Origin of the sequence: Desulfobacter postgatei 2ac9 (assembly GCF_000233695.2) — a bacterium.
Classification (GTDB): domain Bacteria; phylum Desulfobacterota; class Desulfobacteria; order Desulfobacterales; family Desulfobacteraceae; genus Desulfobacter; species Desulfobacter postgatei.
In genome coordinates this window covers 2,815,979-2,931,321 of sequence record NZ_CM001488.1, presented here as the reverse complement: position 1 = coordinate 2,931,321, position 115,343 = coordinate 2,815,979, and the positions used below count along the sequence as shown (strand labels likewise).

112 protein-coding genes, 2 tRNA genes and 2 pseudogenes (2 of these 116 running past the window's edge) are annotated in these 115,343 nt (G+C 45.9%); 44 read left to right on the top strand and 72 right to left on the bottom strand.

What is annotated here, in order from left to right; translation table 11 throughout:
* The 9 genes from DESPODRAFT_RS13480 to DESPODRAFT_RS13440 form a co-directional block, all read right to left on the bottom strand.
* On the bottom strand, window positions 1-784 hold the 5' portion of the coding sequence (locus DESPODRAFT_RS13480; RefSeq protein WP_004074166.1) for a TonB-dependent receptor plug domain-containing protein. It extends 1,295 nt beyond the left edge of the window; only the first 784 of its 2,079 coding nucleotides appear in the window; it begins with the start codon at window positions 782-784; its stop codon lies off the left edge, out of view.
* A 10-nt stretch (window positions 785-794) separates the two neighbouring features.
* The gene (locus tag DESPODRAFT_RS13475) at window positions 795-2,150 is read right to left on the bottom strand and encodes a sigma-54-dependent transcriptional regulator (RefSeq protein ID WP_004074164.1); all 1,356 of its coding nucleotides are present in this window, start codon (window positions 2,148-2,150) and stop codon (window positions 795-797) included.
* Window positions 2,128-3,483: a sensor histidine kinase gene (locus DESPODRAFT_RS13470; RefSeq protein ID WP_157488486.1), complete on the bottom strand. Its 1,356-nt coding sequence runs from the start codon at window positions 3,481-3,483 to the stop codon at window positions 2,128-2,130. Before DESPODRAFT_RS13470 ends, DESPODRAFT_RS13475 begins: the two co-directional genes overlap by 23 nt.
* A gap of 101 nt (window positions 3,484-3,584) precedes the next feature.
* Window positions 3,585-4,469, bottom strand: coding sequence for an ABC transporter substrate-binding protein (locus DESPODRAFT_RS13465; protein WP_245531920.1), 885 nt, complete (start codon window positions 4,467-4,469; stop codon window positions 3,585-3,587).
* Window positions 4,470-4,543: 74 nt separating this feature from the next.
* Window positions 4,544-5,404, bottom strand: coding sequence for a dTDP-4-dehydrorhamnose reductase (gene rfbD / locus DESPODRAFT_RS13460; protein ID WP_004074157.1), 861 nt, complete (start codon window positions 5,402-5,404; stop codon window positions 4,544-4,546).
* The gene (gene rfbC, locus DESPODRAFT_RS13455; protein ID WP_040015985.1) at window positions 5,401-5,943 is read right to left on the bottom strand and encodes a dTDP-4-dehydrorhamnose 3,5-epimerase; all 543 of its coding nucleotides are present in this window, start codon (window positions 5,941-5,943) and stop codon (window positions 5,401-5,403) included. Before rfbC ends, rfbD begins: the two co-directional genes overlap by 4 nt.
* The gene (gene rfbA, locus DESPODRAFT_RS13450; RefSeq protein WP_004074154.1) at window positions 5,930-6,820 is read right to left on the bottom strand and encodes a glucose-1-phosphate thymidylyltransferase RfbA; all 891 of its coding nucleotides are present in this window, start codon (window positions 6,818-6,820) and stop codon (window positions 5,930-5,932) included. Before rfbA ends, rfbC begins: the two co-directional genes overlap by 14 nt.
* A gap of 36 nt (window positions 6,821-6,856) precedes the next feature.
* Window positions 6,857-7,732, bottom strand: a complete 876-nt coding sequence (locus DESPODRAFT_RS13445) for an OmpA/MotB family protein (protein ID WP_245531919.1) — start codon at window positions 7,730-7,732, stop codon at window positions 6,857-6,859.
* A gap of 126 nt (window positions 7,733-7,858) precedes the next feature.
* Window positions 7,859-8,380: an LPP20 family lipoprotein gene (locus DESPODRAFT_RS13440; RefSeq protein WP_157488484.1), complete on the bottom strand. Its 522-nt coding sequence runs from the start codon at window positions 8,378-8,380 to the stop codon at window positions 7,859-7,861.
* Between the two features lie 203 nt (window positions 8,381-8,583).
* Here DESPODRAFT_RS13440 and DESPODRAFT_RS13435 point away from each other — a divergent pair, with 203 nt between their 5' ends.
* Window positions 8,584-9,078, top strand: coding sequence for a hypothetical protein (locus DESPODRAFT_RS13435; protein ID WP_245531918.1), 495 nt, complete (start codon window positions 8,584-8,586; stop codon window positions 9,076-9,078).
* A gap of 15 nt (window positions 9,079-9,093) precedes the next feature.
* Window positions 9,094-10,311 carry a D-alanyl-D-alanine carboxypeptidase/D-alanyl-D-alanine-endopeptidase gene (locus tag DESPODRAFT_RS13430; protein ID WP_004074150.1) on the top strand — a complete coding sequence of 406 codons (1,218 nt, stop codon included), beginning with the start codon at window positions 9,094-9,096 and terminating at the stop codon, window positions 10,309-10,311.
* A 1-nt stretch (window position 10,312) separates the two neighbouring features.
* Here the strand turns inward: DESPODRAFT_RS13430 and folE2 are convergent, their stop codons facing one another.
* From folE2 to lon (DESPODRAFT_RS13395), 7 genes and pseudogenes are all read right to left on the bottom strand, one after another.
* Entirely contained in the window at window positions 10,313-11,095 is a 783-nt protein-coding gene (gene folE2, locus DESPODRAFT_RS13425) for a GTP cyclohydrolase FolE2 (protein WP_004074149.1), read from the bottom strand.
* Window positions 11,092-11,772: pseudogene (locus tag DESPODRAFT_RS22040) on the bottom strand (PP-loop family protein). Before DESPODRAFT_RS22040 ends, folE2 begins: the two are co-directional and overlap by 4 nt.
* A gap of 69 nt (window positions 11,773-11,841) precedes the next feature.
* Window positions 11,842-12,051 (bottom strand): DNA-directed RNA polymerase subunit omega, encoded by a 210-nt coding sequence (gene rpoZ / locus DESPODRAFT_RS13415; protein ID WP_004074140.1) that lies wholly within the window; start codon window positions 12,049-12,051, stop codon window positions 11,842-11,844.
* 84 nt (window positions 12,052-12,135) lie between these two features.
* Window positions 12,136-12,603 carry a transcription elongation factor GreA gene (gene greA / locus DESPODRAFT_RS13410; RefSeq protein ID WP_004074139.1) on the bottom strand — a complete coding sequence of 156 codons (468 nt, stop codon included), beginning with the start codon at window positions 12,601-12,603 and terminating at the stop codon, window positions 12,136-12,138.
* Between the two features lie 62 nt (window positions 12,604-12,665).
* Window positions 12,666-13,328, bottom strand: coding sequence for a phosphatidylserine decarboxylase family protein (locus DESPODRAFT_RS13405; protein ID WP_004074136.1), 663 nt, complete (start codon window positions 13,326-13,328; stop codon window positions 12,666-12,668).
* A gap of 72 nt (window positions 13,329-13,400) precedes the next feature.
* A complete protein-coding gene (gene tsaB / locus DESPODRAFT_RS13400) occupies window positions 13,401-14,096 on the bottom strand; it encodes a tRNA (adenosine(37)-N6)-threonylcarbamoyltransferase complex dimerization subunit type 1 TsaB (protein WP_004074134.1) in 696 nt (231 codons plus the stop codon).
* Window positions 14,096-16,471 (bottom strand): endopeptidase La, encoded by a 2,376-nt coding sequence (gene lon, locus DESPODRAFT_RS13395; protein WP_004074132.1) that lies wholly within the window; start codon window positions 16,469-16,471, stop codon window positions 14,096-14,098. Before lon (DESPODRAFT_RS13395) ends, tsaB begins: the two co-directional genes overlap by 1 nt.
* 336 nt (window positions 16,472-16,807) lie before the next feature.
* Here lon (DESPODRAFT_RS13395) and DESPODRAFT_RS13390 point away from each other — a divergent pair, with 336 nt between their 5' ends.
* Entirely contained in the window at window positions 16,808-17,593 is a 786-nt protein-coding gene (locus DESPODRAFT_RS13390; protein ID WP_004074130.1) for a prepilin peptidase, read from the top strand.
* Window positions 17,594-17,812: 219 nt separating this feature from the next.
* Here the strand turns inward: DESPODRAFT_RS13390 and DESPODRAFT_RS13385 are convergent, their stop codons facing one another.
* Complete coding sequence (locus DESPODRAFT_RS13385) at window positions 17,813-18,172, bottom strand: DsrE family protein (protein ID WP_004074128.1); 360 nt, start codon at window positions 18,170-18,172, stop codon at window positions 17,813-17,815.
* A 637-nt stretch (window positions 18,173-18,809) separates the two neighbouring features.
* Here DESPODRAFT_RS13385 and DESPODRAFT_RS13380 point away from each other — a divergent pair.
* Together DESPODRAFT_RS13380 and DESPODRAFT_RS13375 are read left to right on the top strand one after the other, a co-directional pair.
* Window positions 18,810-19,457, top strand: a complete 648-nt coding sequence (locus tag DESPODRAFT_RS13380; protein WP_004074126.1) for a peroxiredoxin — start codon at window positions 18,810-18,812, stop codon at window positions 19,455-19,457.
* A gap of 146 nt (window positions 19,458-19,603) precedes the next feature.
* Window positions 19,604-20,986, top strand: a complete 1,383-nt coding sequence (locus DESPODRAFT_RS13375; protein ID WP_004074124.1) for an MBL fold metallo-hydrolase — start codon at window positions 19,604-19,606, stop codon at window positions 20,984-20,986.
* A gap of 63 nt (window positions 20,987-21,049) precedes the next feature.
* Here the strand turns inward: DESPODRAFT_RS13375 and DESPODRAFT_RS13370 are convergent, their stop codons facing one another.
* On the bottom strand, window positions 21,050-21,523 hold the full coding sequence (locus tag DESPODRAFT_RS13370) for a chemotaxis protein CheX (RefSeq protein ID WP_004074122.1): 474 nt from the start codon (window positions 21,521-21,523) through the stop codon (window positions 21,050-21,052).
* Between the two features lie 201 nt (window positions 21,524-21,724).
* Between DESPODRAFT_RS13370 and DESPODRAFT_RS13365 the strand changes: the two genes are divergently transcribed.
* A complete protein-coding gene (locus DESPODRAFT_RS13365) occupies window positions 21,725-21,994 on the top strand; it encodes an HU family DNA-binding protein (protein WP_004074121.1) in 270 nt (89 codons plus the stop codon).
* Window positions 21,995-22,017: 23 nt separating this feature from the next.
* Here the strand turns inward: DESPODRAFT_RS13365 and DESPODRAFT_RS13360 are convergent, their stop codons facing one another.
* The 16 genes from DESPODRAFT_RS13360 to DESPODRAFT_RS13285 form a co-directional block, all read right to left on the bottom strand.
* Window positions 22,018-23,490: an exodeoxyribonuclease I gene (locus DESPODRAFT_RS13360; protein ID WP_004074111.1), complete on the bottom strand. Its 1,473-nt coding sequence runs from the start codon at window positions 23,488-23,490 to the stop codon at window positions 22,018-22,020.
* A gap of 81 nt (window positions 23,491-23,571) precedes the next feature.
* Window positions 23,572-23,967 carry a 30S ribosomal protein S9 gene (gene rpsI, locus DESPODRAFT_RS13355; RefSeq protein ID WP_004074109.1) on the bottom strand — a complete coding sequence of 132 codons (396 nt, stop codon included), beginning with the start codon at window positions 23,965-23,967 and terminating at the stop codon, window positions 23,572-23,574.
* 23 nt (window positions 23,968-23,990) lie between these two features.
* Window positions 23,991-24,425: a 50S ribosomal protein L13 gene (gene rplM, locus DESPODRAFT_RS13350; RefSeq protein ID WP_004074107.1), complete on the bottom strand. Its 435-nt coding sequence runs from the start codon at window positions 24,423-24,425 to the stop codon at window positions 23,991-23,993.
* Between the two features lie 110 nt (window positions 24,426-24,535).
* Entirely contained in the window at window positions 24,536-25,573 is a 1,038-nt protein-coding gene (ruvB, locus tag DESPODRAFT_RS13345) for a Holliday junction branch migration DNA helicase RuvB (protein ID WP_004074105.1), read from the bottom strand.
* A complete protein-coding gene (ruvA, locus tag DESPODRAFT_RS13340; protein WP_004074103.1) occupies window positions 25,570-26,211 on the bottom strand; it encodes a Holliday junction branch migration protein RuvA in 642 nt (213 codons plus the stop codon). Before ruvA ends, ruvB begins: the two co-directional genes overlap by 4 nt.
* A gap of 2 nt (window positions 26,212-26,213) precedes the next feature.
* Window positions 26,214-26,708: a crossover junction endodeoxyribonuclease RuvC gene (locus tag DESPODRAFT_RS13335; RefSeq protein WP_004074101.1), complete on the bottom strand. Its 495-nt coding sequence runs from the start codon at window positions 26,706-26,708 to the stop codon at window positions 26,214-26,216.
* Window positions 26,709-26,739: 31 nt separating this feature from the next.
* Window positions 26,740-27,567: a tol-pal system protein YbgF gene (gene ybgF / locus DESPODRAFT_RS13330; protein ID WP_004074099.1), complete on the bottom strand. Its 828-nt coding sequence runs from the start codon at window positions 27,565-27,567 to the stop codon at window positions 26,740-26,742.
* Window positions 27,568-27,696: 129 nt separating this feature from the next.
* Window positions 27,697-28,281: a peptidoglycan-associated lipoprotein Pal gene (gene pal, locus DESPODRAFT_RS13325; RefSeq protein ID WP_004074098.1), complete on the bottom strand. Its 585-nt coding sequence runs from the start codon at window positions 28,279-28,281 to the stop codon at window positions 27,697-27,699.
* Window positions 28,282-28,333: 52 nt separating this feature from the next.
* Window positions 28,334-29,686, bottom strand: a complete 1,353-nt coding sequence (gene tolB, locus DESPODRAFT_RS13320) for a Tol-Pal system beta propeller repeat protein TolB (protein WP_004074097.1) — start codon at window positions 29,684-29,686, stop codon at window positions 28,334-28,336.
* 27 nt (window positions 29,687-29,713) lie between these two features.
* Window positions 29,714-30,976, bottom strand: coding sequence for a cell envelope integrity protein TolA (tolA, locus tag DESPODRAFT_RS13315; protein ID WP_004074096.1), 1,263 nt, complete (start codon window positions 30,974-30,976; stop codon window positions 29,714-29,716).
* A 27-nt stretch (window positions 30,977-31,003) separates the two neighbouring features.
* Window positions 31,004-31,423: a protein TolR gene (tolR, locus tag DESPODRAFT_RS13310; RefSeq protein ID WP_004074095.1), complete on the bottom strand. Its 420-nt coding sequence runs from the start codon at window positions 31,421-31,423 to the stop codon at window positions 31,004-31,006.
* Window positions 31,424-32,128 carry a protein TolQ gene (gene tolQ, locus DESPODRAFT_RS13305; RefSeq protein ID WP_004074094.1) on the bottom strand — a complete coding sequence of 235 codons (705 nt, stop codon included), beginning with the start codon at window positions 32,126-32,128 and terminating at the stop codon, window positions 31,424-31,426.
* 282 nt (window positions 32,129-32,410) lie between these two features.
* The gene (gene groL / locus DESPODRAFT_RS13300) at window positions 32,411-34,060 is read right to left on the bottom strand and encodes a chaperonin GroEL (RefSeq protein WP_004074093.1); all 1,650 of its coding nucleotides are present in this window, start codon (window positions 34,058-34,060) and stop codon (window positions 32,411-32,413) included.
* A 96-nt stretch (window positions 34,061-34,156) separates the two neighbouring features.
* A complete protein-coding gene (groES, locus tag DESPODRAFT_RS13295; RefSeq protein WP_004074092.1) occupies window positions 34,157-34,444 on the bottom strand; it encodes a co-chaperone GroES in 288 nt (95 codons plus the stop codon).
* Between the two features lie 82 nt (window positions 34,445-34,526).
* Window positions 34,527-34,781 (bottom strand): FmdB family zinc ribbon protein, encoded by a 255-nt coding sequence (locus tag DESPODRAFT_RS13290; protein WP_004074091.1) that lies wholly within the window; start codon window positions 34,779-34,781, stop codon window positions 34,527-34,529.
* A gap of 144 nt (window positions 34,782-34,925) precedes the next feature.
* Window positions 34,926-35,438 (bottom strand): hypothetical protein, encoded by a 513-nt coding sequence (locus tag DESPODRAFT_RS13285; protein WP_004074090.1) that lies wholly within the window; start codon window positions 35,436-35,438, stop codon window positions 34,926-34,928.
* A gap of 104 nt (window positions 35,439-35,542) precedes the next feature.
* Between DESPODRAFT_RS13285 and DESPODRAFT_RS19540 the strand changes: the two genes are divergently transcribed.
* A complete protein-coding gene (locus tag DESPODRAFT_RS19540) occupies window positions 35,543-35,647 on the top strand; it encodes a 30S ribosomal protein bS22 (protein ID WP_004074089.1) in 105 nt (34 codons plus the stop codon).
* A 115-nt stretch (window positions 35,648-35,762) separates the two neighbouring features.
* Here DESPODRAFT_RS19540 and hflC read toward each other — a convergent pair whose 3' ends face one another.
* The gene (hflC, locus tag DESPODRAFT_RS13280) at window positions 35,763-36,746 is read right to left on the bottom strand and encodes a protease modulator HflC (protein ID WP_004074088.1); all 984 of its coding nucleotides are present in this window, start codon (window positions 36,744-36,746) and stop codon (window positions 35,763-35,765) included.
* Between the two features lie 2 nt (window positions 36,747-36,748).
* Entirely contained in the window at window positions 36,749-37,822 is a 1,074-nt protein-coding gene (gene hflK / locus DESPODRAFT_RS13275) for an FtsH protease activity modulator HflK (protein ID WP_004074087.1), read from the bottom strand.
* A gap of 263 nt (window positions 37,823-38,085) precedes the next feature.
* Between hflK and DESPODRAFT_RS13270 the strand changes: the two genes are divergently transcribed.
* The 4 genes from DESPODRAFT_RS13270 (at window position 38,086) to DESPODRAFT_RS13255 (ending at window position 40,380) form a co-directional block, all read left to right on the top strand.
* A complete protein-coding gene (locus tag DESPODRAFT_RS13270; RefSeq protein WP_004074086.1) occupies window positions 38,086-38,406 on the top strand; it encodes a DciA family protein in 321 nt (106 codons plus the stop codon).
* A 28-nt stretch (window positions 38,407-38,434) separates the two neighbouring features.
* Window positions 38,435-39,112, top strand: a complete 678-nt coding sequence (locus DESPODRAFT_RS13265) for a tRNA1(Val) (adenine(37)-N6)-methyltransferase (RefSeq protein WP_245531916.1) — start codon at window positions 38,435-38,437, stop codon at window positions 39,110-39,112.
* Between the two features lie 39 nt (window positions 39,113-39,151).
* Window positions 39,152-39,243 (top strand) — tRNA-Ser (locus DESPODRAFT_RS13260).
* 78 nt (window positions 39,244-39,321) lie between these two features.
* Window positions 39,322-40,380, top strand: coding sequence for a KamA family radical SAM protein (locus tag DESPODRAFT_RS13255; protein ID WP_040016367.1), 1,059 nt, complete (start codon window positions 39,322-39,324; stop codon window positions 40,378-40,380).
* Window positions 40,381-40,432: 52 nt separating this feature from the next.
* Here DESPODRAFT_RS13255 and DESPODRAFT_RS13250 read toward each other — a convergent pair whose 3' ends face one another.
* Window positions 40,433-41,362 (bottom strand): DHH family phosphoesterase, encoded by a 930-nt coding sequence (locus tag DESPODRAFT_RS13250; RefSeq protein WP_004074083.1) that lies wholly within the window; start codon window positions 41,360-41,362, stop codon window positions 40,433-40,435.
* Between the two features lie 124 nt (window positions 41,363-41,486).
* Entirely contained in the window at window positions 41,487-42,821 is a 1,335-nt protein-coding gene (locus DESPODRAFT_RS13245; protein ID WP_004074082.1) for a UDP-glucose dehydrogenase family protein, read from the bottom strand.
* Window positions 42,822-43,132: 311 nt separating this feature from the next.
* Here DESPODRAFT_RS13245 and elbB point away from each other — a divergent pair, with 311 nt between their 5' ends.
* Window positions 43,133-43,789 (top strand): isoprenoid biosynthesis glyoxalase ElbB, encoded by a 657-nt coding sequence (gene elbB / locus DESPODRAFT_RS13240; RefSeq protein WP_004074081.1) that lies wholly within the window; start codon window positions 43,133-43,135, stop codon window positions 43,787-43,789.
* Window positions 43,790-43,851: 62 nt separating this feature from the next.
* Window positions 43,852-46,458, top strand: coding sequence for an aminopeptidase N (gene pepN / locus DESPODRAFT_RS13235; RefSeq protein ID WP_004074080.1), 2,607 nt, complete (start codon window positions 43,852-43,854; stop codon window positions 46,456-46,458).
* A gap of 53 nt (window positions 46,459-46,511) precedes the next feature.
* Here the strand turns inward: pepN and DESPODRAFT_RS13230 are convergent, their stop codons facing one another.
* The 9 genes from DESPODRAFT_RS13230 to DESPODRAFT_RS13190 all read right to left on the bottom strand — a co-directional run bounded on the left by DESPODRAFT_RS13230 (window position 46,512) and on the right by DESPODRAFT_RS13190 (window position 56,630).
* Window positions 46,512-47,516, bottom strand: a complete 1,005-nt coding sequence (locus tag DESPODRAFT_RS13230) for an NAD-dependent epimerase (protein ID WP_004074079.1) — start codon at window positions 47,514-47,516, stop codon at window positions 46,512-46,514.
* Window positions 47,517-48,145: 629 nt separating this feature from the next.
* A complete protein-coding gene (locus tag DESPODRAFT_RS18765) occupies window positions 48,146-49,225 on the bottom strand; it encodes a tetratricopeptide repeat protein (protein ID WP_004074078.1) in 1,080 nt (359 codons plus the stop codon).
* 449 nt (window positions 49,226-49,674) lie between these two features.
* Window positions 49,675-50,826 carry an alpha-hydroxy-acid oxidizing protein gene (locus DESPODRAFT_RS13220; protein WP_004074077.1) on the bottom strand — a complete coding sequence of 384 codons (1,152 nt, stop codon included), beginning with the start codon at window positions 50,824-50,826 and terminating at the stop codon, window positions 49,675-49,677.
* A gap of 23 nt (window positions 50,827-50,849) precedes the next feature.
* Window positions 50,850-51,707: a thiamine pyrophosphate-dependent enzyme gene (locus DESPODRAFT_RS13215; protein WP_004074076.1), complete on the bottom strand. Its 858-nt coding sequence runs from the start codon at window positions 51,705-51,707 to the stop codon at window positions 50,850-50,852.
* Window positions 51,707-53,407, bottom strand: coding sequence for a 2-oxoacid:acceptor oxidoreductase subunit alpha (locus DESPODRAFT_RS13210; protein WP_004074075.1), 1,701 nt, complete (start codon window positions 53,405-53,407; stop codon window positions 51,707-51,709). Before DESPODRAFT_RS13210 ends, DESPODRAFT_RS13215 begins: the two co-directional genes overlap by 1 nt.
* A 268-nt stretch (window positions 53,408-53,675) precedes the next feature.
* Window positions 53,676-54,146, bottom strand: a complete 471-nt coding sequence (locus DESPODRAFT_RS13205; RefSeq protein ID WP_040015984.1) for a CYTH domain-containing protein — start codon at window positions 54,144-54,146, stop codon at window positions 53,676-53,678.
* An 11-nt stretch (window positions 54,147-54,157) separates the two neighbouring features.
* Complete coding sequence (locus DESPODRAFT_RS13200) at window positions 54,158-54,892, bottom strand: ParA family protein (RefSeq protein WP_004074073.1); 735 nt, start codon at window positions 54,890-54,892, stop codon at window positions 54,158-54,160.
* Window positions 54,889-56,472 (bottom strand): CHAD domain-containing protein, encoded by a 1,584-nt coding sequence (locus tag DESPODRAFT_RS13195; RefSeq protein ID WP_004074072.1) that lies wholly within the window; start codon window positions 56,470-56,472, stop codon window positions 54,889-54,891. Before DESPODRAFT_RS13195 ends, DESPODRAFT_RS13200 begins: the two co-directional genes overlap by 4 nt.
* On the bottom strand, window positions 56,469-56,630 hold the full coding sequence (locus DESPODRAFT_RS13190) for a ribbon-helix-helix protein, CopG family (protein WP_004074071.1): 162 nt from the start codon (window positions 56,628-56,630) through the stop codon (window positions 56,469-56,471). Before DESPODRAFT_RS13190 ends, DESPODRAFT_RS13195 begins: the two co-directional genes overlap by 4 nt.
* A gap of 70 nt (window positions 56,631-56,700) precedes the next feature.
* On the opposite strand from DESPODRAFT_RS13190, the gene DESPODRAFT_RS13185 reads away from it, so the two are divergent.
* The 7 genes from DESPODRAFT_RS13185 to DESPODRAFT_RS13155 all read left to right on the top strand — a co-directional run bounded on the left by DESPODRAFT_RS13185 (window position 56,701) and on the right by DESPODRAFT_RS13155 (window position 66,452).
* The gene (locus tag DESPODRAFT_RS13185; RefSeq protein ID WP_004074070.1) at window positions 56,701-57,657 is read left to right on the top strand and encodes a Ppx/GppA phosphatase family protein; all 957 of its coding nucleotides are present in this window, start codon (window positions 56,701-56,703) and stop codon (window positions 57,655-57,657) included.
* 309 nt (window positions 57,658-57,966) lie between these two features.
* A complete protein-coding gene (locus tag DESPODRAFT_RS13180; RefSeq protein WP_004074069.1) occupies window positions 57,967-60,102 on the top strand; it encodes an HAD-IIB family hydrolase in 2,136 nt (711 codons plus the stop codon).
* A complete protein-coding gene (locus DESPODRAFT_RS13175) occupies window positions 60,074-60,943 on the top strand; it encodes an HAD-IIB family hydrolase (RefSeq protein WP_004074068.1) in 870 nt (289 codons plus the stop codon). Before DESPODRAFT_RS13180 ends, DESPODRAFT_RS13175 begins: the two co-directional genes overlap by 29 nt.
* 5 nt (window positions 60,944-60,948) lie before the next feature.
* On the top strand, window positions 60,949-61,833 hold the full coding sequence (locus DESPODRAFT_RS13170; RefSeq protein ID WP_004074067.1) for a PfkB family carbohydrate kinase: 885 nt from the start codon (window positions 60,949-60,951) through the stop codon (window positions 61,831-61,833).
* A gap of 3 nt (window positions 61,834-61,836) precedes the next feature.
* On the top strand, window positions 61,837-63,789 hold the full coding sequence (locus tag DESPODRAFT_RS13165) for an alpha-amylase family glycosyl hydrolase (RefSeq protein ID WP_004074066.1): 1,953 nt from the start codon (window positions 61,837-61,839) through the stop codon (window positions 63,787-63,789).
* Window positions 63,790-64,178: 389 nt separating this feature from the next.
* On the top strand, window positions 64,179-65,444 hold the full coding sequence (locus DESPODRAFT_RS13160; RefSeq protein WP_004074065.1) for a radical SAM protein: 1,266 nt from the start codon (window positions 64,179-64,181) through the stop codon (window positions 65,442-65,444).
* A 198-nt stretch (window positions 65,445-65,642) separates the two neighbouring features.
* Window positions 65,643-66,452, top strand: coding sequence for a hypothetical protein (locus DESPODRAFT_RS13155; protein ID WP_245531915.1), 810 nt, complete (start codon window positions 65,643-65,645; stop codon window positions 66,450-66,452).
* A 510-nt stretch (window positions 66,453-66,962) separates the two neighbouring features.
* Here the strand turns inward: DESPODRAFT_RS13155 and ahcY are convergent.
* The gene (ahcY, locus tag DESPODRAFT_RS13150; RefSeq protein ID WP_004074063.1) at window positions 66,963-68,405 is read right to left on the bottom strand and encodes an adenosylhomocysteinase; all 1,443 of its coding nucleotides are present in this window, start codon (window positions 68,403-68,405) and stop codon (window positions 66,963-66,965) included.
* A 21-nt stretch (window positions 68,406-68,426) separates the two neighbouring features.
* On the bottom strand, window positions 68,427-69,599 hold the full coding sequence (gene metK / locus DESPODRAFT_RS13145) for a methionine adenosyltransferase (protein ID WP_004074062.1): 1,173 nt from the start codon (window positions 69,597-69,599) through the stop codon (window positions 68,427-68,429).
* A gap of 302 nt (window positions 69,600-69,901) precedes the next feature.
* Here metK and DESPODRAFT_RS13140 point away from each other — a divergent pair, with 302 nt between their 5' ends.
* Entirely contained in the window at window positions 69,902-70,894 is a 993-nt protein-coding gene (locus tag DESPODRAFT_RS13140) for an adenosine kinase (RefSeq protein ID WP_004074061.1), read from the top strand.
* A gap of 81 nt (window positions 70,895-70,975) precedes the next feature.
* Here DESPODRAFT_RS13140 and lon (DESPODRAFT_RS13135) read toward each other — a convergent pair whose 3' ends face one another.
* The gene (gene lon, locus DESPODRAFT_RS13135) at window positions 70,976-73,375 is read right to left on the bottom strand and encodes an endopeptidase La (protein ID WP_004074060.1); all 2,400 of its coding nucleotides are present in this window, start codon (window positions 73,373-73,375) and stop codon (window positions 70,976-70,978) included.
* Between the two features lie 220 nt (window positions 73,376-73,595).
* Between lon (DESPODRAFT_RS13135) and DESPODRAFT_RS13130 the strand changes: the two genes are divergently transcribed.
* Both DESPODRAFT_RS13130 and DESPODRAFT_RS21155 read left to right on the top strand, forming a co-directional pair.
* Window positions 73,596-74,003: a metal-dependent transcriptional regulator gene (locus tag DESPODRAFT_RS13130; RefSeq protein ID WP_004074059.1), complete on the top strand. Its 408-nt coding sequence runs from the start codon at window positions 73,596-73,598 to the stop codon at window positions 74,001-74,003.
* A 205-nt stretch (window positions 74,004-74,208) separates the two neighbouring features.
* Window positions 74,209-74,397: a hypothetical protein gene (locus tag DESPODRAFT_RS21155; protein WP_040015983.1), complete on the top strand. Its 189-nt coding sequence runs from the start codon at window positions 74,209-74,211 to the stop codon at window positions 74,395-74,397.
* 123 nt (window positions 74,398-74,520) lie between these two features.
* On the opposite strand, the gene DESPODRAFT_RS13120 is transcribed toward DESPODRAFT_RS21155, so the two are convergent.
* Genes DESPODRAFT_RS13120 through DESPODRAFT_RS13110 form a run of 3 tightly spaced genes read right to left on the bottom strand, consistent with a single transcriptional unit; the run spans window position 74,521 to window position 76,274 of the window.
* Window positions 74,521-75,360 carry an efflux RND transporter permease subunit gene (locus DESPODRAFT_RS13120; RefSeq protein ID WP_040015982.1) on the bottom strand — a complete coding sequence of 280 codons (840 nt, stop codon included), beginning with the start codon at window positions 75,358-75,360 and terminating at the stop codon, window positions 74,521-74,523.
* Window positions 75,361-75,789 (bottom strand): efflux RND transporter periplasmic adaptor subunit, encoded by a 429-nt coding sequence (locus DESPODRAFT_RS13115; RefSeq protein ID WP_040015981.1) that lies wholly within the window; start codon window positions 75,787-75,789, stop codon window positions 75,361-75,363.
* A gap of 53 nt (window positions 75,790-75,842) precedes the next feature.
* On the bottom strand, window positions 75,843-76,274 hold the full coding sequence (locus DESPODRAFT_RS13110) for a YebG family protein (protein WP_004074058.1): 432 nt from the start codon (window positions 76,272-76,274) through the stop codon (window positions 75,843-75,845).
* Window positions 76,275-76,617: 343 nt separating this feature from the next.
* Here DESPODRAFT_RS13110 and DESPODRAFT_RS13105 point away from each other — a divergent pair, with 343 nt between their 5' ends.
* The 6 genes from DESPODRAFT_RS13105 to DESPODRAFT_RS18760 all read left to right on the top strand — a co-directional run bounded on the left by DESPODRAFT_RS13105 (window position 76,618) and on the right by DESPODRAFT_RS18760 (window position 80,849).
* Window positions 76,618-76,911, top strand: coding sequence for a hypothetical protein (locus DESPODRAFT_RS13105; protein WP_004074057.1), 294 nt, complete (start codon window positions 76,618-76,620; stop codon window positions 76,909-76,911).
* A gap of 521 nt (window positions 76,912-77,432) precedes the next feature.
* The gene (locus DESPODRAFT_RS13100) at window positions 77,433-78,437 is read left to right on the top strand and encodes a tyrosine-type recombinase/integrase (RefSeq protein ID WP_004074056.1); all 1,005 of its coding nucleotides are present in this window, start codon (window positions 77,433-77,435) and stop codon (window positions 78,435-78,437) included.
* Between the two features lie 45 nt (window positions 78,438-78,482).
* A complete protein-coding gene (locus tag DESPODRAFT_RS13095; protein WP_004074055.1) occupies window positions 78,483-78,704 on the top strand; it encodes a type II toxin-antitoxin system HicB family antitoxin in 222 nt (73 codons plus the stop codon).
* A complete protein-coding gene (locus tag DESPODRAFT_RS13090; RefSeq protein WP_004074054.1) occupies window positions 78,697-78,915 on the top strand; it encodes a type II toxin-antitoxin system HicA family toxin in 219 nt (72 codons plus the stop codon). The genes DESPODRAFT_RS13095 and DESPODRAFT_RS13090 overlap by 8 nt, the downstream gene beginning before the upstream one ends.
* A gap of 108 nt (window positions 78,916-79,023) precedes the next feature.
* Entirely contained in the window at window positions 79,024-79,563 is a 540-nt protein-coding gene (locus DESPODRAFT_RS13085; RefSeq protein ID WP_004074053.1) for a hypothetical protein, read from the top strand.
* A gap of 80 nt (window positions 79,564-79,643) precedes the next feature.
* Window positions 79,644-80,849, top strand: a complete 1,206-nt coding sequence (locus DESPODRAFT_RS18760; protein ID WP_004074052.1) for a transposase — start codon at window positions 79,644-79,646, stop codon at window positions 80,847-80,849.
* 292 nt (window positions 80,850-81,141) lie between these two features.
* On the opposite strand, the gene DESPODRAFT_RS13075 is transcribed toward DESPODRAFT_RS18760, so the two are convergent.
* Window positions 81,142-81,217, bottom strand: a tRNA-Lys gene (locus DESPODRAFT_RS13075).
* Between the two features lie 333 nt (window positions 81,218-81,550).
* Here DESPODRAFT_RS13075 and tnpB point away from each other — a divergent pair.
* The 4 genes from tnpB (at window position 81,551) to DESPODRAFT_RS13050 (ending at window position 84,266) form a co-directional block, all read left to right on the top strand.
* Window positions 81,551-81,745 carry an IS66 family insertion sequence element accessory protein TnpB gene (tnpB, locus tag DESPODRAFT_RS13065; RefSeq protein WP_004074051.1) on the top strand — a complete coding sequence of 65 codons (195 nt, stop codon included), beginning with the start codon at window positions 81,551-81,553 and terminating at the stop codon, window positions 81,743-81,745.
* Between the two features lie 94 nt (window positions 81,746-81,839).
* A complete protein-coding gene (locus tag DESPODRAFT_RS13060; RefSeq protein ID WP_004074050.1) occupies window positions 81,840-82,226 on the top strand; it encodes a DUF4129 domain-containing protein in 387 nt (128 codons plus the stop codon).
* 57 nt (window positions 82,227-82,283) lie between these two features.
* Complete coding sequence (locus tag DESPODRAFT_RS13055; RefSeq protein ID WP_004074049.1) at window positions 82,284-82,634, top strand: cupin domain-containing protein; 351 nt, start codon at window positions 82,284-82,286, stop codon at window positions 82,632-82,634.
* On the top strand, window positions 82,635-84,266 hold the full coding sequence (locus tag DESPODRAFT_RS13050) for a hypothetical protein (RefSeq protein ID WP_004074048.1): 1,632 nt from the start codon (window positions 82,635-82,637) through the stop codon (window positions 84,264-84,266).
* Window positions 84,267-84,278: 12 nt separating this feature from the next.
* Here DESPODRAFT_RS13050 and DESPODRAFT_RS19525 read toward each other — a convergent pair.
* The 5 genes and pseudogenes from DESPODRAFT_RS19525 to DESPODRAFT_RS13030 all read right to left on the bottom strand — a co-directional run.
* A pseudogene (locus DESPODRAFT_RS19525) lies at window positions 84,279-84,431 on the bottom strand (NADP-specific glutamate dehydrogenase); the annotation flags it as partial.
* A gap of 84 nt (window positions 84,432-84,515) precedes the next feature.
* The gene (locus DESPODRAFT_RS13045) at window positions 84,516-85,718 is read right to left on the bottom strand and encodes a DUF3322 domain-containing protein (RefSeq protein ID WP_004074047.1); all 1,203 of its coding nucleotides are present in this window, start codon (window positions 85,716-85,718) and stop codon (window positions 84,516-84,518) included.
* Window positions 85,715-89,170, bottom strand: a complete 3,456-nt coding sequence (locus tag DESPODRAFT_RS13040) for an ATP-binding protein (RefSeq protein WP_216594006.1) — start codon at window positions 89,168-89,170, stop codon at window positions 85,715-85,717. The genes DESPODRAFT_RS13045 and DESPODRAFT_RS13040 overlap by 4 nt, the downstream gene beginning before the upstream one ends.
* A 15-nt stretch (window positions 89,171-89,185) precedes the next feature.
* Complete coding sequence (locus DESPODRAFT_RS13035; protein ID WP_216594005.1) at window positions 89,186-90,034, bottom strand: DUF4194 domain-containing protein; 849 nt, start codon at window positions 90,032-90,034, stop codon at window positions 89,186-89,188.
* A 27-nt stretch (window positions 90,035-90,061) separates the two neighbouring features.
* Complete coding sequence (locus tag DESPODRAFT_RS13030) at window positions 90,062-91,522, bottom strand: DUF3375 domain-containing protein (protein ID WP_004074044.1); 1,461 nt, start codon at window positions 91,520-91,522, stop codon at window positions 90,062-90,064.
* Window positions 91,523-91,617: 95 nt separating this feature from the next.
* On the opposite strand from DESPODRAFT_RS13030, the gene DESPODRAFT_RS13025 reads away from it, so the two are divergent.
* The gene (locus DESPODRAFT_RS13025) at window positions 91,618-91,998 is read left to right on the top strand and encodes a biotin synthase BioB (RefSeq protein WP_040015979.1); all 381 of its coding nucleotides are present in this window, start codon (window positions 91,618-91,620) and stop codon (window positions 91,996-91,998) included.
* 411 nt (window positions 91,999-92,409) lie between these two features.
* Window positions 92,410-94,185 carry a 3'-5' exonuclease gene (locus DESPODRAFT_RS13020; protein WP_245531913.1) on the top strand — a complete coding sequence of 592 codons (1,776 nt, stop codon included), beginning with the start codon at window positions 92,410-92,412 and terminating at the stop codon, window positions 94,183-94,185.
* A gap of 10 nt (window positions 94,186-94,195) precedes the next feature.
* On the opposite strand, the gene DESPODRAFT_RS21500 is transcribed toward DESPODRAFT_RS13020, so the two are convergent.
* Window positions 94,196-94,774: an SLC13 family permease gene (locus tag DESPODRAFT_RS21500; RefSeq protein ID WP_280985092.1), complete on the bottom strand. Its 579-nt coding sequence runs from the start codon at window positions 94,772-94,774 to the stop codon at window positions 94,196-94,198.
* Window positions 94,775-94,785: 11 nt separating this feature from the next.
* Window positions 94,786-95,475 carry a sodium:proton antiporter NhaD gene (nhaD, locus tag DESPODRAFT_RS21495; RefSeq protein WP_280985091.1) on the bottom strand — a complete coding sequence of 230 codons (690 nt, stop codon included), beginning with the start codon at window positions 95,473-95,475 and terminating at the stop codon, window positions 94,786-94,788.
* 135 nt (window positions 95,476-95,610) lie between these two features.
* Between nhaD and DESPODRAFT_RS13010 the strand changes: the two genes are divergently transcribed.
* Window positions 95,611-96,039, top strand: a complete 429-nt coding sequence (locus DESPODRAFT_RS13010; protein WP_004074041.1) for a PaaI family thioesterase — start codon at window positions 95,611-95,613, stop codon at window positions 96,037-96,039.
* 49 nt (window positions 96,040-96,088) lie between these two features.
* Here DESPODRAFT_RS13010 and DESPODRAFT_RS13005 read toward each other — a convergent pair whose 3' ends face one another.
* Entirely contained in the window at window positions 96,089-96,628 is a 540-nt protein-coding gene (locus DESPODRAFT_RS13005; protein WP_004074040.1) for a gamma carbonic anhydrase family protein, read from the bottom strand.
* A 113-nt stretch (window positions 96,629-96,741) separates the two neighbouring features.
* Between DESPODRAFT_RS13005 and DESPODRAFT_RS13000 the strand changes: the two genes are divergently transcribed.
* Together DESPODRAFT_RS13000 and DESPODRAFT_RS12995 are read left to right on the top strand one after the other, a co-directional pair.
* Entirely contained in the window at window positions 96,742-98,160 is a 1,419-nt protein-coding gene (locus DESPODRAFT_RS13000) for a dihydrolipoyl dehydrogenase (RefSeq protein WP_004074039.1), read from the top strand.
* Complete coding sequence (locus DESPODRAFT_RS12995; protein ID WP_004074038.1) at window positions 98,153-99,262, top strand: DHHA2 domain-containing protein; 1,110 nt, start codon at window positions 98,153-98,155, stop codon at window positions 99,260-99,262. Before DESPODRAFT_RS13000 ends, DESPODRAFT_RS12995 begins: the two co-directional genes overlap by 8 nt.
* On the opposite strand, the gene efpL is transcribed toward DESPODRAFT_RS12995, so the two are convergent.
* Window positions 99,259-99,825: an elongation factor P-like protein EfpL gene (gene efpL, locus DESPODRAFT_RS12990; RefSeq protein WP_004074037.1), complete on the bottom strand. Its 567-nt coding sequence runs from the start codon at window positions 99,823-99,825 to the stop codon at window positions 99,259-99,261. The genes DESPODRAFT_RS12995 and efpL overlap by 4 nt on opposite strands.
* Window positions 99,826-100,153: 328 nt before the next feature.
* Between efpL and DESPODRAFT_RS12985 the strand changes: the two genes are divergently transcribed.
* Together DESPODRAFT_RS12985 and DESPODRAFT_RS12980 are read left to right on the top strand one after the other, a co-directional pair.
* A complete protein-coding gene (locus tag DESPODRAFT_RS12985; RefSeq protein ID WP_004074036.1) occupies window positions 100,154-100,435 on the top strand; it encodes a toxin-antitoxin system TumE family protein in 282 nt (93 codons plus the stop codon).
* Window position 100,436: 1 nt separating this feature from the next.
* On the top strand, window positions 100,437-100,778 hold the full coding sequence (locus tag DESPODRAFT_RS12980) for an HVO_A0114 family putative DNA-binding protein (RefSeq protein ID WP_004074035.1): 342 nt from the start codon (window positions 100,437-100,439) through the stop codon (window positions 100,776-100,778).
* 253 nt (window positions 100,779-101,031) lie between these two features.
* Here the strand turns inward: DESPODRAFT_RS12980 and DESPODRAFT_RS12975 are convergent, their stop codons facing one another.
* Window positions 101,032-101,205: a hypothetical protein gene (locus DESPODRAFT_RS12975; RefSeq protein WP_157488481.1), complete on the bottom strand. Its 174-nt coding sequence runs from the start codon at window positions 101,203-101,205 to the stop codon at window positions 101,032-101,034.
* 88 nt (window positions 101,206-101,293) lie between these two features.
* Between DESPODRAFT_RS12975 and DESPODRAFT_RS12970 the strand changes: the two genes are divergently transcribed.
* The 4 genes from DESPODRAFT_RS12970 to DESPODRAFT_RS12955 all read left to right on the top strand — a co-directional run bounded on the left by DESPODRAFT_RS12970 (window position 101,294) and on the right by DESPODRAFT_RS12955 (window position 106,859).
* Window positions 101,294-102,988 (top strand): DUF262 domain-containing protein, encoded by a 1,695-nt coding sequence (locus tag DESPODRAFT_RS12970; RefSeq protein WP_004074033.1) that lies wholly within the window; start codon window positions 101,294-101,296, stop codon window positions 102,986-102,988.
* A gap of 355 nt (window positions 102,989-103,343) precedes the next feature.
* Window positions 103,344-104,570 (top strand): argininosuccinate synthase, encoded by a 1,227-nt coding sequence (locus DESPODRAFT_RS12965; protein ID WP_004074032.1) that lies wholly within the window; start codon window positions 103,344-103,346, stop codon window positions 104,568-104,570.
* 1 nt (window position 104,571) lies between these two features.
* Window positions 104,572-105,519, top strand: coding sequence for a radical SAM protein (locus tag DESPODRAFT_RS12960; RefSeq protein WP_004074031.1), 948 nt, complete (start codon window positions 104,572-104,574; stop codon window positions 105,517-105,519).
* Window positions 105,520-105,662: 143 nt separating this feature from the next.
* Window positions 105,663-106,859 carry an HD-GYP domain-containing protein gene (locus tag DESPODRAFT_RS12955; RefSeq protein ID WP_004074030.1) on the top strand — a complete coding sequence of 399 codons (1,197 nt, stop codon included), beginning with the start codon at window positions 105,663-105,665 and terminating at the stop codon, window positions 106,857-106,859.
* 32 nt (window positions 106,860-106,891) lie between these two features.
* Here DESPODRAFT_RS12955 and epmA read toward each other — a convergent pair whose 3' ends face one another.
* The 8 genes from epmA to DESPODRAFT_RS12915 form a co-directional block, all read right to left on the bottom strand.
* A complete protein-coding gene (epmA, locus tag DESPODRAFT_RS12950) occupies window positions 106,892-107,803 on the bottom strand; it encodes an EF-P lysine aminoacylase EpmA (protein ID WP_004074029.1) in 912 nt (303 codons plus the stop codon).
* 18 nt (window positions 107,804-107,821) lie between these two features.
* Entirely contained in the window at window positions 107,822-109,135 is a 1,314-nt protein-coding gene (locus DESPODRAFT_RS12945; protein WP_004074028.1) for a histone deacetylase family protein, read from the bottom strand.
* A gap of 17 nt (window positions 109,136-109,152) precedes the next feature.
* Window positions 109,153-110,841 (bottom strand): hydantoinase/oxoprolinase family protein, encoded by a 1,689-nt coding sequence (locus tag DESPODRAFT_RS12940; RefSeq protein ID WP_004074027.1) that lies wholly within the window; start codon window positions 110,839-110,841, stop codon window positions 109,153-109,155.
* A gap of 198 nt (window positions 110,842-111,039) precedes the next feature.
* A complete protein-coding gene (locus DESPODRAFT_RS12935; RefSeq protein ID WP_004074026.1) occupies window positions 111,040-111,936 on the bottom strand; it encodes a selenium metabolism-associated LysR family transcriptional regulator in 897 nt (298 codons plus the stop codon).
* A 13-nt stretch (window positions 111,937-111,949) separates the two neighbouring features.
* A complete protein-coding gene (coaD, locus tag DESPODRAFT_RS12930) occupies window positions 111,950-112,501 on the bottom strand; it encodes a pantetheine-phosphate adenylyltransferase (protein ID WP_004074025.1) in 552 nt (183 codons plus the stop codon).
* Complete coding sequence (locus tag DESPODRAFT_RS12925; RefSeq protein WP_245531912.1) at window positions 112,498-112,971, bottom strand: RsmD family RNA methyltransferase; 474 nt, start codon at window positions 112,969-112,971, stop codon at window positions 112,498-112,500. Before DESPODRAFT_RS12925 ends, coaD begins: the two co-directional genes overlap by 4 nt.
* A gap of 91 nt (window positions 112,972-113,062) precedes the next feature.
* On the bottom strand, window positions 113,063-114,421 hold the full coding sequence (locus DESPODRAFT_RS12920; protein ID WP_004074023.1) for a sigma-54-dependent transcriptional regulator: 1,359 nt from the start codon (window positions 114,419-114,421) through the stop codon (window positions 113,063-113,065).
* Window positions 114,422-114,545: 124 nt separating this feature from the next.
* Window positions 114,546-115,343, bottom strand: partial view of an ATP-binding protein gene (locus DESPODRAFT_RS12915; protein WP_004074022.1) — the end only. The gene runs 1,425 nt beyond the window's last position; only the last 798 of its 2,223 coding nucleotides appear in the window; its start codon lies beyond the right edge, outside the window — the gene reads right to left on this strand; its stop codon occupies window positions 114,546-114,548.

Sequence of the window (115,343 nt, the reverse complement as noted above, 5' to 3'; positions counted from 1 at the left end):
ACAAGTGCAATGAAAGCGTCAGCCAGTTCTCATAGGTCATGCTCCCGTAAAAATTGACAAAATGGGAATCATCCGCATTTTTCCTCCCATACCGATCTTCAGGCGGGGTGGGCTTACCGCCGTCATTCCAGAAACGGACAATATTGGTTTCAGGACCGTCATCTTCTGCAAAACGGCCTGAAACAGAAGCAAACCCCGACCAACTGTCTTTGTTATATCCATAGTTCAGGTAGGCTTCCCCTGATTGATTGTCTGACGATAAGTTAAGGCCGGTTTGAACGCCATCAACATCCTTACCTGTAAGAGGAACAATATTGACTACCCCGGCAAACGCATCCGGTCCCCACAAAACGGAACTCCCCCCCCTGATCACTTCAATACGCTTGACGGCGGCAAGACTTGTTTCATAATCCATATAATTTTCGGATTTCAGCACACCGGACCCCATGGGCACTGTATCAAAAAGGGTCAGGGCGGAATTAGAAACACCTCTCAGGTAATAGGTGCTGGACCTTTCAGTTTGATTGATATGAAATCCGGGGGTTCCTTCAAGGGCCTGGGAAAGGGTAAATGCATTCTGAGATTCAAACTCCTGCCTTGTGATGACATCAACAATGGCCGGAGCGCTCCAGGCAGCCTCTTCTTTTCTGGAGGCAATGGAGAGCATCTCCAAATCCTCACCCACAAACATGAGCATGGTATCTGATGCCCATACCCGGGAAGCCCCCAAAGAGATCCAGGCAGAAAATAGAATGATTACGGCAATTTTAAGTTTACCTATCAACAGTCCACCTTTACTGGTCCGGTTCCATATTTTTCAGCAGCACCCTGAATTTGGAACGACTTATACCCAAAAGCTTTGCGGCATATGTCTGGTTGTTGCCGGATTTATCCAATGCCTGCTTTACCAGGCTCATCTGAACCTGCTGCAACGGGATGCCGCTGGACGGGAGCCTGATTACCGTATGCTGGGCCGGGCTGGCCGGCTGAGCAACCTGCAGAAAAGACAATGTCTGGGAGGTAATCTTTTGTGTATCCCTGGTCAATATCAGGCAGCGCTCAAGAACGTTGGCAAGCTCCCTGACGTTTCCCGGCCAGGGATACTCCATAAGCTTGGCACAGGCGTCTTCACTGAGTTGATGCTCTGCACCAAAGGAAAATGTAGTGATAATATGTTTAGCCAGCGGGACAATATCTTCTTTCCTGAGACGCAATGGCGGAATTTCAATGGGAAATACATTAATTCTGTAATATAAATCCTGGCGAAATTTTTTATTCATCACCATTTGGCCAAGGTTCTGATTGGTTGCACAGATTACCCTGACGTCGACGGGAATCTCTTCATTCCCCCCGACCCTTTGCAATTTCTTCTCCTGCAGGGCCCGTAAAAGCTTGCCCTGGGAGTCCAGGGGCATATCCCCTATTTCATCAAGGAACAGGGTACCGGAGTCAGAAAACTCAAATCTGCCCCGGGTCCTGGCAGCGGCGCCTGTAAAGGCGCCTTTCTCATAGCCGAACAGTTCCGACTCCACAAGGTTTGAAGAAATAGCTGCGCAGTTCACTGCCACAAATCTTTTATCACACCTGGTGCTTTTATTATGAATATAATTCGCAAGCACTTCTTTGCCTGTGCCGGACTCCCCTAAGATCAACACTGCAGTATCCACTGTGGCCACATTATCCGCTAAAGCCACCACGTCCTGCATCGCCTTTGATTTATAGATAAGATTCTTTGACTTCTCTGCCCCTGAAAGGGCCTGTTTCATTTCCTGATTCTCGGTTATCAGCCTGGACAGGTTTATTGCCTTTTCAACGGCCAGATAAATTTTTACTGAGTCAAAGGGCTTGGTTATATAATCGCATGCGCCTTGTTGCATCATTTCCACGGCTGATTCAACGGTTGCAAACGCTGTAATGAAAATTACGGGTGTTAAAATATTTTTCTCCCGCATTTTGCTGATAAGCTGTCTGCCGTCCATGACAGGCATTTTAATATCTGAAATGATCAAATCATAACTGTTATTCTCCAGCATTTCAAGCGCATTGGCACCATGGATCGCTTTATGGGTTTTAATACCCTTTCTTTCAAGCATCATTGAAAGAAGATGTCGCAATTTTTCTTCGTCATCAACTATTAATATCTGTGTCATAAACTTTTAACACCTCTGGTTCCCGAATATTTGAAAACAATGTTACACAAAAGCAGCAGCCTCCACTCTCTGGAGATTCTATGCTTATGTTTCCACCGTGGGCCTTTATTGCCTGATCCGCAAAAGCAAGGCCCAGACCTGTTCCGGTTGACTTGGTGGTAAAAAAGGGTTCAAAAATTTTAGTCTTTTTTTCCCGACTGATACCCGGCCCCTGATCTTGAATAAAAAGCTCCCATTTGTGTGGGGTTTTATCCATCTTATAATGTTCCACCACGCTTATAGTGACCAACCCTTTATGCTCATTGGCTTCACAGGCGTTTTTAATGATATTGCCTATCCCCCGCGCAAGCAGGTCAAAATCAGCCTGGGCCTCAAATTTTGATTCAGGAATTCTGCAATCGAGTTGGACTCCGGTCGTTGATGATTGGATATCAAACCCCATGGCGATCTGTTCCAGTAACTGGTTTAAATCTACCTTTTCAAACTGTGGTTTTGCAGGCTTTGAAAACATTAAAAAACTTTCAATCAAGTGGTTCAGACGAACAATCTCCTCCTCTGCATACCTTAAAAGCAAATCATCCTCCGGAATATTGAATTCAGATTTAATTAATTCAAGGGAAGACTTAATAATTCCCAAAGGATTTTTAACCTCATGGGCGATCATCATCGAAAACTTTCCGACTTCCACCAAAGCCTGTTGCCTGGTCAGTTTCTCGTATGTGCGTACAAGGGTTTTGCGGCCCTTGGCCAAAGAGTCAAGCATATTATTGAACGCCTGACTCAACCGGATAATTTCGGGAGTGGTGCCGGGAGCCGCCCGCACATCCCGGTTGCCCATTGACACCTTTCTGGCGGTATCTGCAAGTGAAACAATGGGAGCGACAAGGGATCTTGAAATAAAATGAAAAATCAGGCATGAAACAAGGATCAAAGCAAGGGCGCCGGCAAATACCTGCTTTTTCATTGTGTTTATAAGTTCAGTGATACCCTGAAGCGAATAAGTGATCTGCACTTCCCCTATGATTTCAGGCGCTTTATTTTTCTCCATTCCACCGATCCAGGTCAGGGATTCCTGGCTGTTTGATGAAAAAACACTTTTATTGATCTGTTCAAAGGGTCCGGATAAAATCCGGCGCCCCTCGGCAAGGGTGTTTTTGTTTTGGTCAAGAATTGCTACGGCCATGACATCGTCTTCCTCAAGTATATTTTCCACCAAGCCCTGAAGCAGATATTTTTCTCCAATCAACAGACCAAGTTCGCAGTTCAAAGCCAGGTACTGGGTCATAAAATCAATACGCTGGTGGAAGCGTTTGGTAACAAAATTACTGATCATAAATATCCCAATCCACCCTAAAATCAACGTGGTCAGTGTGATCAGTATCACTGCCGCAGAAAGAAGGCGTGCGTGGATGCTAATATTTTTAAACCCCAACATTATTTTTTAACGATGATTCCTAATTTTTTTGCCATTCTCTGATTAACAATGGTTTTAAATAGAGGAGGATCAGGCGTCCATTGGCCTGATTCCAGAAAAGATTTTATTTTTAATGCTGCCTGGCTGCCTAATGCTTTATAATCAAATTCAAAGGAAAAAACCGCACCGGACAGAGTAAAAAAAGAGTTATAACCAATTACGCCCATGCCCTGATAAATCCCCTGCTTGATCACATAGTGAACAATTTTTTCAGAAATAACCGTCTGATCCGGGATCATCCAAATGGCATCAATCTTACCTATATGCTCTTGAAGTTGTTGGGAAATCTGTGTTTTTGAGCCCACTTTTATCGGTGTGATTTCAAAAGAATGGTTTAGGGCGGCAGCCTCTGCCTGGTCATAGAAATCCTGGTTGAAGGTTGGATCGAACAAAACACCGATGGTACCAAGATTTTCAAAATGTCGACTGATCTCTTTGACCTGAATTTCAACCGGTATTTTTAAGGCAATGCCCATGGCATGTTCCGGCAAGCCGGTGCAATTTTCCGGATCAAGGATGGCTGTGTATATTTTGGGAGATTGAATACTTGTTATTGCCCAAATAAAAACAGCAGCCTCAGGTCCTATGGCTGCAATCAGTTTATAATCCGTCAATGCCAGTTGATGTAAAACATTGTCCTGAATTGATTTGGTTTCAGGGTCAAGAATAAAAAGATCAACATCCAGCTTAATCTCTTCAGATTTGGCCTGGATCCCATCTCCAACCTGGATATATGGTTTGATTTTTTTGGAAATAACAACGGCTATACGATCATTGCCGTTACTACTGCCATCAGCCAGGCAGGGGGGCTGAAACAGGCAAAGTCCCAAGCTCGTACAAAGCATTAAACCCAGACAAAACGCCCCCCTATATATGAAGAGGTCAAGACATTTCATAGTCTTGTCACGACATAACTTTATTATATCAACTCCTCCATCATATTTTTTAACTGAACCCGCCAATGGACAGGGATGATTTCGATCTTCTGCCATGTTTCGGTTTTATCAAGAACACTGAAAGAAGGTCTTTTAGCAGGCGTCGGATATTGTATTGAAGGAATTGATGAAATGGGGACAGGCTTTTCCAATATTCCAAATTCCAAGGCTATTTCCTGTATAGCTACTGAAAAATCATACCATGAAGCGACTCCGGCATCTGTCCAGTGCAGGGTGCCGCAGATATCTTTGCCCACGGCTTTCCAGATACACTGGGCCAGGCCGTTGGCCCAGGTTGGTGTTCCAATTTGATCGCCAACAACCTGCAATTCGTCTCGTTCTTTCATTAGCCGCAGCATGGTTTTAACAAAGTTATTTCCATGGGATGAATAGAGCCACGCTGTTCGAACAATCAGAAAATCTTCCTGCAAAATTTGTTTTATGGCGATTTCTCCATCCAATTTTGTTTTGCCGTAAACAGAATGAGGATTTGCAGGGCTGTCAGGAAGATAGGGAACAGAATGATTACCGTCAAATATAAAGTCTGTTGAAATATGAACCAATTTTTTATGGGTTTCACGCACAGTTCTGGCGATTTGGGCAACAGCCAAATGATTCAATTGGTTTGCCAAATTTTCTTCACTTTCAGCCTTATCAACCGCTGTATATGCAGCGGCATTGATAATCCAGTCCGAATTTGATTCTATGATGCTGTTCTTTATACTTTTCTCATTTCTAAAATCTACATCACAGTGATGAACCACATCCAAGTCAACGCCGGCAGGAGAGGTTCGTTGCAATTCCCATCCTAATTGACCGCCTGCGCCGAATAACAGAATTTTCATTCAAACACCTCGGCGTCTTTAAAGAGAGTCCCATTTTCATCTTTTGCAGATAATACCGGGGATGCGGTTACAGGCCATTTAATCCCAATTGTTTCATCAGACCAAAGCATACACCTTTCAAGCTCGTGGGCATAATAGTCCGTACACTTATAAATAAACTGGGCGCTATCGCTGAGAACATAGAAACCATGCGCAAATCCAGGTGGAACCCACAACATTTTTCTATTTTCTGCCGACAGGGTCACCCCCACCCATTGGCCAAAATAAAGAGAGGACTTACGAATGTCCACAACCACATCAAAGACCTCTCCTTCAATCACCCGGACAAGTTTTCCCTGGGGTCGCTTGATCTGATAGTGAAGTCCTCTTAAAATACCTTTTCCGGACATGCTATGATTATCCTGGACAAACCGGACATCCTGAACTTTTTCATTAAACTCATCCTCTCTGAAGGTTTCCATAAAAAAGCCGCGATGGTCTCCGAACACCTTGGGTTCGATTAATACCACATCAGGGATTTCGAGTTCAGTGTATTCCATCATGGTTTCCCTGCTTACAGATATCCATCAAATATTTTCCATAACCGTTTTTAAGCAATGGCTGGGCAATCCGTCTCAATTGTTCCTTATCGATCCACCCCATTCTAAAGGCGATCTCTTCCAGACAGGCGATCTTCAACCCTTGCCGTTCTTCAACAACTTTTATAAACGTTCCGGCATTAAGTAAAGAGTCATGGGTGCCGGTATCAAGCCAGGCTGTCCCCCTGGCAAACAACTCAACGTTTAATTGTCCCCGGGACAGATAAACATTGTTAACATCGGTAATTTCCAACTCCCCTCGTTTAGAGGGTTTGATTGATTTGGCGATTTCAATCACATCATTATCATAAAAATAGAGGCCCGTTACCGCATAATTTGATTTAGGGTGTTCCGGTTTTTCCTCAAGGCTGTTCACAATAAAATGCGTATCAAATCCGACCACACCATACCGTTGGGGATCTTTGACATAATAGCCAAATACTGTTGCCCCTCTGTCTGTTTCCGCAATTCTTTGCAAACGGTTGGATAAACCGTCAGCATAAAAAATATTGTCCCCCAAAATAAGCGTCACAGGGTCTTTGCCAATAAATTCTTCGCCAATAATAAATGCCTGAGCCAACCCGTCGGGATTGGGTTGGACTGCATATTCCAAACCGATTCCCCATTGGGACCCATTACCCAGCAGATGTTTAAAACTTTCAAGATCCTTCGGGGTTGTAATTACAAGAATGTGTGTAATACCGGAAAGCATCAGGGTTGACAAGGGGTAGTAGATCATGGGTTTGTCATACACCGGCATCAACTGTTTGCTGACTGAATAGGTCAGCGGATACAATCGGGTACCGGACCCGCCGGCCAGAATTATTCCCTTACGCAATGAAACCTCCTTGAAATTTTACATATCTCCGCGTCCCTATCCATTGAATACAACCATCAGTTGTGCACGACGTTGGAAGGTTTTCTTTGATGACTGCTTTTTGGCTTCAAACCGGTACTCCCCTGTTGAACCAATTTTAAAAATATCCGGCCTCAGGCCGTTTTTCACCATTTCATGAACAACGTTGGCAGCCCTTGATGCACCTAACTCCAGGTTGGATGGATATTTCCGGGTATGAATGGGATCCGGATCCGCATATCCGTTGACGTAAACCTTAACATCATAGGGTTTAAGGAACAGCGCCAGTTTCTTTAAAAAGGATTTATATTCCCTGGCCAGGGCAGCACTGCCGGAAGAAAAGAGGATCGGCAACGCATTGTTCATCTTCGCGCACCTGCCGTCAGCATCCACGACATCTACCCAGTCTTCAAGGCCGGCCTTTTTAACGGCCTGTTGAATGTCCGCAAGTTTTGCCCCCATATTGAATTTGCCAACGCTTTCTGCACGCTCCTCCATATCCGGTGTAGACGCAACCCTAATCTTTGTCTTCTCCTTTTCCCGGGCTTTTTTTAGGTCATAAATTTTCTGGTATTTTGCAACGGCACCGGCAAGATATTTTTTTTGCACCTCAAGCTGAGAAATTTTTTTCTCTTTCAATCCGACAGAATTATGAAGAAATTGCAGCACATGTCGCCCGGAATCAGATATACGGTTTACTTTAATAATAAGCCAGTCAAGGTCTTTTTGGGTATCATGGATTTGTTCATTTAAAGCGCCCATCTGGATTCGGCAGTCTCCAAGAATTCCCTCCAGTTCTATAATTGAATAGGTTTCCGGATCAAACTTAAATGTTTGATCCGCACCATTTGCACTATTGACATAATAACAGAGTATTACGCACAAAGGTATCATAACAAACACCTTCTTACCTGGGAATGTCGATGTCAAAGGTAAAATTCCCATGAGGCCCCCTGTTGATATTCTGTTGAATAAGCGCCTTGCGTCAGATATTGCATGCCTTTGATCTGCTTAACACCATCAGCCCTTATCCGATAGACCCATTGGCCACCAGATCATACCTTGTTTCGAAAAATTAATTCTCAATCTTAACCGGGCTGCGGTGATGCCATATTCTTTCTGGGTAATATCCATCACTTCCGTTCCTCTTAACCAAGATTGCGTATGTGTCTCGATAATATCCTGGTCAACCGCCCCCCGACCCGCTTTCATATAAGCCTGCACATAAACGCCACGTAATTTTTCAACCAGTTGCCGGTATCCATCCGCAATAGCCGCACGTTCCGCCATGAGTCTTGCTTCCCCTTTTGTCAGTGCATTTTCAGGCTCAAGCCCCTTGCCCACCACCTGAAACGTGACAATTTTCTCATTAACCGAACTTTGCACCGAAGAATCCAGAACGCCTCCCGGCCCTCCTCTGCTACACCCCCAAAAGGATAAAGCAATTAAACATGCCGACAACGCCAATAGTTTCTTCATAACACCATCTCTCCATTTTGGGGTTAACAGTTGCAAACTCAAATGCATCAGCCATTGATTCACATATTGTATTCATGCTAAAAAAGAATCGTCAGCTATGGCTTTAAACTTTAAAAACATTGATTTTCCTACGTTTACAATAAAACTAAAGCCGACAACCCACGGTTAAAACGGACAACCAAATGCAATTCTGTTTTAAAAATCATTCAAAATTCGTACCTCATTTCATAAAAACAAGAGAAGGGCTTCTCGCCGCAGGGGTTCTTTTGGTATTAATATTCTTAAAACCCTTGGCTGCCGGACATCTTGAGGGAATTGTCATTTATTATATCAGATTTGATCTTAAAAGTTCAAGCCAGCGGATCACTGACGGGAAATTAACAATGGTGCCGGCAGATCAGGATTTGAGGGCGGCAAATTTTTCCTATTTTCCGATATCCGGTATTATCCAGGCATTACCCCAGGAAGCGGCCCATATCATTGAGGTTAAAGCAAAGCAAAATGCATTTATTCAACTGTTAGAGCAAAAGGGATTAAAATCGGTAACAACCGTGAACTACGATACCATTATCAGTTATGAAGGCTGTGTCCAGGTGCCTGTTGCCCTGTTCATTTCGCCGTATGATGATAAAAATAAAGGATTTCCTTATACTGCCAGGGTTTTTTTCAGTCCATTAAGCTTTCCGGATCAGTGGGAGTCATTGCGCCGCCGGTTTAAAATAAAAGAACTTATTGAAAATTTTTTCCTTTTCTTCAAATAACCTTTTTTAACTACCATGAAAAATAAAATTCAATTGTACATTTACCTGACTATTTTAGGCCTTTTTCTGACCCTTTCCACATCTTTACATGCTTGGGCCCAAACATCAGGTATTATTTTGTCCGATGATCAGGGCAAAACAATTTATGCAAAAAATCCGGATAAACCGTTAATTCCTGCATCAACTTTAAAAATACTGACCAGCCTTGCGGCAATGAAAGCTTTAGGTCCGAATTTCCACTTCCAGACATGGGCATATTACGATAAAAAAACATTTGATCTTTACCTGAAAGGTTTTGGAGATCCTTTATTTATCTCCGAGGAAATAACCAAGTTTGCACATCAAGTATCAGACCATCTTTTCAAACAGGTATCCAACGGCCGCATCTCATCTGCGGCAGTCCGAAATATCATTGTGGATCAGACCTATTTTACACCCAAAATTACAATTCCCGGCGCCGGGTCCTCCACCAACCCCTATGACGCAACAAATGGATCAATGTGTGCCAATTTTAACACAATTTTCTTGAAATGGGACAACCGAAGCAGGCAATTTATTTCGGCTGAAAAGCAAACCCCATTCCCAGACATTCTGGCACAGCAGATTACGCCCGGATCAAAAAACACAGACAGAATTCTTCTCTCCTATGATCTTCGGCAAATTTATCCGGGCATACTGATGCATTATTTTTTAAATAAGTCAGGGGTAAAAATAACAGGCACCGTCCGGCAAGGCTTATTTCCAGAATCTGATAAAGAGCGCATTGTATACACATCCGCCTTTAGTCTAACAGACATTGTTAAAAAATTGCTGAAATTTTCAAACAACTTTATTGCCAATCAACTCATGCTGACCATGGGGGCACGCGCTTTCGGCCCGCCGGCAACCCTTGAAAAAGGACTCGATGTCCTGAATAAATTTGCAGAAGAAACCCTGGATTTAAAGGGTATTGCAATTGTTGAGGGTTCCGGCCTGTCCCGGCGAAACCACATGACGCCTGCCCAAATGAGGGATATGCTTATTGCATTTATGCCCTGGTATGAACTATTAAGAAGGGATGGAAATGAATTTTATAAAACCGGTACGTTGTCGGATGTCAGAAGCCGTGCAGGCTTTATCCGTGGAAAAGATAACCGGCTATACCCCTTTGTGATCATGCTGAATCAAACCAGCAAAGGATATGAGGCCATCAGGCGTATGCTTCACGAAAAGGTGTCAAAGGCCTGTGAATGATTTAATCCCTTGAATGCTCTATGGATGCATAGGCGCTGTGATTATGAATGGATTCAAAGTTCTCTGCGCTCACGGAAAACCAGGTGATGTTGGAATCCGCAATAAGCGCCTTGGCCACGTCCCTTACAATGTCTTCTACAAATTTTGGATTATCGTAGGCTTTTTCGGTGACATATTTTTCATCTGCACGTTTCAGCACGGAATAAATATCGGAGGATGCCGCCCGTTCAACCAGATTTACAATATCTTCAATCCAGATAAATTTATGAAACCGGGCAGCAACAAGTACCTCTCCTCTCTGGTTGTGGGCGCCATATTCTGAAATTTCCTTGGAACAGGGGCATACCGAGGTGACCGGAACCGCCACTTTTAACACGATGTCTGCTTTTTTCCGACCATTGGAAGAGCCGATGATCGTACAATTATAGTCCATCAACCCCTTGGATTGGGTGCAAGGCGATGTTTTTTCGATAAAATAGGGAAAAAATATTTCAATATGTGCAGACTTTGCCCCAAGCGAGGCTTTCATATCTTCCAGAATACTGGTCAGAGTCTCAAGAGACACCAGTGTCTTAACAACTGTATGCAGCAACTCCACAAAGCGGCTCATATGGGTGCCTTTACACTGATGGGGTAAATCCACATACATATTGATTTCAGCAACTGTGGACTGGGAGCCGTTGAGTTTATCCCGGACAACCACCGGGTATTTGAGCCCCTTAATACCGACTTTATCAATGGGAATATTCCGAAAATCCGGCTGGTTTTGTATATCTTTCATCATGGCATTTCCAAAAGATAACCAGCGGAGATATTACCCATTGCCCTGAATATATTTCCTTTTATATGTTTATTCTGCCGGTACATCGTTTCAAGCATATCTGCCACATCCTGCCTTTTCGTGTGACCGGCACTTGGGCATGTGTTAACAAATTCCGGCAGATTATAAACTTTTGCGAAACTGTTTATCTCATGCTTCTCAATATAGGACAAAGGCCTGATAATATTAAAGTGTCCACCAAAAAATGACTGATTAGGCTTCATTGTTCCTATTTTCCCCGCGTAAAAAATATTAATAAACAATGTCTCAATCAAATCGTCTTTGTTGTGCCCTATGGCAAGCTTTTTACAGTCATGCTCCCGGGCGAGTTCAAACAGTCGTTTACGCCGAAGCCTACTTCATAAAAAGCAGGGATTTTCCTTATTTTTATCAGAATGGGCAACTTGTCCGTAATCTGTGTTTTCCACCACCAGACCCTGATGAAAATCCTTATATCTTTCATTGATATAAGAATCCAGTTTTTTAGCAAATGAATTGTCAAATCCCGGATCTATATAAACAGGAATAAGTTCAAATGCTACAGGGGCTTTTATTTTTAGAGAAACAAGAAGGTGGAAAAGGGTCAGACTGTCTTTTCCGCCGGATATACCCACCAGTATCCGGTCGTTATTTTCGATCATTCGCCAATCATGAATCGCTTTGCCAAGCAGATGCATCAGACGTTTTGTCAGCCCTTTACCCAAATCTGACTATTCGTCGTCAGGCTCGGGATCTTTTTTAACAACAATCCGGTTAGCGGCAATTTCACGCAGGACAGTTACAACATCCTCGTTCTTATAAGGTGGTACAAGGAAATCAGCCCCTTCCCTAACCTGGCGGACCCGTTTGGCTGCCAGATGTACAAGCGTGAACCGATTATCCACATTTTTCAAACAATCTTCAATAGTTACACGTGCCACAACACTTTCCTTTCTATAATTGTAGGGCCATCTCACTGAAATCTTAGGGGCTTGGAAAAATCAGATTAAGAAACAACAAATCAATCAAAGGATATCAACAACCTCATAAACCCGTTTTCCGCCCGGCGCCTGGACAATGGCCTCCTCGCCCATTACTTTCCCAATCAGAGCAGACCCAAGGGGAGAGTTGACGGAAATTTTGCCTTTTTTAATATCAGCCTCATCCTCACCGACGATCATGTATTCCTGTTCTTCTTCAGTATCCAGATTTTCCACAAGGACACGGCTGGCAAACCGAACCACGTCCTTGGTCACAGTGGCAGGATCAATGACTTTGGCATTTCCAATCTTATAGGAAAGCTCACCTATCCTGCCTTCAATAAAAGACTGGCGTTCCTTTGCAGCATGGTATTCAGCATTCTCAGACAAATCGCCATGAGCCCTGGCCACTTCAATGGCTTTAATTATCTCAGGACGATCCACAGTTTTTAATTTTTCCAGTTCTTTTTTCAAGGCCGCAAAACCTTGTTTCGTTACAGGTATCTGGTCCAAAATTTAAAATTTACTCCATAGTTATTTAATTACGGCGCGGTTGGCGCCTTGTCATTTTTTAATCAGCACATTCGGCCGATAACACTGCTTCCGGCACTTGTTTTGTCCCCGGGGCTAACAAGTATTTCAAAATCCATGGGCAGATAAAGATCCAGACGGGATCCAAACTGAATCATACCATAGCGGTCGCCTTTGTTAACATGCTCATTGGTTTTTACGCAGTTGACAATACGCCGAGCAATGAACCCTGCGATCTGCACACACACATAACGGCGCCCATCCTCCGTTCTTATTACCAGGGCATTGCGTTCATTGTGGACACTTGCTTTATCAAAAGATGCGTTTACAAATTTACCCGGATTATACTGGACCTTTTCAATTATACCGCTGAAAGGGATTCGGTTGACATGAACATTGAATACATTCATGAAAATACTGACCTTCCGGCAGGGTTCATCCATGTATTCACACCGATCAATGCGCTCGACAAGAATCACCTTCCCGTCTGCCGGAGAGACCAGAAGATCGGAGCCTTCCGGGACCATACGCTCAGGGTCTCTGAAAAACCAAGTAATAAACAACGTGAGCAGCAGCGCAAAGCCCCCGGTCTTCAGGCATCCAAAATAAAAAAACATCCCCGTAACAAGGATGGCTGCAACAACGTATTTGACGCCCGGCATGGCAATGGGAAGCACTGCCTTCGCCGGCCATTTAGAATTATCCATACCCTCTACCTAATCGTGCACATCCATAAATCGCCAGAACTTAATATTTATATCAAGCATGCCAATATATTGTCAAGCACCTGTTTTCCCTTCGAAATGAATCTGCGCATCGGACTTTCTAAGATAAACCGGGTTAAGGGGGTGATTCTCAAAATCAAACACACCTTTATCAGACATCGCAGAAATAACCAGTGCACAGGCACTGACCCCGTCCATGGATGGGTAAGAGAACACAGCCTTGTCATGTGTTCTGCTGCAAATTTTTTCCCGGTATACCTTTGACCCTGACCCGACAAAAAGCGCATCGAAACCTGCCCGGTCAATAGCGGTCTCCGGCGAACACACCATCTCCGGACCTTTTTGAATAAGCTTGCCATCGTGGAAATGATATACGGCAGAATACACTTCTCTGCGTTTGGCATCCATCATCACACATACAGGCTTTTGTGAATGACAGAATCTGAAGGCAATCCCATCAAGACTGGAAACCCCTGCACAGGGTTTTGATACAGCCATAGACAGGCCCTTAATCATGCTGATGCCGATGCGAAGCCCGGTAAAACTGCCGGGCCCCCTGGCTGCAATAAATCCGTCTATTCGATCAACACGCATCCCGTCCCTGATTTCAACGGCCTGCACAACCATGGGCAAAAGCGCTTTTGAATGGCTCTTCCGGCTGAACAGGCTGGACTCAAAAACAAGGTTATTATCTTCAAACAAGGCCATGCTTGCGCCCTGCTCAGCCGTACTCAGGGCAAAAAGATACATTATTCCGCTTCCAGAGCGAAATCCAGAACCTCTCTGACATCCTTCACACAGATGAATGTCAACTTGGATTTCACGGATTTTGGGATATCATGAAGATCTTTCTTGTTTTTCTCCGGAATGATCACTGTATTAATACCGGCCCTTAATGCCCCTAATGCCTTCTCTTTAAGGCCGCCTATGGGCAGCACCCTTCCCCGCAAAGAGATTTCACCGGTCATCCCCACCTTGTTGTTCACCTTTTTGCCGGTAAAAGCCGACACCAGGGCTGTAGCTATGGCAATACCGGCCGAGGGACCATCCTTGGGAATGGCACCGGCGGGTACGTGAATATGAATATCGTTGGAATCAAAGGCCTCCTTGTCGATACCTAAGGCTTCCTGATTGGCCTTGGTGTAGGTCAATGCAGCCCTTGCAGATTCCTGCATAACCTCACCAATCTGTCCTGTGAGCTGCAATTCGCCTTTGCCCGGAAATAGAGACGTTTCAATATACAGATGCTCCCCCCCCACTTCAGTCCAGGCAAGCCCCGTGGCCAGACCAACCTGACTTTCCTCCTGATCCATTTCGTTAATATATTGAGGCGGACCAAGGTACTGGGTTAAATTCTGACAAGTAACGGCAAACCGCCCTTTTTGCCCTTCCGCAATCTTACGGGCAATTTTTCGGCACACCGAGTCCAGTTTGCGCTCAAGTTCCCGAAGACCTGCTTCCAGGGTGTATTCTGAAACAATGGACTCCATGGCATTGGGACTGAATTGAATGTTACGTCGGGTCAAACCGTTATCTTTGAGCTTTCTTGGTAAAAGATGCTGTTTTGCAATCACCACCTTTTCCTGGCGGGTATATCCGGAAATATGGATCAACTCCATCCTGTCAAGCAAGGCAGAGGGAATGGTGTCGGCCATATTTGCCGTGAGAACAAACAACACATCCGACAGATCAAAGGGCATATTGAGGTAATGATCGGAGAATTCGAAGTTCTGCTCAGGATCCAATACCTCCAGAAGCGCAGATGAAGGATCTCCTCTGAAATCATTGCCCAGTTTGTCAATTTCATCCAACATAAAAACCGGATTTTTAGTACCGCATTGACGAAGCCCCTGTAAAATCCTTCCAGGCATGGCACCAATGTATGTCCTGCGGTGCCCCCTGATCTCGGCCTCATCACGGATACCCCCCAAAGAGAGCCGATGGAACTTACGCTTCATAGCTTTGGCAATGGCACGGCCAAGAGATGTTTTGCCCACACCTGGAGGACCCACAAAGCAAATAATCTGCCCTTTTTTCTTTGGATTGAGCTTACGCACGCTTAAATACTCAAGAATTCGTTCTTTGGCCTTGTCCAGTCCATAATGATTCTGCTCTAAAACCTCCTCGGCCTTTTTTATGTCTAAGAAGTCCTTAGTGGTTTTGCTCCATGGCAACTCGACAATACAATCCAGATAGGTTCTGATCACAGAAGCTTCAGAAGAATCAAAATGCATCTGCTCCAGGCGGGTCAATTGTTTCAGTGCCTCTTTTTCACACTCTTCGGGCAGCTTGCACTTTTTTATCTTTTCTTTGAAGTCAACAATTTCGGCAAGCTTATCATCGCTTTCCCCAAGCTCTCTGTGGATAGCCTTGACCTGCTCACGGAGGTAATAATCCCTTTGATTTTTTGAAATTTCATCTTTGACATGGGTTTGGATTTTAGCCTGAACCGTTGACAAATCAAGCTCCCGGGCTAAAAGATCATTGACCCGGGTTAAACGTGCAACCGTATCCGTAGTCTCCAAAATGGCCTGACCATCCTCCACCTTAAGATTAAGATTAGAGGCCACCAAATCCGCAAGTTTACCAGGGGAGTCAATATGGGATAAAAGATCGCCCACGTCACCTGAAAACTCGCCCTTAAGTGCTAAAAGTTTTTCACTGTTCTCCTTTACGTTACGCATCAGAGCTTCAATTTCTATATCAAGAGAGTCAGGTTCGACATCAGAAATTATCTCCACCCTGACCTTAAAAAAAGAACGTTTTTGAACAAATTCAACAAGTCTTGCTTTGGAAATACCCTGAACCAGTGCCTTGATCCTGCCGTCAGGCATTTTAATCATCTTCTGGACCCGGGCAATGGTCCCGATATCATAGACATCTGAAGGCCCAGGCTTTTCCATTTCTGAATCTTTTTGGACCGATAAAAAAACATACCGATCAAATTCCACAGACTCTTCAATGGCCTTAATGGACTTTTCCCGTCCTACAAACAAGGGAAGCAGCATGTCTGTAAAGACCACGACATCCCTGACCGGCATCATGGGAATCACTTTTGGAATGTCTTCGATATTACCTTCTTTTTCAATTATTTCAATCAGATCATCTATATCTGCTTCTGCCATTTATGCTCCTTGATTACATAACGGCCATGGGCCGTGACTACATTCTTCTACCAGGTACCCCGCCGGCACATGGTGAAAGAGTATCAGACCCTTTCATAAAAAAACAGGACCATACCGAAATCCACCAGACCTTCTGTTGATTTCTGGATTGGCCCTCACATACGGGCTTGGTACACCTTGCACTTTAAATTGTATTTACAATATGACAGAAAAATATTTTTACAATATATCCTTGAAAAAATATTTTTATCATTGGATAGTTGGCTTAACTGTATCAGAAAACTGTCAAGTATCCCAGACCCACTAAACCATATTGATTATTGTCCAAGGAATGTTATGTTACCGCTATCCACTTTTATCGCCATTATCTCCTTCGTTTTTGGTACCTGTATCGGCAGTTTCCTCAACGTGGTAATCTATCGGATGCCGGAAGGTCAATCCATTGTGTCTCCGCCTTCTCATTGTCCGGCATGCACTCATGCGATTCCATTTTATTTCAATCTCCCGATAATAAGCTTTCTTCTGCTCAAGGGTAAATGCCGATTCTGCAAAGCGCCCATTTCCATACGCTACCCTTTGGTGGAACTGATCACAGGATTATTAGCCCTGGGACTTTTTTTAAAATTCGAGCTAACGCCGACTGCACTTTTTTATTTTGCATTCGGCTGCCTGCTCATTGCCATCTCCTTTATTGATCTGGATCACCAAATTATCCCGGACAAATTGTCCTTGCCCGGAATTATCATTTTTTCCACATCCTGTTTTTTTGTACCTCAAATGCGCTTTGTTTCCGTGATTGGGGGCATTCTGACAGGCGGCGGTATTTTATACCTTGTGGCCCTTTTATATTATTGTATTCGCAAGCACCAGGGTATGGGGGGTGGAGACATTAAGCTTTTAGCCATGATTGGGGCAGCCACAGGCGTAAAAGGCGTCTTTTTCACATTGTTTACAGGTTCGGTCTTCGGTACCCTTGGCGGCGTGGGTGCCATGATACTAGCAGGAAAATCCGAAAAAAGAGAGGCAAAAATTCCCTTTGGCCCGTTTTTATCTCTGGGCGCTATGCTTTACATTTTTTGGGGGGAACCCATAATTCGGTGGTATATCAATTTTCAAAAATAAAAGACATAAGTTGACATCGTCTATCAACTAATGAGTAAACAAGCTTTAAGCCAACCATCTGTCGCGTTGCAGAAAAATTTACAACCCTCACACCCTGTAGTTAGTATGCTCCGATTGCAAATCTTTCTGCGCTTGCATCTGGGCACCGTTGTGGAGATGTGCCACATCTAACGAACCGTCCAAACTCATTTTTTTATCTTCAGATACCCCAAAACCACTTTACAGACTGATGACTGTAGCATCACAAGACATATTGATAAATTCGGCAGCCGAGGCCATGCGCGCACCCTCAATAAGATCATCTTCTTTAATCTGCCGGGCACTGGCACAGGGCGTACAGACCAAAATCGGCACACCATGGGCCTGGAGATAGGCCAGAAGATCATCTGCCACATCACCGGTGGCAGCCCGGACGTGGGTAATGATGCCTTCTTTGGCCAGATACACCCCTTCGTCCAGCAGGAAAAGGCTGGTATTTTTTCCTTCTTTATGCGCTATGGTTGCAAGATGAATAGCCCGGGTGGCCCGGTTGGTGTCATTGGTGCCGCAGGATAATGCAATTACCACGTTGTCTGTCATAACTTCCTCCTCTTTTTAATTTTTTAAAATTATACGAAGAGCGATGGGCTGATATATTCTATCAACACCCATACTCAACCCACAACAAACCATCAAAGCAATTCAAAAACTTAATTTTAACTTTAATATAAAAATATCCAAGTTGAAAAGAATCTAAAGTTTGAATGCACATTAACCGCTAACGCAAAAACCTCGCCTAAACCAACCCACAACCTGACGCAAAAAGTTGAACTACCGAACATACGCCTGTTGGGCACCTTAATTTTTTCCGCTTAATGTTCATGACAAAACAGAATTTGACACACAAATGTTTTGTCAGGTGTCTCGAATCATTTCTGTATAGATACATTTTTTCTGCAACACCATATATTTAAAAACCTCTGAAATAATAAAATTGCCGGTTTTCTCCCACAAGAAAGGTCGCCTGAATGCTTTTTTACACAAGTTTTCTATCCGCAACTTAATCTTTATAAAACCTTCCCGTATGAATTTTAAACCAAAGCGGTTTCATTTTTTTGGCACGGCATATGCTTATGTAATAAAGATCAAAAAGAAATTAAAAGCATTCACCTAAAGATTTTTAGACTCTTTAAATAAGGCTTTGATCTGAGCTTAATCTTAGAAAAAGGAGAAAAACATGGAACAGCAAAAAATAAACATGCCCCTTCTTGGAGACGATTTTCCCGAAATGGATGTGGCCACCACTCACGGCCCCATGAGCCTGCCCAAAGACATGAAAGGGAAATGGTTTGTTCTTTTCAGCCATCCGGCTGACTTCACTCCGGTGTGTACAACGGAATTCGCAGGTTTTCAGAGTCGCGTTGCCCAGTTTGAAAAGATGGGGGTACAGCTGATCGGCATGTCAGTGGACCAGGTGTTCAGCCACATTAAATGGATTGAATGGATCAAAGAAAACCTTGATATAGAAATTACCTTCCCCGTTGTTGCCGCCAACGACTCAGTGGCAAACAAGTTGGGCATGCTGCATCCGGGCAAGGGCTCCAACACGGTGAGGGCAGTGTTTGTGGTTGATCCAGAAAGCAAGATACGCCTGATCCTGTATTATCCCCAGGAAATAGGGCGGAATATGGATGAGATTGTAAGGACCACAAAGGCATTGATCACATCAGATCAAAATGGGGTGGCCATGCCTGCCAACTGGCCCGAGAATGAACTGATAAAGGATCGGGTGATCATTCCGCCGCCCAAGTCACAAAAAGAAGCCGCCCAACGGTTGAGTCAATATGAGGGATATGACTGGTGGTTCTGCCACAAAACACTGTAACCAAACCAAATTGAAATTAACACCAGGCCCGGAAATTGATATTTTTTTTCGGGCGGTCTTGCGACATTAATGCATCATTATCAACAAATTAAAATGATATCAACTTACAATTACAACGCCATTGACGTTGAAAGGAGGTCTGTGACATGTATTTTAACCAAATTTCAGTAAAAGGCCTTGGGTGTCAGTCTTATTGCATTGGCTGCCCCGCAGCCCAACAGATGATGGTCGTGGATCCCAAAAGGGACATTCAGGACTATCTTGATATTGCTTACGAAGAAGGCATGAGAATCACCCATATTGTTAATACACACCTTCATGCAGACCATATTTCAGGCGACCAGGAATTAAGCGCAGCTACGGGTGCAGATATCTACATTAATGACAGTGTGGAGATCAGTTATGCCCACAAGGGCATTGAACAGGGCGATATTTTCACCCTTGGGGCTGCAAAGGTGGAAGTGCTGCACACCCCTGGGCATACACCCAACTCCATCTCACTGGTCGTCACGGATACCGGACGTTCTGATAAGCCGGAAATGATTCTGACTGGAGACCTGCTGTTTGTGGGGGATGTTGGACGACCCGACCTTCCCGGGTCCGAAATTTTGGACGAACAGATTGAAAACCTTTACAACAGCCTATACAAAACCCTTGCGCCTTATCCCGATTACCTGGAAGTATACCCCGCCCATGGAGAAGGCTCACTGTGCGGCAGGGGCATGAGCGCCAAAAAAAATTCCACCCTGGGATATGAGCGCAGCGCGAACCCCATGCTGCAGTTTGGCTCTTTTGAGGCATTTAAGGCAAACATCATGTCTGCCTTCCCGGCCCGGCCAAAAAGCTTTTCATATATCATTGCCACCAACAAAAAAGGCGCTGACCTACTGGATGCCTGCACCCTGGACAAACGCCTGACACCCGACCAGTTCCAGGAATTGATGGAAGAGGAAACAACGCTGGTCATGGACACCAGGGACAGTGCAGCATATGGCGGATTCCACATTCCCGGCAGCATCAACATCGGGTTTGAAAAGCAATTGGCCAACTGGGTGGGTATGGTGATTGACCCCGGAACGGAATTGCTGTTGGTGGTCGAAAATCGGGATGCCTACGACCGGATGCTCACCGAACTTCACCGTATTGGCTATGATGCAGTTCTGGGATATCTTTCAGGCGGCATAAATGAATGGCTGATGAGCGGCAGGCCCGTGGATCAGCTGGCCCAAATTTCCACCCTGCAGCTTCACAAAAAAAATGGTCCGGACGGCCCGTTAATCCTGGACGTCCGGACCATGGCAGAATGGAATGCAGGCCGCATTGAAAACGCTGTGCACTTCCCTTTAACCGATATCTTAGATCAGAAAATCCCCAAAGCAGACAAAGACCAAGAGATTGTGCTGCAATGCGGCAGCGGATACCGATCCAATATCGCAGCCGGTTTTCTTAAAGACCAGGGATTTACCAATATAAAATCACTGGCAGGCGGCGTATTTGCCTGGCACAACGCGAATCTGCCCCTAGTGTGATACTTTAAAAGTTTTTCGAATTCATGATCAAAATCCAACCTCTATAAATGCACAGGATTTTGATCATGAGCGTTGGTCCGCATAACACACTTCAAGAAACACTTTGCCCTTGGTTGTACGAAAGGGGATACCGACAACATGGTTGCCGCGTTCGGTATGTAAAATTTCTTCATTTCGACCGGTCACAACTTTTACGAATTTAACTTTTACTTTTTTCCCCATTTCCCCGATTTTTGTTGTCACATGTCCGGCAACCATGTTGCTGATCTCCCCCACTGCATCTAAAATTTCTTCATTAATTTCAGTCATTTCCTCGCCAAACATGGCAGACACAATGCCTAATATACTTTTTTCAGTAAAAGAAATCGCAACCGTTGCTTCCAGATCCCCCTCGACGGTCAAAAGCCCAGATATATCACCATGATGAACGGTGTTTACTTTTAAAAAAGGCGACCCGGGTTTTACTTTTACTAGGGCAGTGGTGTCAAGAATGTGCAAAGTCCCTTCAATGAAAGGATTGACAAGCGATACATCCATTTTTCCCTCCTGTTTATAAACATTCTATGCTGCCGGAAGAAAACTGGCAACGAATTTTTGAAAAACCGTAATAAATACTTGACACGAGGGGCTCAACGACGTAACGTACCCAAAAAAAGCCGGATGAAAAATATTATCACTAAATTATACGTTTAACTTAAATATTTCCTAACAACCCCCCCAAAAAAAGGAGTGAGTACGATGAACAAAGGCGATTTAATTAATAAGGTTTCAGAAGTTCTCAGCAGTAAAAAAGATGCTCAAGCAGCTGTCGACTGCATGATTGAGACCATTACAGAGGCGCTGGCTGCTAACGACTCTGTTACTCTGGTAGGTTTTGGTACATTTAAAACCGCTGAAAGGAAAGAAAGAAAAGGCAGAAACCCCCAGACCGGTAAAGAAATCAATATTCCGGCTAGAAATGTGCCCAAATTCGTACCCGGCAAAGCACTTAAAGACGCTGTAAAATAATTTCTTATACGCATGCATATCAATCAGGTAGAATTGACTCTTCCGTCAAAACTGCCTGATTGGATTATAGCTGATTGACTCTGAATATGGGATTTAAGCCATTTTACAAGATCTTTCTGGCTGGAATCAAAAGTCTGCATTGTTTCTGTTTCAATCTTTTCAAGCTCCTCAAGCGCCTTGGCGCAGGTCAGCTTGACATCCGCCTTGTATCCTTTTATAACTTTCCCAGGATCAATTCCCAAAAGGGATTCTAAATGTGCTTTAAACTCAGGTACACATCCCGGATTTTTATTGAAATTTCGCACAAGAATTCTTTGGGCCAGCATCCTCACCCTGTTGCTTTGAAAACTTTGGGTCGCCTGATACCTTTTTTTTTCTTCTGTTTTATGAAAAATTGCAATCTCTTTTTTATCCTGAAATGAAAAAAAACCACCCTGATACAAATCTGCATCAAGATCTATATCAGGCACGTGGGGATATTTAAAATTTCGGTGAAAGCTCACTGTTTTATTAAAACCGGACATGTTCTCTTTGATAAAATCCAGATTCCGCATGCACGCTGTATGCGATTTGGGTGAAAGTTTCTCCCAAAAACGATCCAGAACAGGCAAAATAAACAACTGATCACCGGTTTTTTTTCGTATTGCAATAAGATCATATACCCCAAGCGCCTCATCTACCTGGTCAAACATTCCTTCCTTATCCAAACGAATCCACAGACTTTGATTCTTATAGGGTACAGACCCACCGACACAAACCACAGGGGCCATATAGTTGCACTCTGCACCAAATGAGACTGATATCATAAGGGCTAAGTCCATTCCGTACGCCTTAGACAATTTTGAACTTTGAAGATTCTCCATGCGTTCAAGATCAGCCCTTTTGTCAAAGAAGCCCTGAACATATGACCAGATTTCTCCATACTTTGAAAACGCCTTTGCAAGACCGATAACAGACTCAACATCGTTCATGGCTTGATGAGCCCTGCCCGAAGTCGTAATTTTATTTTGCCGGGTCAAATGCTCAAGCTTCATTGTTGGCTGTCCTTTTTCGAGCACAGGCCAGGAAAGTGCATGGGTGCAGAAAAGATAATATATCAATGTGACCGGAAGCATATCCATCCGGCTACACCCGTTGGCAAACTGATGCGAATACGGATCCAATAGATTACGATAAAAAAGAAAACGTAAGAATTCGTCATCAAATCCAAGGGAATTATATCCTGTGCTGATGGTCTGCGGCGTGTTCAAAAGAGAATGAATTTTTAATGCTGCATGGTACTCGCTGATACCGGTCTCAAGTATTTCAGCATCAAGTCTATGAGTAAGAAACGCTCCTGGAGAGGGCACAATATCATCCCGGAGGCGAATGACAATATCCTCCCTGCCGATCTCATTTAAAGACATATCCGTGCGAATACACGCAAAGGTCAGCACCTGGTCAAAGGCCGGATTCAGCCCGGATGTTTCGATATCATAGAATAGAAGAGTCTGCATTATGTTAAAATTCAAAAAGGGAAAGCAAACGCAAGATTGCTTCCCCTTTGATATTTTGAATACGTAAAAACGCTGGTATATTTATCTCTTTGAGAACTGGAAGCTGGCTCTTGCTCCCTTTTTACCATATTTTTTACGTTCTTTTTGTCTGGCGTCTCTGGTAAGAAAACCCGCAGATTTCAGAACACCACGCAGATCCGGATCAGATAAAACAAGTGCCTTGGAAACGCCTTGACGAATGGCACCTGCCTGACCGGTATGACCACCGCCCATCACTGTGATTTTAACATCAAAGGCATCACTTTTATCAGTCAGAATCAGGGGAGAAGTCAACACATTCCTGTTTACCGGGATATCAAAATAATCATCCAAATCTCGGTCATTAACAATAATTTTCCCTGTACCAGGCAGAAGCCACACTTTGGCCACAGAATTTTTCCGCTTACCTGTTGCGTAAAATTGGTTTGAACTTTCCATTGATCGTATCACGTCCTTATGTATTAGAATTCGACAACCTGAGGCTTCTGGGCAGCATGAGGATGCTGATCGCCTGCATAAACAAATAATTTTTTGCCAAGTTTACGGCCCAGCCTGTTTTTCGGAAGCATCCCACGAACAGCCTTTATTAAAACATCTTCAGGTTTTTTCCCAAGCATCTCTTTGGCCGTCTGGGCTTTGATTCCTCCGATATAACCGGAATGACGGTAATAGGTTTTCTGTCCCATTTTATTTCCGGTCAGACGAACCTTGTCCGCATTGACAACAATCACCCAGTCACCTGTGTCAACATGAGGGGTGTAAAGTGGGTTATGTTTACCCCGGATTCTATACGCTATCTGGGAAGCAAGCCGCCCAAGCACTTGGTCTTTTGCATCAATGACGCACCAGGCCTCTTTATTGTCAGATCTTTTCGCACTGTATGTATATTTTTCCAATGTTGTTCTCCATGCTCCTCTAAATAAACGCAATCGGGTATAACTACATAATTTCGTTTTTAAAGTCAAGTATTTTTATAATTCTGTCTGTTTTTCTTCTTTCTGATTATTTACTCTCTTTTTTCCAAATTCAAATGCCGGTATGCATTTTCCGATGCTTTTCTCCCACTGGAAGTGCGTAGCGTAAGACCGATTTTCAATAAATAGGGCTCCACCACATCCACCAAGGTGTCAGTCTCTTCCTGCAGCGTCGCTGAAATGGCTTCGATCCCAACAGGGCCGCCGTTGTAAAAGCGGATAATCGTTTCAAGATAATTGCGGTCCAAAGGTGTCAACCCAAGATCATCAATGCCTTCCAGATATAGGGCCTCCTGGACGCCCTTAGCTGTCATAAGCCCCTGGTGCCTGACCATGGCATAATCCCGGACCCGCTTAAGAAGCCTGTTGGCAATTCTAGGCGTTCCTCGAGATCTTTTCGCAAGCTCCAAAGCACCGTCATCTGTTATACGGGTTTTTAAAAGCAGGGCTGACCGCTGAATAATCACCGTTAACTCTTCAACAGAATAAAAATCAAGGGTACGAAATATGCCAAAACGATCCCGTAGCGGTGCAGACAAGAGCCCCACCCGCGTGGTGGCCCCGATGAGTACAAACTGTTTAAGGCGGTACCTGTGGCTCCTGGCATGAATTCCTTTGTCAAAGACAAAATCCACGGCAAAATCCTCCATGGCAGGATAAAGGAACTCTTCCACCACTTTGGGGATCCTGTGAATTTCGTCCACAAAAAGGATGTCACCCTCCCCCAAATTGGTCAGAATCCCGACAAGGTCCCCGCCTTTTTCCAGGGTTGGACCGGAGGTCACGGTCAGATCTTTTCCCATTTCATTTGCAATAATATGGGACACTGTTGTTTTTCCGAGCCCGGGAGGGCCGTGCAACAGGATGTGATCCAAAGGCTCCCTGCGCATTTTTGCTGCCTGAATGGCAATCTTGAGTGTTTCCACGGCTGCGGTCTGTCCCACATAATCATCAAAGCAGCCGGGACGAAGGGATACGATCTCCTGGGAATGATCTTCAATTTTCAGCTTTTCCGAAACCACGCCCTTTTTATCTGAACTATAGCTTAAAATGCTCCCGTCAACCGTCATCTGGTCTCCTGATAAATTTCGTCGAACAGGTCTTCAGGGGAATTGATACCTGGATTTTTTTCAAGGGCTTGCTTTATCATTCTTCTTGCCGAAGAGGCAGAGTGTCCAAGCTGTTGAGTGAGAACCTCAAGCACCTGTCTGACCATCATCTGCTTTCCTTCAGGAACAAAATCCTGCGGATTTGTTGACCCAAGGTCAGACCCAGAATTTTGGGGCGCGGCAAACCCCAGAACCTTTCCGTTAAGGGTGGCGACAATTTTTTCCGCTGTTCTTTTTCCGATCCCTGTCAATTGTGACAAAAAGGCAGTATCTCGGTCTTCAATAGCTCTGGCAACCTTGGATACCGGTTTTGTCAATGCCTTTATTGCCTTCATGGGACCAATGGCGGCCACGGTGATGAACAACTGAAAAAACTCTTTGTCATCCGGAGTCAGAAACCCGATGAGCACGGGTTTAGGTTGCCGCTCTGTGACATGGTAATAAATATACAGCGCTATTGTTTCATCGGCTTGAGATTTTTCCATGCATATAGAGAGGGTATTAGTGTCCAAAAGGACCTCATAACCGATATGTCCAACCAGCAGAATGATGCCGTCCGCCTCCTTGTGAAGAATCTTACCCTCAAGATAAGCGATCATATTTAAATACTTGCACCCCAATCCCCCCCATACCGGAAAAGCCCGGTTAATGCCATTCCAAGGGCATCTGAAGCGTGGAAAGGACGAATGGGTTCATGATGATTTAATAAGTGGCGCACGGCACGTTCCACTTGATACTTATTCGCACTACCATTGCCTGAAATCACCTTTTTAACTTCCCTGACAGCCACCTCACGAATTTGGACTCCCGCCTTGAAAGCCGCTAGAATCAACACCCCTGAGACTTTACCCAGCATAATACCCGCCCCCGGGTATTTCTCAAAGGAGTAAATGTCTTCAATCACGACAAAATCCGGCCGCTGTTCAAGTAGCAAGGATTTCGTGTTCCGATAAATTTGCTCAAGTCTGACCGGCGTGGATTCACCGGCATCTGTGGAAATGCTGCCAAAAGAATATCCTGCAATATGACACCCCTGCCCTTCAATGACTCCAATGCCGGTTCCGGCAAGCCCGGGGTCAATGCCTATGATTTTCATATCCTATTTTCATAACCAGGGGATAACGCAATCAATTGATCTTTTTAAGCTTTTCACTGGCATACTTGGCTTCCTGGGAATTGGGGTATCGTGTGATCAACTCTTTGAGAATCAGTCTAGCATTGGCCTTTTCACCAAGGGCTACAAATGCATATCCCTGCTTGAGCCGGGCAGCCGCATTTTTATTGGAATTTGGATAATTCTCAAGTACTTTCTGGTATTCGAGAATGGCCTTTTCATACCATTTTTCAGCATAATAAGAATCCGCAATCCAGAATCTCGCATTGTCTGCATTTTGGGAATCCGGGTATTTGCTGATGAAATTCTCAAACTGGAGCCTTGCACTTTCCAGATCTCCCTGGTCAAGCAGCTTTTTCGCATAGCGGTACAAACCGTCCTCGGTATCCTGAATCTCACCGGCCACAGAATCATTGTTCTGCCCAGGCGATCCTGACACACTAGGCTCAAATCCCATATATTTTTCCAGGGCAACTATCTTTTCATAATTCCTGGAAATGGCATTGTCCAAACGTTCCAGCATTTTTTCCAGACTTTCTTGACTTTCCTGCCCACTTACCTCTTCTATCTGGCTCTGAGTTTTGTGGAAATCGTCCCTAAGCTGCTGAATATCATACTTCATCTCAGCATAATTCTCACGAGCGGTTTTGGAAAACTCATCTACCAGCTGTTTAAGGTGCCCAAGCTCATCGGTATTGGTCTGATCAAGCGTATTCCGGCGGCTGTTATTTTGTTCGATAACCGCCACCCGGGTCTCGAGAACCTCATACTGATTCGGTGTCACGCAACCCGATATTAAAACGATGGCTGCAAGGCAGAGATAAAAACGCAAAGGGTTCATTTTATTATACGAAATCCGAAAATAGTTAAATAATATATGGGTACAGACAGGCAATCCCGCCTGTCTGTACCCGTCAAACAATTATAAGAAAGACACCCCACCAAAATGGGTTATCTTGCCTATACCTCTTTACTTGATCACAAACTGTGCACGTCTGTTAATGCGGTAAGCGTCTTCGTTGGATGCCGGATCCAGAGGTCTTTCTTCTCCATAGCTCACTGTACTCAGACGATCGGCTGAAACGCCTAAATCCACAAGATAAGTTCTGGCGGCGTTGGCACGTCTTTCACCCAAAGCCAAGTTGTAAACCGTGGTCCCACGGTCGTCACAATGACCTTCAATCATTACAGTATCAGAGGGATTGGCCTGCAGCCAATCTGCCTTTTCCCGCAGCAAATCCTTAGCTTCACCGGTAAGCGCAGAGCTGTCAAAGTCAAACAAAACGTTCTGATTCAGAAACCGGGATTTGGCATCGGCAGTCTGGCCCTGCTGCTGATCTTGAAGCTGCTGGGCTCTAAGCCGTTCAGCTTCAAGGCGTTCAGCCTCAAGACGTTCAGCCTCAAGACGGGCAGCTCTTTCCGCATCCGTCTCGGCACCTTGTCCCTGGTATGCACTATCCGGATCCGCCACTTTTGGTTTTGAACAAGAGACCATGGTTAAAAGTCCTGCCACCAGTACTGCCATCATAACATTCATCAACACTTGTCTTTTCATCTTACTTCTCCTTTTTTTAATTTACCTTTAACTACCACTGTATTTATGCTTCCTACTCAGATGAGAAACCTGTGTCACCTGACCAATCTGGTTCACTCTGGATACCGGACATGGAAAGGAGTTGGCGCTGATCTGTACCGGCTGCGGTCATAACAAACAAATGAGCCCTTCCACCATTCCTGGTGGATTTAAAGACGATCAGGCTGCCGTCCGGAGACCAGCAGGGATCTTCGTTATCACCCTGCCCTGCGGTCAACTGCACGGAATCACCAATATGTGAATCAACAGATATCAAAAAAATATTAATTTTATCTTTTTGAATCCCCACATAGGCAATCTTTTTTCCATCCGGGGACCATGCCGGACTGGCATTATATTTTCCGGTAAATGTGATGCGCTGTGCCTCTCCCGAATCCAACCCCTGAATATAAATTTGTGGATTGCCGGACCGTGAGGAGGTAAAAGCGATCTTTCTGCCGTCCGGAGAAAATTTAGGCGACACATTAGCCCCCCAACTATTGGTAACTCTTTTAGTAATTTCTCCTTTACTGGTCAACAAATATATTTCCTGATTCCCTGAAAAACTTAGCGTTGCGGCAAGATTAAGCTTCCCGGGCATCCAGTCCGGAGAAATATTAATCCCTGCATAATTCACAACGGCCCCCAGGTTGTTGTTAATATTTTTTATAAAAATATCAGGTTTTCCCTTGGCGTAGGAGACGTAAGCCAGCCACTGCCCATTATAGGACCACGCCGGGGACAATGAAATAGTTTTATGATTGGTGATCTGTTGGGGATTAAATCCGTCAAAATCGCAAGAAAAGATCTCTTTATTTCCATTGACGGTGGAAACAAAGGCTATTTTTGATCCAAAAACCCCGAAATTTCCAGTCAGTGCTTTGGCAACTTCCGCGCAGAACCTATGAATCATGGCCCGGAGCTGGGTGGAGGGTCCGGTGTATACTTTTCCCACCAGAAGCTTTGTATTAAAGGTATCCATGAGCCGAAGCTGCAATTTGATCTGGCCGTTACTTTCTTCTATGCCGGCTGTTACGAGAAGTTCCGCACCGATGCCTGTCCAGTCTTTGAAATTGATCTCACCAAGCTGAATGCCTGATTTGGCAGGATTTGATAAAAAGGCCATCGGGTCCATAACTTTCAGATATCCTGTAAAATCAAGCCCTGCTTTCAGGATCTGTTCACCCTTAACACCTGCGATCACCTCGGCCTCATGGCCGCTGAAAGCCTTGAACGACGTCACGGCAATAGGCGTTTTGTTTAAAAAGGGTTTTGAAATACTGATATAATCATAAGTTTTTGCAAAGGCTTGGACAGAAAGGAGAACGATAATTGCCCATATCCGGGTTACTTTGTACAGCATATGCAAGCATTGGTTTTGTTTCATTAAATCACCTGTTTAATATTATTAGGATTATTTAAGCCCCTGAGGGGAGAACCCTAACACCAGTTCATAGGAGGTCATTCCCTTGGGCAGTTCCGGCAGGGGATTTGCCCGTTGTATCGCTTTTTTAGCGGATTCATCCAAATAATTGTTTCCTGATCGGGTTTCAAATGAAATATCCCTGATATCACCACTTTTTAATATTTTTATAAAAATTCTGACTTCAAGATTCTTATTGATTCCGGCCATGGCGTCATTGAAAACCCAATTCTGTTCAATGGCGGACTTAATCACCATCTGATACAGCGTTAAAGGACCGGCCTCACCAATACCCCCGCCTCGCCCAAGGCCAGAAGGATCAACACCAGAAGGACCAGCACCCCACCCGCTCCCGACGCCTGAAGCACCAACGCCCGAGCCGCTCCCGATGCCTGAAGCGCCAGCGGATCTATTGCCGCCGGAATTTGTACCCTGGGCACCATTCCCCCTTGAGGCAACCGAGGCCTTCATCCGATCCAAGGCCTTTCTAAGCTGGGTCTGATTCTCTTTTTCAAGTTTTTCAGCCTGTTCTTTCTGGGCCTTTGCCAGATCTTGTTCTAACTTTTTTTTAGCTGCTTGCGCTTGCTTTTTTTTCTTTTCAGCAGATTCTTTCTGGGCCTTTGCCAAATCTTGTTCTAACTTTTTTTTAGCTGCTTGGGCTTGCTTTTTTTTCTTTTCAGCCTGTTCTTTCTCGGCCTTTGCCAGATCTTGTTCTAACTTTTTTTTAACTTCTTGCGCTTGCTTTTTTTTCTTTAAAACAAGTTCTTCTTTTGGCGGTTCTTTCTCTACAACAAGTTCTTCTTTTGGCGATTCTTTCTCTACAACAGGTTCTTCTTTTGGCGATTCATCTTCTCTTGCCGCGATCAGATCTTTAAGATTATCGGGCTTTGATTGCAGGCCGCCGTCAGGTTTGATTGTCGGGACTTCTGCTTCAGCCGATTCAGCGGGCTGTGATGAAACGTCTGAAACAGCATCAGGGTTCACCCTATCTGCGTTATCACCAGCCGACGCATCAAGAGGCTTAGATGATTTTTCTGAACCGTGGAGCTTGGCCGCAGGGGAAGCCCCGGGAGCAAACGCAACCAAATCCACCGTAATAACTTTGGGTTTGGGTGCAGAAAACTGAAAATCATTTAGAAAAAACAGGCTGATAAAAAAAACTGCATGGCAAATCAGAGATAGGAGGCAAACGAGAAAAAAATTTCCCGGGCCGTTACTGTTGGGCTCACTGATATATCTTTGCCTGTTTTTCATTTGAAACCGGATATTCATCAGACGCCATCAACCAGCTTGCTTTTCATCCTCAGGCAGGGTGATCATGCCGAGGCTCGGGACGCCGGCTTTTTTAATCTGTGACATGATGCTGACTACCACACCATAGGGCACTTTTTTATCTGCCTTGAGGTAAACAGTCTTCTTATCCAGATTCTCCATGACCGCTTGAAGCTTTTCTGTCAGAAATGCAACGCTTATCTCCTGCTCGTTTATATATACTTTCATATCAGCATCAATGGAGATAATCAAATTCTGCTCATCCGTGGGCAACGATTGGGTTGTTGCCGTGGGCAGATTAACATTCACGCCCTGAACCATCATAGGCGTCGTAACCATAAAAATTATGAGCAAAACCAGCATGACATCGACAAACGGTGTCACGTTGATTTCAGACATTAAGGAGTCGTCTCCTGATCCAACCTGCATTTAAGCCTCCAGCTTTTTAAGAACATCCCGTTCAATAATATTCAAAAGATCCGAAGAAAAACTTTGTAATTCTGAATTCAGTACCCGTGTGCGGTCATTAAAATAGTTATATGCCATAACCGCTGGAATTGCCACGGCAAGGCCGGCTGCAGTGGCCACTAGTGCCTCGGAAATACCGGGAGCCACAACAGCGAGACTGGCGGAGCCTGAAAGCCCGATCCCCTGGAAGGTACTCATGATGCCCCACACCGTACCGAACAGGCCGATAAAAGGTGCGGTATTTCCGGCTGTTGCCAGAAAGGAAATCAACTGAGTTAATCGTCGGTTTTCTACATTAATGGCCCGGTTAAGCGTACGTTTGACACTTCCCATGGTCTGAAAAGTTGACCCGGGATTTTTTTTTGAGGCAAGATTTTCCTTATTTTCGGTTCTTGAAGCTTCCATATAAGCCGCAATAAAAATCCTGCCCAGGGGACTGGAACGAAGCGTCTTGGCCTTGGAAAAGGCATCGGCCAGGGTCCGACACTGCCAAAACACTTCGGTAAAATCAGCAGAATCCTTGAATGACTTTCTAACATACCGAAATTTTATGAAGATAATAGCCCAGGAGATAATAGAAAAAAACAGCAGCAGCAACATGATAAACTTTACAACTGGCCCGGCATTGGTAAGCATATATAACAAGCCGACTGATTCAGTGGTCATAAATCCATCCTTAAACTATCGAAACACCTTGGCAAATATAACAGATAATTAAGACATAAATCCACATCATGTTTGGGCCAAAAGTCACCTACCTTCGGCGTTGCAAAAAAGTTTTGCATCTGGGCTACATTTCGCCCAAACACGAGGTTTAATTTCCGATACTAAATATGCCAGTACCGGCTATCACGTCAACAAAAAAGGCCCCTTTGCTGAACAAAGGGGCTTAATATCATCAGGTCACATCATGGCCGGACAAATACGCTCATGGTGTCTCATAATTGACTACATCATACCGCCCATTCCGCCGCCCATTCCGCCGCCCATTCCGCCGCCCATTCCGCCGCCGCCGCCTGAATTTTCTTCAGGTTTTTCAGCAATCATGGCTTCGGTGGTCAACATAACAGAGGCAACAGAGGCTGCATTCTGCAGGGCAAAGCGAACCACTTTCTTGGGATCAATAACACCAGCTTCGATAAGGTCTTCGTATACGTCGGTTCTGGCGTTGTATCCAAATGCGCCTTCACCATCCTTAACCTTATTGATAACAACAGAACCTTCAACGCCTGCGTTGTCGGCAATTTTGCGCAACGGCCACTCAATGGCCTTGGCGATAACCTTAACACCCAATTTTTCTTCACCGTCCACATCAAGTTCGTCAAGGGCAGGAATACATCTAAGCAAAGCCACACCGCCGCCGGGAACAATACCCTCTTCAACAGCCGCACGAGTTGCATTCAATGCATCTTCTACCCGGGCTTTCTTTTCCTTCATTTCGGTTTCAGTGGCAGCACCGACATTGATTACAGCCACACCACCAACCAGTTTGGCCAGACGTTCCTGAAGTTTTTCACGGTCATAATCGGAAGAGGTTTCATCAATCTGGGCACGAATCTGTTTTACACGACCTTCAAGTGCTTCTCTGGCCCCGGCACCGTCAATAATAGTGGTATTGTCTTTGTCAATGGTGATCGTCTTGGCCTGGCCAAGATCCTGAAGGGTAACGTTCTCCAGCTTGATACCGATATCTTCGGAAACAACCTGACCACCCGTAAGGATGCCAATATCTTCCAGCATGGCTTTTCTTCTGTCACCAAAACCGGGCGCTTTAACAGCAGCCACATTCAAGGTGCCGCGCAGCTTGTTAACAACCAGAGTGGCCAGGGCTTCGCCTTCCACATCTTCTGCTATGATAACAAGGGGTTTACCTGTTTTTGCAATTTCTTCCAGCACAGGAAGCAGGTCTTTCATGGAGGATACTTTCTTATCGCAGATCAGGACAAAGGGATTGTCCAGGGAAGCAACCATTTTTTCGGTATCGGTTGCGAAATAGGGAGAAAGGTATCCGCGGTCAAACTGCATACCTTCAACAACGTCCAGAGTGGTATCCATGGATTTGGCTTCTTCAACGGTGATAACACCTTCTTTACCCACTTTGTCCATGGCTTCAGCAATGATATTGCCGATGGTTTCATCATTGTTGGCGGAAATGGTGCCGACCTGGGCGATTTCATTCTGGTCTTTGGTAGGTTTGGCAAGCTTTTCAAGAGTTTCAATGACTTTGGCAACAGCTTTGTCAATGCCTCTTTTGATTCCCATGGGGTTGTTGCCGGCAACGACCAGACGCTGGCCTTCTTCATAAATTGCCCGGGCAAGCACAGTGGCGGTGGTGGTACCGTCACCAGCCATATCAGAGGTTTTTGAGGATACCTCTTTAACCATTTGGGCGCCCATGTTTTCAAACTTATCTTCGAGTTCAATTTCCTTGGCAACGGTTACGCCGTCTTTGGTAACAGTGGGAGAACCCCAGGATTTGTCAATTACAACGTTTCTTCCCTTGGGACCAAGGGTAACCGTTACTGCGTCGGCAAGCGCCTGAACGCCTTTAAGCATAGCTTCACGTGCTTTGGCATCGTACTTAATTTCTTTAGCCATTCTATTTTATCTCCATCAAAATCTTTAAATTATATTGAAGTATATATTATATTTAAACACAACACCCTGAAATGATGTTTCAGGACAAAGCAGACATTACTCAACAATACCAAGCACATCGTCCTGGCGCATGATCAAATAATCAACGCCGTCAATTTTGACTTCCGTGCCACCGTATTTACTGAACAATACGCGATCACCGACTTTCACATCCATGGGAAGAAGCTTTCCGTCTTCACCCATACGTCCGTTACCGGTTGAAACCACTTTACCTTCGGCGGGTTTTTCCTTTGCTGTATCCGGAATAATGATACCGCCTTTGGTTTTTTCATCTTCTTTAACACGTTCAACAAGAATTCTGTCGCTCAATGGTCTTAAACTCATGATACAATTCTCCTTTAATTATAATAGTTGCGCATTTGAATTTTATTTTTGAATTAAGTCAACTTGTTAAGCAGATCGCCATCTACTTGGAATCTGATTTGGAAGCTGGCTTTTCTGATTTTGCTGATGATTGTTCTTTAGGCTTGGAACCTGAATTGGCTCCGCCGTAATCTGTTACATACCATCCGGATCCTTTAAGATGAAAGGTGCTTTGGGAAATAATCTTTTTTAGTTTACCATTGCACCTGGGACAAACTTCCAGGGGGGACTCCGAAATTTTTTGAAAAACCTCTTTTAAATGTCCACACCTGCTACATTGGTACTCGTAAACCGGCATTTTGGCTATTCCTTCCTTCTAAATTACTGAAACCGCTTCTTTTGCGGGACTCCTTGCTTGAAAGACAGAACTAAAGTAACAAGTCTTTTTTCCTTGTCAAGGATGGGTCCTTAAAATTTTTAAGGACCTCTTCATTTAGATCTTTCAATACCATTGTGCATAAAATTCAAATACTTGTGACATTCCGGGCACTGTTTTGGGCGCAATAATATCATGGGTAATCCCATGTACTTTTTTTTCTTCTTCAAGAGTCACTTCCGCTTCACAGGCATTTTCATAGCGATGTTCAAAGCGTGCAAACCGTACCACATGAACAAGCTCATGAACCAGAATATACAAAAGAAACGGCTCAAGACCAATTTGGGGTTTTTCTGCAACAAAAGAAATAATCGCAGGGTCCTGGATACAAACATGGTAGAGACTAAAGACCGAAGAGCCTAACGAAAGATCCTGTCGCCGGCCTTCATATTTAAGCACCTGGGCAAAGGGGCCTTCCACCCGTTCATGCGGAAGCAGATCCCTGGCGGTTTTAATATCATATCTGTTTTTAAGCCATTGAGATGAAGACAATTTAAAATAATTGTACACCACCTCCTCGGCCCGCAGTGCTGCTGTTGCCACCTGCTCAAGTTCACTCTCATTAAAAAACCGTGTCATTTACACGCCTTCTCCATGAAACAAAAGAATGGACACTTAATTCAAAACTATGCTATAGTCAAAATTTAGCAAATCAAATGACCGTTTTACAAATTTAAAAGGAGGTGATTTTTTTGGGTAGCGTTATAAAAAAGAGAAGAAAAAAAATGCGCAAGCATAAACATAGAAAGCTCCTTGCCAAAACCAGACATCAAAGAAAGAAAAAATAGGTTCTCTAAAGAAACTGGATTCACCCTTTTCTTTCCTAAGCCCGTGGGGAGTATTGAGTTGTATCAACTCAGCTCAATACTCATACCCCATGTGTCTCAGCCTCCAATACGGCCGTTAATCTGAGCTTTTCTTAAAATATTTCATCAACTCGGAATCCGTTGACAATATAACAGTGCTATCCTTATCAAGCGTCTTTGTGTACAGCTCCATGGTTTTCACAAACGCATAGAATTCGGGATCCTGACCATAGGCGGCAGAATAGATCCGAGTGGCCTGGGCATCGGCCTTTCCCTTTATTTCCTGGGCCTGTTTATACGCCTGGGATTTAATTACCTGCAACTCCTTTTCTTTCTCTCCTCGAATATTGCTGGCCTCTCCTTGCCCCTCTGCCCTGAATTTTTCTGCAATCTGATTTCTTTCGGCAATCATCCGGTCATATACAGAACCTCGAACACTGTCGATATAATTAATTCGCTTAATCTTAACATCCACGATCTGAATTCCGAAATCCGCTAATTTTTCCCGGGCCTGTTTTTCTATTTGGCGGGCAATTTCAGCCCGACCCAAATCCACACGATAACGAACCATCCGTTTAGGGGTATCTTCACCCTCCTTGGCTTCCAGACCCCGGATGGCATCAAACGTATCCATGGGGCGGTCTGTGTTTCTTACACTCTCCACAAGCGGGTATGCGGAAATCAAATCGCGCATGGCCGGGTCAATAATATCATCCAGCCTCTTCAGTGCAGAAAATTCATCCTTCACCGTCTGGAAATAGACAACAGGATCACTGATCCGCCATCGGGCAAAAGTATCCACCCAGATATAAGTTTTATCCTTTGTGGGAATCTGTCCCGGATCTCCGTCCCATTCAAGCAAATTTTTAGGGAAATAATTCACCTTCTGGATAAATGGAACTTTAAACTTTAATCCCGGTGTTTTCTTCGCATCACCTATAATACGCCCGAACTGGGTAATAACCACTTGTTCGGTTTCATCTATCACATAGGCAGAATTATACAAAACCAAAGCCGCAATGACTGCAATCGCGAAAAAAACGGCATTCACCCTTCCCATATTACTATTTGCATCTTCCATACTTAGTCACCTTTCCGAAGGGTCTGATCTGATAATTTAGCCCCCATATTTACAAACGGCAGCAAATTTTTCTGATCCGAATCAATAATATATTTATTTTCCAGTTTGGGCAGGACTTCAAGCATGGCTTCCAGATACATCCGTTTCCGGGTTACATCCTTTGCCTGGACGTACTCATCATAGATGGCCTTGAATTTGACAGCATCACCCTGGGCACGGTTCACCCGATCAATGGCATACCCTTCGGCATCTTTAATCACACGTTTTGCTTCGCCCCGGGCCAGGGGAATCGCTTTATTGTATTCTTCCCGGGCCTTATATATGGTCTGCTCCTTTTCCTGAATAGCCTGGTTAACTTGATTAAAGGAGGCTTGCACCGGTTCCGGCACGTTGGTCTTTTTCATCTCAATATTAACGATACTGATCCCGGCTTTTGCATTGTCCATTTCCTGTTGGAACATTTCCTTGGCCGCACTGGCAATCTCTGCACGGCTTGAAATGACCTCATTGATGCTTCTGTCGCCCACAATCATTCTCATCGTTGCTTCCGACATATGCCGTAACAGGGATCGTACATCTTTTACATTAAAAAGATACTCCCTGGGATCAGATCTGCGGTACTGAATAATCCAGGGCACAACGGCAACATTAAGGTCGCCTGTAAGCATTAAAGATGAATCCTGCCCGGAAGGGTCCACAGACGAGGGGTCGGATCCGACGCCGTTGTAGGTTTTCAACCCGAACTCTTCGGTTTCAACCTGCCTGACATTCACTTTGGTTACTTTTTCTATGCCTGCGGGCATCTTGAAATTCAGGCCGGGCTGGACCAGACGATTATACTTTCCGAAACGCTGGATCACCCCAACCTCACTTCGGCCAATGGTGAACACTGTGGAAACACTTATCACTACACCAAGGATAAGAATTCCCATAAAAAAGATGCCGGAAAATTTAAATCCTTTAAATTTTTTTAACAGCTCATCCATTTGCGGCGGCGAAGGCATCCCAGGCCCTCCACCCTGTTTCTGTTCATATTTTTTCTGATTTTCTCGAAGTTTTTCCCAATCCCAATTCATAAAATTACATCCTGTTAATGCATAACCAACCTGACAGCATCATTGTGTCCATTGGTTAGCTTGAATATTTATATAGGCAAAATACTACTCTAATTATAAGAATAAAGATTAAAAGGCAATATTTATTTAGAACAACCCCTGCTGCAAAGGGTATCAAATAAGCTTGCAACGTGCTTGGACTGTATACGTACAGATTCCATATCCTTTAATATTATGTTATGACATTATCGAATCAGGATAAATATATCACTTGGAAATTAAACATGAACAAAAAAACAGGTACAAGCCATCTGACTCATATCAGCGACATATTGTCGAAGGCTTTGTCAAAATACAAACCACCCCAGGAAACGGAAATCACGCAGATATGGAAAATATGGGATCTATCATTAGGAACCTCCATTGCGCAGAATGCCAAACCTGATACATTTAAGAACGGTCAATTACAGGTAATAGTATCAAGCTCGGTATGGATACACCAACTCAAATTCCTTGAAAAAGAGATGATTGCGAACTTGAATGCACGACTGAACACGGCCTTAATCACACATCTACGGTTTAAAATTGGAGAAATACACTACTGATCGGCTTTTTGGGGGGAAAATATCTGTTTTGCAGCCCGCAAAGGGCTACCGTTACAGCATGGACCCCTTTGTGTTATGCAGCCAGATGCCACCGGTCTGTTCCGGTGATCGCATCCTTGATATAGGATGCGGCTGCGGTATTATTCCGGTTATCCTGGGATATTGTTTTCCTCAATCCTATATTACCGGCGTTGAAATTCAAACGACACTTGCTGAAATTGCAATAAAAAACATCATCAATAATGAACTTGAACAGACGGTGTCGATTATTAACGAGGATATTAAGAATATCAATCCTGAATCCACAAACGGACCTTTCGACCTTATCCTGTCAAATCCACCGTATAAAAAACATAATACAGGAAGATTAAACCCGGATCGTCAAAAAGCCGTCGCCCGCCACGAGATTACCATGAATATCAAAAACCTTGCAGCAAAAGCAGAAACGCTGCTCGGGCACAACGGCCGATTCATGATAATTTTCCCTTCCGAACGCCTGACAGATATCCATCAGGCAATACAGGCAACATCGATTTATCCGGAGTGGATACGCTATATTCATACCGGACAAAAAAAAACACCTAAACGTGTAATTTTTTCAGGACGTAAAAATATAACCGATTCCGAACGAGTTCTGCCGCCCATTTACCTGTCGTCCAACAATATCATGGATATGAATATATTATCCAAACGCATTAATCCTTGACACGTTGATTAAAAGATACTATTTTGCTCGGGTCTATTCGGAGAGGTGACCGAGCTGGCTGAAGGTGCACGCCTGGAAAGCGTGTGTACTCTAACCGGGTACCGGGGGTTCGAATCCCCCCTTCTCCGCCATTTAAAAGGAAAGCTACTGTGATTGCAGTGGCTTTTTTACTTTATAACCGATTTTTCGGTAATATTCTCATATCATTCATGAACAATAGAATAAAACAAAATAATCTTAAAACCCCTTTTGATATTGTGGAAAACTGTTCGCCCCTGTGGAAAAAGATTTTTGCCGAGGCAGTTCGAGATCCTGCTGAACTATGCAGACGTCTGGAAATCTCAAACGAACATGTGGATTTAAATTCCAATTTTCCAATGCTTGTACCTGAACCGTTTTTACAGCGCATCAAGCCCAAAGATCCCCTGGATCCGCTTTTACTTCAGGTCCTTCCCAGAAAGGAAGAATCTGCTGTGAATCGGGACTTTACAACCGACCCGCTTGGTGAGAATGGGCATTTAAGCCCTGAAGGCACCCTGTCCAAATACCACGGCCGTTCTCTCATCGTAACAGGCAAGGCGTGCAGTATTCACTGCCGTTTCTGTTTCAGGCGGCATCTGCCGCTTCCGGAGATAGAGGAAAACAACATTTCAAGCGGTTCCGGTATTCATCCGGAAATCATTGCCGTTCGATTTAAGGCTGACCCCACAATCCACGAGGTAATACTCAGCGGCGGCGATCCCCTGATGTTAAGTGACAGGCAACTTCAGGATCTCATTTTCCACCTTGACCAGGTCCCGGGTGTACGAAGAATCAGAATTCATACCAGGATGCCGATTATTATTCCCCAGCGGCTTACTGAAGATCTGCTTAGCTTGCTGAGTAATCATAAACGTTATGGCAAGAGAGCTAAAATGATTGTTGTATTACACGTCAATCATCCCAATGAACTTGATTCCGGGGTTTCCCGTTCAATAGAAGAATTAATGGATTCCGGGTGCATTTTATTAAGCCAAACCGTGCTGTTACGACAGGTGAATGATTCTTTGCCTGTGCTGGCTGAGCTTTTTGAGCGTCTCATTGATTTAGGGGTTATGCCATATTATCTTCATCAGCTTGATCGGGTTGCCGGCGCTGCACATTTTGAAGTCTCACCCGAAGAAGGATGCGACCTGATAACAAAACTGAGGAGACTGTTGCCGGGATATGCAGTCCCACGCTATGTCAGGGAAATCCCAGGGGAACCGGGCAAGGTTGTGTTAAAGTAACTGATGTTGATTGAGAACATTAGGCCTGGCACCGGAAAATGTTTTTCGCCTGTTAAATTGAAACACACGGCTTATTGAGTTCTTCAAGAATTTGCTTGATAACATCATCTGCCTTATCAATGCATACCTGGCAAGTACCCACACGCCTGTGGCCGCCGCCGCCATGTTTAAGCATCAAAGAGCCCACATCAACTCCGGCGGTGTCGTTGATAATACTGTAACCGCAGGTGATCACGATATTCCGGCGCTGGAAGCCCCACATAATCTGCACGGAAATATTAGCCTCGGGAAACAGGCTGTATAAGAGAAACCGGTTGCCTGTATAGATTTCATCCTGCTCCCTTAAGTCAAGGAGGACAACATTTCCTTCCACGCGGCTGTTGTCAAGGAGCATCCGACGGAAGAGCTTGTCCTGTTCAAAGTACCGCACCGTTCGTTCCTTGATATCCGGAATCTCAAGGATTTCCTTATCACTCTTGTTCCGGCAGTAATCAATCATATCCATCATCAAAGCGTAATTGCTGATGCGGTAATCCTTGTAACGCCCCAGACCGGTGCGGGGGTCCATAATAAAAGACAAAAGAACCCAGCCCTCGGGATTGAGAAGTTCCTCTCTTGTAAACTGGGCAGCATCTGATTTATCAATGGCACGGACCAGTTCATCAAGATGCTGGTTCTTAAAATATCTCAACCCTCCATAATACTCGTAAATAACCCGGGCTGTGCTTGGCGCCGAAGGTTCACAGTTCCCTTCAAAATTACCGAATACCTTGCGTTCCTGTTCGCTGGAGTGGTGATCAAACCAGATACCGCAACAAGGAACAAAAGGAATGTTTGCCAGAATATCGTCGCAAGTTATTTCAATTCTGCCGTCCTGAATATCCTTGGGGTGGACGAATTTAATCTCATCAATGATTCCTTTTTCTTTGAGAATGGCCGCACAGCCAAGGCCATCAAAATCGGATCGGGTAACCAGTCTCATGATGATCTCCTTATTGTTTTGTTACGAATATTTATAAGATTAAGATAATGATTCTGGTATATTAGCACAAAACCCACAGAAATCTCAATCATTTTGACATCCGGACGCTAAAAGACAAAAAGCGCTATCCCAGCTCCCGTCCTATTCCGTGATATTCAAAACCGGCTTCTTTGATTTCGTCAGGGTCATACTGGTTTCTACCGTCAAAAATCACCCGTTCTTTCATCAGGGATGCCATCTTTTTAAAATCCGGCTGCCTGAAGGCCTTCCACTCCGTAACCAGAATACATGCATCCGCGGTGTCCAGGGCTGAATACTGATCTTGGGCAAAACAGATCTTCTCCTGCTCCTGTGCCGGGATCTCCTTTCGGGCCTGATCCATGGCCACGGGGTCATAAACATTAACCCGGGCACCCGCATCCAAAAGGGCTTTAATCAATACACGGGACGAGGCTTCGCGCATATCATCGGTGCCGGGTTTAAAGGCCAGCCCCCAAATGCCGAATGTGCGCCCGGTCAAATCCTGTCCGAATCTATTAATCACCTTGTTTCCCAGCACCTGTTTTTGAAGATTGTTTCTTTCCTCCACCGCATCCAGAAGCGTGGGAACAAATCCTGCATCCTTAGCGGTTTTCACAAGGGCTTTGACATCCTTGGGAAAACATGATCCGCCATATCCGCAGCCCGGGTAAATAAATGAATACCCGATACGCGAATCTGAACCGATCCCCTTGCGCACGTTCTCCACATCCACGCCCAACCGTTCGCACAGATTGGCAATCTCATTCATGAATGAAATCTTTGTGGCCAGCATGGAGTTGGCCGCATATTTCGTCATTTCAGCATCTTTGACATTCATGAACAACATTTTGTCCCGGTTTCTTGAAAAAGGTGCGTACAGCCTGCGCATTAACTTTGCAGCCCGATGGGAATCTGCGCCCACAATAATCCGGTCCGGCTTGAGGAAATCATTAACAGCCGCCCCTTCTTTAAGAAACTCGGGATTGGATACCACGTCAAATTCAATGGCTGCACCCCGGGCCTCAAGTTCTTTGCTGACCTGTGCCCTGACCTTGTCTGCCGTTCCCACGGGTACCGTGGATTTATCCACAATCACGGCGTAATCTTCAATAACCGATCCGATCTGGCGCGCCACTTGCAGCACATACTGCAGATCAGCAGAGCCATCCTGCCCCGGCGGCGTGCCCACGGCAATGAAAAACACATTGCAATCCTTTGCGGCCTGGGCCAGAGAGGTGGTAAAATTCAGCGTGCCTTCCTTATAATTATTAAGGACTATCGACTCAAGTCCCGGTTCATAAATGGGAAGAATCCCTTTTTTCAAGTTATCTATTTTTTCTTTGTCAATATCCACACAAGTGACATGACTTCCCATTTCAGAAAAACATGCACCTGTGACAAGGCCTACATATCCGGTTCCGATAATTGTTAATTTCATTTATTTAGTGATACCTTTCATTATATTGCCCAAACAGCCCCCATGATTTACGGCCTTAGACAAATTGAATCGGGATGAATTGAATATTGTCAGACAATGGATCTGAAACTTTTGTAATGGTAATTAATTCATTTTATAAATTGCTTGTCAACTCAATTTCTTTCTGATAGGGAAAAATAGAAGTGATATTTCCGGCGTTATGTAAAAAACCACATAAATTACTTGTTCGCATTTGTTATTCGGATGGCATCGTATTTTTTTTAACAGACTGATTTAAGAAACATTACAATTGAAATTTTGGAGGATCTGTTATGAGTAAAAAAGTTGGCGTATTATTAGCAGGGTGTGGCGTATACGACGGCTCTGAAATTCATGAAGCTGTGTTGACAATGCTCTATTTGGATCAAGCCGATGCAGATATTATTTGTATGGCACCGAACATGGAACAATATCATGTCATTGATCATTTATCAGGGACGGAAGCATCCGAAAAAAGAAATGTGTTGGTAGAATCTGCACGGATAGCCCGGGGAAAGATTAAGGACTTAAAAGAGGTTCAAGCAAGCGATATGGATGCCCTCATCATACCAGGTGGTTTTGGTGCTGCCAAAAATTTAAGTGATTTTGCAATTAATAATATTAAGGCTAAGGTTCACCCGGAAGTTCAGCGAATTATAACGGATATGATTAATGGCAAAAAGCCTGTCGGCGCCATTTGTATTGCTCCGGCAACGTTAACGAAGGCAATTGCCGACAAACATCCTGAAGTCACCATTGGAAATGATCTGGGAACCGCAGACGCGATCGAGAAAATGGGCGGCAAACATGTGGCATGCGCTGTTGATCAGATACATGTAGACCGGAAGAGAAAAATTGTAACAACGCCGGCATATATGCTTGGGCCAAATATTAAAAATGTTGCCATGGGAATTGAAAAATTAGTCACTGAGGTCTTGGCCATGATATAATCCGTATTTTATATATCCCTTAATTGACAAGGCTGTGGGCCGGTTGTATTTTAGCTTTTATTATGAATGAACATAAAAAAATACAGTTAAAAGACTACCGGCCCTTTGCATTCATTGTCGACCATGTTGACCTGATCTTTGACATCCGGGAGGACCACACCCGGGTGACATCCAAACTTAAAATGAGAAAAGATCCGGCTTGGGCAGATGAAACAACGCCTTTGGTACTGAACAAGGGAAAGTTTGACATTATTTCCGTGGTTGCCGGCGACATGGTGCTTTTGCCCGGTGAGTACAAAAGCGACGATGAAACCTTTACCCTTGCAGCCACCCCGGATGTTTTTGAGCTTGAAATCGCGAACATCCTTAAGCCCGATGAAAATACGGCTTTAGAAGGATTATACCGTTCGGGCAGCATTTTATGCACCCAGTGCGAAGCCCAGGGATTCCGCAACATCACGCCCTACTCTGACCGGCCCGATGTGATGGCACCGTTTTCCTGTACTATTGTGGCCGATAAGACCCGCTACCCGATTCTGTTATCCAACGGCAACCCTGTGAAATCCGGAGACCTTGACGACAACCGTCACTTTGCCGTCTGGGAAGATCCCTTTAAAAAGCCCTGTTACCTCTTTGCCCTGGTGGCAGGGGATCTTGCCGTGTTGGAGGACCGGTTCACAACATCATCGGGCAGGGACGTGGCGCTTAAAATCTATTCTGAAAAAGAGAATATCGCCCTTTGCAGCCACGCCATGACATCCCTGAAACAGGCCATGGCATGGGATGAAAAACGATTTGGCCGGGAATATGATCTGGACCTGTACCAGATTGTGGCGATCAACGATTTTAATGCCGGGGCCATGGAAAACAAGGGGTTGAACATATTTAACGCCAAATATGTGCTGGCTGACCCGCAAACAGCCACGGACGACGATTTCATGGGCATTCAGGGCGTTATTGCCCACGAATATTTCCACAACTGGACCGGCAACCGGATCACCCTGAAAAACTGGTTCCAGCTCAGCCTTAAGGAAGGTCTCACTGTTTTCCGGGACCAGGAATTTTCATCAGACATGAACTCACGCCCGGTGAAGCGCATCATTGATGTAAAAAACCTTATGGCGGCACAATTTCCCGAAGACAGCGGCCCCATGACCCACCCGGTACGGCCGGACTCATACATCAAAATGGACAACTTTTATACCATGACCGTGTATGAAAAAGGTGCAGAAGTGATCCGCATGATCTATCAACTGCTAGGTCAGGATCTGTTTAGACAGGGCATGGATCTCTATTTTGAAAAATTTGACGGCATGGCCGTAACCCTTGAGGATTTTGTCGGTGTCATGGAAACGGTGTCCGGCCGCAACCTGGATCAATTTTTCCTGTGGTACACCCAGTCCGGAACACCGGAAATATCCATGACCCGTCAATATAATGATAATACAGGGAGCCTCTCCTTAACCTTTACCCAGTCCACATCCCCGGACAGGAATCAATCCGAAAAAAAACCCTTTCACATACCCGTCCGGATCTCTTTGATCAACAGGGCCGGGGAAACTGTCAAACAAGAGGCGCTGTATGAGCTGACACAGGAAACCCACACCTTTAAATTTGAAAATGTATCTGCTGATATCTACCCTTCCGTATTCAGGGAATTTACCGCGCCTGTCCGTCTGAGCACGGATTTTTCTGATCAAGACCTTGCCTTTCTCATGGCCCGGGATACTGATCCTTTTAATCAATGGCGTGCCGCCCAGACCCTGTTCATCAATGAGATAAAAAATCTGGTGACAGCCATCCGGACCGGCAGGGCCATGACCGTATCTTCCGGTCTTATACAGGCCTTTTCCCTGGCCCTGGAAGACCGGAAAAAAGACAGGGCATTTCTTTCCAAGGCCCTTGCCCTGCCCCTGGAAACAGAAATCAAGGATCATTTTGAGATCATAGATGTAGAGGCCATTCACCAGGCAAGGACCTTTTTGAAACAAACCCTGGCCAAAAACCTGGAATCAGAATTAAAAACCGTATATGAAATCTGCCGGCCCGCACCCCCCGATGATATTTCTGGTGCGGCCATGGCGGACAGAAGCCTTAAAAACCTTTGCCTTGCCTATCTTGGCTGCGTGCCGGACAAAGGAAACCAGGCCCTTGTGCTCAAACAATTTGAAAACGCCGGTAACATGACGGATGAGTTTGCCGCCTTCAAAATTTTAAGCCACATGACTCCGGAAATGCGGGACAGCGCATGTCAGGCGTTTTATAACAAATGGCAGGCCCGGACCCTGGTTATCGACAAATGGTTTTCCGTCCAGGCCCAGTCCAGGCTTAAGGACACGTTAGATCAGGTAAAGCAACTGACAACCCACAAAAATTTTACCATGGCCAACCCCAACAAGGTCCGGGCGCTCATATTTGCCTTTGCCATGAACAATCCCATCCATTTTCACAGGGCTGACGGACAGGGGTATGAATTTGTGGCAGAACGCATTCTGGCGTTGGATAAAATCAACCACCAGACAGCCGCACGGCTTTGCGCATGTTTCAACTTGTGGAAACGGTATGATGAGAACAGACGAATTTTGATGAAAAGGCAACTTGAAACCATGGCAGGACAAAAAACGTTGTCCAAAAATTTATATGAAATCGTATCGCGGGCCTTAGAGTAATCCGGCGGTATAAAACAAGATAGCCCCGCAGTGAAAACTGCGGGGACCCCTTATCAGGCATAGTATTCCTTATACCACTCCACAAAATTCCGTATCCCCTGCTTTACAGAGGTTTCAGGCTTAAACCCGGTATCGGCAATAAGATCATCCACATCAGCCCAGGTGGCGGGCACATCGCCTGCCTGCATGGGCAGATAGTCAATTTTTGCTTTTTTGCCCAGGGCATCTTCAATGGCATGGACAAAATCCATCAACGGCACAGGTTCGTTATTCCCAATATTGTAAATCCTGTACGGTACACAAGAGCGTGAAGGAACCGGGCTTTTACCGCTCCATGCCGGATCAGGCCCAGGGATATTGTGCATCACCCGGACTACCCCTTCTACAATATCATCAATATAGGTAAAATCGCGCTGCATCTCACCGTTGTTAAACACCTTGATGGGCTCGCCGGCTAAAATGGCTTTGGTAAAAAGAAACAACGCCATATCGGGCCTGCCCCAGGGACCGTACACCGTAAAAAACCGCAACCCTGTTACCGGCAGATTATACAGGTAACTGTAAGAATGGGCCATGAGCTCATTGGCTTTTTTGGAAGCCGCATACAGGCTGACCGGGTGATCCACATTATGGCGAACCGAAAAAGGCATGTGGGTGTTCAGCCCATACACCGAACTTGAAGAGGCAAACACAAGGTGCTTGACCCCGCCATGGCGGCAGCCTTCAAGAATATTGCCAAATCCCACCAGATTGGAATCCACATAGGAGGCCGGATTTTTAAGGCTGTACCGCACCCCTGCCTGGGCCGCCAGATTCACCACGCAGTCAAAGGCATTTTCCTCAAACAGCTTGGCCATGTTGGGCCGGTCCGCAAGATCCAGAAGAATAAATGTAAAATCCCGATACCCGGACAGGCGCGCCAGCCGGTTTTTTTTCAGGTTCACATCATAATAATCGTTGAGATTATCAATCCCCCATACACGATGACCGTCATTCAACAGCCGCAAAGCAAGCGCAGATCCGATAAACCCGGCTGCACCGGTGATCAATATGTTCATGTCCAGTCCTTTAAATTAAAATATGGAATCGGGAAAACTGCTATTCTGTTTTTCCATGTTCTGTGCCCGGTTGGCCCGGATAAAATTGCAAAGTTAATAAACGACCATGTCCTGACGGACACAACAAGCAATGAAAGTTGTGAGTATTGAGTATTGAGTATTGAGAAAACAGCTTATTTTAAATCTCACTACTCAATACTCACAACTCACAACTTTAATATAAAACTTCTACAAATTTATGTGTTGTATCATGATCAGGCCTACATGACAAATCAAGGTCTCCAGTTAAAAAAAAACAAAAATTAAGGGTTTCCCTGGTAGACATTTATTCAAGTCGATGATAGAGAATCAACCAGAGTTCAATCTCTGCTTTATCTTGATTTTTGTTTTTGTGCCAACTGGAAGAAATCGGTGTGACCATTCATTTTTCATAGCTGTAAGGCCATCTGTTTATGAAAAATGAAAACAGAAGTACAAATTATAAAATAAATAGACAGAATCTCCCTATCACCATATTGGCCCATTCTGCCTATTTCACTGATAGGCTCGCCCGCCCCGCGGGCGAGCCTATCGTTGAGGTAACCTGCCGGGCCAATTGCCTTCGGGGAAAACGACTCTCGTTCACGCGGTCAGGTTGACTGATTTGTTATAAACTTTTTGTTTTTATTTGATTGTCTGTTTACCCAACTATATCGCTTGGGATCTATTCCTAGTAAATGAACCCGCAAAGCCTTTTTTTGAGATGTTTCAGCACGCATAAAAATAGCTCGCAATTCATTATCTACGGAATCTTCTCTATAGCCTCTCTCTACAGCTTTTTCATACCATAATTGTCCCGCACTGAAATTGCCTGTTTCCATGTTCACTGCACCCAGCAAAGTGCATGGCCAGAAGTCTTTGGGGGTCAATTTGTGAGCCTCTTCGCCCAAACTAAGTGCTTCACTCCATTTTCCCAAGTCTCGCTTTACTCCACCATAAGTTGTATATATTGCTGATTGCAGTTGAGCATTTTTTAAATTCAGCACATCTACCATGCTGAGTAATGATTCCGCATTTTCTGATTCTTTGCATTTTCGGTAGTGACTACTTGCATTAACTGCCGCCCAAGGGTCATTCTTCGATCTAAATATTTTAGCATGAAAATCAGCTTCAATTCTGTGGAACCCTTCTCTTAGTTCTTGAGTAAAGTATTCTTCTCCCTCTGAATTTAGCCAAATAATATCAACTTCAGGCAGTCTCACGCCCTTTTCAATTCGTCTCAAAATACTCATGAGCTTTGGATAGTCACTCTTTTCAATGAAATAATCAAGTTCGTATTTTTGCCTTAACCTTGAACCTTTAGCTCTGGCTTTGCTAATTTTTCTAAGCCGAGCTTGCAGTACTTCATTTTTTTGTTTCCGAATCTCATCTTGTTTTTTTTGTGTACTTTGCCGTTGAAGAGCTTTGATTTCAGAAAGACGACACCGTTCAAACTGTTCTTGTTTTGCAACTTTTGAAAATTCGTCAAAAGCAAGCTCATTCTTTGTATAATGGAGAAGCGCCAAAAGCCCTTTGCGGATTAGATAATTTTGAGCGATATTAGATATTACTTTTTCTTCCGCCTCCAAATGTTTAAGCACATTAGAAATAGGAGTTCCTGGAAGCAATGCACCAGGCAAATCTTCAACACAATACTTACTTGCAATTTCTTTATATTTTTTCAGACTCATTCTTTAGCCGCAATTTTGTTGTAGTTTATAAATCATCTGGATTCTCGGCATAAAATTTTGGAAATCTGGGGACATCTTTGGAATCTGGGGACATCTCTTATTGGGGGAATCTGGGTAGAGTAGAGTACTTATTCAGCCAGTTTCTTCAGCCCTTTCTATATTCGAGACGCCTTGCCGCACGCGGCTACCACGTGTTCCAAAAGCCTTGCATCCTCAATGCTCCCTCATCAAACCGTGCATACGGTTCTCCCGTACACGGCTTTCCGATGTTCTTCACTGTAAGGCTTGCGCCCTTTTCCACTTTGCGTAAGTTGGGATTCTATACAAATACAACTTGTTGTACAGAAAATCTGTAGAAAACCGTTTATACCCATTTGTCCTGGTACGAACTTTATGCCGTACGCATAAATGCTTACGGACCCTTTCTTTGGTAAACCATTTTCCGGTTCTTAGCACAATATGGATGAATCAATATCTGAGACGGTGGTGACCCCGGTCATAAACATGGCTTTTTTCAATATTTTTTGAATATGTTCCATGTGTATTCTAACACCCAGGGAACCTGCACCCACGGCCGCCCGGATGATATCCCTGCCCAGCAGAACAAAGTCCGCACCCAGTGCCAGCATTTTAAGCACGTCATAGCCGGTCCTGACCCCACCGTCTGCAGTGATGATGACCTGGCCTTTAAGCTGTCTGGCAATATCAGGCAAGACTTCTGCCGTCCCCGGCGTTGCATCAAGAACCCGGCCGCCGTGATTTGAGACACTGACCACCCTGACACCGGCATCAGCACAGCTTACGGCATCCTCCACCGTCATAATTCCTTTGGCAATAAAGGGCAGAGACGAGGCCTGAACCAGTTCTTTGATATCCTTCACGCTCTTGCGAAATACCGGCTGATTATGCCGGGCCATAATGGTGGAGCCGCATCCGTCAAGATCCACGCCCACAGCAGGACACCCCAGTTCTTCGGCCATGCGGATAAGCCGCTTGAGCACATCCTGGGCCCTGGGTTTGAAGATAGGGACGGCCGGCAGGCCTTCTCTTTTTATGGCTCGAAGTGCGGGGTTATCCTCGGGGGTATAAAAAAAGGTGTCTCCCCGCCAGGCCATGGTGCCGGCATCGTTACAGCCCCGGATCGTGGCCCTGCAGAAATCTTCTTCACTGATGGCATTGCCGTAGCGCTCGGCACCTGCCGTGGAGGCGCCCATGACCGGAAAATCAAGTTTTGTGCCTAAAAATGTGCAGGAGGTCTCAGGTTCGGTATGTTCCCCCACCACCCGTAATTTCAGACACAGAGCCTCAAGGGCTGCAACATTTCCCCGAAAGGAGAATCCCGCCCCGGCACCGCCGAATCCAATGGGTTTGCCATAGGCCTCTTTCTGGCAGATTTTATCAAAGTTACCGTCACAGGCGGGGTAAGCGGCACAAAACCCTTTAAGATTCTTTCTTGCCCTGTCCCGGACCGCTTCAAGGGTTTCGGGAACGGTTTCCTTGTCAAGAATAACGCGGTTGTCCGCCCCGCAAGAACTGCACTGTCCGGGGACTTCTTCCTGGTCCATAGTCGTAAAGCACATGGTGCATTGCCAGATCGTCATATTAAATGCAATCTCCTTTTTTACTATAGGTTTTTTAAAAGCGTATCTGCCATCACCTTGCCGTCATATCTATGTGAGGCAAGGGATTGGACCTTAAGATTGGGAACCCGTTCGTGGAATGGTGTACCGGCAGACTCATACAACACGCCTAAAGGAAGGCTGTTTTCCCACTCCCGGGCCAGCTGAAATGCCTTTGCAAGATCCTGGGGATCATGGTCCGTATCGTCCAATTTGTACGCCCGTTCTTTATACCAGCTCAGGGTGTTTATTTTATTGAAAGAGACACATGGCTGTAAAATATCCACCAAAGCAAAGCCTTTGTAATTCATGGCTTTGACGATCAGTTCCGTCAAGTGTTCGGGTTCACCGGACAACCCCCGTGCCACAAACCCCGCTCCGGCGGCCAGGGCAATGGCCAGGGCGGAAAATTGAGATGAGGGGGTTCCGTTGTTCTGCAGTTTTGTAACCATCCCCAGACTTGATGTCGGAGACGCCTGCCCCTTGGTCAACCCGTAAATCTGGTTGTTGTGCACCAGAAGCGTCATGTCCAGATTTCGCCTGATGGCCGCAAGAAAGTGGTTTCCGCCCTCCCCATAACAGTCGCCGTCCCCACAGCTGACCACCACCGTAAGATCATTATTGGCAATCTTTGTCCCGGTTGCCAGGGGCAGCGCCCTGCCGTGAAGCCCATGAAACATGTTGCATTTAAGAAAATGGGGTGTTTTTCCGGCCTGGCCGATACCGGAGATCAATGTGAGTTTTTCAGGCGGAATCTGTTGCTGGGCAAAGGCCTCTTTCATGGCGGCAAGAATCTGGAAATTGCCACATCCGGGGCACCATTTATTTTCGTAATTGCAATCGTAGTCTTTTGACGTAATCATTATTTCACAAGCTCCTTTGCCTTTTGAACAATATAGTCCGGGAAAAAAGGTCTGCCGTCATATTTGAGAATGGTGTCAAAGGCACAGATGCCTGCCTCCTGGGCAAGCAGGCGGCCCAACTGGCCGGACGCATTTTGTTCCACCATGATCAGCTGCTTGCCGGTCAACGCTTTTTCGACGACCTGCCGGTCCATGGGCCACATGTCCTTGAATACCGCAGCCCCCACCTCTATGCCTTGTGCGTTCAGTCTTTCAACAGCTTCCAGAATATTTCCTTTTGTTGATCCCCACCCCACAAGAAAAACCGGGGCCGTGGGGTTCACCAGAATCGGAGGCGCCATCTCTTTAATCATGGCCGGCAACTTTGCAGCACGCTTCTGAGTCATGGCAATTCTGTTTGCGGCATTTTCACTGATATGCCCTTCGGGGTCATGTTCATTACCCGTGATCCGGACAAGCCCCGGACCGGAACAGGGAAGTCTCTGCGGGGAAACGCCGTCTTGTGCCGGTGCATACCTCAAATAGGGATTATCGTCATCGCCGGAGTTATTTTGCGCATAAAAGCGTTCAATTTCAGGATCTACCGTGAGCGTATTGACCTCTGTCATCCTGAAATCGGCCAGGAACTGGTCAAGCAATACAATGGCAGGGACCTGGTATTTTTCAGACAGATGAAAAGCCCGCTTCATGGTCTCATAGGTCTCAACAGGTGTGCCCGGCGCAAAAACAAACCGTGGAAAATCATCCTGGGATGCGTGGATGGAAAAAAGCAGATCTGCCTGGCCGGTCCGGGTGGGAAGCCCTGTGGCAGGCCCGGGACGCTGGGCATTGAGGATCACCAGCGGCGTTTCCGTCATCGCGGCAAGCCCCAACCCTTCGGTCATGAGACAAAAACCGCCGCCCGAAGTTGCGGTCATGGCGCGGACACCGGCAAAGGAGGCACCGATGGCCATGATTACAGCGGCAATCTCATCTTCTGCCTGCTCAACAACAACGGGAAGCTTTTTAGTATAGGAAACCACATTGGTGATCACACCTGTGGACGGACTCATGGGGTAAAAGGGAAAAAACCGGCAGTCGGCAGCCAGGGCGCCCAAAGCTGCGGCCTTGGCCCCGCTGAGAATAACATTATTGATCTTTTTCGCCTCCCATGTAAACCCGGTGTCCACTCTTAAGCCTTTGGCTGCATCAAAGCCTTTTTGGGCCGCGGCAATATTCAGCGACACGATTTTATCGCCCTTGGCGGCAAATCGCTTTGTCAAAATGTCAGCCAGCAGACTGAAAGGGGTACCGAGCATAGAAAGCACGGCACCTGCGGCCACAGTATTGGCCGTGATTTTTCCCCCGGCCTCTTCTGCCAGTTTTTTCAAGGGGATGTCAAAACGTGTCTTGTCTTCTGTTCCGGCTTTATCTGCATTGACAATGACAATCCCGCCGGAACGTAACTCGTGTTTATGTAAGTCATAGGCATCCTTGTTTATGCAGACAAGGATATCAAGCCTGTTGCCGGGGGCAGCCACTTCCTTGTCGCTGATCCGCAGCAGATTAAAATTGTGCCCCCCCCGGACTCTTGATTCAAAATCATCTACTGAGAAGGTGAACAAACCACTGTGGTGACACACTTCGGAAAGCAGATCGCCAATGGTTTGGATACCCTCTCCCGCCGCTCCTGCAATTTTTAGTGTTACATCAGTTTTCATGGATATTCCTTACGTTGAATGATTGACAAGTTCTATTATTGACCTGATTTGTCATAAAATCCATCATTAAATAAATGACAACAATGCGGCAGAAGCATTCACCGCATTCGGCAGGATGCAGAAATACCATAAAGCCGTCAACGCTGCGGAATTGTTTGTAGGTGGATGCTCAACCCCGGATCAGATGGATGATTCCGTAAAAAACCAGGCGTGTGAGTTTGCCCGTAAACTCACAGGTCAAGTATAGTTTGTGATTTAATTTTTCGGCTTAGTTTTCGGGAATACCGTTTTCGGCAAGACTTTTATTTTTATACCGGCTGTCTTCGGTCACATCCGCCCCAAACCATTGGGGCGGAACAAACGTCCTGGCCTGGGTTTCATCACCAAATTCCACCTCACATAGAAAAAGACCTGCAAGCGTCCCTGAGAATTCATCAATCTCGACGGTAAGACCGTCTTCAAGGGTGGCTTGGGAACGGTGTTTTTCCACCTGACGCCCCTGGGTCAAAGGCCACAGATAATCAAAATCCGCTTCATTAATCCTGATTTCCGCTTCATCCCGCACAAGCCCCTGCCCCCGTTTAAAGGTCATAAAAAAAGCATCGCCTTTCTGGCGAAGTCTGATCTCAACAGAATCCCGGGATTTGGAAATATAGCCCTGCCGGATACAAATGGTGGACTGCAGAACAATCTCCGGCATTTTTGTAAGCAGGAACTTTCGTTCTATCTCTTTCATCATACGCTGTTCCCTTAATTCTGAATTTCCTGCCACAATTGTGCGTAGGCGGCCACAGCCGCTTCTTTTCCGGCATAGGAGAGGGCCGGTGCCCTGTGAACGCCCATACGCTCAATATGTGTGGAAAAAGGTATCCAGGTATTCATCACCTGTTCATATTCGGCCCGAATCTGTTCCATGGTTTCAAGGTGCAGGGATTTACTCTGCTGAACCATTGAAAAAAATGGGAAAATCTTGGATGATTTATAACCTTGTTTTTTAAAAAACGCATACAGTTGTTCAAGGGTTCTTTGGGACAGGGTGGTGGGGATCACCGGCACCACGATGCGGTCCGCCACCTTGAATACATTTTCCGAAAGCAGGGAGATATTCGGCGGGCAGTCAAGAAGCACAATGTCATATTCACCATCAACCGGCTTCAACGCCTTGTTCAGCCTGGAGCGACTCTTTTTCATCCGAGACAAAAAAATATCAAAATCCCTGAAACTTATGTTGGCCGGCAAAAGGTGCAGATTGTGGAAATCACTTTCTCTGATGGCATCTGTAAACTTTTTGGTATCTTCAAAAAAGGTATTATTTTTGAGTTTTTCCGACGGTTTCACACGAAAATAAAACCCTGAGGCTCCCTGAGGATCAAGGTCGCACAAAAGTGTCCGGTTGCCGTTTAACGCGCTGGCATATGCCAGGTTGACCGAGGCAGCGGTTTTTCCCACACCGCCTTTGTTGGAATAACAGGCAATAAGTTTCATAAATTTTTATCTCCGTATGATTCAACCTGATTTTTGTCTTGCTCACCGGTTTCAGGCTTCGGGTTTGCCGCAATGCGCTTTAAATCAAATAAGGCGTTAAACGCACCCTGTGTATCCGGACTGTAAAATCGGGACAGGTTTTCAATAATCATCCGGCGCTCTTCCAGCTGTTTGCGGTAAAGCATGGCCGTCAACGCCCCGATGCTTTCGGCCAGGGCCTTGGCATTGGGTCCGGTCCCCGGATATCGGTCAAGACACTGCGCCAGGGTGGCCTGCTGGACAGACTGGTCATTAAAACTTCCCAGATGCTCCTGCAGTCCCTTAAGGTTTTTCAACAGGCTTTTTACCTGGTTGTCATCAAATAAGGGTTGGGCCGATTCAATCAGGTAGCGCAGCTTTTTGCACTGGATGCGCAGTTCATGAATGGTCTCATCCGTGGTCTTGTCGGTAATATTTCCGGCAAGCTTGCACACCTTTTTATACCGTTTCAAAACAAGGTCCGCGGCAAAAACTTTGGACGGTGCATCGGCCTTGGGGCCTTGGGGCAAGTCTTTGGGATTCTCAAATAACTTTTGAATGGATTTTATCTGTTTTTTGTAAGCCTTGGACTTAAGCATGGCCTTAACCTTTCCAAAGGCCTCATCCCGATCCTGCTGCAGCAGTTCAAAAAGCACCTCAAGGCCCGGGTGGAGCTGGGGCCGAACCAGGGCAAAATAATCGTCCCTGGATAACAGGTAAACATCCCGGTCCCGCATCAAATTGGTATCCTGCATAATATCCCTGAAATCCTGCTTGAGCTGATCAAGGGTCTCAATGGCCACCACACCTTTAAACAGGGTGAGTACGGAACGCACCTTGCGCAGACTGACCCGCCACTGGTGAAGAAACTCGGTATCCAAATCATCAATCAGTCCGGGTTCGTTGCGACGTGTCACCTGCAAAAATGTCTGAACAATAGTACAAAGGCTTTGTCTGGCAGGAGCATTTTCAGACAGACGAATTTCCGGCTTGGATGTATAATCTGAAATCCTAAGCTTAAGAACTTCTGCCGGAAGCCCGGGTTTTTCCATTTTTTTCAAAATGCCGCAGATCAAGGTATGGTTATCACTGTAACCGCGCATGGGACAGGTCCGAAGCCAGGACCAGGTATTCTTTCCGCGGCTCAACGAGACTGATTCAACACGGCAGCAGGTTTTTTGTTCGTCATCCAGAAGACGTAATGTATCCCGGATGATGGTCACCTGACCTGCCGGTTTAAATGACCGCAAAGGAGACTGGTTCAAAAGCAGATTCCTGACAGGGCCCAGGGGAAGATCCCGGGCAAATTGCCATTCAGATTCCGGCGCTGTCTGGGTTATTAAATCACCAGACCAGCAGAGTCTGACCAGGTCGGATTGAGTCTGAATTAAAAGGGCACCCGAATTATAAACCGCGGCATCAAAGGTATCCAAAACAATCCCCTCTTGGGGCTCACATCCAGTGCCTGCCAGGGTCATATTTGCATTTTTCAGTTCGGCATTTATCTTTTTGACATTGACAGCAGCCGACAGCATAAACGTTTGCGAGGAAGGAAGATTCATTGTTCAGATGTTTCCTTGTTCTTTTTAATGTATTCAAGAATCAGTTTTTCAATAATGGCCTGAACGCTGGTCTCTTTTTCAATGGCCAGGATTTTAAGCTCCTTGAGCACTTTTTTCTCCAGCCTTAAAGAAGTATTCACCTTTTTGGTTTTTACCATGTTAGATCCTTGTTAATTCTTATTTCTCACCTTGATATAATGACGTCATTCAATTAGGATGTCAACTATTATGGATTCAATGACAAGATACGCCGCCATCGACATCGGTTCCAATGCCGTCCGACTGCTATTAGCCATGGTATCGGAAGAAGCGTTCGGACTTCAGGTAAAAAAAATCTCCTGGATGCGCATGCCCATCCGTTTAGGTGAAGACGCCTTTTTACGGGGCATGATCTCGGATGAACGGGCCTGTAAACTGACAAAAACCATGGGGGGGTTTGCAAAGCTCATTGATGCGTACCAGCCTGTGGCGTTCAAGGCCTGTGCCACTTCAGCCATGAGATCCGCCCAAAACGGCAGGCAGGTATGCCGCAGAATAAAGGAACAGACCGGGATTGACATCGAAATTATCAACGGCAGAGAGGAAGCCCGGTATCTTTTCCAGAACCGCCACAAAATAATGACTTCCTCGGAAAAGGCTGCTTTGTTTGTGGATGTAGGCGGCGGCAGTACGGAAATCACGTTGTTCTTTGACGGCAAGGTCCAGGCCAGCCGCTCCTTTAACCTGGGCACCATCCGTCTGCTTAACAACCGGGCACGGCAGCAGGACTGGGATCTTATGAAATCCTGGCTGAAAAAGATCACCCGGGGACACGAACCTGTGGAGGCCATTGGCAGCGGCGGGAACATCAACCAGCTGTTTAAGCTGGCCAAGGGCCGGCCCGGGACATGGGTGAGCCGAAAAAAAATTAAAAAAATCCGGGATGAACTGGCTGCTTATCCCCTGGAAGAACGGATGAAACGCTTTTATTTGAAACCTGACCGGGCAGACGTTATTATCCCGGGTGCACGAATCTATCTTAAAGCCATGAGTTGGGGCCGGTGTGAAAAAATCCATGTCCCCATGCAGGGCCTTGCCGACGGCATAATCCGGGTCTTACACAACCAGAGGCTGCAGACGAACTCCTTGAGAGCACAAACAGATGCACCTGCAACTGAATCGCTACAGATTGAGGCCGTCCCATAGAACAGCCATGGACTTGATCCGACATATAAACTGCCAGGTATCGTCCACAATAAAGCTTGAAAGATTTGAATAACTTACCCAGGCTTTCTTAAAAATATCATTTACATGGTCCCTTTATTTTATTTGTGACTTTAAAAATTGATATCGCTTTGTTATAGTGATTAATATTTAGAGTAAAAAATTCTTTTATAATCTGTAAAAATATACGATTATAAAAGAAAAACAATGATAAAAAAGTGTTACCTATATTTTTCATGATGCTCAAATTATCATTTTACTTATAAAAATACATAGGACACTACAAATATTATGAAATCCAATCCAAAATACATCTTATTGATCAATATTCACGGCTTAATTCGAGGCCATGAACTTGAACTAGGGCGCGATGCGGACACCGGCGGCCAGACCAAATATGTTTTGGAATTCGCCACAACACTTTCCAAACGCCCTGACGTGGAACAGGTCGACCTGATGACCCGCCGTATTGCTGATCGCCAGGTAAGTGAAGATTACAATAAAATTATTGAACCCTTGAATTCAAAAGCCCGGATTGTCAGGATTGACTGCGGCCCCAAAGAATATATCCCCAAAGAAAATCTTTGGGATTACCTGGATAATTTTGTCGACAATGCGTTAATTTTCTTAAAAGAACAAAACAATCTGCCAGGTATTATTCATGCTCATTATGCAGATGCCGGATACGTGGGAATACGTCTATCTCATCAATTGGAATTGCCTCTGGTTTTCACTGCTCACTCTTTGGGGCGAAGCAAACGCAAAAGGCTTATAGCCGGTGGAATGAAAAGTGCGGATATAGAAAAACGCTATAATATGGCCCGCAGGATAAACGCAGAAGAAGAGACCCTGGGATCTGCGGCACTGGTGATCACCAGCACCAGTCATGAGATCAACGAACAGTATGCCTCCTACGATTTTTATCAACCCGACAGCATGCAGATGATTCCACCGGGAACAGACCTGGAAAAATTTCATCCGCCCGTCGGGGATGAGCTTGACAGTCCGATCTTTAAAGAAATCAGCAAATTTCTAATCAATCCCGACAAACCCATGATCCTGGCCCTTTCACGTCCTGACCAAAGAAAAAACATTCACACCTTGATCGCAACGTACGGGAACTCATTGGAATTACAAAAATTGGCCAATCTGGTGATTGTTGCGGGAACCAGAAAAGACATCCGGGACCTGGACACCGGTGCCCAGGAAGTTTTGACAGATCTGTTGCTGACCGTTGATCAATATGACCTCTATGGTAAAGTGGCTTATCCAAAAACCCATAAACCGGATGAGGTCCCTGTTTTATATCGCCTGGCTTCCCTTTCAGGGGGGGTTTTTATCAATCCCGCACTGACAGAGCCTTTTGGATTAACCCTAATCGAAGCCGCCGCCAGTTTTTTGCCGATTGTCGCCACGGAAGACGGCGGCCCTATTGATATCGTTCGAAACTGTCTGAATGGTTATCTGATTAACCCGCTGGATAAAAGCGACATCATTGATAAAATTTTACGCATTTTAAAAGACAAAAAACATAGACATAATTTATCGGAAAATGGCCTCAACGGTGTAAATCGCAACTACACCTGGGAATCCCACACTGATAAATATGTAAAAGCCATCCAGCCGATCATAGAAAAGCGCAAGCCTTTAAAACGCTTACCTGTCAGCCGCCGGCAAATGATTTACCACAATGGCGCAATTGTATCGGATATTGATCAGAATCTGTTGGGAGACATGGATTCCCTGGCCCGGTTAAACCAGGTTTTGTCTGGTCATCGCAAGAACATCAGCTTCTGTATTGCCACAGGGCGCCGACTGGATTCTGCGCTGACGATTTTAAAAAAATACCAGATTATCCAGCCCGATGTACTTATTACCAGCATAGGAACCGAAATTTACTATGGCGGCAATCTGGAACGGGATCGGGTCTGGACCAACCATATTGATCATCTATGGAACCGAAATGCTGTTCATCGCATCCTATCGGATTTAACAGGATTAAAATTACAGCCCAAAGCAGAACAGAGCCGGCATAAAATCAGTTATTATTACGATCCAAAACTGGCTCCCTCACTGGATGACATTAAAACCCTGTTGTATCAAAATGAGCAGACCGTCAACCTCATATATTCATTTGGACAATTTCTGGACATTATACCCATCAGAGCCTCAAAAGGGTATGCGATCCGATGGTTTTCCGAACAATGGGATATTGCGCTCGACCATATGTTAACTGCAGGCGGATCTGGCGCAGATGAAGATCTGATGCGGGGGAACACCCTTTCTGTTGTTGTTAAAAATCGGCATAATGAAGAACTTTCCAACTTAACAGATATTGAACCGATTTATTTTTCCGAAAAAAAATTTGCAGCCGGTATCCTGGACGGCATTGAGTATTATGATTTTTTCAGGCGCTGTGAAAAATAATCCCATGTTAGATAAGCTCTTAATTTGTACGGATCTGGACCGGACACTTATTCCTAATGGTCATCAACCGCTCTGCCCCCAGGCAATGCCATTGTTCCGAAAGCTGGTTGCAAGGCCGGAGATAGAACTTGCATATGTGACCGGACGGGATAAAAAACTGGTAATGGATGCCATTGCCCGCTTTAACCTGCCTGTACCGGATTATGCCGTCACAGACGTGGGAAGCACTGTTTATCACATTCAGTCCGACCGGTGGCTTCGTTTAATTGACTGGGATCAGCATATCTGCCATGACTGGAAAGGCAAAAGCCGAAAGGATCTGGCTGCCTTCCTTTCTGATCTAACTCAATGTCAGCTCCAGGAAGAGGAAAAACAAGGGCGATATAAACTCAGTTATTATGTGCCTTTGGATATCAATCCGGGCATATTGGCGGATGAAATCCAATTGCGAATAAAGCCGCATGGATTACAGATCAAGACCATCTGGAGTATCGATGAACAAAAAAAGACTGGTTTGCTGGACATTCTGCCGGCCAGTGCCGACAAACGAGAAGCAATTGAATTTCTGATGAAAACCAACTCTTTTGATTATGACCGGACTGTATTTTCCGGAGACAGTGGCAACGACATAGCGGTTCTTTTAAGTCCCATAAAGTCAATCCTTGTGGCCAATGCATCCCCCGAATTAAAATCACAGGTGCAAGCAAAGATCGGTAAAACCGTTTCTTCAAAGCATCTTTATATTGCCCGCGGAGGTTATTTAAATATGAACGGCAACTATGCAGCAGGTATTCTGGAGGGCATACATCATTATTTTCCGGAATTAAAATCAATGGATTAACGAATATGACAGGCAGACAGATGATCGTATTTGGTGAAGTTTTATTTGATTGTTTCCCGGATGGACAAAAGGTTTTAGGCGGGGCGCCTTTTAATGTGGCCTGGCATTTACAGGCCTTTGGTGCGGCACCATTATTTATTTCCTCGGTGGGAGAAGACCTGTTAGGGGAACAGATCAAAGATGCCATGGCGGGGTGGGGGATGGATCTTAACGGACTTCAGACCCAGGCCAATCAGCCAACCGGCCGCGTTCAAGTAAATATTGCTGACAATGAACCCTGCTACGACATCGTCAGTCCCTGTGCCTATGACTATATTCACTCCGGGCAACTACCCGGATTGTCGAAACACCCGTATTTATACCATGGAACCCTGGCCATACGGAATGCGGTTTCTGCGGGTACGCTTCAGGCGATCAAACATCAGGTAACACCGGATGTATTCATGGATGTTAATCTGCGTGACCCGTGGTGGTGCATCAGTTATATTCGCCCCCTTTTGAGCGACACCTCCTGGTTGAAGCTCAACCACCATGAACTGGCACAAATAGTCCCTGACCGCAGCAAAGAAGAGAACCGGATCAACACACTGTTTTGCGCCACACATGTAAAACACATCATCCTGACACATGGTGAAAAAGGCGCCGTTATTTACATGGCCAACGGCGCTTCTCCCATTTCCGTTTCACCCGAAAAGACAATATCGGTCATTGATACCGTCGGCGCAGGAGATGCGTTCAGCAGCGTCCTGCTGTTGGGAAAATTAAAAAACTGGGCGTTGGAAACAACACTGAAACGTGCCCAGGAATTTGCCGGGGCCGTTGTTGAAATTCGCGGAGCAACCACTACAGATAAAAGATTTTACAAACCGTTTTTAAACGCCTGGAAGTAGGTTATGTACGAACAGTTCTCACATTCTTTATTGAACGAAATTCTGGATAAGCTCAAACCGAAAATCAGAAAACAGGATCTCCACCATTTTTACACCCGCCTGGGCGCCAATTTTTACAGTCTTTTCCTTATTTTTGAACAATTGTATGGCCAGCGGGATGATTTTAATGAGCACCTGCTTTATCTGGTGGAAACCATGGCACGCCAGTACATAAAAAGACCCAGGAATCTGAGGAGAAGTGACCTGGCAAGGGAAAAAGATTTCAATTGGTTCCTTGACCAAAAATGGGTGGGAATGACACTGTATGCAGACGGTTTCGCCGACAACCTGAAAGGGGTTCAAGCCAAACTTGCCTATTTGCAGGAATTGGGGGTTAACCTGGTTCATATCATGCCGATACTGAAATGCCCCAAAGGGGCCAGTGACGGCGGATATGCCGTGAGCGATTTTCGAAAAATCAACGACAAGATAGGCACGCTGGAAAATGTAAAGAATCTGGCCAAAGAGATGAAACAAAGGGAGATGCTGCTGACCCTGGATGTGGTGGTAAACCATGTGTCCGATGAGCACGAATGGGCGCAAAAAGCCCGGTCAGGAGATCCACGCTACCAAGACTATTTTTATTGTTTTGAAAACCGGAAAATCCCCGATATGTTTGAACAGACCCTGCCGGAAATATTTCCGGACCAGGCCCCGGGCAATTTTACCTGGGACGAGACTATGCATAAGTGGGTCATGACGGTCTTTAACACCTATCAATGGGATCTCAATTACAGCAACCCGGCAGTTTTTATCGAAATGCTGGATGTGTTGCTCTTCTGGGCCAACCAGGGCGTGGATATATTGCGTTTGGACGCGGTTGCTTTTCTGTGGAAAAAAATCGGCAGTACCAGTCAAAATGAATATGAAGCCCATAAATTGCTGCAATTGTTTAAAGATTGTTGTCAGATCACTGCCCCCGGGGTTGTTTTTATTGCCGAGGCGATCGTAGCCCCGGTAGAGATCGTCAAGTACTTTGGTGAAGATGCCATCAATGCCAAAGAGTGTGAAATTGCCTATAATGCGACCTTGATGGCGTTATTATGGGATGCCGTTGCCACCAAAAACGCCAAACTGCTGACCCAGGGGATCAAGAATCTGCCGGATAAACTGGAACGGGCCACCTGGCTCAATTACATACGATGTCATGATGATATCGGCCTGGGTTTTACAAATGAAGATATCGCCCAGGCCGGATATGAACCCAGATCCCACCGGGAATTCATCATCAATTACTTTGCCGGCAAATTTGAGAACTCCTCTGCCCGGGGACTGTTGTTTGCCCACAATAAAAAAAACAATGACGCCCGTATTTCAGGAACATTAACTTCATTAATCGGGTTGGAGAAAGCCCTGGAGGAGAATGACCCGGAAAAAATTGACATCATTATTCAGCACATTCTTCTGTTGCATAGTATTATTTTCTCTTTTGGCGGCATTCCACTGATCTATTACGGAGATGAGCTTGGCACAATTAACGACTATTCCTATATTGAAGACATCAGCAAAGCCAATGACAGCCGGTGGGCGCATCGGCCTAGAATAGACTGGGAAAATGCCATGCGTCGCAAACAACCGGGAACGGTTGAATATAAGATATTTAACGCATTAAAAAAGATGATCGCCGTTCGTAAAAAGGTTTCTGAATTTTCAGATTTTAACAACCGGAAACTGCTGGAGATCAGCAATCCCCAACTGCTGGCCTATGTTCGTTTTAATATCAAAACCCGTAAGAGTGTTTTGGTTGTGGGGAATTTTGACGCACATCCGCAATATCTGAACCTGTTTGAACTTGAAACCCAGGGATTCCAGATGGGTGAACATATAAGAGACCTATATTCGGGAAATACCCCAACCCTGTTCAAGGATCAGCTGGTACTTCCCCCATACCGATTTTACTGGCTGGCCGGCAATTGAGCACCAAGCAGCCTATACCCAGCCCAAAACCAAAGTTGAAATACCTATGTTGGTTACACAAACGTTCTTATAAAAAGACGATCAGTCCCTTATCTTCTCTTTTGGAGGCCAAAATAATTCAAAGGCCCCATCTTTTCAATAATTTCAATTGTTTCGAATTTGTAATAAATAAGCGGGCCCATTCTGACACCACACCACGGAATTACACCCATTCTTTCGAATCTATCCCGCTGCCATACTTTTTTTCCATGTATTTCCGGAGTCTTTTGTCATTCTTTCCAATTTTATTATTTGTTGGTATTTTTATTGCTTTACTAAATTGATTATTATTTCCAGGCACGATGCTCCGCTTGTCGGCAATCTTTATATCTTAACGAATAGGAAAAAAAATGAATATATCCAACCACCCATGTTTCAATGTCAAGGTAAAAGGTGTTTGCGGACGAGTCCACCTGCCTGTTGCACCAAGATGTAATATTCAATGTAATTACTGCGATCGAAAACACGACTGTGTCGATGAAACCCGGCCAGGAGTAACCGCTGCAATCCTGAAACCGAGTCAGGCTATGACCTATCTCAAATATGTAATTGAACAAGCGAAAGACATTTCTGTCGTGGGAATTGTAGGACCGGGCGACCCCTTTGCCAATCCCGATGAAACCATGGAAACGCTTCGGTTAGTACAAAGGCAATACCCCGAGATGATTCGTTGCGTGACCACAAACGGTTTGGGTATCGGGCCGTATATTGATGAGCTGGCCGCCATGAATATCAGCCATGTCACCATCTCCCTAAATGCAATTGATCCTGAAATTGGATCAAAATTGTATTCCTTTGTTCGCTATGGCAAAAGAACCCTAGGCCCCAAACCCGGCTTCGAAGTTTTACTGGAAAAGCAGCTTGAGGCAATCATCCGCCTTAAAGAAAAAAACATCATCACCAAGGTCAACACCGTCATTATACCGGAGATCAATGATCGCCATATTGAAACGGTTGCCGAAAAGATGGCCCAACTGAAGGTAGACATCCACAACTGCATCCCCTTTTACCCAAATAAGGGGTCCAATTTTGCCAATTTTCCGGAACCATCTGATTCAGCAGTGGAGAATATTCGAAAAAAGGCGGAAAAATACATCCCCCAAATGTACCATTGCGAACGCTGCCGTGCAGATGCCGTAGGCCTTCTGGGCGAGCGCAATAGCCGCAAAATAATTAGAAAACTGCAGGAATGCGCCCAGATGCCGGAAATTTACGGTGATGACAGACCTTATGTGGCAGTCGCCAGCGTTGACGGTCGACTGGTCAATCAACACCTCGGAAAAGCCGAAGAATTATTGATCTATGGTCAAAAAGACAATGGCGGCGTTTATTTTATAGAAGCCCGAAAAACACCCAAACCCGGCGGTGGCACACAGCGTTGGGAGGACTTAAGCAATATGCTCCGTGATTGCAGGGCATTGATGGTCACCGGACTCGGCGACAGCCCTCGCCGTATACTCAACCAAAAGAAAATCGATATTCTAGAATTGGACGGAACAATCATAGAGGCTGCCGAAGCCGTTTTCGAGGGACACAGCAGGGACTTTATGCTCCAACGAGATGTCAAGGCATGCAACAAAAAGAACCCCATGGCCGGCATGGGGAGTGGATTTTGATCATCCATGGCAAGAATATGTCAAAATAGGTCTATAGACCCGAAAAAATATAAAAAAAAGAGGCTTAACGTGGAAACACTGAAGACAAAATATGGCGAGACAAACGGCTATCAGAATCTGGAAAAATACGCATCGGGCAATCCCGCATCCCTGATTTTTACCGAACGGTTTGAGATTAAAACACCCGTTGGGGTCATTGTGCCCCAGTATTCAGTAGATGATCATGGAAGACGGGTATTAAAACCGGTTAACTTTTATGATAATGGAAATATAAAAAAAGCACCTCTTCAAGAGGCGGCGACCATTGAAACCAAATACGGAAAAATATCCGCGGAACTGGTCATGTTTTATAATAATGAATTATTGAAAAAACTTTTCCCCCTTAATGGCAAGCTAAGCGGTTATTGGGGAGAGAAAGACGAGTATGCCCTGGCCAAAGACCTTGAGTTAAAGCTGCCCTGTGGAACAGTTAAAGCGAAAATAATTAATATCGTCTTTTATGAAAACGGCAATATTAAAAGCATCACTTTCTGGCCGCAGGAGACTGTTGAAGCAAAAACACCCATAGGTACAATGCGTATTAGAGTCGGCATTTCATTTTATGAAGACGGTTCCATAAAATCGGCTGAACCGGCTGAGCCTTATACTGTTGAAACAAAAATTGGAAAAATATCAGCCTATGATAATGACCCGGAAGGCATTATGGGGGATATCAACTCTTTGCAGTTTAACAACCAAGGAGAAGTAACAGCGCTAAGCACCACCCAAAATGCCATAATATTAAGAAACGAAGCGGGTGGAGAAGTAAGATATAGCCCTTATAAAAAAGAGAGTCTTTGTTCCGAGAACGTCGCGGTAACCATTCCACTCCAAATTGAATTTACAAATGAAACGGTCCGTTTTAACCATAGTGCTTGCGAGGAGTATAATTTGTCGGAATGCTCATTCGAAGTAATCGAATATGGAAAAAAAGCAGTAAACCCCTTTTTTATATGTAATTGTAATTAGATCCCTCACCACATTAACCGTAAGGGGATTGAGTATCCCAAGCTTTCCTAAAACCAAAAAAGGCTGCCGGGTTTCGGCAGCCTTTTTCGGAAAAGGAAAAAAGAAAAAAAAGATGAATTTGTTCTCAATCTTAATTATAGAATAGTATACAGCAATTGATGTGCCACCATCCCAACAAATTTCGCTTAAAAAGACAATATGTTGTTTTTACATATTATTTTACATTAAAAAATCATTCCATGGGATTTTTACACGATAGATAAATTAACCTTGAACATCTTTCAGCAGGGAAAAGTTCATTTTTTTGAATATGCACACAGAATAGCATTAAAATTAAAAACATAACACATTAATAATTAAAACAAAAACATCAATTCACGTTCTTGAATCATATTTTCAGGCCGGGTTCATTATTTTGAACACCAAGAACAATCAATCCGTTTCAACACGCAACAAGGCGGCTCTTTTACAAAAGCCGCCTTGTTTATATGATTTCCGGACAGGTACCGGCTAATACCGGTAATGATCCGGCTTGAACGGGCCATTAATAGGCACACCGATATAATCGGCCTGTTCCTGGGTCAGCTTTGTCAAGTTAACAGACAAATTTTTCAGGTGTAGTCTTGCCACCTCCTCGTCCAATTCCTTGGGCAGGGTATATACTTTTTTCTCCAGGTCTTCCTGGGCCAGTTTAATCTGAGCCATGGTCTGGTTTGAAAAACTGTTGCTCATGACAAAACTGGGATGCCCCGTGGCACAGCCAAGATTCACCAGGCGTCCTTCAGCCAGAACAATGACCGAACGGCCCGACGGCAGTATCCACTTGTCCACCTGGGGCTTGATCGTAATCTTTTCCGCATTCGGATGGTTATCCAGAAAACTCATCTCTATCTCACTGTCAAAGTGCCCGATGTTACATATAATGGACTCATCTTTCATCTGTGCAATATGCTCACCGGTGATGACATGATAATTACCTGTGGCGGTAACAAAAATATCTCCACGGGTTACGGCCTGGTCCATGGTGACAACCTCAAACCCCTCCATAGCAGCTTGAAGTGCGCAGATGGGATCGATTTCAGTGATAAGTACAATAGCACCATAGCCTTTCATGGAAGCAGCACATCCTTTGCCCACATCGCCGTATCCGGCAACGACCACGGTTTTGCCTGCAAGCATCACGTCTGTGGCCCGTTTGATACCATCGGCCAGTGATTCCCGGCAACCGTAAAGGTTGTCAAATTTAGATTTGGTCACTGAATCATTTACATTAATGGCCGGAAACAGCAATTCTCCCGCGGAAGCAAGGTGGTATAACCGATGCACACCGGTGGTGGTCTCCTCGGAGACTCCCCGGATTTTTTTGGCAATATTGGTCCAGCGCTGCTTATCCTGGTTATAACTTTCCCGCAGCCGGTCCATGAGGCAGCGCTCGTCCCCGCTGTTGGTCTCCTTGTCAAGAATGGATGGATCCGCTTCAACCTTGGCCCCCTGATGAACAAATAAGGTAGCATCCCCGCCGTCGTCCACAATCAGGTCCGGGCCGGAGCCGTCCGGCCAGGTCAGCGCCTGTTCCGTACACCACCAGAATTCTTCAAGGGTTTCGCCCTTCCATGCAAATACAGCAGCCGTACCCTTGTCGGCAATAGCAGCGGCTGCATGGTCCTGGGTGGAAAAAATATTGCACGTGGCCCAGCGCACATCAGCGCCCAGTTCATACAGGGTATCAATAAGCATGGCCGTTTGAATGGTCATGTGAAGGCTGCCCATTATTTTAAAGCCCTTAAGCGGTTTTTCATGGCCGTATTTTTCCCGGATGGCCATCAATCCGGGCATCTCTTTTTCGGACAGCTGCATATCTTTGTGTCCGTGTTCGGCCAGACCAATGTCCTTGACTTTATAGGGTAAAGACAAATCCAGCGTTATATATCCGTTATCTTGCTTCTGACTCATAAAAATTCCTTTTGCTGTAAATTATAACCCTGCAAGGGATCTGATCTGATCGGCTTTGACGGTTCTTTCCCAGTAAAAATCAGGGTCTTTGCGTCCAAAGTGTCCGTAGGCAGATGTTTTTCTGTAGATGGGACGAAGCAGATCAAGTTCTTTGATGATGCCGGCCGGCCGCAGGTCAAACACCTCTTTGACAATTTCACGGGCTTTGGCTTCTGAAATTTTTCCGGTTCCCATGAAATCCACCATCATGGATACAGGTTCGGCCACGCCGATGGCATAGGCAATCTGCACTTCGCATTTATCGGCAAGCCCTGCAGCAACCAGATTTTTGGCCACATAGCGGCCCATATAGGAAGCGGAACGGTCAACCTTGGAAGGGTCTTTTCCTGAAAAACAGCCGCCGCCGTGGCTACCCTGGCCACCATAAGTGTCCACGATGATTTTACGTCCCGTCACACCACAGTCGCCCATGGGCCCCCCCACAACAAAACGGCCGGTGGGGTTGATGAAAAACCGGGTGTCACCGTCCATCATCTCTCCGGGGATTACCTTTTTAATCACCTCTTTAATCACAGCAGCCTTAAGATCATCATAGGAAACATCCGGTGAGTGCTGAGTGGAGACAACCACCGTGTCAACCCGTTTGGGCACACCGTCCACATATTCGATTGTTACCTGAGATTTTCCGTCGGGACGCAGAAAGTCAAGGGCGCCATTCTTCCGGACCTGTGCCAACCGCCTGGTCAGCTTATGGGCATAGATAATGGGCATGGGCATCAATTCTTCGGTCTCATTGGTGGCAAAACCGAACATCAGGCCCTGGTCGCCGGCACCCTGCTCCTTGTAAAGCCCGTCACCCTCATTTACCCCCTGGGCAATGTCGGGGCTCTGGTGGTCAATGCTGGTGATAACAGAACATGTCTGCCAGTCAAAACCCATATTTGAGGAGTTATAACCAATATCCTTGATGGTGGCCCTGACCACTTCGGGAATGTCCACATAGCACTCGGTTGTAATTTCACCGGCAACCATGACAAGCCCTGTTGTCACAAGTGTCTCACAGGCCACACGGCATTTTTTATCTTCGGCCATGATGGCATCAAGAATGCTGTCTGAGATGGCATCTGCCACCTTGTCAGGATGGCCTTCGGTCACAGACTCGGATGTAAACAGAAAAGATTTGTTTGCTGACATGATATCTCCTTACGCTTAATATGGGGGGGTAATTTATTTATGCATGCGTGCGTGTTGGTATATAAAATTTCCCGGCTCCGGCGCTGCAAAATTGAAATTTTAAATATAGCAAAGCCAATGCGGGAAACATAAAAAGTTTTATATTAATGACACTTATCATCATCTTTGTCAATGGCATATAAATATACATCAATATATCTTTATATTTGCATAAATATTACAAACACCTTGACAAGCGGGCCCGACTTTTTGATGATAACCGTCATTTTTAAAATAATTATATATAAAACTGGAGATAGATTATGCCTTCCAATACCATCACCGGAATCGGCTCTGCCTTAGTAGATGTCCTTATCAACGAGACCGATGAATTCTTACACAAACTTAACAAAGAAAAAGGTGGAATGACCTATGTAACGTCTGCTGAACAGCAGGACATCATATCAGCTTCCTCCCAGATACCGGTGATTGTACCCGGAGGAGCTGCCTGCAATACCATCCTGGGGGTAGGTAACCTCGGCGGTACAGCCAGGTTTATCGGGGCCCGGGGCGAAGATGAATACGGAGATATTTTTGAAGACAAGGTCTGGGAATGCCAGGTGGAACCCGTGCTTAGTTACTTTGACACCCCCACAGGCAAGGTGTTGTCCATTGTAACACCGGATGCCCAACGTTCCATGTTCACGGATCTTGGTGCATCAAGCCTGCTGGACCCTGCCGACGTTACCAGCCAAATGTTTTCAGACACGACCATTGCCCTTGTGGAAGGCTATCTGCTGTTTAACCGCGAGCTGATGATGGCCGCGGTCAAAGCGGCCAAAGCGGCAGGTGCCCTGGTTGCCCTGGATCTGGCAAGCTTTGAGGTGGTCAATGCATCCCAAGATATTCTGCCGGATCTGGTCAAAGAATATGTGGATATCCTGATTGCCAACGAAGACGAGGCAAAGGCCTATACCGGGGAATCAGATGAAACTGCCGCCCTTGAAAAACTATCTGTCAATGTTACATATGCCGTTCTAAAAGTGGGAAGCCGGGGCAGCTATATTTGGCATAACAACACCGTGACCCGCATTGAGCCGGTAAAAGGCAATGCCCCCGTGGACACCACAGGGGCCGGAGATCTGTGGGCAGCGGGCTTTTTATACGGCATTGCCAACGGACTTTCCATTGAAAAAAGCGGCCGGTTAGGATCAATGTGCGGATACGAAGTGTGCCAGGTTATGGGGGCCCAGATTCCGGAACAGGTGTGGGAAAAAATCAGAGCAACGATAGAAGAACAAACCCCATCAAAATGACAGGGTTTGTTTACAATCTGACCCCGATCCCCGGGCAGGGGATCGGGTAAAAGTTGGTTAATAAAGATCAGGCTACCTCATCTATCCAAATACGATCTTATATACCTCTTTATATTTCTTCACAAAATGAAACTCAATGCTCTCTTTAATATGTTCGGGCAGTTTCTTAAAATCACTGAAACACCCCTGGGGCAGAATGATCTCTTTGATGCCCACCCGCCGGGCGGCAATGATTTTTTCCTTGATCCCACCCACGGGCAGGACATCGCCCGTAAGTGTAATCTCGCCGGTCATGGCCAATGGTCTTTCAATTTCACGCCCCGACGCCAGGGAGACGATGGCTGTGGCAATGGTGATGCCGGCACTTGGACCGTCCTTGGGTGTGGCCCCTTCGGGCACATGAATATGAATAAAGGCCTCATCAAAATAATTTTCACTGATGCCATAACTCTGTGATGAGGCTCGCACATGGGAAAGTGCAATGGAGGCGGACTCCTGCATCACATCCCCAAGCTTTCCGGTCAGTTTGAACCCGGAGCCTTTTTCATGCACCTTCACCGCCTCAATGGACAAGGTGGCCCCCCCCATGGCAGTCCAGGCCAGACCTGTCACAATGCCGGTACCTGTCATCTGTTTTTCAGCGGTAAATACAGGCGGTCCCAGCAGATCTTCCAGGGACTTGATGTTGATCTGGATCTTCTCCTGTTTCTCCTTTAAAATTTTGACAATGCTTTTGCGGATGATCTTGTTCAAAAGCTTTTCAAGGTTACGGACCCCAGCTTCCCGTGCATACCCTTCAATGAGATGCCGGATGGTGGGTTCGGTGATGGTGATGGTGGAGGCACTGAGCTTATTGCGTTTCAAAAGCTTGGGCCACAGATGCTTCCTTGCGATCTCCAACTTCTCGGAACTGATATACCCGCTCAAATTAATACGGTCCATACGGTCCAGCAAGGGAGGCGGGATGGTGTCCAGGGTGTTGGCCGTGCAGATGAACAGCACCTTGGACAGATCAATGCGAAGATCAAGATAATGATCCAAAAATGCTGAATTCTGTTCGGGATCCAGCACTTCCAGCAATGCCGAAGCAGGATCTCCCTGGTAGGATGCGCCTATTTTATCGACCTCATCAAGCATAATCACAGGGTTGGCCACGGCCGTATCTTTCAAAGCCTGAACCATTTTTCCGGGCAAAGCCCCCACATAGGTGCGCCGATGTCCCTTGATCTCGGCCTCGTCACGCATTCCACCTAATGAAAACCGATAAAACTTTCGACCCAGGGCTTCGGCAATGGACTTGCCGATTGAGGTTTTTCCCACGCCGGGCGGCCCTACAAACAAAATGATGGACCCTGAAATATCCTTTTTATACACGCCTGCGGCAAAAAATTCGATAATCCGTTCCTTGACATCGGAGAGCCCGGCATGATCCCGGTCAAGCACCTTTTCGGCCCGCTCTATATCAATGTTGTCTTCGGAATAGACCCCCCAGGGAAAAGAGGTGACCCAGTCCAGATAGTTACGGGTCACGCCGTATTCCGAGGACCCGGTTTCAAGCACGGAGAGCTTTTCAATCTCCTCATCAAAACGTTTAACCACATGTTCCGGCGGGTTTAGTTCTGCAAACCGCTCCTTGAACTTATCCACATCAGAGGTTTTATCATCCTTTTGAATGCCAAGCTCCTTCTGAATGGCCTTAAGCTGCTCTCTGAGAAAAAATTTTCGCTTGTTGTCATCGACCTTGGTATTGATGTCCTTTTGGATTTTTGTCTGCAGTTTGGCGATTTCAATCTCCTTTTGCAGAAGCATCATAACCTTTTTCATCCGGTCCAAAATGGATTCGGTTTCAAGGATATCCTGCAGATCATCCCCGGACGCGGTGGTAATACCGGCCGCAAAATCGGTCAAAGGCGAAGGCTGGTCCGGTGAAAAATGATTCAGGTATTGTTTGAGTTCTTCGGAATACAAAGGATTCAAGGACAAAAGCTGCCTAATATTTGAAATAATAGAAATGGCATAGGCCTTGACCGTATCCTCATCGTCTTTGGATTCAGGGAAATATTCCACCTCCGCCACAAAGGGGGGCTTGTCGGACAAAAATTTTTTAATTTTAAACCGCTCCAGGCCCTGGGCAATGAACTGCAGATTGTCCGCCACTTCCTGGACATTGAGCATGCGCACAACGCATCCGATCTTGGGAAAATCTTCTTTATATACGTACTTTCCCTTGACTTCACTGAAATAGCACAACCCTAAAAGCCCCTGGTTCTCCTTGGCTGATTTGGCCAATGTCTCTTCCCATCGCTTCTTGCTGACAACTAAAGGCTGGACCTGAGCCGGCAGGTGGGGACGTCCGGTTATGGGCACAAGATACAAAAATTTAGGCTTGCTACTCTGGGTAACCAGCTCACCTTTATTTTCATTTTCCTCTTCCTCTTCTGTTACAATCTCAGGCGTTATGGGTCTGGGATCATCGCTCATGAATTACCTCTATAATTAAAAGTTATTGATTCGGGTAAAAGCTGCAACAACATGTTCTATCATAGTATAATCAGATTTTACGGTCTGACAACACTTTAGGCTTACCCTGCAAAATGTAAGACTCTGCCTAATTTTTTTTTAAACTTTCAAAAAATATATTGATAAACTTATCAAGACGCTTCATTATAAAAAATGCTAAATTTCAACCGGAGGAAGATGAATGACAAAAGCAATTGACCTGTCCGAAAGCCTGGAAGACTATCTTGAAACCATACTTGAACTTCAGACCACCAATACGGTTGCCCGGTCAAAGGATATTGCCGAACGGCTTGACATCAAGCGCGGATCCGTGACCGGGATGCTCAAAAAACTGGCAGCCCAGGAACTGATCAATTATGAACCCTACGGCTATGTAACCCTGACACCCAAAGGTGAAAAAATAGCAAAAGAAATTGAAAAGCGTCATATTATGTTAAAAGATTTTCTGATCCGTTTTGTCGGCGTGGAGGAACAAAAGGCTGATGAAACTGCGTGCCGCATGGAGCATGCCATGGACACATCCACCTTTAAAAAATTCCAGGCCTTTATTCAAACCATGGACGACTGTCCCCACCGGGAAGACAATTAGTCTTAGGGTACATCCTGATCCCCTGTCACAAACAAGGTTAATTCACGGATCACCACATACAGGGCCGGTACAAAAACAAGTGTCAACGCCGTGGCCGCAACCAGGCCGAAACTAAGACTCTTTTAAGAACCTCATCACCATAATATCCCTGGCGAAGCTGGGTGGCGATGTCTGCCATGGTCACGCCTAAAGATTCGGCGCCCGGTTGGATATAGATCTGTTTTTCCATCTTTCCGGGTCTGAAATCATCGGTGATGTCAAAGGTGCCCGGATAGGATGCAATCTCCTCCTTAAGATCGTTGTTGTCCTCAACCCGATCCCTGAAATAATCGTTGAGTTTAAAGGCCCCGGCTTCAATCTGTGTAATGGTTTTCTGGGTGGTATCAAAGGGTAAACGATCTCCGAAAACATCCAGTTGGAATCACTTTTGGGGAAAAAAGTGTACGGCACATGGCCGCTGGCAATCAGTCCTAAACTGATGATCAGAGATCCTAGGCCCAGTACCAGAGTAAAATACCTATTTTTGACACAATAGCGCAGTAAAGGAGATAGGAATACCCGATGCCACCCAGAAGGCAAGGCCTAAATCCAGAAACAGGGCCAGCACCACAGTGCTGTCAGCCCTTGTCACCAGGGGAATCTGTTCATATTCAGCACCGGTATACCGTTTGCCCTTGGCCCGGATTAAAAATTCGCCACCACTGGTTTTGATCAGCCCGCCGGGCAATTCAAGGCTTCCCGAGCCCACGGCGCGCACCACATCATCAAAAGAGAGGGAAAAGTTGCGCAGATTTTCTTCTGAAATCTCCACGGAAATCTCATACTCCCGAACCCCCATGAGTTCTGCCAGCGATATTTCATCAAAACCCACCAGATCATCCCTGATTTTTTCGGCAGTCTGTTTAAGGGTTCGTTCGGCTACATCACCGTAAACAGCCGCATAAATGGCCGGCTCATTGTTTTTGATCTCAACCACCACAGGATCTTCGGCCAGGGTGGGGAAAGAGTCAATCAGGTCAATCTCTGTTCTGACTTCATTAAGCTTGGCGGTAATGCCCGTGCCGGCATCCAGTTCCAGTACCACGCCGGCATGTCCTTCAACCGCAGTAGAATACATTGTTTTGATATTTTCAAGACTTTTGAGCTGTTCTTCAATTTTGATGCAGATACCTTCTTCCACATCCTCGGGGGAGGCGCCCGGGCAATCCACGGCAATACTGATCATATCCAAAGAGAACTGCGGGAACATCTCCCGCTTCATGTTCATGGCCGTAAACATCCCGGCAACAATCAGAAACACCATGATCAGATTCACCGTAACCCGATGCGCCACCGACCATTTGCCAAGGGCCTTCATTTAGTTCTCCCCGGCCTTTTTAACCGTGATTGCCATACCGTCTAAAGCCCCGGGCAGGGGAGATTCAATGATCAGATCACCGGGGGTCAAGCCGTCTGTAATATAAACATCGTCTTCAAACCGCCGGATCACTTTGACCGTCTTAATCACGAGATGATTTGCCTTAGCCAGATACAGGGTATCGGGAGAGCGCATGAGTGTTCGTGGAATCTTAAACACATTTTCTTTTTGTTCCCCTTTGACACGGCACTTAACAACGATCATATCAGCATTGCCCGATACTGCGGGAACACATAACACCTTGGGAGGCGTATTAACCATTTCCTTTTTTTGGGGTTTTTCCCTGGAAACAAATAACCACAACGCCACGACTGCTGCAAACAGCAGAACTGCAACCACACGCATCAGCCTAAATAAAAAAGACGGCATAGGTATTTTCCTTTGGCCAAAAACCGACACTTGGATTTAAAAAACTATCCCGTCTATCCACTCTTTTTTGAAGATGCCTCCTTTATGGGAGGAGCGGCCTGGGCCGCAGACTTGGCAACAGGCTTGACTTCAGGATCTGTGTTGGCTTCAGAGGTCTCGGCCGGTTTGGACGCAGCCTGTTTTGCAACGGCTTTGCCCCGGATTTTGGCAGTTTCTGAAGAAGAGGCGTTTTTTTTACGGTTGTTTTGGGCTTTGGGGGAGACGCCCCTTAAAATGGGCATCACCTCATCACGTTTTTCAGCCAACAAAAGGGAGATTTCTTCTTTGCGGGTTTCATCAAGAACGATATCGGAATTTTCAAGAAAATCAAACAAATTGTCGGCAATATCTAGCATCTTGTCATAGGCGTCTGCTTCTTTTTTTGTCGCGAATGTCATCTTTTTATCTCCATCCCTGACAACAATATATTGGACAATTACAGGCATTTTTTCTCCTTGAGAATAAAATTCTTTAACAAAGGAAAGCGGTTTATTTATACTTCTCTTTCATAGTAAAAAAACAGGATTGGGTAAAGTTCTTTTACTTTTGCCAGGGCAATTGGTTATGTTAAAACACATTTGATCAACAGTATGCATTAATTTCCAAATAACAAAAAATTTACCCAAGAATTGGATAAAAAAGTATCGAAGACCATCCCCTTCCTCACCCACAGAAAATCATAACATTCTGTATAGAAATATTTTTCAATCATGGTACTTATATTGCATATTTAGAACCATTTTAAGAATAAAAGATTTGAGATTTAAGCCAGGAGGTTAAAGAGGTCTGATGGAAATAACAAAAGAGCAAGTTGACCATATCTTTAAACAGTCCAAAAGCACGGAAGAAGCCTTGATTGCCCTTTATAAACTTATTCTGCCGGACTGGGAACAAATCAAAACATCAAAAGGGTTTCCGCTGATCGGTAAAGACGGTTGGCTGTATATCTGCGAATGTTTTATCAGATTAAGCAAACCTAAAGAGAACGGTTTCCCCGGATTATGGCTTAATAAAGGTTTTGACAGTAGCGATCATCTGCCAATGTGGACGGTTGATTTAAACCATTTTTATCCGACTTATTAAAACTAACCAGAGATGCATAGATCTCCTCTATCCGCGCTATTGTCAACAAAAAATGCGTTTTTTTATAAGAAGGTCTGGGTAAGGTACTCAGATCTTTCAAGCCTTGTTGTGGGCTATGCCTGTCAGTTGATATGTCAGGTCAGCCCATGGCTGTTATAAAAAATTGGATTAAATTTCCTTTGCAAAAACCTAACCGGACATCACTGACACAGACCCTCACACAGAAAGTCTTTAAAACGCAAAAAAGCTTCCAACGAAAAACCGCTGAAAGCCTTATTGCTGTAATGGTGGGCCATCGGGGAATCGAACCCAGGACCTACTGATTAAGAGTCAGTTTTAAACACTTTCACAACTTTTCACAAAATCACATAAACATACCGATATTACTTGACATTATTATATCTGAACAGTATTTTACCTTCAGTTTATTTCACATAAAAACACCTTACGTCAGCCTAAAAGTGGGGGCTATGTGGGGGCAGAGTTGGCCAACCGATATACACAACAACGGAGAAAGCCGTTTGTCAGATGTCCGGACAAAGGTTGAGGAGGAAAAGCAGCAGGAGCAAGCCCGGCAAGAACAAAAAGAAAAAGACAACATATCCCTGTCCACCTATTTTGATGAAATTTATTATCCGGCCATAATCCAGGCGAAGACCAAAACAGCTGTAACCGAGGAACAGCTTTTCAGACTTTGGATAAAAACAACCATGGGCGACAAGCCGTTAAAAGAGATTTCAGCCTTTGACCTGGAACGGTTGAAAAAGGAAATGACCACTGCCCGGAAGTCTCCACGCACAATTGAATACACTTTAACCACCCTGGGGCAAATATTCCGTCATGCTGAACGGTTGAAATATTTCCATGGGGACATACCCACCACAAGGGTGAAAAAGCCCAAATACGATAATAAGCGGGTCAGATTTCTGTCCCATGCTGAAGCTCACGCCCTATTGGAAATCCTTCAAAAAAAAAGTCCGGAAACATACGAAATGGCACTGCTATCCCTGCACTGTGGATTAAGAGCCGGTGAAATCTTTTCACTTGCCTGGAATGACGTTGATCTCGACCATGGCCTTATACCCCTGTTGGATACAAAATCCAGTAAGACCAGAACCCTATCAATGACAGCAGACATTCAGTCCTTTTTTGTGGCAAAATACCAGGGCGAAAAACAAGACCTTGTTTTTCCAGACCGAAAAACCGGCGGGACAAGGAAACAAATTTCAAAATCGTTCCCCAGGTCAGTATCCGAAGCCGGGCTAAATAACGGCATTGAGGACCGGCGGCAACGGGTTACATTTCACACTCTGCGCCATACCTTCGCGTCATGGCTGGTTATGGAAGGCATAAGCCTTTATGAAGTCAAGGAATTGCTGGGCCATGCTTCCTTGACCATGACTGAACGATACGCCCACCTTGCACCAGGCCGGAACAAAAAAGCGGCTACAACCATGGAGAAGGTTTTCAATAAGAAAGACGAGGTTGAGAAAATCGCAAGAAATAACGTTGTGAATATGAAATAATTGTTTTGAGAAAAAATATATGACCCAATGAATAAAGGATGTCTCATGAAAAGATTCTTGACCGCAATCATTGAAAAAGAGGGAACCGGTTATGTTTCCTTATGCCCTGAACTCGACATAGCCAGTCAGGGGGAAACCGTTGCCGAAGCAAGGGAAAATCTGCAGGAAGCCCTTGAACTATTTTTTGAATGCGCATCCCCGGGCGAAATAGAGACCCGGCTTAAAGAGGAAATTTATATCACCCAGATGGAGGTTGCCGTTGGTTAAGCTGCGGGTCTTATCTGGAAAAGAAGCCTGTTCAATATTATCTGCCAATGGTTTTGCAGAGATCCGCAGACGGGGCAGCCATGTGATTATGCAAAAGAAAATTGAGGGGTCCACCATCACCGTTCCGGTGCCAGATCATAAAGAACTAAAAAAAGGGACCCTGCTTTCCATTATCAGGCAATCCGGTATAAACCGGAACGCCTTTGAATAATTCCATTTTCCTGGGATAGATTCGGGGTCGCTCCCTGGATTGAACCGGGGGTAATCCTGAACCACCTTTCCCAGGCTCAAAAATCAGATATCTTGTAGGAGAGATGAAATGCCGAAAATTACAAAGCAGGAACTGCTTGAAAGACGGATTGAAGAATATGAACATGCCTGTGAGGGAATAGACAGATACCAACATTTTAAAAAGTTGGATTACTGGACACTTGATGAGGGGTTACGGCTGTTAATTGCACCGAATGAAATAGGCCAAAGGTCGATAGGAATATCTATTCTATTGTTCGATATTGAATTTTTGCAAAACTCGAAAAAATATCAAATAGTCACCAGGAGTTTGAATACTTCTTTGCCAGTTGAAGGTGATTATAAAGAAAAAATCTCACAATACAAAAACAGTGATATGGAAAAAACAATTTCTAACTGTTGGTATTATTGTTATGCCCATCTTAAAGTGAATCCGTTCCAGTTTCTTGATTTTATAAAAAGTAAAAATTTATTTGATATTCCAGACGAATTGCTTTTTTCAAAAACGGATTTGGATTCAGGAAAGTATTCTTGGCAAACTGGAAATTTAGAAAATCCTGATAATTCTAATCACCCAATAGTTCGGACAGTTTTTAGCGTAGTCTTGTAAAAAAAGGTAGACAAGAGTTCTCCAAAATTGAGAAAGTTTTATTGCGAAGTAAAATTTTCATATCAACTAAGGAGAACCCTATGGAGACAATAAAACTTATTTTATCTCAAATGTCTATCCCTAAACCGCAACTGAAGTTCTTGTTGATCTTATTTTCAACAATAATGATCCTCCGGGGCCGAATGAATTACCGCAACATGAGTCGTTACAGTATTCTCCATGAAAAAAGTTTTTCAAGGAACTTCAAAAAGCCATTCGATTTTACCGAATTGAATCACCGGTTGATTTTGGAAACCATACCTGAAGCAAACAAGAAGATGGCAGCAATTGATGCTTCGTTTGTACCCAAAAGTGGGAAACACAGTTATGGGATCGACTATTTTTGGAGTGGAGTTGTCGGCAAATCAAAAAAGGGGCAGGAAATATCATCATTGGCAATTGTTGATCTGGACTATAATACCGCCTACAATCTTTCTGTTGAGCAGACACCTTCCGGCAGTGAAATTGGCAAAAAAGAGGAAAATCGAATTGATTTTTACCTGCAGCAAATTCAACGTAACCAGAATTACCTGTGTGCCCATTGTATCCTTTATATTGCCACTGATGGATTTTACAGTAAAACCCGCTTTATCGATGGTCTTGTCGGACTGGGCTTTCATCAAGTTGGCCGTCTGAGAGACGATGCAAATCTTCGTTATCTCTACAAGGGGCCACATGAGAAAAGAAAAGGGGCCAAGAAAAAATATGACGGCAAAGTCAAATATGAGGATCTTTCTCGATGGCAATTGGTCAGTGAAATTGAACCGGGTGTCAGTCTGTATACTGCAGATCTGAATTCTCCCCATTTTAAACGCAACCTGAGAGTCGTTTATCTGCTGGATCAACGAAATTCTAAAAAATATCGTTATGCCTTATTTTTTTCAATCGATTTGACCCTGGATCCAGTAGATATTTTTAATATGTATCGAGCTCGTTTTCAGATTGAGTTTATCTTTCGAGACGCCAAGCAGTTTACCGGACTCACTGATTGCCAAGCCAGAAGCAAAGAAGCTTTAAATTTCCATTTCAATGCATCTTTAACCACACTCAATTTGTTGAAAAAGCAGGAGCGTGAACAAGCTGAAAATTCTAATTCCAAAGTCTGTTCGATCGCATCCTGGAAGGCCCGTTATTTCAATGAACACCTGCTGGACCGATTTATTTCACACTTAGATTTGAACCCTATCTTTATAAAAAATACGCCTCAATACGAGGAACTTATAAACTACGGCGCTATTAGCGCCTAAATTTGTCCGAACCATTGTGCACTAAAAGACAGACTTTTTTAAAACCGGGAAAATGGGAATGCGCCCCTGTTGATTTCGTGGTGAATCTTAAAAGCCGTCCTGAACCAAGCCCACCCATAAACACCTCTTTTTACCTAAATAGTTAGGAAAGTCTAATTATAATAAAAAATTGGGGGCCGTAAAAGAATTTTTAACCCACAGGGATAAAAAAGTGGGGGCTATGTGGCGGCAAACCGGAAACAAAAGCAAAAAAGCTTCCAACGAAAAACCGCTGAAAGCCTTATTGCTGTGGTGGTGGGCCATCGGGGAATCGAACCCAGGACCTACTGATTAAGAGTCAGTTGCTCTACCAATTGAGCTAATGGCCCATCAAATGAACGCCGAACAATACCCAAAACCACCGTCATTGTCAATGTTTTTTTTGATCACATGTCTTATCATATTGCCCGAAACCCGTAAATTTTGACGATTACTGATCAAGCGCCTGCGCTCCATTTTACATACTGGAAAAGCAAATTCAAAAACCAGACCCTTTTTCCAGAATTCGTTCAGCTCCATTCAACACAAAGCACCCAGGTTCTAAACCTTTCTGAGCAAAAAGGATTAAGGCTGAATATAGATAACCGATTTCAGATCGAAATACCGGATCGATTTTCCCAGACAACCCTGGCCCAGGTGCTCCAAGTATTGGGGAGGTGCTGATGTTTTCTCCCACCCAGAATTTAAAAATTCATATTGCACTTGGGAGCACTGATATGGGCAAATCCATTGATGGGTTATCCGTACTTGTAAGTGAAACATTGAATTTAGATCCATTCTCAGGACACATGTTTGGCAATACCGCAAAACCCACCTTTAAAGTTATATTTGTTTTTATAGGCATACTAATTGCTTAATAATTATATTGTTGTTCTTTTTAACAAAAATAGCATATCAAAAAATGTACCAGGTTTTGATTTTACCATGGAAAAACAAATTTGAGGGTGAGTTTTGCGGTATTGCGAAAAAAGCAATCTTCATGAACAAGACCATTATCCATCTGCGCCTTTTAACCATCATCCTGACTTCTATATCCGAAAATTAGAAAAAAAACTTGCCCGTTCCGGGTTTGAAAGAAAACCCCATGAAACCTATGAACAATTTTTCATTCGCATCAAAGAAAAAACCTTTTCCCCGCAGGATATCCCATCCCTTATGACTGTTATCCGGATTCACAAACAGCTTCGTTTTGGACCCCGGCCCATTTCCGGTAATGATTTGGCAATATTGGAAGCAGAAACAGACCGGCTGATTCAAAAGCTGTCCGATCCCGGCAGGTCGGTCCGGGACAAATCCGGCGCAGGAACAGGCATTGACAATTACGACCCAGGCTCTTAAATTCAGACATAAGTCATTACCAAACCGGCAGGACAGCGCCGTTTTAAAGGAGATAAAATGAAAGCAACACACTATACAGATATTTCCGGCACAAAAATGAACAACGACATGGTCAAACGTGTTACGGGACGGGTACTCATCGGCAAGGATGACGGCGCCCCCAATTTCTGCATGAGAAGATTTGACGTTGAAGCCGGCGGTCATGCCCCCAGGCATACCCATGACTGGGAACATGAAATTTATGTGGTTGAGGGCAAAGGCGAGGTCCTTCTCGGGGATCAGTGGCATGACATTTCCCAGGGAACCGCAGTTTATGTCCCCCCCAATGTTGATCACCAGATAAAAAACAGCTCGGACGGACATCTTGCCTTTCTGTGCCTGGTTCCTTCCAAAGCCCCGGAGATGTAGATGAAAACGCCCAGAACCTGCGTCACCCCCCAGGGGCAATTTGTAGTGGGAATCCACAAACCTGGATTTGATGTGGATAATTTCAGGCAAAATAGCACTGACGATGTGCTTGGCCGCCTTCCTGATGGCAGGCCTGTGAAAAACCTGCAGAATTATCCCCAGGGGCAGGTCCAGGCAAGCATGGATGACCGAATTTATGAAATCGCCAATGCGTTTCCATTCCGGGGCAGCACCTTTATCAATTCGGACTGGGCGGACCGCAAGGCGAAACGTCCCGATACCATATGCCTTCCGGCCCGGTCGGACTGCTCCTTAAGCGCTTGTCTGAAACAGTGGCAAAAGGGAAAAGGCGTGCAGCGGAATACTGTGACCCAGATGCTGGAACTGCTTCCCCGCCCCCTGAAACTGGCACTGGCCCAGGCGTCCACGGACCCGGAGGAGCTTTGTGCACTTGCCGGCCTTGCCTGCGATTTTGTATATGATAATGGTAAGGACCATCCGCCCACGGGTCTTTCCTTTGGAAAGAACAATCAAGGCTGGCTCTTCCCGGTCATCCACGACCATGATCTTTATGATGTGCTTGGCAACAACCCGGCCCTGCCCGATGTTTATAAAGAGGTGATGGTCCTCAAACCCGGCATTCAGGGGGACAGCCCCATTGTGGGAGAAAGCCTGAATAACACCCATGTTTTTGAATATATGCGGGCTAACTCATACATTCCCTGGGGCCATTATGCCACTAACATGGCCAATGACCAAATCCGCTACCGGGCCAATGACCTGACCCCGTCTGACATGGCAGGTATCCGGCATCTGTATTACCAGCGCATCTATGTACGCCTTGCCCAGATGCTGGGCGTGACGCTGCCGGCAACCGGCCGGCCTCTCTCAACAGATGAACTTGAGGCACTGCGCATGGAAATCACGGATGCCCTGCTATCGGGGGACCGCAGCCCATTGGACAGTGAGTCTCCCTTTTTTACAGGGGCGTTATGGGGATGGAATTTCGGATTCGGGTTTGCCCAGTCCGGACACCGGCTGCATGCCTCCCACCAGATGATCCACCAGCAGAACGCCATGATTCCGGAAAGCATCTTGGATAGCGACGGCAACCGTTATCCCTGTTTTTCCTGCGGGGATCTTGTGGCTGACTTTATCCGGGATTATAAAGCCGCCTACAACACAAATTTTTTTACCGCCTTTATCAAGGCCATTAAAAACAATCAGCGAACAGACATGAACCCGGACGGTCCCAATGATTTGGTCGTCTGGGAAAACGACAAAGTCATGCTGTTTGCCCCCAAGGCCCAGGTCAGTGAATGGGAGCTGATGCTGATGACCAAAGCCCCCTGCCCCCATGTGCTTTCCGCCGACACCGCAACCCGCAATGCCCTGGACACCGGCATCCGTATAGCCGTCCAGACCCTGGAAACATTGGGCGCACAGATGGTCACAAGCGTGGAATTTTCAGGCCGGTTTAACAGCCCGGTCACCGAGCAGCACCTTGTCTACTCGTTTATCCCGCGTCTGCCCTATGCGCCGGGCACCTTTTCCGAGGCCCAGATGCGTTTTATCGCCGGATGCTATCCAGAAGATTTTTCCTTTGCCTGCCGAAAAGTGCTGTCGTCCTGATAACCGTATAGATCAGACAATACCCTGATCCATCATGGCGTCCGCCACCTTGACAACCCCTGCGATATTGGCACCGTTCAGGTAATTGCCGGGGGTTCCGTACGCTTCAGCCACATCCAGGCAGGCGTGGTGGATGCTTTGCATGATGCCTTTGAATTTGGCTTCAACTTCATCCCGGGACTATTTAAGGTACATAACCCACTTCCGATCAGCTGTTTGCGCCCTAAAGTGATGATAACCGCGGTCGCGTTAAGAAATGTGCCAGCGAGTCAATGCACTGCGGATATAATCCGCACAGATGCGTTCCTGCTCCAGACGGTTTGACTGAAACGTTCCGGAGTTCAGATCCTGGAACAGCGCAATCTCATCTTCGGTTAAATATTGAGGCAAAGAGGGCGCCGGCTGGCGCTCTAAACTCATCCGCGATTCGTGGGCCAGCAGGGTCTCTTTATCCATCATCAGGGCGGATAAATGTTTCACTTTGCTTCTGGCATCGCTTAAAAAGCAGAGCCCCCAGGTGTCAATGTCCCCCCAGTATCCCACATGCTTTTCTTTCAGCCAGACCGCATCCATCCAGGCCACATTTTTGCCGCCGCCGATGACGGCAATGGTATCTTCCATGGGCCGCAGGGCAAGTCCGGGCTCAATGTTTTCCACCACAAGGATATGTTCTGCCGGCAGTTCATAGGTCAAAAGCGTCATATACGGCAATTTCAGAATGGACAGGCCGCCCAGGGCATTTCGGGTGGACTTGTCCAGAGGGCGAATCATAAGCCACCCCGCAGGCCGGGGCATGCAGTCCAACCAGGGCAGAAGCCCGCCGGTCGCGGTGACTGCCCCGCCATGGAGTACATCAAGCAGCTCTTCAATAATCAGTTTATGAGTTTCGATAAACTTGGTGTCCACCCCGGTGACCGGGAGTGCGCGCAGATAAAAGCCTTTCCCCATGCCGGGGGTGAGTTGGGGAAGCAGATCAGCCAGCATACGGGTATCGGCACAAGAGAGTTTCTCAATGAGATCAAGGCGGCGGACCAGTACAGGATACAGAGGGTTTGGCGGAGAAAGTGCTGAGCCGACCTCCAGGATGGGCCTCATGTTGTTTTCCCACAGCCCGACACGGGCCTCCCCCTTTTTCCCCATAAGTTCGGCCAGATCCTGGATGGAGGAGATAACAAGCGCCGCGGGAATGGTTTGGCCTGGAAGCGTCTGGAAATTGCGGGGTTCCCACTGAACCATCTCCTGAAAGGGAAAGGCCTTCCAGGCATTTACAAAGGCCAGGTAATGGGCCATATCCGCCACAGCCTTTTTGCCGTCCGGCGGTTTCAGTCCCAGCCGGATGGGGAATTTTTTTTCACCGGAGAGCCGTGCTTTAAGATGTGCCCAGTGATCCCATTCCCGCTTTTTGATCAGCTGCACCGCATGATCCGGCAGCATCCCCCATCCGGGCGTCATGGTATCTCCCCGCCCAAAGGCTCAATCTCAATGCCCAGTGCCTCGGCCTCGGCTGCCAGTTGCTGTGCCCTTTCTTCATTCATCCGGTCGATCTCCTCCCAGGTGACCTCGCAGAACCTGCTGTCATGGTGTTCCGGGTCTTTTTCCACGATAATAAGAGAGCGGGCTGACTCCCGGGCCAGATTTAAATTTTTATACGGGGTGATCAGGTTGATATGCACATCCAGCTCCCGGAACACCCGCAGCACCCGCCGGCTAACAGCTTCGGCCGTATTGGAAAATGCCTCGTCAAGAAAAACCGTGCAGTACACGGGCCGATCCTGCCCATCTGGTGTTAATACATAGGCCAGACTGGCTGCCACAATGGTGCCGGCAAAGGACTCTTTTTCTCCGCCGGATTTACCGCTGGAGGAGCGCAAAACATCACGCACCTCCCTGGTTGCCGCATCAATCTCCTCGGCATAAAAGGACATCTGGTAGCGGGGATCAAGAAGCCGCTGGCTCTCCAGGTTGCCCGAGGTTCCCGGCGCACTGGCCTTGTCCAGAATCTCAACCACCTGGGCAAGTTTAAGATACCTGACTTCATGGTCATTGCGGGTGACCTGGCTCAACACCTGTCTGAGCTGGTTTTCAAAATCAATCACATGGGGGTATCTCTCCCTGGCCGCCCCGAGCCTGAGATAGGAGCCGGCCATGAATTCCGTCCGCCTGAGTACCTCGTTGATGGTTTCAATCCGTTCAAGGATCTCGTCCCGCTCAGATGCCAGCTTGGCACTGATATTGGCCAGGGACTGGGTGGCGTGTTTGTTCAGCCGCAGGACAAACTGATCCACCAGATGGGGCAATCCCTCCTTTTCAAGCTGGCTCAGATGCTCCAGATAATCGGGCAGGCTTTTAATGTCGCTGCCCCAGTCAACGGTGAGGGCCTGCCACTTTTCATTGGTCCTGAATGCAGACATGATGCCGATAGCCTTTTTTTCTGCATTCCCCTTTTTATTTCTCTGGCGCTCCAGCTCGTTTTCCAGCTTGCCTTCATTTTGCTGGCGGATGGCGGATTTGCGTTTCAGGTCATCCATGGTCACAGCCCCCACCCGACCTGCCAGACGCTCTTTTACAGAATCGGCCAGGGGCTGTTCTGCAGCGTCCCGGCAGGTGTCATGGGAATTCTGGGCGGTTTCAAGCTCCTTTTGTATACCGCCTTTTTCTCCGTGGAGGGTGTCCAGTTCACCCTGAAACTGTTCAACTTGTATTTGGGCCTCCTGGTGCCGGGCTTCGGCCTGTTTTAAATCGCTACCCGCCCGGGTCAGGTCTTCAAGCTCCTGTTCCAGTCCCTGGCATTTCAACCGCCGGGACGGGGCATCAATGTCGTGCCAGCCAAAATTCTTCAGCTTCTCCCACAGATTTTTTTCCGCCTGGACCTGTTCCATATCATTTTTAATCCGTTCCAGTTCTTTGTCCATCCGGTTAAGTTCCAGAAAAAGTGTCTGTTTATCTGATTTTAAAACAGCAAGCCGGGCTTTGTTGGAAAACCCCATGCACCACTGGCGCCGGTCATCGATTTTATATTGATCCTTTTTTTCAAACCGGCCCGGATTCAGGTGAACAAGCCCCTGCCGGGTCATGGAAAAAGGCGTCTGATCAAGAGCCGCCGTATCAGACACACAGCTTAAGTCAAATTTTTCCAGATGTTTTTTCAGCCACTCCCGGTACGGGTGGGTTCTCCAGACCAGTTTCTTCAGATACCCGTCGGATTTGAATGCGGCAGCTTTCTGTGTTGTCCCGGTCTCCTGGGGCTCAAGCACCTGAACACGCACATGAAGCCCGGTATGGCGGGTATTCAGCCACCGGGTGACCATGGAGGAGATGTCACGGGGAACGGCCAGGGTCGTTCTCAAGCCCCCCAGTGCCCGTTCAACCGCCCCCTGCCAGCCGCGCTCCTCATCTTTGATGTCGATCAGTTCCCCGATGAACATCAGCTCTTGTCTGTCCATATCAAGGGATTTTGCCAGTTCATCGCGCATCTGCTGAAATTTTACAGAAATGTTGGAGTCGGGCCTAGTCTCCATTTCCCGGATCTCTTCAGCAAGAAGCAGGTGTTCCTCCCGGTAGCGGTCACGTTTTCCGCTGATAGTTCCCAACTGGTCCATGGCTTCGTCGGTTCGGGTTTTAATCTGTGCCATGGCGGATTCGGCTTTGGACTGGTTCTCAATGAACTGTTTCTCCTCCAGGGTCCGGGAAAGGCCCAGCTTTCCGGCATCACCCTGGTAACGAGCAGCGGCCTGCACCACCCGGTCAAGATCTGCCCGGGCATGTTTCAGCTCGGTTTTGATGTTTTCAATCTTGTCCCCGCCCAGCTGCAGATACTTTTCACGCCAGCGCTCCGCCCGGGTTGCCGCCTCTTTTTTCTGGTCCTCCACACGCGTTATCTGCAGTGAAAGGGTATGGAGCAGCTCCTTGATTTCAAGGAGCTTCTGCTGCCAAAGCCGGAGAAAAATATGTCCTAAATAGACCGGAAGACCCTGTTTTTCTTCTGTCAGATGCTCAAAGGTCACACAAGCATCTTTAATCGTTTTGTCCAGTTCCGGCAATGGTTCCAGAAGCGATGCCTGGGCCCTGGCATCGGAGAGCCGGTCGTGGATGGCCACCAGGTCGCCGAATTCCTCCACTACCTTGCGGGCATCGGTCTTTACATAACTTGGCTCAAGCACCAGCTCCCGGATCAGCCGGGTCAGATCATCAATTTTTTTCAGGCCAAGTGCCCTGGAAAGAAGCGCCGGGGCATTTTTATTGTCCATGGAGAGCAGTTTCTGGTAATGGCTCTGGTACTCTGAAAAATTGTCATCACAGCAGATCGCATCCGGGTCGCTCTTCAGCCACTGTTTCAGGGTTCGGGCTCCGCCCTGGCCGAAATTGTCCAGTATCTCCTTTAAGGTCATATTGCGTCGGCACACCACATACATGCGTTTGACATCGGAAAGGGCATTGGTGGACTGGGTGGTCCAGAACAGGGCGGCCAGGGTCACCATGACCCCGTCATCGGACCTGTACAGCGCCCGCAGCCCGCTGACCACGGCAGTTTCCCGCATGCTTTTCACCCGGGTCCCGGAGCCGTCATGGGCAGACCCGTAACTGCCCCTCATGTATGAGAGCAGGGAACGGTCGGTCTTGTCACCCTGGGCGGCGGCCACATTGAATGCAGTCCGGCCCGCCGGAAGCAGCAGGGCCATGAGCCCGTCAATGAGCGTGGTCTTACCCGAGCCGTTATCCCCTGTGATCAGCGTGCCCAAAGGATCAATCCGCACGGTGTGAAGTTCATTGAACGCACCCCAGTTGAATACGGAAAGTTCGGCAAGCCGGATCTGACCCGCCCGGAACAGGGGCGCTTCAACGGTCTGGCGCGGTTTTACCTGAAACAGGAGGCCTGTGTCACTGTCCGGCCCATGATGCATCATGGATAAATCCTTTTTTTATGGTTGTTCAATGCCCGGGTCAGGGGCTGCTGTGGATGGTTCTGCCTCCAGGGCCAGCCGTTCATACTCCTTAAGCATGGATTCAAGGAATTCAGCACTGACCACATAGCGGATGATGGGCGTGATTTCAAATCGTTCAAGGCTTCCTCTGACCGTGCTTAAAATCCGGCTGCTCACCATTTTCTGCAGCGCGCCGTTCAACTTGCGCCGGTCTGTCCGGGCACTGTTGGTCAACGGCAGGAAGGGCGTCAGATCTGATTCAATTTTTTCAATATCCACAATGATCTTCTGCTCACCGCACAGCTCCCGGCTTTGATAGTATTTGCGAAGCACAAGCAGAAGAAGCGTGTCATAAAGCGGCAGCACCCTTCGGGAAATAAGGGAGTACTGTTCGTCCTCATTCACGTCATCTTCCCTTGCTTCAACAGCATCCCCGGCCAACTGGCAATGCTCACTCTGCATGCCTGCAATAAAGGCCACGCCCGATTTTTCATCAAGCACAAGGGTGAGATAGACATCTGACAGGTGCTGCCGTATTCGGGTTTCATACCGGCAGACCGCTTCAAACAGCTTTGCCTTCCGGGCAGAGAGAATGACACCCTGGCGCAACAAAAAGACAAGGGCCCGCCGGGCTTCGGCCGGCATGGCCGCGTGGGTTTGCCGGCCGTTTTCATCGGCAGCAGGATCTTGTGCTGCATCTGAAGAAAAGTTGCCGCCCATTTCGCCTGGTGGCGGGATTGAATCCGGGCTGTCATCCGGCGCAGTATTTTCAAGTCTCATCCGGTCTAAAAAACTTTGGGGTTCAGGCGTTTCCCGAATCAGTTCATTGGGATTGGATTTTTTCATGGTTCCTTTGCCGATCATTTTTAAGAATTAAATGTTCAGATTATCAGGATTTTCCGGGAACAGTTCCGCACTGAGCAGAAAGCATGGAATTGATGCCCGCATGAAATGGCCCTGTTTATCGCGCAGCTCAATTTTTTCCTGTCTGTCCATGGACGCGGCGCCTACGGCCTTTGCCACTCGCAGGAAGGCCACAAGCTCTTCAAGTCCGGCTGTCAGCGGATGAATGGCGGCTATCTCCCCGATGGTCATGGGGCCGTGCCGGGCGAGCGCGGACCGTGCCTTTTCGGCCACATGGCGAATCCGAACCGTGTCTAAAATATTGAGCATTTCAAAGCTTGGCTTGTCGGAATTCTTTTTTTCCCGGATACCGGATGTATCTAATTTCTCATCCGGGGTCCTTAAACGCATTTTTTCAGGAGAGTTAATCTGCACCGGCCCCACAGGCAGGGACAGGCGGGTAAGGCATCTTGGATTCAACGACCGTTCCCGTAACGCCACAGCCGTCCTTTCCAGCCTGGAAAGCAGCCGGTCCACAGCCAGGTTCTCCCTGGCCCAGCCGCTTTCAATGTAATTTCTCAAGCCCTCTTCGGTCCGTCGCCTGATCTTGAAAACCCGGTCGCTCTCCCGGGTCAGCTCCCGCATGAGCTGGGTGAGAAAATGTTTCTGGGGTGGGGTCAGGTGGTCTGCAGCGGGCTGATTTAACACCGTGCGCAGCTGGTCCCGGAACTCCATGGACCGGTTCTGCTCGCACAGCAGCTGGAAAAATCCTTCGAATGCTCTTCCGGCATCTGTATTCTCAAGCACGGTCTCCTGCTCCATGACAGACTGCAGCACATCCCCGCGGGTGGTGTCCGCCTCTATGATTTGAACGCGAAGGGACTGGTCAAGCATCCGGATTTCATCTTCCACACGGCGAAAGTCTCCGGGCAGCACCGATGCCAGCTGATAAATCTCACGAATTCTCTCTGCCTGCTCTGCCGCAGACAGTTCAACTATAACGCCTGCGTGCAGCTGGTCAATTTCGTACTGGATCGCCGCCTTTTTTTCTTCCAGCAGGACCAGGCGCTCCTCGGGGTTGGTACTGATAGCCACCAGCAGTTCCCGGACGGCCTCCTGGACAATCCGCAGGTGCGAGGCCGTAGTCACATTGGCCTTTTCATCCAGGCTTTTGCAAAAACGAAGCGCGATCTCTGCCGCCTCTGTTTTGGAGAGCATGTCGTCCATCTCCCGAAGCCAGCCCGCTTTGATCCACAGGTTAAGGTAGACCCCGGCACTGGTATCGGTTTCCCATACGCCAAGCTCCCCAAGCCGGATCAGTTCCGCATCAAGGTCGATCCTGGCCCGACTGAAAGGCACTTCGCTTTCCTCGGCAAAAATAGAGGCAAGAAAGGACAGGATGATCGGGGCATTGTCCGCCCGGAGAAGTTTCCAAGCCTTGCTGTCATCAAAAATTCGACGATATTTTGCTTGCAGCCCAGTGAAGTTCAATCTGCGTTTCCTGTTTTGTCACGATTTGTGCATTTTTGCTTTATTTTTCCCCGCCTCCAGGCACTCACTTGCCCCTGGAACCTCTTTTATCAGAAATGACTTTGTTTACTCAAACGATTTTACGCTTACAGCAGGTTAGATGCGATGGCCAACACCCTGAAAACAAGATCTATCGCCACCTGGCATTGACCGAAGATAAAGATGTGTTCGCGTTGATGGCTGGTGCTGATCTCATCCGAAACACCTTTTTCAAACGCCAAATTCACCTATATGAAATTTGTAACGGAAAATCAGGAAAGTACAGTGAAGAGTGTAAATTCTGTTCGCAATCAAAATTTCATACGTCGGATATTGACGTCTATGGCTTGATGCCCAAAGCTCAACTTCAGAAAGGGGCATACGGACTTATGGATACATACCGGCACTATGGCGCAAAAAAAAGGATGATTCGATTTATACGTTCGAGTTATCGATAGAGTATGTTAAAATAAATGATGATTGCCGAACGTAACATCTTTTCGGCACGTTCCCTTCCTGTATGGGGGGAGGACTAAGGGGAAGGAACCCCATCAAGGTGAAGTTTTTTTTAAACGTCATAAAAATTTGAACATAAAAAAATGCCGTTAAACAAAAAAAATAAATTTTTATGGTTTACAGGAATCTCGCTTCTGCTCACATTCATTTTCTTTTTATCTATCATGGCGATTTTCTGGTGCAGGCTCCCCTCCTCAAGCCAGGACTTTTTATTTAAAATCATCAAAGAAAATGGGGTCTACTTTTTTATCAGCTTCATTTTATTTTTTGAGCTCATCGGCTTCACGATCTATGCTTTTTTGAATAATTTTTTTATTCCTTTGACAAAAATCCCTGATGAAATATCCGTAATTTTGACGGTTAATTCTTCCCACCGGATCAATATCGAAGCCGGAAACGAAATTTTAGCGATCTCAAAAGCCATAAACCTTTTTGCGGATCATTACGAAACGCTGCAGAAAAATATAAAAGAAGAGATAAACAGAAAAAGAGCCGAACTCGAAATAGAAAAAAATATGCTCGCATTATTTTTTGACGAGCTCCCGCAAGGCATAATCGCCTGCAACACCGAAGGAGAGATAAATCTTTTCAACAAAAAAGCCAAAATCTTAGAGGCTCAAAACCATATTATCGGAATCGGCAGATCTATTTTTGATATTATCGATAGAGATATAATAACAAATGCGCTTTATGAAATAAACGTGAAAAAACTTAAGAATCATGCAGCGGCATCGTCTTCTTTCATAACCTTAAGCCCCGGCAATGTTTTGATACAGGCGGACATCTCGCCGATAACGGATCGGCGTGACAATTTTGCCGGCTTTATGGTCGTTTTTTATAACATAGGAAAAGACTTTGAGCTTTACGCAAAAATTGACAACATCTTCAAATCCACCGCAAACAAGATTCTTACTTATCTCGATAAGATAAAAAAAGAGAACATGACAACACCGGAGATCGCCGCCATCGAAGAAAATTTAAAAAAATCCGAACAAGACTATATCGAGAAGATAAAAGAGCGTCTGCCGTTTCTGGTGGTTTCAGACAGGGACATCATAACTACTATCCAGAAAAGAGCCGGAGAAAAGCTTAACATATCCCTAAAGCCCGAGTTCCCGGCTCATATAAACTGGATAAGGATCGAAACTTACTCTTTTATTAATGCTTTTTTATCTATTTTGACGATTTTCAAAAATAAGACTTTTAAAAAAACGTTTAACTGCAAGCTTTTTAAAGAGGCAAATTTTCTGGCAATTTTTTTTCATATTCCGGATGCCGAGAAAAATTTGGATATTTTTAAAGATGATAATTTTTTTTTAACGCTGAAAGATTTTGTGAACTATCATGAGGCGCAAATCAGTTTAAGTTTTAATGAAAAGAGCGAAAAAGGGCTAAAAATTCTGATACCGCTTGCAGAGATGAAAGAGCCGGAGGGTGTGCGCAACATCGTGATTGAGCGAGAGGCCTACGAGCGGCCGGATTTTTTCGATTTCGATCTTTTTACAAAGCGGAAAACCGATTCCAAATTAAATGATATGCGTTTAAAAGATATCGTGTATACGGTTTTCGATACGGAAACGACCGGTCTAGATACCAGAAATGACGAAATAATTTCGATAGGCGGGGTCAGAATCGTAAACGGCAGGATTTTATGCGGAGAAAAATTCGACCAGCTTATAGACCCGAAAATGAACATTCCGCTCGAATCTGAAAAATTTCACGGCATAAATGATGAGATGGTTAAGGGAAAGCCCGATATAAAAGAAATTTTGCCGCTTTTTTATAAATTTTCCAAAGATACGGTTTTGGTGGCGCATAATGCGGCATTCGATATGAAGATGTTTTCTATGAAAGAGGCCCAAACCGGAATAAAGTTTGACAACCCGGTTTTAGACACCCTCCTGCTTGCCCTAATAGTTTATCCTATGCACGAAAAACATAATATGGCGGCTATCGCGAGTTTTGCCGGCGTTGATATTGTGGGACGCCACACAGCTATCGGCGATGCCTCGGCAACGGCCGGGATCTTTCTTAAGCTTATTCCGCTTCTTGCTAAAAAAGGTATTCACACTTTAAATGACGCGATCAACGTCTCTAAAAAGACTTTATACTCAAAACTGAAATATTAAAATTGATTCATCAGCCATGGAGCAGTTTGAACTGGATCAGGAATACCAAGATGCCTGCAATATAGCCAAGCATTGCCAGCTGGCTGATTTTTTTCACATACCAGAAAAAGTTAATTTTCTCCAGGCCCATGGCAGCAACGCCTGCCGCCGAACCAATGATCAGCAGAGAGCCGCCGGTTCCTGCACAGAAGGCCAGGAAGGTCCACAGGAAATTATCCATGGGAAATTGATGCATATCATACATCCCCATAGATGCGGCCACCAGAGGCACATTGTCAATGATTGCACTGATGACACCGATAAACGCAACGATAATGCTTTGTTGACCAATGGTCTTGTTGAGCCAGGTTGCCAGTGCCGTCAGAATATGGGTATTTTCCAGGATTGCCACAGCCAGCAGAATACCGACAAAAAAGAGAATGGATGCCATATCTATTTTGGCCAGGGCATGCACTATGGTCAGATGCTGCTTTTCTTCGTCGGGTTTCTCCTTGTGGACAAGCTCTGCCACCAGCCAGAGAACGCCAAGACCGGTCAGGATTCCCATAAACGGCGGCAAATGGGTTATCTCCTTGAACACCGGCACCATGACCAGTGCTCCTAAGCCGACAGCGAACACCAGGTCCCGTTGGAACTTTGTGGTTGTCCCGGAGCCATTCTTTTCTGCTTTTTCCCCACAGACTTGCCTTTGAGCATAAAGCTGACGACAATCAGGGGAATAGCAAGATTTGCGACGGACGCCAAGAATACCGATTTGATGATCCCTAATGAAGAGATCTGGCCCCCGATCCACAGCATGGTCGTGGTAACATCACCAATGGGAGACCAGGCCCCACCTGCGTTGGCGGCAATAACAATAATTCCTGCAAAAATCAGGCGGTCCTCGTGATTATCCAATAGTTTTTTGGTCAATGATACCATGACAATGGTGGTGGTCAGGTTGTCCAGCATGGCGGAAAGAAAAAAGGTGACAATCCCGATGAGTACAATCAGAACACTCTGACTGGTGGTGGTAATCCGGGAGGTAATCACCTCAAATCCGTCATGGGCATCCACCAGCTCAACAATGGTCATGGCACCAAGCAGAAAAAAGATAATCTGGGCTGTGGCTGCAAGATTCTCATTGAGCTGTTCTGTCACCAGATGGTGATTTCCTGTGGCAACAGCGTAAATCGTCCACATGATGCCCGCGCCCAGCAGGGCGGAGGCTGACTTGCTTACCCTGAGCGGATGCTCAAAGGCGATGGCAGAATAGGCCAAAACAAAGACAACAATTAATAGCGTATGCATAACGCCTCCTTAAACTAAAAAAAACCGCAAGTACAAGATCGTAATTTTTTGCCGGGTCAATAAATGTATTTAAAAAGTATGCATTTTTCTCTACAATGCCCAGCCAACTTCTAAATAAACAAAAGGAAACTCAATATGTTTGACTACCCCCTATACCTGAAACAGCTGACGGCAGGAGAGCCGGTCAACAACCCTTTTCTGGATTTTTTACAGATCAAGGCCGAGACGGTTGAAAAAGGATATGCCCGGTTCAGCATGAAAATACGCCCCGAATTTCTCCAGGGTGCCGGGATCATGCAGGGCGGTTTAGGCATTGCCCTGTCCAGTGAAGCAGCGGCCCATGCGGTGATGAGTACCATGGCACCAGGCGAAAATCTGACAACCATAGAATTGAAAAACAACTTTCTTTCCATGGCGTCCCAGGGCCGCCTGACTGCTGAAGCCACGGTGTTCAAACGGGGCAGGACCCTTGTTTTTGTGGACTGCACAGTCAAAGATGACACAGGAAAATATATTTCAAAAAGCAGCGCCACCCTGATGATAATTCCACCCAAGACAGATTAATGAAAAAAGGCCGTACCTGAAAAACGCTCAGGTACGGCCCAGGCCTATATCATTGTTTGATTTCATAAAAGAGATCTTTGTCGGCAAAGGTTTTGGCGTTTCCGGCATAATGGTTGGAGGAATTTTTCATCATCTGTTTAATTTCTTCTTTGTTTTCATAGGTCTTTTTCACCTTTCCCGGGGATCCGATGACAAGGGAATATGGCGGAATAATAGTTTTTTCCAGCACCACCGCACCTGCGGCGACAACAGATCCGGTGCCGATAACCGCCTGATTCATCACCGTGGCACCCATACCGATCAGGCAGTCGTCTTCAATGGTGCAGCCATGGAGACAGCACTGATGCCCAACGGTAACACCGTTACCGATCGTTAAAGGGATCCCCGCATCCGCATGGCACATGGAAAGATCCTGGATATTTGTTCGTTCACCGATGGTGATGGTGGCGGTATCCCCCCGGACAACCGTTTGAAACCAGACCGAAGAGTCCCGGCCGATATTTACATCACCAATAATTTGAGCCGTTGGCGCAATAAATACGGAATCATCAATTTTAGGCTGGATATTTTTGAATACGTATAAAGTCATTCTCTCTCTCCTTATCATCATTTTATTGAATTTGTTCTGTTCAAAGTTTATATTCTAAATTTGCTAATTTAATACCTGCCGTTTCAAAAGTACAACCCAGAAAAGGAAAAATTATGTCAAAAGAATACGATGTGGCGATTATCGGGGCAGGCACAGCCGGACTGACAGCCCAGGAAGAGGTGGTCAAACACACGGATAACTATGTGCTCATTGATGACGGCCCCCTGGGCACCACCTGTGCAAGGGTGGGCTGCATGCCATCCAAGGCGCTGATTGCGGTGGCCGATGACTTTCACAAATGCAGTTTTTTTGATGAATACGGCATTGACGGCGCCAAAGGCCTGATCCCGGATCATCAAAGGATCATGGCGCGGGTCCGGTCCATGCGGGATGAATTCTCAGGCGGCGTGATCCAGGAGATGTCCGGGTTCATGGATAAGGTGATCCGGAAAAGGGCCGAATTTCTGGACCCCAATACCCTGGATTTAGGAGATGAAACCATCCGTGCCAAAAGCATTATCATCGCCACCGGCTCAAAGCCCTTTATACCTGATTCCTGGCTGCCGTTTAAAGAATTTATAATCGACACGGACCAGTTCTTTGAACTGGAAACCCTGCCCAAAACCATGGCCGTGTTTGGGTTGGGTGCCGTCGGCATTGAGCTGGGCCAGGCCCTGCACCGATTAGGGGTCCGGGTGACAGTTATCAGCCGCCGTAAAACCGCAGGGGGCCTGACCGACCCCAAACTTGCCGAATATGCCTTTGATCATTTTTCCAAGGAGATGCACATTGAGCTGGGCACCGCGCAAATTCTGGGCAAAACCCCAACCGGTCTTGAAGTGGGATGCGGCAGTAAACGCTGGTCTGTGGACCGGGTGCTTATTGCCACGGGCCGACGGCCCGGGCTTCAAGATTTAAACCTTAAAAACTTAAAGGTTGACCTGGATGCCAAAGGGATGCCGGTCTTTAATCCTGAAACCTTGCAGGTAGGAGACCTGCCCGTGTTTTTGGCCGGGGATGTGAACGGGCTTAAACCCGTTCTCCATGAAGCCGCCGATGACGGCACCATTGCAGGATACAACGCCTGTGCCGGTACCATGGCCCGGTTTAAAAAACGAATACCGCTGCAAATCACCTTTTCTTCACCGGATATTGCCATTGCAGGCCTCTCCCACAAAGCCCTGACGGAAAAAGGCATTGATTATGTGGTGGGCGAGGCCTCCTGGGAAGAACTTGGAAGGGCCAGAATGATGCTCGGCAAAGCTGCCGGGCGGGCCAGAATTTACGCCGAACCCCAAAAGGGGCGGCTGCTGGGTGCAGAGCTCATGGCGCCGGCCGGCGAGCATATGGCCCATCTTCTAGCCCTGGCCATGGGAGCGAATCTGACAATCAAAGAAATTCTGGGCATGCCCTTTTATCACCCCGTGCCTGAAGAGGCGCTTTTGGATGCTTTTCTCCAGATCGCTACACAAATCACCGATCCTGTCTCCATGCCAATCCTGCAAAGAATAAAGGGCAAGCCCCATGGCTAATAAAACAAAAGACCCGCTCAACCTGTTTTTGTCTGATGCCCGCGCCAGGGCCCAAGCCCACGATATTGATATGCTGGTTTTCGGAAACGAAGCAGCAGACCTGGATTCCGTGGTTTCTGCCATTGGTTTGGCCTGGGTACTGAGAACCGGCCAAAAACCCTGTGTGACATTGCCTTTGATCCCCATTAAAAGGGATGATTTCCGCCTGAAAACAGAAAGCCGGTGGGTACTCTCCCAGACAGGTGTTGATGCGGAAAACCTTTTTTTCCTGGACGATATCCAGCCATTGGACAGACTCATGTCCCGGGTCAGGGAATTTGCCCTGGTGGATCATAACCGGTTGACAAATGGTTTTTCAAAATACAAAGAAAAAGTCATGCGTATCATGGATCACCATGAAGACTTAAAGCTGTATCCCAATGCCCTGCGCCGGATTGAACCCGTTGGTTCCTGTGCCACCCTGGTGGGCGAAGAGTTGATCCACGGCAGTAGAGGGGAAATACCCCGAAGCCTGGCCGCCCTTTTGCTAGGGGCTATTCTGATTGATACCGTCAACCTTGACCCCGAAGCCGGACGGGCAACCCCCAGGGACCATGAGATGGCAAGGCATCTGCAACCCATCGCCGGCCTGGAAACAGACAATTTTTACCAGGGAATTCGCGCAGCCAAATCAGACATCAGTGAAATGGGCACAAGGGACCTGCTCAGACGAGACTGTAAGACATTTCGATTCAACAAAGTAAGCTGCACCGTTGCATCGGTGCCTTTGGCCCTTGAACAATGGATGATCAGGGACAATGGTCTTGCCAACGGGATTGAAAGCTATGCCGGCGAAATTCAGGCAGATATTTTAATGACCATGAACACCCAGCGCACCCCTGAATTTTCAAGGGGGATTGCCGTGTTCTGCAAATCCCCCGTTCTTTACACAACCATTTTTGCCATACTGACATTGAACCTTGACCTGGAAATAATTCCCCCGCCCCAAGGCTTTAACTGCGGAGACGTTCATTTTTACCGCCAGGGAAACCTCAACCTGTCCAGAAAAAAACTTGAGCCGATACTGGACCGGTATTTTTCAAACCTTGAGCAACCGTATTAAGCTCTGGAGATATATTTTCTGGTTTCTGTATTGACCTTGACCATCTCTCCGATTTCAAGATATTCAGGCACCTGGATCTCAACCCCGTTGGAAAGGGTGGCAGGTTTTGTTCGGGCCGTCGCGCTGGCCCCTTTCATGCCCGGAGCGGTTTGTGTGATTTCAAAAACAAGGGAGGCGGGAATTTCAATGGCCACCAGATTGCCGTCAATGAACATGCCCACAATATCTTCCATGCCGTCCGTGAGCCAGACCAGCTCATCTTCAATATTGTCTTGGGAAATCAGATACTGACCATATTCCACACTGTCCATGAACACATGCAGGTCCCCGTCCGGATAGAGGTACTGGACAGGTTTTCTTTGCAGGCCCACATCATCAAGCATATCATTGCCTTTGTATGATTCTTCATATTTCTGGCGGGTCTTGATACTGCTGAACCTGACTTTGTAAAGGGTGACAGCCCCTCTTGCCGACGGGGTTTTTACATCAATATGTTTAACCAGATACGGTTCACCGCCGATGTCCACCACCTGGCCCTTTTTTAAATCACATGCTTTTGGCATACATGCCTCTCCTAAAATAAAACTTCATTGCTCTTATAAAATTTACGCTTAGACCCTCAGGCCCCAGACTTTTTTGCCTGTTTACCAGCCCAAGGGAGTTAAAGCAAGTTTATATTGCCAACCGGCCAGGGTTTGAACTCCAACTTAAGGAACTCAAATATCGTTTTTGGAATTATCGTGGTAGTCCTCTGGTGCTCCCTGCTTGATCTGCGATATTGAAATTTCAGGCCCAAAAACAAACTAATTTTTCAAAACCCAAAGATATTTATTTTGCATATTGTGTTGGGGTTATTGACAACACTCTGTATGCGTTGGTATTATATCCAACATGAAAGCAGAATTGATATTAAAAGACCGCCATATAATCTCTGAAACATCTTTTGTAGAGTTGATTGTATGGCGTCTGCCAACACCGCTTTCCGGGAGCAGACATAATTTTAAATATCGTCTGGCGTTTATAGTAGAGAGCGTCTGTGTTCTTCGATACGACAATGAAACAGGCAAAGGGGATGATAAGCATATTGGCGATAAAGAAATGCCGTATGAATTTACAACTCCAAAAATTTTAATTCGGGATTTTTGGAAAGATGTAGACGACTGGAGGGGATAAAATGAAAATCGTAACATTAGGAATATCATCACGAAAAGAAATTGAGAATCGGTTTCTGGCAGCTTTTGACGGCGAGGACCAAGGGGCTTTTATCAGTTTTGAGACCCCTGCTCTACTTTTTAAAATTATTTCTGGCAAGCGGTGGGAACTTATTCAAAATATGACAGGGGCCGGGCCTTTGTCTATCCGTGAAGCTGCCAGACGATTGGGCCGGGACGTTAAAGCCGTCCATGGTGACGTCCATGCGCTTCTGAAAGCCGGAATTTTGATAAAAACAGAAAGCGGTCAAATAGAACTTCCTTTTGACGCTATCCATGTGAATTTTGTTCTGGAAGCCGCATGACCGTTTTTGATTTTCAACAAAAGATTTAAAAGAGTTGATGATGACAAACAAAAGCTGAAAAGATTTTTAGATGCCTAATATCATGATATTATAGCAAATTTTCACCCTAACGTTTTGAAGTTCAGAAAAAAATATAAGATTGTATCTCACAAAGATTCAGGGTTTGTTTGAATTATTCGTCATCACCCCCAAACAGGGAAAGTCTGGGGGAGTCATTTGACCAAAAAACCGGAGCCTATCCGCTGGGTGGTCTTCACCTCAGACCATTGATTTGATCTTCCCCAAGTTTTCGATCCAGGTCACCAATAACAAAAGTAGCCAACGCCGCTTCAAAATTGGCTTGGGAGTTCTTAAATACCATTAAGGCGCTCTTTTTGTGGAAGTTAAATCTGACTTTAAATACGGTTTCTAAATTATCAATTGCCAAGAGCATAGCCTTTTGATAGCAGATGAACAGTTTTGATCTTGATACATCAGATTCTTTCTATTAATGCCAGACACCTCAAGGAGTGACCATGAGTAAAAAAATAAGTGGTTCAGAATATCCAATTTTTAAGATTTTTAGTTCTGAGTTTGATTATGTTATTCCTTCTTATCAACGTCCATATGCTTGGACGACTGAGGAGGCATCGGAATTGTTCGATGATTTATTTGACTTTTATAAACAGGAAAAAGATGATGGATATTTTCTTGGCAGTATTGTTCTTATAAAAGAGGAAATTAAACCTAATGCAGAAGTGATTGATGGTCAGCAGCGTTTAACTACCTTAACAATTCTATTGGCGGCCTTGACGAGTTTTTTTGAAGGAGAGTTACGCATTGATTATTCAGGATATATTCGTGAACCGGGGAAACAGTCTCAAGGGTTAGCCTCAAAACCTCGCTTAGCACTCAGAGAAAGAGATAGGACGTTTTTTTCCTATTATGTTCAGGACTTGCATTTCGATGAGTTAATTGCTCTTGATCCCCAAACCCTTCCTAATGAAGCACAGAAAAATATTTACAAAAATAGTATGTTATTGCTGGATAAACTTAACGAAACATTCGACGGGGATGTTAATGCACTGAGTGAGTTTGGTGCTTTTATAATCCAACGTTGTTATTTGGTTGCGGTCTCAACCCCGAGTCAGAAATCAGCTTTTCGAGTTTTTTCAGTTATGAATAGTCGGGGGCTCGATCTTTTACCAACCGATATCATTAAAGCTGATGTTATAGGTAAAATTGCATCAGAAAAAGACAAAGAGCTTTATAACGAAAGATGGGAAGAGATGGAGGTCCAGGCTGGCAGAAATGAATTTAATGATTTATTTAGTTATATTCGGATGATTTTCGCCAAATTCAAACCTAAAAAGGCCATTCTTGATGAATTTCGGGCTCATGTTATTCCACAGGCAAAATCTCCTGAAGATTTGATTGAAAATATTCTGGAACCGTTTACTGATGCTTTTATGACTGCAAAAAAGTGTCAATATAAATCAACTGAAAATGCACAAGATATTAATTTTTTACTCAAATGGCTTAATCGAATTGATAACTCGGACTGGCTGCCTTCTGCAATTTTATTTTTGGCTCAAAAAAGTAATGATTCAGAATATGTTATTTGGTTTTTCAAAAAACTTGAAAGGTTAGCTGCATATCTCCATATTTGTGCCAAAGGTATTAACCAAAGAATTGAACGTTACGCAAAAGTACTTGACGAACTACAGAGTGCACACAGCCTTGACAAACCACTAAATTCAATTGACCTGACCGCTGATGAAAAACAAGAAATGCTTGAAGCACTTGATGGAAGTATTTATGGCTTAACCGCAAGACGAAGAAATTATCTTATTCTAAGGCTTGATTCATTCCTTTCTGATGGTGCAGCCACTTATGATCCTTCACTATTGACTATTGAACATGTCTTACCGCAAACCGTAAATCCTGACAGTGAATGGGCAGAACTTTGGCCAGATGAAGACAACCGGGATATATGGCAACATAGAATTGCCAACCTCGTTCCATTGACCCAAAAAAGAAATTCCAAAGCTCAAAATTATGACTTTGACAAAAAGAAAACCGCTTATTTTGGAGGTAAGAAAGGGGTTTCTTCTTATATTTTGACTACACAGGTATTACATACTGAAAAATGGACCCCGGAGGTTGTTAAAAACCGCCAGGATGATCTCCTTGGCGTTCTTGGTGACAACTGGGATTTAGGTTCTATTTGAGAATTTTCAGGGATCTAATAGGCGACACTTATGTCTATATAACTCGCTCGGCCCTATCCGAAAGCAGCATCCAATAATAGAAGCATTGTGGGGGGATCAGCTCAAATTGCAAACTGCAGGCTATGTCAAAACCGGAATCCCTTCAATGATGGGTTCAGAAGTCCAGACTATTATTAATAATCCGTATGAGCTACTTGAAATCTGACATCGGACGACGGACGATAAATTACATGCGATCGCCCTATGCGCTTGACTGTTATCTATTTTTTTGCGTTAATAACTTTTGTCTGAAGTAACACAAGGACCGTAAAATAACGTTGGCGGTCAAATACCCAATGAATTGAAGGAGTTTTTAATGGCAAAGGAAAAAGTGGTTCTGGCGTATTCAGGCGGACTGGATACGTCGGTTATCCTCAAATGGCTGCTGGAACAGGGGTACGAAGTATTTGCATACATGGCTGACATCGGCCAGGATGAAGATTTTCAGGCAGCAGAACAAAAAGCCCTTAAAATCGGTGCATCAAAAGTGTTCATCGAAGATATGAAAAAGGAGTTTGTCACCGATTATATATTCCCCGTTTTCAAATCAAATACGGTTTACGAAGGCCGCTATCTTTTAGGTACAGCCATTGCCCGTCCCATCATTGCCAGAAAACAGATTGAAATCGCAAAGCAAGTCGGCGCCCGGTATGTGTCCCACGGAGCCACGGGCAAAGGGAACGACCAGGTGCGATTTGAGCTCTCATACTATGCCCTGAATCCAGGCATAAAAGTCATTGCACCGTGGAAAAACCCGGACTTTCTCAATGCCTTCCAGGGCCGTTCCGACCTTCTGGCCTATGCGGAAAAGCACGGGATTCCCACCAAGCAGACTGCAGCCAAGCCTTATAGCGAAGATGATAATCTGCTGCACATTTCCCATGAAGCAGGTATTCTTGAAGATCCCGGCGCAGTATGCGATGAAAGCATCTATTGTCGCACCGTATCCCCGGAAAAGGCCCCGGATACCCCCACACGCATTACCATTGAATTTAAAAACGGCATCCCGGTCAAGGTAAAAAATCTGGAAAACGGCACCGAAAAAACAGATGCCCTGGATTTGTTTTTGTACCTGAACCAACTGGGCTCCGAAAATGGTATAGGCCGTCTCGACATGGTGGAAAACCGGTTTGTGGGCATCAAGTCCAGAGGGGTTTATGAGACGCCGGGCGGCACCATTCTGCATGAGGCACACAAGGATATTGAAGGCATTGCCATGGACCGTGAGGTCATGCGTCTTCGGGATATGCTGGCGCCCAGGCTGGGTGAACTGGTTTACTACGGCTTCTGGTTCAGCCCTGAAATGGAATTTCTCATGGCAGCCATTGACAAAAGCCAGGAACTCATTGACGGCGAAGTGACCCTCAAACTGTTCAAAGGGGTGGCCTACCCGATCTCCAGAACCTCACCATCTTCACTGTACAACCAGAACCTGTCCTCCATGGACATCACCGGCGGCTACAACCAGGAAGATGCCGAAGGCTTCATCCGCGTCAACGCCATCCGCCTGATGGCCCACAGGGACATAACCGGAAGAAACTAAAATGAAATATAAGCATATATTCGGCCCGGTCCCCTCAAGGCGTCTTGGACTTTCCCTGGGCGTGGATCTTGTCCGTCACAAAACCTGTAGCCTGGATTGTATTTACTGCGAGTGCGGACCAACCACCAACCAGACCCTTAAGCGGAAGGCATATGTTCCCTTTGATGAGGTTAAAACGGAACTTGCCGATTACTTTGAAAACCATCCTGACCCGGACTATGTGACCTTTTCAGGTTCGGGAGAGCCCACCCTAAATCCGGACATCGGCAGGATCATTGACTTTATCAAAGAAAAAAAAGCACAAGTCCGGGTGGCCGTACTGACCAATGCCACCTTATTGTCCGACCCCGTGGTCAGGAAGGATTTAAACAGGGCCGATCTGGTCATGCCCTCCCTGGATGCCGTTACCCCCCAGACATTTGAAAAGATCAACCGGCCTGCCGGGCAGATTGATATCCATAAGGTTATTGACGGGCTTAAAGCGTTTGCCGAGTCTTTCCAAGGAGAAATCTGGCTGGAGGTGTTTATCCTGCCCGGAATCAACGATGCCAAAGAAGAACTTGAAGCCTTAGGAAAAATCATTCGAGACATTAATCCGACCCGGGTTCAGCTCAATACCCTGGACCGGCCAGGGGCTGTAGCAGGGCTTAAAGCTGCGTCAAAAGATGATCTTGACCGAGTGGCCGGCATTATTGATGCCGACAATGTGGAGATCATTGCCCGTGTAAAGGATCTGGCATCAAGGGAGCACATCAGCGATGAAAAAATGGAAGCCATGATTATGGAAACCATTCACCGCCGCCCCTGCACCATAGATGACCTTACAGCGGCCTTGAACCTTGAAAAAGGAAAACTTGAAATTTTAATGAAACGGCTGATCCTGGAGCATAAAGTTGAATCTGTCCAGCAGGAGCGGGGTATATTTTACCAGACCATAAAAAAACTGTAAAAAATTAGCTTCTTTTACCCGGTTTCTAAAGGGAAGCCGGGTTTCATATTGATTAAGCGTTTGCTCAAACAATCTAAAAGAAGTTATAAAATCAGTTTATTATCCATTTCATTTTTCAAATCCAAAGAGGGGAAGATTCAATAATGTCCGTTGACGCTGAACAGAAGATGCTTGAAATGATGCGGGAAAAAAAAATCTTCCTCGAAAAATACAAACAGGCCAAAAAACTATTCAGCGATCTGGTTAAAAGTCAAAAGCGCCTATTTAATAGAGACTCCCGGGAAAAAAAAGATGACGGGGCGTCTGACAAAATAAATATTAAAGAAAGCATTTATGCCATAAACGACATCATCGAAATGCTCTTTGAGACCGATCGGTTGATTCTGAACAGCATGAAAGACTGTTTCTCCACCGATGACTATTTTTTTCAACACTCCTTTGGTGTCTGCTATATCGGCACCATTGTATTGAAACGGTTTAACGAAATTTTTTCCCAGTATATCAACAATATGCTCATTGCCAAATTTAAAGATAGCTTGAAACACCACCGAGAAGAAGAGATGGTGCCGTTTTTTTACTACCCTCCTGAAGCCGTGCGCACCATCTCCATGGGCTATCTCATGCACGATATGGGCAAAATGATGATCCCGGATTCCCTGCTGAACAAAAAGAGCGTATTGAACCGGAAGGAGCTCAGAGAAATGCAAAAACATGCCGGGGGATACGGAACGCTTTTTTTGAAAATCAACGGCATTTACGACGTATACATAGAAAATATTATTAAATACCACCATGCAGCAATCTATTTTAACGAAAAAAAAGCTTACCCTGTTTATCAATCCCCTTCAGAGCTGCCGCCCTATGTCAAAATCTGCAAACTTGCGGACATATACAGTGCCATGACCTTGAAACGAAGTTACGGCGAAGCGGTTAATCCAACCAAAGTGGTCAATACGATTTATCAGGACTATTCAGGGCGTAATCCCATTTTACAGCTTATTCTCTATTCATTTGTCAAAGAAATCGGTACCTGTCCCGAAGGAAGTATTTTGACTTTGATAAACGGCCAGTCTGTCTACGTGATAAACAGCCAGGGGCCTGAGGTAATCATATTTACCGATGAGGCCGGCCGGACTATTGAAAAAGCAGATAAAATCATTAATCTTTCCAGCCCGATCAGTAAAAGTCAAAATCTGGTTATTGACAGTGAGCAGCTTCCCAAGACACCAGTAGAAATGTTTAACCGGCTTCCCGGATATCTCAAAGAATTTCATTCGGAATCTCTCAATACCCAGACTCAAGCCACAACAAAACATGAAACTAATTTAACAACTTATTGAAACTTCCACATTGCCGAAAATAGTATTGTCCCTTAAAGCAACTCGGGCGGAAAAGCAACAATCTCTTCAATATCCGGCGCATCACAGAACAGCATGACAAGACGGTCAATGCCCAGGGCGATCCCGGCAGCGGGCGGCATCACGGCAAGGTCGGATAAAAATTTTTCCGGCAGCGGGAGTTTTGCTTTCCCCTGAGTGATGCGCAGTTCATTTTCCTTTTCAAAGCGTTTTCTCTGAAGTTCATGGTCGGTCAGTTCCGTGAATCCGTTGGCCAATTCAATGCCTGCAACATACATCTCAAACCTTTGGGCTATATCCGGTTTTTCAGAATGGGCCGCAGAAAGACTGGCCATGGATATGGGATAATCATAAAGGAAACAGGGACGGGATGTGCCTAAATGCGGTTCGATATCAAAACTTATAATCTCATCAAAGCGCCCGGTATCCATGACCTGGTTCAAGGGGAGATCACAAAACCGCTCAAAAGCCTCGCTAACCGTAATCCGCTCAAAGGCGTTTGCAAGGTCCAGGGATACGCCCTGATAGATCAAGCGTTCCTGTGTACCCAACCCTTTTGCAATATGGCGTAAAAGATCCTGGCACTGCACCATAAGGTCTTCGTAGCTCTGGTCAACGGCATACCATTCGAGAAGTGTCAGTTCAGGCAAATGACGCTGACCGCGCTCTTCCTGGCGAAAGCATTTGCAGATCTGAAAAATTTTGTCTGCGCCCCGGGCCAAAAGCCGCTTCATGAACAGCTCCGGTGAGGCTTGCAGATATGCACCCTGGGATGTCACCGGGTCAATATGGGCTTCGGGGATAATTGATGGGCACCGAATGGGGGTCTCCACCTCGAAAAAATCCATAGACCGAAAAAAATCCCTTGTCAGTTCAATAACAAGGGCTCTTTTCTTTAAATTATCCAGCAATTTGGAACAACGCATCTTCTTTGCGTACAGGGTCTATGATTTGACCTCGTATAAATCCTTAGTTCGGTCCTGGAGATAGATACGCTGGTATTTGCTTTTATCTGCCTGGTCATAAAACGCATAGCCCTGTTCCCGGCAAGCTTTGCAGGCATTGATGGGAATATGAACCCCCAGAATATGATAGCCTGGCGCAGCCTTGGAATCGACTTCAAAACTGCCGCCGCAATCCCTGCATACCCGGATTTTCTCTTTCTGGCGTTCAAAAATATTGTCCGTATCATAAAAGACTTCACGGTGGCGGGTCACAATCTGCCCAGGTTCACCCGCGGCTTTTCTCATTTCATCCCGCTGATTCCAGTAGTGCATGATCTGGTCGCAGGTCTGTTTAATTTTATCGGTAATACTCTCAGACTGTTTGAGCTTTTCCGGATTATAGTCGGGCTCCACTACCCCGGAATAATCTATACCTGCCATGGCGAGGATAATCCCCAGATTGACATAAGGCAGAGCACCTTCAATGGCATATCCTCCTTCAAGAACCGCAATATCCGGCTTAAGGATGGAGGTCAGACGCGCATACCCCTGGGCCGAAAAATTCATATTGGTCAAAGGATCTGTGTAGTGGTTGTCCTGGCCGGCGGAATTCACCACAAGATCAGGTTTGAATTCTGCGAGTACCGGCAGCACACAATTTTCAATAACATAGAGATACCCTTCGGTGGAAGTCCCCGGGGGAAGCGGGATATTCAAATTGGATCCTTTGGCATTGGGACCGCCCAGTTCATTGGGAAAGCCTGTGCCCGGATACATGGTCCGGCCGTCCTGATGCAGTGAGATAAACAGTACATCAGGATCATGCCAGAAAATATCATTGGTACCGTCCCCGTGGTGGCAGTCCGTATCAATGACGGCAATACGTTTAACGCCATACTGGGAACGAATATATTCCACCATAACCGCTTCAATATTGATATGGCAAAATCCCCGCCCCCCGTGGGTCACCCGCATGGAATGATGTCCCGGAGGTCTGACCAGGGCAAAGCCGTTTTTGACCTCTTTTAACATCACGGCATTGGCAATGGCCTTGGCCCCGCCTGCAGATATCAGATGGGATTCGGTTGTAACGCTATGTTCATCGGGTACACAGAAATGAGCCCTTTGTAAATCTTTCGGCGTCACAATTTCAGGCTTGTATTCTATGATTTCGGGTATATCAAAAACCCCTTCTTCGGTAACCTGGTCCTGGGTATACAAAAGCCGCTCTTCCCTTTCAGGGTGGGTGGGGTCGATGGCCCAGTCAAATGCAGGAAAAAATACCAACCCGGTTTTATGAGGTGCGTTTAACATGGTATCCCCCTTTTATTTTATAAAGCCCGCGGATTAAGAATTGATTCATACCCATGTATCAGGCCGGGTTTAAGCTGAATTTTCATCCGAAAAATTTTTCCCCTGGGAGAAAAATTACGCACAATATTAAATTCCTGAAATTCCACCACTTCCACCTCATTGAGATTGTCGGGATCAGCCCCTGCGTTTTCCGCCTTATCCTTAAGCAGACTGTAAGCGGTCTCCACCAGATCCTCTTTAGAAAAGGATTTGGAGACAGGCTCGGCAAAATCCTCTTCGTGGGCGGTTACAAAGCCCTGCTCCGTGTCTGCATTCACCGTCACCTCACAGGTGGTTCTGGCAAGGGCAGCACCAATGGCGTTTGCCACTGGTGCATAGGGGACCGCAATGGTTTCAAGCTGATACATATCCTGGATTTTCTCGGCGAAAAAACTGGCCGGCCCGCCCATCAGAAGAATGGTGTCCGGACTGAACTTGTACCCTTCAAGGAAATCATGGACCGTGTAAACGGGCTTTGAATTCAATGTATCGATCATCTCAAAGGTTTTTTTCAAAATAATGTTGCAACAAATTTTAAATATGTACTCTGCAGCCTCTTTTTCTTCCATGCCCAACTGACCTGCAATGGATTTTATACCCTGCCGGGCCCGGTCCTGATCCCCCGAGTCCATGAGCCCTAAAACCACCAGGGCGTCGGTGGGCGTGGGCACAGACCCGCCAAAAGCCATGGCCGGCCCCATACGGTCCGGTCCCACAGTAAGCTTGTTCTTGTCATTGATCCTTAAGGCCGAGTCCCCGCCAATGCCCTCGGAAACCGTTCGCAGGGAGCGAATCAGACTTCTATATCCCCCGCGCTGGATGCCCACGGGTTCAAGCAATGGCGTTTTATCCACCAGAAATGCAATATCCGTAGTGGTACCGCCGATATCAAGGACAACGGCATCCTGACCTTCAGGGGCATAGGGAATCGCCCCCATGATACTGGCTGCAGGTCCTGATAAAACCGTCTGGGCCGGAAAATCCATTGATGCTGCCAATGTCATGGTACCGCCGTCCGCCTTGAGAATCTGAATGGGTACGGTAAGCCCCATTTCCTCAAGGGATTGCTCAACGGCCTGAAAAAAGTCTTTATGCAGGGGATATACAGCCGCGTTCATGTAAGTGGTGGCAATTCGCCGGGGAAAATTCAAATTGCCGGAAACATGGTGCCCTAAAAAAATCTGTTTAAACTGCTTATCTAATATCCGCTTGATCAGAATTTCATGGGAAGGATTTCTGACACAAAATTTTCCGACAACCCCCACATATTCAATGCCCGCCTTTTTGAGCTTTTCACCCACAATCTGAATTTGCGCCTCATTGATCGGCTCTATTTCCCGGCCACGGTGGTTGATGGAGCCGCCTACGGCATAATATTGATCCCCGGTCCTGAAATTTTCAGGATCTATACCCGGCCCGGCTGAAACAATCATGCCCACCGGTGTCACGGTTTGTTGAACAATCGCGTTGGTGGTCAGGGTGGTGGAGATAACAACCCGCTCAACACATCCCGGATCAACGTCCTCAAGAATCAAAGTAAAACCTGAAAGAACGCTTTTAAATAAATTGTCCGGCTGGGTAGGCACCTTTACATATTTCTGGACACCTTTTGGGCTGAGAAAAACAACATCTGTATTTGTGCCCCCAACATCTAATCCTAAAATCATTGGCGTCTTCCTTGGCATAAAGATTTGCGCCGAAATATACGGTATTCAAGAAGCTTGTCAGAAATCTATTGGCTTGTCAATGAAGTTTTAGCCCCTTGAAATATGAAATTATTTAATTTATGTTCAATAAACAATGTTTACTTGTCTAAATATTTTTTAATTAACAGGAGCGCGTTTTGGCCGTTATAGAAATGACAATCAGCTCAAAACTTGGTCTTTTAAGAAGTGAATAAATTTCTCACATATCGGAGAGCGGGTCCTCTTCCTGGAGAGCGTCAGATAAAAATGTCTGGACAGGTCGAGGTCTTCAATACTCAGGGCATGAAGACGCCCCCTGGCCAATTCCTCAGCCACGGCAATGGTGGAAAGAATGGAAATACCCACATTGTTGAGAATGCCCTGGATGACTGAAACCGAATTGCCCATGGTCACTGCAGGTTCGAGCCGGGATAGGTCAATCCCGGCCTTTTCCATACTGGCGAGAACGGTTTTCCAGGTACCAGAGCCCTGTTCCCTTGCAATCAATGGCTGGGACAGCAGCGCCTTGCAGGTCACACTTTTCCTGTCCGCCCATTCATGACCGGCGGGCACAACGAGTTTCATTTCATCTTCAACCAATGTCTCCTGAACAATGTCGGGGTCACTGGTTGTTGCACCCACCACACCCAGTTCCAGTTCACCGTCTTTGACAGCCCGGGTGATCTGGCCGGTATCCCCGACCGTCAAAAGAATGGATACATCCGGGAAATCAGCTTTAAATGCCCCCAACATCCTGGGAAGGATATATCCGGCAGGGATGGATGATCCGCCAATGATCAGCTGTCCTTTGGTGTGCCCTAAAAAATCCAGCATGGCGGACTGGGTTTCCTGTTTGAGCGCCAGCATCCGTTTGGCATAATCATAAAGAATCTCACCTGCCCGGGTCGGCTCGGTCACCTTGCCTAGCCTGTCCAGCAGGCGGCATTGGAAATGACCCTCCAGTTCCTTGATATGGGTGGAGACTGTGGGCTGAGATAAATGAATCTGTTCTGATGCTCTGGAAAAACTTTTCTGCTCAACCACGGAAACAAAAATATGAAGCTGCCACAAATCCACGTTGATATACCCTTCATTTATAACATTTTTGCCATTCCTGGCTTTTTACGAGAGCCTCAAATTTCTCCTTCACTCTACGCTCCACGGGTTTGGGAACCATATCAGAGATATCCCCGCCATACCGGGCAACCTCCTTAATGATGGACGATGATGTAAAAATCCAGCGCGATCCTGTCATCAGAAAGACCGACTGGACCTCCCTATTGAGCTTTCTGTTCATCAGCGCCATCTGAAATTCACTTTCAAAATCAGACAAAGCCCGCATGCCCCGGATAATGGCCACAGCCTTTTTCATTCGGGCATATTCAACAAGAAGGCCGTTAAAAGTCTCCACTTCAATCCTTGCCGAGTCCAGCTCTATCGATGGGTCTTCAAAACATTCCTTAATTATGGAAATACGTTCCTCTGGGGAGAATAACGGTGTTTTTTTAGACGAATTGTACAGCACCCCCACGATTACGTGGTCAAAAATTTCCTGGGCGCGTCTGATGACGTCAAGATGTCCGTTTGTCAAGGGATCAAAGGAACCTGGATAAATGGCAATTGTCCGTTTTCGGTAAATCATACGCATCCTTCGTCTATGGCGGATTTCCGCAAAAATGTAAGAGTTGTCCTTGAGTATTTTTTTTCCAGGTATTTGTCAAGGCTGTTTCCGGGATAGTTAAGGCTTTCTTTGCCAGACTGTTCCACAATGATAATTGCCCCGGGTGCAAGGAGTTCTGAAAACCCAGGTTTTCCAAGCACCTGTCCCGGATACTCTTTATTGTACGGGGGATCCATGAAAATCAGATCAAAGGTGTGATGGAATACAGGTAAAGCCCCTTTGATTAAGTCATGGCAGAGAATCCGCGCCTGATCGGCCATCCGGCACAGTTCAATATTGCGTTTGATCACATTGCAGGAAGACCGGGCCGCATCCACAAAAACGGCAGACTGAGCCCCCCGGCTCAATGCCTCAAGCCCCAAAGCCCCGGTGCCGGCAAACATGTCGAGTACCCTTTTTCCCCGAATACCGGGGCCAAGGATATTGAACACAGCTTCCCTGACCCGGTCCGAGGTGGGACGGATATCTTTCCCTGGATCTGAACCAGTTTCCTGCCCCGGCAGGCACCACTAATAATACGCATCAGCTTTTAGATATTCTTTTTTTGACAAAATTCAAGCTTGCTCCCATCTGTTTAGCCGCCGCCTGAAGATCCCCGTTCATCTGATCCACCCTTAAACGGATAAATTCCGCTTCAAAGGCAGCTTTTGCCTGGTCCAATTGCGCCATGGTAAAAATCCGGTTGCGCTCTTCACCCGTTTCGGGAAATGTTTCAATATCAGGATTGTAGGGTGCAGGAATATCATTTTTCCCAATAATTTCACTTTCCACCATAATGGATAAACGCTCCATCAAATTTTTCAGTTCCCTGACATTTCCCTTCCAATGCCATTGTTTTAAAAGCTCAACAGCCTCTTTGGAGAGCGTTTTTTTAGGCGCGGATGATTTTTCAGCCAGTTGGGTTAAGAAGAAATCCACCAATATGGGGATATCCTCAATCCTTTTCCTTAAGGCCGGAACATGGATCGGTATGACATTGAGTCTGAAAAACAGATCTTCCCTGAACCGCCCTTCTTTGATTTCCGATTCAAGATCTTTGTTGGATGAGGTGATCACACGTACGTCCATGTGCAGGGTACGGCTGGAACCGATGCGCTGGAAGGTTTTGGATTCCAAAGCCCGCAGCATTTTGGCCTGGGTATTGATACTCATATCCCCTATTTCATCCAAAAACAGGGTTCCACCGGCAGCCAGTTCAAATTTACCTCTGTTTTTTGCTGAGGCTCCTTCAAAAGCCCCTTTCTCATGCCCGAACAGTTCAGGTTCCAGACGCTCTTCAGGAATGGCTGCGCAGTTGATAATGATAAAGGGACCTTCAGGACGGTTACTGAACTGATGAATGGTGCGGGCCACCATCTCCTTACCCGTACCGTTTTCCCCCGTGATCAGTATGGAGGCATCGGTGGGCGCTGCGGCCATAATTTCGCCGTAAAGCTTTTGAACCGCCGGGCTTGTGCCGGTAATGGAATTTTTTTCAATGGCTTTTTTGCGAAGGTACCGGTTCTCTTCCTCAAGTTTCCTGAAATTCAGGGCATTGTTTATGGAGAGTATAACCTTGTCAATGGACAAAGGTTTTTCCAAAAAATCAAACGCGCCGGATTTAGTGGCATCCACAGCAGATTCAATGGAACCGTGGCCGGTGATCATGATCACCGGCAAGTTGGGGTGATGACGTTTGATCTCCTTTAGGGTGTCAATGCCGTCCATGCCCGGCATCCAGATGTCCAGCAGCACAATATCCGGGGAATGGGAGTCAATTTTTTTCAGGGCTTCGTATCCGTTGAATGCATGAATAACTTCGAATCCGTCATCGGAAAGAATACCGTCCAGGGAATCAACAATGGTGGATTCGTCATCAACAATCAAGACTGCCGGGTACATAGTACTAAATCCTTTCTATATATAGTGTTAGAAGGGCTCGTTAGACAAACACATCCCCTTCTAACGAACCATCCAAACACGGTTTTTTGTTCAAACACTATCTGCCGTGCCCTAATTTTTGGCATCAGGGCCCCCCGGCAGGCAGTTCAATGATAAACTTGGCGCCTCGGGGTTGGTTGTCCTGGACCCGGATCACGCCGTTATGGTCTGAAATAATCGAGTTTACAATAGCAAGCCCAAGTCCCATGCCCGTTTTCTTAGTGGAAAAATAGGGTTCAAACAGTTTGGTCTTTTCCTTGTCTGAAATACCCTTTCCATTATCTGCTATTTCAATACGTACAATTTTAAGAATGGGGTCATAGGAGAGATTAATCACAATGGTGCCTTTTTTGTTCACGGCGTAAACCGCATTGTCAATCAGATTGATAAAGGCCTGCTTCATGTGCTGGTGATCCAATTTTAATGTGGGAATATTGTCCTTGAACCGAGTCTGGATCTCCATCTGTTCCAACCCGTCCTTATACAGGGCAACGGTTTCAAGAATAATATTTTCAATGCGGGCCGACGCAAAATTGGTATCTGGAAATTTGGCAAAGGTGGAAAACTGGTTCACCAGATTCCGGATCAGATCAACATGTTCCACAATGGTGTCGGCACATCCGGTGAAAACCTCATCATTAATGGTTTTGCCATATTTGCGTTTAAGGCGCTGGGCAGACAGCTTGATGGGGGTTAACGGATTTTTCACCTCATGGGCAATGCGGCGGGCCACCTCCCGCCATGCCACCAGGCGCTGGGCTTTTTCAAGTTCCGTTACATCATCAAACACCAGTACAGCCCCCAGATTTTGGCCGGTATCGTCCTTGAGCGTGGTATAATTCAATGAAAAATGTTTGGGTACGCCGGCCACGGAAACGGAAAC

Coding starts and splice junctions, on each gene's coding strand:
- DESPODRAFT_RS13245 (WP_004074082.1), bottom strand. CDS start 42,821: ATGAAATTAACAATTATCGGAACCGGATATGTAGGCCTTGTCACAGGT.
- DESPODRAFT_RS13105 (WP_004074057.1), top strand. CDS start 76,618: ATGGAAATAACAAAAGAGCAAGTTGACCATATCTTTAAACAGTCCAAA.
- DESPODRAFT_RS13130 (WP_004074059.1), top strand. CDS start 73,596: ATGACAAAAGCAATTGACCTGTCCGAAAGCCTGGAAGACTATCTTGAA.
- DESPODRAFT_RS13115 (WP_040015981.1), bottom strand. CDS start 75,789: ATGCCGTCTTTTTTATTTAGGCTGATGCGTGTGGTTGCAGTTCTGCTG.
- DESPODRAFT_RS12970 (WP_004074033.1), top strand. CDS start 101,294: ATGAGTAAAAAAATAAGTGGTTCAGAATATCCAATTTTTAAGATTTTT.
- DESPODRAFT_RS13170 (WP_004074067.1), top strand. CDS start 60,949: ATGACAGGCAGACAGATGATCGTATTTGGTGAAGTTTTATTTGATTGT.
- ybgF (WP_004074099.1), bottom strand. CDS start 27,567: ATGAACCCTTTGCGTTTTTATCTCTGCCTTGCAGCCATCGTTTTAATA.
- rfbC (WP_040015985.1), bottom strand. CDS start 5,943: ATGGAATACACTGAACTCGAAATCCCTGATGTGGTATTAATCGAACCC.
- DESPODRAFT_RS13050 (WP_004074048.1), top strand. CDS start 82,635: ATGAAAACGCCCAGAACCTGCGTCACCCCCCAGGGGCAATTTGTAGTG.
- DESPODRAFT_RS13045 (WP_004074047.1), bottom strand. CDS start 85,718: ATGACGCCCGGATGGGGGATGCTGCCGGATCATGCGGTGCAGCTGATC.
- DESPODRAFT_RS13180 (WP_004074069.1), top strand. CDS start 57,967: ATGAAATCCAATCCAAAATACATCTTATTGATCAATATTCACGGCTTA.
- lon (WP_004074132.1), bottom strand. CDS start 16,471: ATGGCAGAAGCAGATATAGATGATCTGATTGAAATAATTGAAAAAGAA.
- DESPODRAFT_RS13000 (WP_004074039.1), top strand. CDS start 96,742: ATGTCAAAAGAATACGATGTGGCGATTATCGGGGCAGGCACAGCCGGA.
- DESPODRAFT_RS13385 (WP_004074128.1), bottom strand. CDS start 18,172: ATGACAGACAACGTGGTAATTGCATTATCCTGCGGCACCAATGACACC.
- DESPODRAFT_RS13365 (WP_004074121.1), top strand. CDS start 21,725: ATGAACAAAGGCGATTTAATTAATAAGGTTTCAGAAGTTCTCAGCAGT.
- DESPODRAFT_RS13390 (WP_004074130.1), top strand. CDS start 16,808: ATGTTACCGCTATCCACTTTTATCGCCATTATCTCCTTCGTTTTTGGT.
- DESPODRAFT_RS13370 (WP_004074122.1), bottom strand. CDS start 21,523: ATGGATGTATCGCTTGTCAATCCTTTCATTGAAGGGACTTTGCACATT.
- DESPODRAFT_RS13285 (WP_004074090.1), bottom strand. CDS start 35,438: ATGACACGGTTTTTTAATGAGAGTGAACTTGAGCAGGTGGCAACAGCA.
- DESPODRAFT_RS13205 (WP_040015984.1), bottom strand. CDS start 54,146: ATGATGAAAGAGATAGAACGAAAGTTCCTGCTTACAAAAATGCCGGAG.
- DESPODRAFT_RS13465 (WP_245531920.1), bottom strand. CDS start 4,469: ATGCTTTGTACGAGCTTGGGACTTTGCCTGTTTCAGCCCCCCTGCCTG.
- DESPODRAFT_RS13140 (WP_004074061.1), top strand. CDS start 69,902: ATGCCTTCCAATACCATCACCGGAATCGGCTCTGCCTTAGTAGATGTC.
- DESPODRAFT_RS13185 (WP_004074070.1), top strand. CDS start 56,701: ATGGATTCAATGACAAGATACGCCGCCATCGACATCGGTTCCAATGCC.
- DESPODRAFT_RS13445 (WP_245531919.1), bottom strand. CDS start 7,732: ATGATACCTTTGTGCGTAATACTCTGTTATTATGTCAATAGTGCAAAT.
- tnpB (WP_004074051.1), top strand. CDS start 81,551: ATGTTTTCTCCCACCCAGAATTTAAAAATTCATATTGCACTTGGGAGC.
- tsaB (WP_004074134.1), bottom strand. CDS start 14,096: ATGTATCTTTTTGCCCTGAGTACGGCTGAGCAGGGCGCAAGCATGGCC.
- DESPODRAFT_RS13055 (WP_004074049.1), top strand. CDS start 82,284: ATGAAAGCAACACACTATACAGATATTTCCGGCACAAAAATGAACAAC.
- groL (WP_004074093.1), bottom strand. CDS start 34,060: ATGGCTAAAGAAATTAAGTACGATGCCAAAGCACGTGAAGCTATGCTT.
- tolA (WP_004074096.1), bottom strand. CDS start 30,976: ATGAAAAACAGGCAAAGATATATCAGTGAGCCCAACAGTAACGGCCCG.
- DESPODRAFT_RS13470 (WP_157488486.1), bottom strand. CDS start 3,483: ATGATCAGTAATTTTGTTACCAAACGCTTCCACCAGCGTATTGATTTT.
- DESPODRAFT_RS13200 (WP_004074073.1), bottom strand. CDS start 54,892: ATGAAACTTATTGCCTGTTATTCCAACAAAGGCGGTGTGGGAAAAACC.
- coaD (WP_004074025.1), bottom strand. CDS start 112,501: ATGATTTACCGAAAACGGACAATTGCCATTTATCCAGGTTCCTTTGAT.
- DESPODRAFT_RS13375 (WP_004074124.1), top strand. CDS start 19,604: ATGTATTTTAACCAAATTTCAGTAAAAGGCCTTGGGTGTCAGTCTTAT.
- ahcY (WP_004074063.1), bottom strand. CDS start 68,405: ATGAGTCAGAAGCAAGATAACGGATATATAACGCTGGATTTGTCTTTA.
- groES (WP_004074092.1), bottom strand. CDS start 34,444: ATGAGTTTAAGACCATTGAGCGACAGAATTCTTGTTGAACGTGTTAAA.
- DESPODRAFT_RS13215 (WP_004074076.1), bottom strand. CDS start 51,707: ATGATTACGTCAAAAGACTACGATTGCAATTACGAAAATAAATGGTGC.
- DESPODRAFT_RS18760 (WP_004074052.1), top strand. CDS start 79,644: ATGGAGACAATAAAACTTATTTTATCTCAAATGTCTATCCCTAAACCG.
- DESPODRAFT_RS13005 (WP_004074040.1), bottom strand. CDS start 96,628: ATGACTTTATACGTATTCAAAAATATCCAGCCTAAAATTGATGATTCC.
- DESPODRAFT_RS13040 (WP_216594006.1), bottom strand. CDS start 89,170: ATGATGCATCATGGGCCGGACAGTGACACAGGCCTCCTGTTTCAGGTA.
- DESPODRAFT_RS12955 (WP_004074030.1), top strand. CDS start 105,663: ATGTCCGTTGACGCTGAACAGAAGATGCTTGAAATGATGCGGGAAAAA.
- pepN (WP_004074080.1), top strand. CDS start 43,852: ATGAATGAACATAAAAAAATACAGTTAAAAGACTACCGGCCCTTTGCA.
- DESPODRAFT_RS13165 (WP_004074066.1), top strand. CDS start 61,837: ATGTACGAACAGTTCTCACATTCTTTATTGAACGAAATTCTGGATAAG.
- folE2 (WP_004074149.1), bottom strand. CDS start 11,095: ATGATGAAAGATATACAAAACCAGCCGGATTTTCGGAATATTCCCATT.
- DESPODRAFT_RS13405 (WP_004074136.1), bottom strand. CDS start 13,328: ATGGATAATTCTAAATGGCCGGCGAAGGCAGTGCTTCCCATTGCCATG.
- ruvA (WP_004074103.1), bottom strand. CDS start 26,211: ATGATCGCTTATCTTGAGGGTAAGATTCTTCACAAGGAGGCGGACGGC.
- nhaD (WP_280985091.1), bottom strand. CDS start 95,475: ATGCATACGCTATTAATTGTTGTCTTTGTTTTGGCCTATTCTGCCATC.
- DESPODRAFT_RS13085 (WP_004074053.1), top strand. CDS start 79,024: ATGCCGAAAATTACAAAGCAGGAACTGCTTGAAAGACGGATTGAAGAA.
- ruvB (WP_004074105.1), bottom strand. CDS start 25,573: ATGACGGTTGACGGGAGCATTTTAAGCTATAGTTCAGATAAAAAGGGC.
- tolR (WP_004074095.1), bottom strand. CDS start 31,423: ATGCAGGTTGGATCAGGAGACGACTCCTTAATGTCTGAAATCAACGTG.
- DESPODRAFT_RS13035 (WP_216594005.1), bottom strand. CDS start 90,034: ATGAAAAAATCCAATCCCAATGAACTGATTCGGGAAACGCCTGAACCC.
- DESPODRAFT_RS13250 (WP_004074083.1), bottom strand. CDS start 41,362: ATGAGACTGGTTACCCGATCCGATTTTGATGGCCTTGGCTGTGCGGCC.
- DESPODRAFT_RS13380 (WP_004074126.1), top strand. CDS start 18,810: ATGGAACAGCAAAAAATAAACATGCCCCTTCTTGGAGACGATTTTCCC.
- efpL (WP_004074037.1), bottom strand. CDS start 99,825: ATGCCAAAAGCATGTGATTTAAAAAAGGGCCAGGTGGTGGACATCGGC.
- DESPODRAFT_RS13210 (WP_004074075.1), bottom strand. CDS start 53,407: ATGAAAACTGATGTAACACTAAAAATTGCAGGAGCGGCGGGAGAGGGT.
- hflK (WP_004074087.1), bottom strand. CDS start 37,822: ATGAATTGGGATTGGGAAAAACTTCGAGAAAATCAGAAAAAATATGAA.
- rfbD (WP_004074157.1), bottom strand. CDS start 5,404: ATGAAAATTCTGTTATTCGGCGCAGGCGGTCAATTAGGATGGGAATTG.
- DESPODRAFT_RS12920 (WP_004074023.1), bottom strand. CDS start 114,421: ATGTACCCGGCAGTCTTGATTGTTGATGACGAATCCACCATTGTTGAT.
- pal (WP_004074098.1), bottom strand. CDS start 28,281: ATGAAAAGACAAGTGTTGATGAATGTTATGATGGCAGTACTGGTGGCA.
- DESPODRAFT_RS13230 (WP_004074079.1), bottom strand. CDS start 47,516: ATGAACATATTGATCACCGGTGCAGCCGGGTTTATCGGATCTGCGCTT.
- DESPODRAFT_RS13220 (WP_004074077.1), bottom strand. CDS start 50,826: ATGACGATCTGGCAATGCACCATGTGCTTTACGACTATGGACCAGGAA.
- DESPODRAFT_RS12985 (WP_004074036.1), top strand. CDS start 100,154: ATGAAAGCAGAATTGATATTAAAAGACCGCCATATAATCTCTGAAACA.
- DESPODRAFT_RS12980 (WP_004074035.1), top strand. CDS start 100,437: ATGAAAATCGTAACATTAGGAATATCATCACGAAAAGAAATTGAGAAT.
- DESPODRAFT_RS13175 (WP_004074068.1), top strand. CDS start 60,074: ATGATTTTTTCAGGCGCTGTGAAAAATAATCCCATGTTAGATAAGCTC.
- rpsI (WP_004074109.1), bottom strand. CDS start 23,967: ATGGAAAGTTCAAACCAATTTTACGCAACAGGTAAGCGGAAAAATTCT.
- DESPODRAFT_RS13195 (WP_004074072.1), bottom strand. CDS start 56,472: ATGAATCTTCCTTCCTCGCAAACGTTTATGCTGTCGGCTGCTGTCAAT.
- DESPODRAFT_RS12965 (WP_004074032.1), top strand. CDS start 103,344: ATGGCAAAGGAAAAAGTGGTTCTGGCGTATTCAGGCGGACTGGATACG.
- hflC (WP_004074088.1), bottom strand. CDS start 36,746: ATGGAAGATGCAAATAGTAATATGGGAAGGGTGAATGCCGTTTTTTTC.
- DESPODRAFT_RS13160 (WP_004074065.1), top strand. CDS start 64,179: ATGAATATATCCAACCACCCATGTTTCAATGTCAAGGTAAAAGGTGTT.
- DESPODRAFT_RS13110 (WP_004074058.1), bottom strand. CDS start 76,274: ATGCCTGTAATTGTCCAATATATTGTTGTCAGGGATGGAGATAAAAAG.
- DESPODRAFT_RS13270 (WP_004074086.1), top strand. CDS start 38,086: ATGAACAAAAAAACAGGTACAAGCCATCTGACTCATATCAGCGACATA.
- tolB (WP_004074097.1), bottom strand. CDS start 29,686: ATGAAACAAAACCAATGCTTGCATATGCTGTACAAAGTAACCCGGATA.
- DESPODRAFT_RS13360 (WP_004074111.1), bottom strand. CDS start 23,490: ATGCAGACTCTTCTATTCTATGATATCGAAACATCCGGGCTGAATCCG.
- DESPODRAFT_RS12940 (WP_004074027.1), bottom strand. CDS start 110,841: ATGATTTTAGGATTAGATGTTGGGGGCACAAATACAGATGTTGTTTTT.
- epmA (WP_004074029.1), bottom strand. CDS start 107,803: ATGCGTTGTTCCAAATTGCTGGATAATTTAAAGAAAAGAGCCCTTGTT.
- metK (WP_004074062.1), bottom strand. CDS start 69,599: ATGTCAGCAAACAAATCTTTTCTGTTTACATCCGAGTCTGTGACCGAA.
- DESPODRAFT_RS12945 (WP_004074028.1), bottom strand. CDS start 109,135: ATGTTAAACGCACCTCATAAAACCGGGTTGGTATTTTTTCCTGCATTT.
- lon (WP_004074060.1), bottom strand. CDS start 73,375: ATGAGCGATGATCCCAGACCCATAACGCCTGAGATTGTAACAGAAGAG.
- DESPODRAFT_RS13335 (WP_004074101.1), bottom strand. CDS start 26,708: ATGAAAATCATAGGCATTGACCCCGGGCTTGCCGGAACCGGCATTGGA.
- DESPODRAFT_RS13025 (WP_040015979.1), top strand. CDS start 91,618: ATGACTTTGTTTACTCAAACGATTTTACGCTTACAGCAGGTTAGATGC.
- DESPODRAFT_RS21500 (WP_280985092.1), bottom strand. CDS start 94,774: ATGGTGCCGGTGTTCAAGGAGATAACCCATTTGCCGCCGTTTATGGGA.
- tolQ (WP_004074094.1), bottom strand. CDS start 32,128: ATGACCACTGAATCAGTCGGCTTGTTATATATGCTTACCAATGCCGGG.
- DESPODRAFT_RS12960 (WP_004074031.1), top strand. CDS start 104,572: ATGAAATATAAGCATATATTCGGCCCGGTCCCCTCAAGGCGTCTTGGA.
- DESPODRAFT_RS13120 (WP_040015982.1), bottom strand. CDS start 75,360: ATGAAGGCCCTTGGCAAATGGTCGGTGGCGCATCGGGTTACGGTGAAT.
- DESPODRAFT_RS13290 (WP_004074091.1), bottom strand. CDS start 34,781: ATGCCGGTTTACGAGTACCAATGTAGCAGGTGTGGACATTTAAAAGAG.
- DESPODRAFT_RS13190 (WP_004074071.1), bottom strand. CDS start 56,630: ATGGTAAAAACCAAAAAGGTGAATACTTCTTTAAGGCTGGAGAAAAAA.
- DESPODRAFT_RS18765 (WP_004074078.1), bottom strand. CDS start 49,225: ATGAGTCTGAAAAAATATAAAGAAATTGCAAGTAAGTATTGTGTTGAA.
- DESPODRAFT_RS13010 (WP_004074041.1), top strand. CDS start 95,611: ATGTTTGACTACCCCCTATACCTGAAACAGCTGACGGCAGGAGAGCCG.
- DESPODRAFT_RS13255 (WP_040016367.1), top strand. CDS start 39,322: ATGAACAATAGAATAAAACAAAATAATCTTAAAACCCCTTTTGATATT.
- elbB (WP_004074081.1), top strand. CDS start 43,133: ATGAGTAAAAAAGTTGGCGTATTATTAGCAGGGTGTGGCGTATACGAC.
- DESPODRAFT_RS13095 (WP_004074055.1), top strand. CDS start 78,483: ATGAAAAGATTCTTGACCGCAATCATTGAAAAAGAGGGAACCGGTTAT.
- DESPODRAFT_RS13430 (WP_004074150.1), top strand. CDS start 9,094: ATGAAAAATAAAATTCAATTGTACATTTACCTGACTATTTTAGGCCTT.
- DESPODRAFT_RS13475 (WP_004074164.1), bottom strand. CDS start 2,150: ATGACACAGATATTAATAGTTGATGACGAAGAAAAATTGCGACATCTT.
- DESPODRAFT_RS12995 (WP_004074038.1), top strand. CDS start 98,153: ATGGCTAATAAAACAAAAGACCCGCTCAACCTGTTTTTGTCTGATGCC.